This window comes from Lentzea sp. NPDC005914, from assembly GCF_040629405.1.
Taxonomy (GTDB): domain Bacteria; phylum Actinomycetota; class Actinomycetes; order Mycobacteriales; family Pseudonocardiaceae; genus Lentzea.
Genome location: NZ_JBEXVQ010000020.1, coordinates 1 through 115,343, shown reverse-complemented (window position 1 = coordinate 115,343; position 115,343 = coordinate 1). Strand labels below are relative to the sequence as shown.

The 115,343-nt window shown below is 69.2% G+C and carries 91 protein-coding genes, 3 tRNA genes and 5 pseudogenes; 49 read left to right on the top strand and 50 right to left on the bottom strand.

Annotation, left to right across the window (positions count from 1 at the left end):
- Nucleotides 1-365 precede the first annotated feature (365 nt).
- Nucleotides 366-509: a hypothetical protein gene (locus ABZ345_RS27205; protein ID WP_359854399.1), complete on the top strand. Its 144-nt coding sequence runs from the start codon at nt 366-368 to the stop codon at nt 507-509.
- Between the two features lie 7 nt (nt 510-516).
- Nucleotides 517-1,347, top strand: a complete 831-nt coding sequence (locus ABZ345_RS27200) for an oxygenase MpaB family protein (protein ID WP_359854397.1) — start codon at nt 517-519, stop codon at nt 1,345-1,347.
- Between the two features lie 3 nt (nt 1,348-1,350).
- On the opposite strand, the gene ABZ345_RS27195 is transcribed toward ABZ345_RS27200, so the two are convergent.
- Both ABZ345_RS27195 and ABZ345_RS27190 read right to left on the bottom strand, forming a co-directional pair.
- Nucleotides 1,351-2,376 (bottom strand): hypothetical protein, encoded by a 1,026-nt coding sequence (locus ABZ345_RS27195; RefSeq protein ID WP_359854394.1) that lies wholly within the window; start codon nt 2,374-2,376, stop codon nt 1,351-1,353.
- Between the two features lie 18 nt (nt 2,377-2,394).
- Entirely contained in the window at nt 2,395-3,159 is a 765-nt protein-coding gene (locus ABZ345_RS27190) for an alpha/beta fold hydrolase (RefSeq protein ID WP_359854391.1), read from the bottom strand.
- 95 nt (nt 3,160-3,254) lie between these two features.
- Here ABZ345_RS27190 and ABZ345_RS27185 point away from each other — a divergent pair, with 95 nt between their 5' ends.
- Nucleotides 3,255-4,730, top strand: a complete 1,476-nt coding sequence (locus ABZ345_RS27185; RefSeq protein ID WP_359854388.1) for a cellulose binding domain-containing protein — start codon at nt 3,255-3,257, stop codon at nt 4,728-4,730.
- A gap of 48 nt (nt 4,731-4,778) precedes the next feature.
- Here ABZ345_RS27185 and ABZ345_RS27180 read toward each other — a convergent pair whose 3' ends face one another.
- Together ABZ345_RS27180 and ABZ345_RS27175 are read right to left on the bottom strand one after the other, a co-directional pair.
- The gene (locus tag ABZ345_RS27180; protein WP_359854385.1) at nt 4,779-5,075 is read right to left on the bottom strand and encodes a YiaA/YiaB family inner membrane protein; all 297 of its coding nucleotides are present in this window, start codon (nt 5,073-5,075) and stop codon (nt 4,779-4,781) included.
- Nucleotides 5,076-5,141: 66 nt separating this feature from the next.
- Nucleotides 5,142-5,783 carry a transcriptional regulator gene (locus tag ABZ345_RS27175; protein ID WP_359854382.1) on the bottom strand — a complete coding sequence of 214 codons (642 nt, stop codon included), beginning with the start codon at nt 5,781-5,783 and terminating at the stop codon, nt 5,142-5,144.
- A gap of 70 nt (nt 5,784-5,853) precedes the next feature.
- Here ABZ345_RS27175 and ABZ345_RS27170 point away from each other — a divergent pair, with 70 nt between their 5' ends.
- Nucleotides 5,854-6,180: a DUF6204 family protein gene (locus tag ABZ345_RS27170; RefSeq protein ID WP_359854379.1), complete on the top strand. Its 327-nt coding sequence runs from the start codon at nt 5,854-5,856 to the stop codon at nt 6,178-6,180.
- Here ABZ345_RS27170 and ABZ345_RS27165 read toward each other — a convergent pair.
- A complete protein-coding gene (locus ABZ345_RS27165) occupies nt 6,155-7,459 on the bottom strand; it encodes an amidase family protein (protein ID WP_359854377.1) in 1,305 nt (434 codons plus the stop codon). The two genes, ABZ345_RS27170 and ABZ345_RS27165, sit on opposite strands and share 26 nt — an antisense overlap.
- Before the next feature lie 66 nt (nt 7,460-7,525).
- Nucleotides 7,526-9,658 (bottom strand): RICIN domain-containing protein, encoded by a 2,133-nt coding sequence (locus ABZ345_RS27160; protein ID WP_359854374.1) that lies wholly within the window; start codon nt 9,656-9,658, stop codon nt 7,526-7,528.
- A 105-nt stretch (nt 9,659-9,763) separates the two neighbouring features.
- On the opposite strand from ABZ345_RS27160, the gene ABZ345_RS27155 reads away from it, so the two are divergent.
- From ABZ345_RS27155 to ABZ345_RS27140, 4 genes are read left to right on the top strand one after another with little or no spacing between them, the layout of a single operon-like run.
- On the top strand, nt 9,764-10,267 hold the full coding sequence (locus ABZ345_RS27155; RefSeq protein WP_359854371.1) for a helix-turn-helix domain-containing protein: 504 nt from the start codon (nt 9,764-9,766) through the stop codon (nt 10,265-10,267).
- Nucleotides 10,254-10,832: a hypothetical protein gene (locus ABZ345_RS27150; protein WP_359854368.1), complete on the top strand. Its 579-nt coding sequence runs from the start codon at nt 10,254-10,256 to the stop codon at nt 10,830-10,832. The genes ABZ345_RS27155 and ABZ345_RS27150 overlap by 14 nt, the downstream gene beginning before the upstream one ends.
- Before the next feature lie 30 nt (nt 10,833-10,862).
- Nucleotides 10,863-11,459: a toll/interleukin-1 receptor domain-containing protein gene (locus tag ABZ345_RS27145; RefSeq protein WP_359854365.1), complete on the top strand. Its 597-nt coding sequence runs from the start codon at nt 10,863-10,865 to the stop codon at nt 11,457-11,459.
- A gap of 7 nt (nt 11,460-11,466) precedes the next feature.
- Complete coding sequence (locus tag ABZ345_RS27140; protein ID WP_359854362.1) at nt 11,467-13,788, top strand: AAA family ATPase; 2,322 nt, start codon at nt 11,467-11,469, stop codon at nt 13,786-13,788.
- Here ABZ345_RS27140 and ABZ345_RS27135 read toward each other — a convergent pair.
- Nucleotides 13,761-14,963 (bottom strand): FAD-binding protein, encoded by a 1,203-nt coding sequence (locus ABZ345_RS27135; protein ID WP_359854359.1) that lies wholly within the window; start codon nt 14,961-14,963, stop codon nt 13,761-13,763. The two genes, ABZ345_RS27140 and ABZ345_RS27135, sit on opposite strands and share 28 nt — an antisense overlap.
- A 96-nt stretch (nt 14,964-15,059) precedes the next feature.
- Here ABZ345_RS27135 and ABZ345_RS27130 point away from each other — a divergent pair, with 96 nt between their 5' ends.
- On the top strand, nt 15,060-16,418 hold the full coding sequence (locus tag ABZ345_RS27130; protein WP_359854357.1) for a methyltransferase: 1,359 nt from the start codon (nt 15,060-15,062) through the stop codon (nt 16,416-16,418).
- Nucleotides 16,419-16,453: 35 nt separating this feature from the next.
- A complete protein-coding gene (locus ABZ345_RS27125; RefSeq protein ID WP_359854354.1) occupies nt 16,454-17,797 on the top strand; it encodes a glycosyl hydrolase family protein in 1,344 nt (447 codons plus the stop codon).
- On the opposite strand, the gene ABZ345_RS27120 is transcribed toward ABZ345_RS27125, so the two are convergent.
- Together ABZ345_RS27120 and ABZ345_RS27115 are read right to left on the bottom strand one after the other, a co-directional pair.
- A complete protein-coding gene (locus ABZ345_RS27120) occupies nt 17,787-18,569 on the bottom strand; it encodes a siderophore-interacting protein (RefSeq protein ID WP_359854351.1) in 783 nt (260 codons plus the stop codon). The two genes, ABZ345_RS27125 and ABZ345_RS27120, sit on opposite strands and share 11 nt — an antisense overlap.
- Nucleotides 18,566-20,821, bottom strand: coding sequence for an excinuclease ABC subunit UvrA (locus ABZ345_RS27115; protein WP_359854349.1), 2,256 nt, complete (start codon nt 20,819-20,821; stop codon nt 18,566-18,568). Before ABZ345_RS27115 ends, ABZ345_RS27120 begins: the two co-directional genes overlap by 4 nt.
- 78 nt (nt 20,822-20,899) lie before the next feature.
- On the opposite strand from ABZ345_RS27115, the gene ABZ345_RS27110 reads away from it, so the two are divergent.
- The 4 genes from ABZ345_RS27110 (at nt 20,900) to ABZ345_RS27095 (ending at nt 24,796) form a co-directional block, all read left to right on the top strand.
- Nucleotides 20,900-21,673, top strand: a complete 774-nt coding sequence (locus tag ABZ345_RS27110; RefSeq protein WP_359854346.1) for a TetR/AcrR family transcriptional regulator C-terminal domain-containing protein — start codon at nt 20,900-20,902, stop codon at nt 21,671-21,673.
- A 46-nt stretch (nt 21,674-21,719) separates the two neighbouring features.
- Nucleotides 21,720-22,091, top strand: coding sequence for a hypothetical protein (locus ABZ345_RS27105; RefSeq protein WP_359854344.1), 372 nt, complete (start codon nt 21,720-21,722; stop codon nt 22,089-22,091).
- 46 nt (nt 22,092-22,137) lie between these two features.
- The gene (locus ABZ345_RS27100; protein ID WP_359854342.1) at nt 22,138-23,175 is read left to right on the top strand and encodes a hypothetical protein; all 1,038 of its coding nucleotides are present in this window, start codon (nt 22,138-22,140) and stop codon (nt 23,173-23,175) included.
- 73 nt (nt 23,176-23,248) lie between these two features.
- Nucleotides 23,249-24,796, top strand: a complete 1,548-nt coding sequence (locus tag ABZ345_RS27095; protein ID WP_359854339.1) for a PQQ-binding-like beta-propeller repeat protein — start codon at nt 23,249-23,251, stop codon at nt 24,794-24,796.
- Here the strand turns inward: ABZ345_RS27095 and ABZ345_RS27090 are convergent.
- Entirely contained in the window at nt 24,776-27,385 is a 2,610-nt protein-coding gene (locus ABZ345_RS27090; protein ID WP_359854336.1) for a BTAD domain-containing putative transcriptional regulator, read from the bottom strand. The genes ABZ345_RS27095 and ABZ345_RS27090 overlap by 21 nt on opposite strands.
- A gap of 68 nt (nt 27,386-27,453) precedes the next feature.
- Nucleotides 27,454-29,697, bottom strand: coding sequence for a hypothetical protein (locus ABZ345_RS27085; RefSeq protein WP_359854334.1), 2,244 nt, complete (start codon nt 29,695-29,697; stop codon nt 27,454-27,456).
- 189 nt (nt 29,698-29,886) lie between these two features.
- Here ABZ345_RS27085 and ABZ345_RS27080 point away from each other — a divergent pair, with 189 nt between their 5' ends.
- Nucleotides 29,887-30,534: a serine/threonine protein phosphatase gene (locus tag ABZ345_RS27080; protein WP_359854332.1), complete on the top strand. Its 648-nt coding sequence runs from the start codon at nt 29,887-29,889 to the stop codon at nt 30,532-30,534.
- On the opposite strand, the gene ABZ345_RS27075 is transcribed toward ABZ345_RS27080, so the two are convergent.
- Nucleotides 30,527-31,333: a Ku protein gene (locus tag ABZ345_RS27075; RefSeq protein WP_359854331.1), complete on the bottom strand. Its 807-nt coding sequence runs from the start codon at nt 31,331-31,333 to the stop codon at nt 30,527-30,529. The two genes, ABZ345_RS27080 and ABZ345_RS27075, sit on opposite strands and share 8 nt — an antisense overlap.
- Before the next feature lie 5 nt (nt 31,334-31,338).
- Nucleotides 31,339-32,874 (bottom strand): hypothetical protein, encoded by a 1,536-nt coding sequence (locus ABZ345_RS27070; RefSeq protein ID WP_359854328.1) that lies wholly within the window; start codon nt 32,872-32,874, stop codon nt 31,339-31,341.
- 108 nt (nt 32,875-32,982) lie between these two features.
- Between ABZ345_RS27070 and ABZ345_RS27065 the strand changes: the two genes are divergently transcribed.
- Nucleotides 32,983-33,336 carry a hypothetical protein gene (locus ABZ345_RS27065; protein WP_359854325.1) on the top strand — a complete coding sequence of 118 codons (354 nt, stop codon included), beginning with the start codon at nt 32,983-32,985 and terminating at the stop codon, nt 33,334-33,336.
- A 161-nt stretch (nt 33,337-33,497) separates the two neighbouring features.
- Nucleotides 33,498-33,989, top strand: coding sequence for a metallophosphoesterase family protein (locus tag ABZ345_RS27060; RefSeq protein ID WP_359854323.1), 492 nt, complete (start codon nt 33,498-33,500; stop codon nt 33,987-33,989).
- Here ABZ345_RS27060 and ABZ345_RS27055 read toward each other — a convergent pair.
- The 3 genes from ABZ345_RS27055 to ABZ345_RS27045 all read right to left on the bottom strand — a co-directional run bounded on the left by ABZ345_RS27055 (nt 33,982) and on the right by ABZ345_RS27045 (nt 40,114).
- Complete coding sequence (locus ABZ345_RS27055) at nt 33,982-36,861, bottom strand: discoidin domain-containing protein (RefSeq protein WP_359854320.1); 2,880 nt, start codon at nt 36,859-36,861, stop codon at nt 33,982-33,984. The two genes, ABZ345_RS27060 and ABZ345_RS27055, sit on opposite strands and share 8 nt — an antisense overlap.
- A complete protein-coding gene (locus tag ABZ345_RS27050; protein ID WP_359854317.1) occupies nt 36,855-39,401 on the bottom strand; it encodes a glycoside hydrolase family 97 catalytic domain-containing protein in 2,547 nt (848 codons plus the stop codon). The genes ABZ345_RS27055 and ABZ345_RS27050 overlap by 7 nt, the downstream gene beginning before the upstream one ends.
- 98 nt (nt 39,402-39,499) lie before the next feature.
- Nucleotides 39,500-40,114, bottom strand: coding sequence for a hypothetical protein (locus ABZ345_RS27045; RefSeq protein WP_359854314.1), 615 nt, complete (start codon nt 40,112-40,114; stop codon nt 39,500-39,502).
- A gap of 19 nt (nt 40,115-40,133) precedes the next feature.
- On the opposite strand from ABZ345_RS27045, the gene ABZ345_RS27040 reads away from it, so the two are divergent.
- The 5 genes from ABZ345_RS27040 to ABZ345_RS27020 all read left to right on the top strand — a co-directional run bounded on the left by ABZ345_RS27040 (nt 40,134) and on the right by ABZ345_RS27020 (nt 45,165).
- Nucleotides 40,134-40,292 carry a hypothetical protein gene (locus tag ABZ345_RS27040; protein WP_359854311.1) on the top strand — a complete coding sequence of 53 codons (159 nt, stop codon included), beginning with the start codon at nt 40,134-40,136 and terminating at the stop codon, nt 40,290-40,292.
- Nucleotides 40,293-40,369: 77 nt separating this feature from the next.
- A complete protein-coding gene (locus tag ABZ345_RS27035) occupies nt 40,370-42,208 on the top strand; it encodes an NACHT domain-containing protein (RefSeq protein WP_359854308.1) in 1,839 nt (612 codons plus the stop codon).
- A gap of 119 nt (nt 42,209-42,327) precedes the next feature.
- Complete coding sequence (locus ABZ345_RS27030; RefSeq protein ID WP_359854306.1) at nt 42,328-42,522, top strand: hypothetical protein; 195 nt, start codon at nt 42,328-42,330, stop codon at nt 42,520-42,522.
- A 363-nt stretch (nt 42,523-42,885) separates the two neighbouring features.
- Nucleotides 42,886-43,764 (top strand): ArsR family transcriptional regulator, encoded by an 879-nt coding sequence (locus tag ABZ345_RS27025; RefSeq protein ID WP_359854303.1) that lies wholly within the window; start codon nt 42,886-42,888, stop codon nt 43,762-43,764.
- A 15-nt stretch (nt 43,765-43,779) separates the two neighbouring features.
- Nucleotides 43,780-45,165 (top strand): tetratricopeptide repeat protein, encoded by a 1,386-nt coding sequence (locus tag ABZ345_RS27020; RefSeq protein ID WP_359854300.1) that lies wholly within the window; start codon nt 43,780-43,782, stop codon nt 45,163-45,165.
- Between the two features lie 1,979 nt (nt 45,166-47,144).
- Here the strand turns inward: ABZ345_RS27020 and ABZ345_RS27015 are convergent.
- From ABZ345_RS27015 to ABZ345_RS26990, 6 genes are all read right to left on the bottom strand, one after another.
- Complete coding sequence (locus ABZ345_RS27015; RefSeq protein WP_359854297.1) at nt 47,145-48,263, bottom strand: VWA domain-containing protein; 1,119 nt, start codon at nt 48,261-48,263, stop codon at nt 47,145-47,147.
- On the bottom strand, nt 48,260-50,461 hold the full coding sequence (locus tag ABZ345_RS27010; protein ID WP_359854294.1) for a DUF5682 family protein: 2,202 nt from the start codon (nt 50,459-50,461) through the stop codon (nt 48,260-48,262). Before ABZ345_RS27010 ends, ABZ345_RS27015 begins: the two co-directional genes overlap by 4 nt.
- A complete protein-coding gene (locus ABZ345_RS27005) occupies nt 50,461-51,531 on the bottom strand; it encodes an AAA family ATPase (RefSeq protein WP_359854292.1) in 1,071 nt (356 codons plus the stop codon). Before ABZ345_RS27005 ends, ABZ345_RS27010 begins: the two co-directional genes overlap by 1 nt.
- The gene (locus ABZ345_RS27000; RefSeq protein WP_359854289.1) at nt 51,528-55,448 is read right to left on the bottom strand and encodes a DUF4132 domain-containing protein; all 3,921 of its coding nucleotides are present in this window, start codon (nt 55,446-55,448) and stop codon (nt 51,528-51,530) included. Before ABZ345_RS27000 ends, ABZ345_RS27005 begins: the two co-directional genes overlap by 4 nt.
- Nucleotides 55,449-55,519: 71 nt before the next feature.
- Nucleotides 55,520-58,957, bottom strand: a complete 3,438-nt coding sequence (locus tag ABZ345_RS26995) for a DUF4132 domain-containing protein (RefSeq protein WP_359854287.1) — start codon at nt 58,955-58,957, stop codon at nt 55,520-55,522.
- A 107-nt stretch (nt 58,958-59,064) separates the two neighbouring features.
- A complete protein-coding gene (locus ABZ345_RS26990; protein WP_359854284.1) occupies nt 59,065-60,612 on the bottom strand; it encodes a glycoside hydrolase family 13 protein in 1,548 nt (515 codons plus the stop codon).
- A 299-nt stretch (nt 60,613-60,911) separates the two neighbouring features.
- Here ABZ345_RS26990 and ABZ345_RS26985 point away from each other — a divergent pair.
- From ABZ345_RS26985 to ABZ345_RS26975, 3 genes are all read left to right on the top strand, one after another.
- A tRNA-Gln gene (locus ABZ345_RS26985) sits at nt 60,912-60,984 on the top strand.
- Between the two features lie 2 nt (nt 60,985-60,986).
- Nucleotides 60,987-61,063, top strand: a tRNA-His gene (locus ABZ345_RS26980).
- Between the two features lie 74 nt (nt 61,064-61,137).
- Nucleotides 61,138-61,210: transfer RNA gene (locus tag ABZ345_RS26975), tRNA-Cys, on the top strand.
- 76 nt (nt 61,211-61,286) lie between these two features.
- On the opposite strand, the pseudogene ABZ345_RS26970 reads toward ABZ345_RS26975, so the two are convergent.
- Nucleotides 61,287-61,862, bottom strand: a pseudogene (locus tag ABZ345_RS26970) (inositol monophosphatase family protein); the annotation flags it as partial.
- 49 nt (nt 61,863-61,911) lie between these two features.
- Here ABZ345_RS26970 and ABZ345_RS26965 point away from each other — a divergent pair.
- From ABZ345_RS26965 to ABZ345_RS26955, 3 genes are all read left to right on the top strand, one after another.
- Nucleotides 61,912-62,946: a DUF5937 family protein gene (locus ABZ345_RS26965; RefSeq protein WP_359854520.1), complete on the top strand. Its 1,035-nt coding sequence runs from the start codon at nt 61,912-61,914 to the stop codon at nt 62,944-62,946.
- Nucleotides 62,943-63,683, top strand: a complete 741-nt coding sequence (locus ABZ345_RS26960; protein WP_359854281.1) for a DUF1684 domain-containing protein — start codon at nt 62,943-62,945, stop codon at nt 63,681-63,683. Before ABZ345_RS26965 ends, ABZ345_RS26960 begins: the two co-directional genes overlap by 4 nt.
- 78 nt (nt 63,684-63,761) lie before the next feature.
- Nucleotides 63,762-64,106, top strand: coding sequence for a peptidase inhibitor family I36 protein (locus ABZ345_RS26955; protein WP_359854279.1), 345 nt, complete (start codon nt 63,762-63,764; stop codon nt 64,104-64,106).
- Here ABZ345_RS26955 and ABZ345_RS26950 read toward each other — a convergent pair whose 3' ends face one another.
- Entirely contained in the window at nt 64,107-64,994 is an 888-nt protein-coding gene (locus ABZ345_RS26950; RefSeq protein ID WP_359854277.1) for a hypothetical protein, read from the bottom strand.
- Between the two features lie 332 nt (nt 64,995-65,326).
- Between ABZ345_RS26950 and ABZ345_RS26945 the strand changes: the two genes are divergently transcribed.
- A complete protein-coding gene (locus tag ABZ345_RS26945) occupies nt 65,327-66,679 on the top strand; it encodes an aminotransferase class V-fold PLP-dependent enzyme (RefSeq protein ID WP_359854274.1) in 1,353 nt (450 codons plus the stop codon).
- On the opposite strand, the gene ABZ345_RS26940 is transcribed toward ABZ345_RS26945, so the two are convergent.
- The 6 genes from ABZ345_RS26940 to ABZ345_RS26915 all read right to left on the bottom strand — a co-directional run bounded on the left by ABZ345_RS26940 (nt 66,648) and on the right by ABZ345_RS26915 (nt 73,143).
- Nucleotides 66,648-67,625, bottom strand: coding sequence for a LacI family DNA-binding transcriptional regulator (locus ABZ345_RS26940; protein ID WP_359854271.1), 978 nt, complete (start codon nt 67,623-67,625; stop codon nt 66,648-66,650). The two genes, ABZ345_RS26945 and ABZ345_RS26940, sit on opposite strands and share 32 nt — an antisense overlap.
- Complete coding sequence (locus ABZ345_RS26935; RefSeq protein ID WP_359854517.1) at nt 67,622-68,962, bottom strand: GH1 family beta-glucosidase; 1,341 nt, start codon at nt 68,960-68,962, stop codon at nt 67,622-67,624. Before ABZ345_RS26935 ends, ABZ345_RS26940 begins: the two co-directional genes overlap by 4 nt.
- Nucleotides 68,963-68,973: 11 nt before the next feature.
- Nucleotides 68,974-69,786 carry a carbohydrate ABC transporter permease gene (locus ABZ345_RS26930; protein ID WP_359854268.1) on the bottom strand — a complete coding sequence of 271 codons (813 nt, stop codon included), beginning with the start codon at nt 69,784-69,786 and terminating at the stop codon, nt 68,974-68,976.
- Nucleotides 69,783-70,730, bottom strand: coding sequence for a sugar ABC transporter permease (locus ABZ345_RS26925; RefSeq protein ID WP_359854265.1), 948 nt, complete (start codon nt 70,728-70,730; stop codon nt 69,783-69,785). The genes ABZ345_RS26930 and ABZ345_RS26925 overlap by 4 nt, the downstream gene beginning before the upstream one ends.
- On the bottom strand, nt 70,727-71,965 hold the full coding sequence (locus ABZ345_RS26920; protein ID WP_359854514.1) for an ABC transporter substrate-binding protein: 1,239 nt from the start codon (nt 71,963-71,965) through the stop codon (nt 70,727-70,729). The genes ABZ345_RS26925 and ABZ345_RS26920 overlap by 4 nt, the downstream gene beginning before the upstream one ends.
- Nucleotides 71,966-72,126: 161 nt before the next feature.
- Entirely contained in the window at nt 72,127-73,143 is a 1,017-nt protein-coding gene (locus ABZ345_RS26915; protein WP_359854262.1) for a LacI family DNA-binding transcriptional regulator, read from the bottom strand.
- A 117-nt stretch (nt 73,144-73,260) separates the two neighbouring features.
- On the opposite strand from ABZ345_RS26915, the gene ABZ345_RS26910 reads away from it, so the two are divergent.
- The gene (locus ABZ345_RS26910) at nt 73,261-76,107 is read left to right on the top strand and encodes a glycoside hydrolase family 2 TIM barrel-domain containing protein (protein ID WP_359854260.1); all 2,847 of its coding nucleotides are present in this window, start codon (nt 73,261-73,263) and stop codon (nt 76,105-76,107) included.
- Between the two features lie 139 nt (nt 76,108-76,246).
- Nucleotides 76,247-78,964, top strand: coding sequence for a BTAD domain-containing putative transcriptional regulator (locus tag ABZ345_RS26905; protein ID WP_359854257.1), 2,718 nt, complete (start codon nt 76,247-76,249; stop codon nt 78,962-78,964).
- Here ABZ345_RS26905 and ABZ345_RS26900 read toward each other — a convergent pair.
- Together ABZ345_RS26900 and ABZ345_RS26895 are read right to left on the bottom strand one after the other, a co-directional pair.
- Nucleotides 78,950-79,423 (bottom strand): hypothetical protein, encoded by a 474-nt coding sequence (locus tag ABZ345_RS26900; protein ID WP_359854254.1) that lies wholly within the window; start codon nt 79,421-79,423, stop codon nt 78,950-78,952. The two genes, ABZ345_RS26905 and ABZ345_RS26900, sit on opposite strands and share 15 nt — an antisense overlap.
- A gap of 52 nt (nt 79,424-79,475) precedes the next feature.
- On the bottom strand, nt 79,476-80,258 hold the full coding sequence (locus ABZ345_RS26895) for an SGNH/GDSL hydrolase family protein (protein ID WP_359854251.1): 783 nt from the start codon (nt 80,256-80,258) through the stop codon (nt 79,476-79,478).
- Nucleotides 80,259-80,418: 160 nt separating this feature from the next.
- Here ABZ345_RS26895 and ABZ345_RS26890 point away from each other — a divergent pair, with 160 nt between their 5' ends.
- A complete protein-coding gene (locus tag ABZ345_RS26890; protein WP_359854248.1) occupies nt 80,419-80,817 on the top strand; it encodes a peptidase inhibitor family I36 protein in 399 nt (132 codons plus the stop codon).
- A gap of 3 nt (nt 80,818-80,820) precedes the next feature.
- On the opposite strand, the gene ABZ345_RS26885 is transcribed toward ABZ345_RS26890, so the two are convergent.
- Nucleotides 80,821-82,284 carry a sigma-70 family RNA polymerase sigma factor gene (locus ABZ345_RS26885; RefSeq protein ID WP_359854246.1) on the bottom strand — a complete coding sequence of 488 codons (1,464 nt, stop codon included), beginning with the start codon at nt 82,282-82,284 and terminating at the stop codon, nt 80,821-80,823.
- Nucleotides 82,285-82,489: 205 nt separating this feature from the next.
- On the opposite strand from ABZ345_RS26885, the pseudogene ABZ345_RS26880 reads away from it, so the two are divergent.
- Nucleotides 82,490-84,187 (top strand): annotated as a pseudogene (locus ABZ345_RS26880) (trehalase-like domain-containing protein); the annotation flags it as partial.
- A gap of 11 nt (nt 84,188-84,198) precedes the next feature.
- Here ABZ345_RS26880 and ABZ345_RS26875 read toward each other — a convergent pair.
- The 3 genes from ABZ345_RS26875 to ABZ345_RS26865 all read right to left on the bottom strand — a co-directional run bounded on the left by ABZ345_RS26875 (nt 84,199) and on the right by ABZ345_RS26865 (nt 86,930).
- Nucleotides 84,199-84,945 carry a DUF899 family protein gene (locus ABZ345_RS26875; protein ID WP_359854243.1) on the bottom strand — a complete coding sequence of 249 codons (747 nt, stop codon included), beginning with the start codon at nt 84,943-84,945 and terminating at the stop codon, nt 84,199-84,201.
- 87 nt (nt 84,946-85,032) lie between these two features.
- Nucleotides 85,033-86,247 (bottom strand): HAMP domain-containing sensor histidine kinase, encoded by a 1,215-nt coding sequence (locus ABZ345_RS26870; protein WP_359854241.1) that lies wholly within the window; start codon nt 86,245-86,247, stop codon nt 85,033-85,035.
- Nucleotides 86,244-86,930 (bottom strand): response regulator transcription factor, encoded by a 687-nt coding sequence (locus ABZ345_RS26865; RefSeq protein WP_359854238.1) that lies wholly within the window; start codon nt 86,928-86,930, stop codon nt 86,244-86,246. The genes ABZ345_RS26870 and ABZ345_RS26865 overlap by 4 nt, the downstream gene beginning before the upstream one ends.
- A gap of 133 nt (nt 86,931-87,063) precedes the next feature.
- Between ABZ345_RS26865 and ugpC the strand changes: the two genes are divergently transcribed.
- Genes ugpC through ABZ345_RS26845 form a run of 4 tightly spaced genes read left to right on the top strand, consistent with a single transcriptional unit; the run spans nt 87,064 to nt 91,742 of the window.
- Complete coding sequence (gene ugpC / locus ABZ345_RS26860) at nt 87,064-88,257, top strand: sn-glycerol-3-phosphate ABC transporter ATP-binding protein UgpC (protein WP_359854235.1); 1,194 nt, start codon at nt 87,064-87,066, stop codon at nt 88,255-88,257.
- A 10-nt stretch (nt 88,258-88,267) separates the two neighbouring features.
- Complete coding sequence (locus ABZ345_RS26855; protein WP_359854233.1) at nt 88,268-89,548, top strand: ABC transporter substrate-binding protein; 1,281 nt, start codon at nt 88,268-88,270, stop codon at nt 89,546-89,548.
- Complete coding sequence (locus tag ABZ345_RS26850; protein ID WP_359854230.1) at nt 89,545-90,840, top strand: ABC transporter permease subunit; 1,296 nt, start codon at nt 89,545-89,547, stop codon at nt 90,838-90,840. Before ABZ345_RS26855 ends, ABZ345_RS26850 begins: the two co-directional genes overlap by 4 nt.
- A complete protein-coding gene (locus tag ABZ345_RS26845) occupies nt 90,837-91,742 on the top strand; it encodes a carbohydrate ABC transporter permease (RefSeq protein WP_359854227.1) in 906 nt (301 codons plus the stop codon). The genes ABZ345_RS26850 and ABZ345_RS26845 overlap by 4 nt, the downstream gene beginning before the upstream one ends.
- Before the next feature lie 18 nt (nt 91,743-91,760).
- Here the strand turns inward: ABZ345_RS26845 and ABZ345_RS26840 are convergent, their stop codons facing one another.
- Complete coding sequence (locus ABZ345_RS26840; RefSeq protein WP_359854225.1) at nt 91,761-92,123, bottom strand: hypothetical protein; 363 nt, start codon at nt 92,121-92,123, stop codon at nt 91,761-91,763.
- Between the two features lie 30 nt (nt 92,124-92,153).
- Nucleotides 92,154-94,475: a helix-turn-helix domain-containing protein gene (locus ABZ345_RS26835; protein ID WP_359854222.1), complete on the bottom strand. Its 2,322-nt coding sequence runs from the start codon at nt 94,473-94,475 to the stop codon at nt 92,154-92,156.
- Between the two features lie 169 nt (nt 94,476-94,644).
- Between ABZ345_RS26835 and ABZ345_RS26830 the strand changes: the two genes are divergently transcribed.
- The 4 genes and pseudogenes from ABZ345_RS26830 to ABZ345_RS26815 all read left to right on the top strand — a co-directional run bounded on the left by ABZ345_RS26830 (nt 94,645) and on the right by ABZ345_RS26815 (nt 98,307).
- Nucleotides 94,645-95,754 carry a glycosyltransferase 87 family protein gene (locus ABZ345_RS26830; protein ID WP_359854219.1) on the top strand — a complete coding sequence of 370 codons (1,110 nt, stop codon included), beginning with the start codon at nt 94,645-94,647 and terminating at the stop codon, nt 95,752-95,754.
- A 300-nt stretch (nt 95,755-96,054) separates the two neighbouring features.
- Nucleotides 96,055-96,353: pseudogene (locus tag ABZ345_RS26825) on the top strand (recombinase family protein); the annotation flags it as partial.
- Nucleotides 96,350-97,706 (top strand): annotated as a pseudogene (gene tnpB, locus ABZ345_RS26820) (IS607 family element RNA-guided endonuclease TnpB). The pseudogenes ABZ345_RS26825 and tnpB, both read left to right, overlap by 4 nt.
- 46 nt (nt 97,707-97,752) lie before the next feature.
- Entirely contained in the window at nt 97,753-98,307 is a 555-nt protein-coding gene (locus ABZ345_RS26815) for a helix-turn-helix transcriptional regulator (RefSeq protein WP_359854216.1), read from the top strand.
- A 12-nt stretch (nt 98,308-98,319) separates the two neighbouring features.
- On the opposite strand, the gene ABZ345_RS26810 is transcribed toward ABZ345_RS26815, so the two are convergent.
- Nucleotides 98,320-98,877, bottom strand: coding sequence for a TetR/AcrR family transcriptional regulator (locus tag ABZ345_RS26810; RefSeq protein WP_359854213.1), 558 nt, complete (start codon nt 98,875-98,877; stop codon nt 98,320-98,322).
- Nucleotides 98,878-98,950: 73 nt separating this feature from the next.
- On the opposite strand from ABZ345_RS26810, the gene ABZ345_RS26805 reads away from it, so the two are divergent.
- Together ABZ345_RS26805 and ABZ345_RS26800 are read left to right on the top strand one after the other, a co-directional pair.
- A complete protein-coding gene (locus ABZ345_RS26805) occupies nt 98,951-99,430 on the top strand; it encodes a hypothetical protein (RefSeq protein ID WP_359854210.1) in 480 nt (159 codons plus the stop codon).
- Nucleotides 99,427-99,840 carry a hypothetical protein gene (locus ABZ345_RS26800; RefSeq protein ID WP_359854207.1) on the top strand — a complete coding sequence of 138 codons (414 nt, stop codon included), beginning with the start codon at nt 99,427-99,429 and terminating at the stop codon, nt 99,838-99,840. Before ABZ345_RS26805 ends, ABZ345_RS26800 begins: the two co-directional genes overlap by 4 nt.
- Here the strand turns inward: ABZ345_RS26800 and ABZ345_RS26795 are convergent.
- The 5 genes from ABZ345_RS26795 to ABZ345_RS26775 all read right to left on the bottom strand — a co-directional run bounded on the left by ABZ345_RS26795 (nt 99,830) and on the right by ABZ345_RS26775 (nt 104,558).
- Complete coding sequence (locus tag ABZ345_RS26795; protein WP_359854205.1) at nt 99,830-100,498, bottom strand: RraA family protein; 669 nt, start codon at nt 100,496-100,498, stop codon at nt 99,830-99,832. The genes ABZ345_RS26800 and ABZ345_RS26795 overlap by 11 nt on opposite strands.
- A complete protein-coding gene (locus tag ABZ345_RS26790) occupies nt 100,498-101,055 on the bottom strand; it encodes an EF-hand domain-containing protein (protein ID WP_359854202.1) in 558 nt (185 codons plus the stop codon). Before ABZ345_RS26790 ends, ABZ345_RS26795 begins: the two co-directional genes overlap by 1 nt.
- Entirely contained in the window at nt 101,052-102,500 is a 1,449-nt protein-coding gene (locus ABZ345_RS26785) for a HAMP domain-containing sensor histidine kinase (RefSeq protein WP_359854199.1), read from the bottom strand. The genes ABZ345_RS26790 and ABZ345_RS26785 overlap by 4 nt, the downstream gene beginning before the upstream one ends.
- Entirely contained in the window at nt 102,497-103,168 is a 672-nt protein-coding gene (locus ABZ345_RS26780; protein WP_359854196.1) for a response regulator transcription factor, read from the bottom strand. The genes ABZ345_RS26785 and ABZ345_RS26780 overlap by 4 nt, the downstream gene beginning before the upstream one ends.
- A gap of 187 nt (nt 103,169-103,355) precedes the next feature.
- Complete coding sequence (locus tag ABZ345_RS26775) at nt 103,356-104,558, bottom strand: right-handed parallel beta-helix repeat-containing protein (RefSeq protein ID WP_359854193.1); 1,203 nt, start codon at nt 104,556-104,558, stop codon at nt 103,356-103,358.
- A gap of 211 nt (nt 104,559-104,769) precedes the next feature.
- On the opposite strand from ABZ345_RS26775, the gene ABZ345_RS26770 reads away from it, so the two are divergent.
- The 3 genes from ABZ345_RS26770 (at nt 104,770) to ABZ345_RS26760 (ending at nt 107,539) form a co-directional block, all read left to right on the top strand.
- Nucleotides 104,770-105,960, top strand: a complete 1,191-nt coding sequence (locus tag ABZ345_RS26770; protein WP_359854190.1) for a hypothetical protein — start codon at nt 104,770-104,772, stop codon at nt 105,958-105,960.
- 89 nt (nt 105,961-106,049) lie between these two features.
- Nucleotides 106,050-106,682: a DUF4360 domain-containing protein gene (locus ABZ345_RS26765; protein ID WP_359854187.1), complete on the top strand. Its 633-nt coding sequence runs from the start codon at nt 106,050-106,052 to the stop codon at nt 106,680-106,682.
- A 47-nt stretch (nt 106,683-106,729) separates the two neighbouring features.
- On the top strand, nt 106,730-107,539 hold the full coding sequence (locus ABZ345_RS26760; protein WP_359854184.1) for an SAM-dependent methyltransferase: 810 nt from the start codon (nt 106,730-106,732) through the stop codon (nt 107,537-107,539).
- A gap of 205 nt (nt 107,540-107,744) precedes the next feature.
- Here the strand turns inward: ABZ345_RS26760 and ABZ345_RS26755 are convergent, their stop codons facing one another.
- Nucleotides 107,745-108,101, bottom strand: a complete 357-nt coding sequence (locus ABZ345_RS26755) for a metalloregulator ArsR/SmtB family transcription factor (protein ID WP_359854182.1) — start codon at nt 108,099-108,101, stop codon at nt 107,745-107,747.
- A gap of 20 nt (nt 108,102-108,121) precedes the next feature.
- Between ABZ345_RS26755 and ABZ345_RS26750 the strand changes: the two genes are divergently transcribed.
- Nucleotides 108,122-109,456, top strand: a complete 1,335-nt coding sequence (locus ABZ345_RS26750) for an MFS transporter (RefSeq protein WP_359854179.1) — start codon at nt 108,122-108,124, stop codon at nt 109,454-109,456.
- A gap of 2 nt (nt 109,457-109,458) precedes the next feature.
- Here ABZ345_RS26750 and ABZ345_RS26745 read toward each other — a convergent pair whose 3' ends face one another.
- Nucleotides 109,459-109,863 (bottom strand): hypothetical protein, encoded by a 405-nt coding sequence (locus tag ABZ345_RS26745; RefSeq protein ID WP_359854177.1) that lies wholly within the window; start codon nt 109,861-109,863, stop codon nt 109,459-109,461.
- Nucleotides 109,864-109,936: 73 nt separating this feature from the next.
- On the opposite strand from ABZ345_RS26745, the gene ABZ345_RS26740 reads away from it, so the two are divergent.
- Nucleotides 109,937-110,332: a MerR family transcriptional regulator gene (locus tag ABZ345_RS26740; RefSeq protein ID WP_359854175.1), complete on the top strand. Its 396-nt coding sequence runs from the start codon at nt 109,937-109,939 to the stop codon at nt 110,330-110,332.
- 7 nt (nt 110,333-110,339) lie between these two features.
- Here ABZ345_RS26740 and ABZ345_RS26735 read toward each other — a convergent pair whose 3' ends face one another.
- From ABZ345_RS26735 to ABZ345_RS26725, 3 genes are all read right to left on the bottom strand, one after another.
- Nucleotides 110,340-111,257: an NADP-dependent oxidoreductase gene (locus ABZ345_RS26735; protein WP_359854172.1), complete on the bottom strand. Its 918-nt coding sequence runs from the start codon at nt 111,255-111,257 to the stop codon at nt 110,340-110,342.
- 114 nt (nt 111,258-111,371) lie between these two features.
- Nucleotides 111,372-111,980: a TetR/AcrR family transcriptional regulator gene (locus tag ABZ345_RS26730; protein WP_359854169.1), complete on the bottom strand. Its 609-nt coding sequence runs from the start codon at nt 111,978-111,980 to the stop codon at nt 111,372-111,374.
- A complete protein-coding gene (locus tag ABZ345_RS26725) occupies nt 111,950-113,458 on the bottom strand; it encodes an FAD-dependent monooxygenase (RefSeq protein WP_359854166.1) in 1,509 nt (502 codons plus the stop codon). Before ABZ345_RS26725 ends, ABZ345_RS26730 begins: the two co-directional genes overlap by 31 nt.
- A gap of 462 nt (nt 113,459-113,920) precedes the next feature.
- Between ABZ345_RS26725 and ABZ345_RS26720 the strand changes: the two genes are divergently transcribed.
- On the top strand, nt 113,921-114,808 hold the full coding sequence (locus ABZ345_RS26720) for a hypothetical protein (protein ID WP_359854164.1): 888 nt from the start codon (nt 113,921-113,923) through the stop codon (nt 114,806-114,808).
- A 114-nt stretch (nt 114,809-114,922) separates the two neighbouring features.
- Here the strand turns inward: ABZ345_RS26720 and ABZ345_RS26715 are convergent.
- A pseudogene (locus tag ABZ345_RS26715) lies at nt 114,923-115,191 on the bottom strand (hypothetical protein); the annotation flags it as partial.
- Between the last annotated feature and the right edge of the window lie 152 nt (nt 115,192-115,343).

Sequence of the window (115,343 nt, the reverse complement as noted above, 5' to 3'; positions counted from 1 at the left end):
CGTTCTCGTGGGGGCATTGAGGTGCAGGAGGCCATCCGGAGGCTGAACGCCAGCGTGGTGCCGCCAGACGAGGTGCCGGACACCGTGCCGACCGGGGACTTGTTCCCCGCACCGTTCGGGGAGGACACGGACGTCACGGTCTGCGCGACCGACGTGCCCGGCGGATGTGTGCTGATGCAGCCGTGGCACTTCACCCTGCAGCAGCGCGAGTACGTGGAGCCGCTGTCGGCCGGCACGGTCGCGTACGGGATGTACGCCGATCCCAGCAGCGGCAAACAGGGTCCATCTACCGCGAGGGCCGGTTCGTCGACGGCGGACTGCATCCCGGCGGTGGCCCTAACCGGCACCGCGACACCGACGCGCACATGGTGCTGCTGGCGAACCTCTACGAAGGCAGTGCGGTGGCGTACTGCCTCGCCTTCGCGGGGCTGCGGCCGGAGAACAACAAGGCTTTCACTGAGCCGGACCAGTGGATTCGTCTTCCTCGTCTCAGCAACCGTCCCGCATGATGGGTGAATGCTGGAGGCACTGCGGCGGCAGCTGAGCGACGGGCTGTTCGAGAAGGTGGCGGGTCCGGAGCGCGAGAAGCACGCTCGGCGGATCCACGACGCGCCCGGTCCGCGCATGTTCGCCGACGACCGGCCGATCCGGCACGTCCACGCTGACCACGCCATGTTCATCGGCGGGCTGCGTGCGTTGCTGCTGCAGTCGTTGCACCCGCTGGCGATGGCGGCGGTGGCGCAGCATTCCGACTACCGCACCGACCCGTGGGGACGGTTGCAGCGCACCGGCCTGTTCGTCGGCGTGACGACGTACGGCACCAGGAAGGACGCACACGACACGATCCAACGGCTGGCGCACGTGCACACGTTCATCCACGGCACCGCGCCGGACGGACGGGACTACCGCGCGGACGATCCGCACCTGCTGGGCTGGGTGCACGTGGCCGAGGTCGACAGCTTCCTGCAGTGCCACCGGAAGTACGGCGAGAAACCCCTCGACGACTACGACGGCTACGTCGCCGACATGGCCGTGATCGCCGACGCGATGGGCATCCCGGATCCGCCGCGCACGACCGCGGAGCTCGACGCCAGGCTCGACGGCTACCGCAACGAGCTGAAAGGCACGCCCGAGGCCCGGGAAGCGGCGCGGTTCCTGTTGCTCAAGGCACCTCTGCCGCTGCTCGCGAAGGGCCCGTACGCGATCCTCACCGCGACGGCGGTGGCCAGCCTGCCCGTGTGGGCGCGGATTCCGCTGCGGCTGCCGTACCTGCCGATCGCCGAGGCCACCGGGGTGCGGTTCGCGGGCCACGCGTTGATGCGCGGCCTGCGGTGGGTCACGGGCTGAGCCTCAGCGGAAGTCGCTGACGCGGAAGGCGGAGAGCATGTCGCCGTCGCGGAGATCTCCGGACTCGGGCATGACCGGGTTGAACGAGGCCTCGACGCCCACCCAGCCCCGGAACCGGGCGTCGTCGTCGAGGATCTGCAGCATCGGCCGCACGTGGGAGTTGCGGGAGTAGCACCCCTCGTCCGTGCCGTTCCTGGCCTTGGTCAGGCAGCTGCACCACTGCCAATGGGTGTCGCGGCGGTCGTTGTTCGAGACCCGCACGATGTAGTTCTGGACCGAGAAGTCGGTGTTTCCCGGCACGCAGCCGGTCCGGCAGGCATACGTCGCCTCGGGATGGAGGTAGGTGAGGCACCACGACGTGGTGGTGCACGTGCGGTAGAGCCCGATGTCGTAGGGCTCGTCGTCGCGGGTGGTCAGGGCACCGTGATCCCAGCCGCGGACGTCCATCTGGAGCGTGCCGGGGAACGACCGCACGCTCGCCATCTGGCGGCGGGTGCTCAGCGGGGTGTTGCTGCCGTAGGCGTACCCGGCGGTGGCCAGGGTGTTGAACCTGAGATCGAGGCGGACGAGCTTGGTGTCGGCGCTCGTGGTGACGGCCCACTGCTCCGACCACGCCTGGCCGACGTCCCAGGTGATCTTGACCAGACCGTCTTCGATCTTGTAGTCGCCGGTCTTCGGCTCGGTGGGGCCGGAGGTGAAGCCGCCGGCGGTGAGCACCTGGCAGCCGCGCACCTTGGTCTGTCCGGGCGTCAGCGAGGAGGTCGAGCACGTGCCGTCAGGTGTGGTGCCGGTGCCCTGCCGGGCGACCGGGTCGCGTTGCCACCACAGGTACGTCCGCGCGGTCACCTTCCCGGTGGCGCCGCTGAACTGGTAGTCGCCGAGCCGCACCCAGTTGTCCTTGCCGAGCTTGAACGAACCGAGCGCGACGACGAAGTTCGCCTTGCCTCCGGGTAGTTCGGCGGCGGAGGCCGGTGCGGGCAGCAAGGCGAACAACGCCAGGATCAGAACGACGACAGGTGTCTTTCGCACGCTTCCCCCAGCGGTGAGCTACCCCTGCAGGAAGTGCACCACGAGCGGAGTGGCCTCGCCCGCGAATTCCTCGAAGTAACCGTGCCGTGCGCCCTCGATGAGATGCATGCGCGCGCCGGGGATGCGTTCGGTCATGAGGGGAGCGTTGGCCGTGGGGTTGAAGATGTCCTCGGTCCCGTGCACCACGAGCGTCGGCGCGGTGATCGACGGCAGCACGTCCCACGCGTCGTGCTCGGCGCTCGCGAACAGGTGCCGCTTCTTCGCGTAGGGCGGCATCTGCGGGTCGCCGAGCGTGTTGAACGGTCCTCGGTACGCCGGTGTGTACATGAGCTCTTCCAACGCCCTGCGCGCCTTCATCGGGTCGATCTGCGCCAGCGACTTGCGCACCTCGGCGCTGCGCTCGATGCCGTGCGGCCCGCCGGGGGAGGTGCAGCCCAGCACCAGCCGGTCGACGCGGTCGCCGTGCGAGGCCGCGATCCACTGCGCGATCCGGCCGCCCATCGACGTGCCGTAGACGTGGGCCCTGTCGATGCCCGCGTCGTCGAGGATCGCGACGCAGTCCGACGCGAACATCCGCGTGCTGTACGGGGAATCGGGCTTGTCGCTGGAACCGGTGCCGCGGTGGTCCGTGACGATCGTCGTGAACGCCGCGGAGAAACCCGGCCGCACCTGTGACCACCACCGGGACGAGTTGGACTGGCCCGCGATCAGCAGCAGGGGAGGACCCGAGCCTTCGACCGAGTAGAAGAGCTTGGTTCCGTCTCCGGCACGAGCGTGAGGCACGACTGGACAGTCTAGAACCTTGACTTCCGGGTAGATGGTCTAGTCCAATTCGGGATGACCCCCTGCCGGCCGCCAACGTGAGGGACGGAGCAACCATGCTGTTGTTCGCTCGAATAAGCGCGGTGGCCGCACTGGTGCTCGGCACCGTGATCGTGAGCCTCGCCCCTGCCAGCGCCGCCGGTGTCACGGCGACGTTCTCCAAGCAGTCCTGGGACACCGGGTACACCGCCACGGTGACGATCAAGAACGAGACCAGCGCGGCCATCAGCTCCTGGAAGGTCGAGTTCGACTACCCGGCCTCCACCACCGTCGGTGCCTACTGGGACTCGCTGCTCACCAAGAGCGGCAACCACCACACGTTCGTCAACCGCGAGTACAACGGCTCGGTCGCGCCCGGTGCCAGCGTCACGTTCGGCTACAACGCCGCCGGTACCGCGGACCCGGCGAACTGCACGATCAACGGCGCGGCGTGCACCGGTGGCACGCCTCCGACGACGTCGACCACAACCACCACTACGACGACGACCACGACCACGACCGGCCCGCCGCCCACCGGCAGCCTGCCGCGCAAGGTCCTCGTCGGCTACCTGCACGCCAGCTTCGCGAACGGCTCCGGCTACATCCGGATGAAGGACGTGCCGGACGAGTGGGACGTCATCAACCTGTCGTTCGCCGAGCCGACCAGTTCGACCTCAGGTGAGCTGCGGTTCGCCCAGTGCCCGGTCGCCGAGTGCCCGAACGTCGAGTCCGAGGCCGAGTTCATCGCGGGCATCAAGGCGCAGCAGTCCCGGGGCAAGAAGGTCCTGATCTCCATCGGCGGCCAGAACGGCCAGGTGCGGCTGGAGACCACGGCGGCGCGGGACGCGTTCGTGCGGTCGGTCGGCGCGATCATCGACAAGTACGGCCTGAACGGGCTCGATGTCGACTTCGAGGGCCACTCGCTGTCGCTGAACCCCGGTGACGTCGACTTCAAGAACCCGACCACGCCGGTGATCGTGAACCTGATCTCGGCCCTGCGGTCGCTGAAGTCCCGCTACGGAGCCGGCTTCGTGCTCACGATGGCGCCCGAGACGTTCTTCGTGCAGGTCGGCTACCAGTTCTACGGCGGCGCGGGCGGCGGCGACGCGCGCACGGGCGCGTACCTGCCGGTGATCGAGGCGATGCGCAACGACCTGACGTTGCTGCACGTGCAGGACTACAACTCCGGACCCGTGATGGGCCTGGACAACCAGTACCACAACATGGGCGGCGCGGACTTCCACGTGGCGATGACCGACATGGTGCTCGCCGGGTTCCCGGTGCGCGGTGACATGTCGAAGTTCTTCGCGGGGCTGCGCCAGGACCAGGTCGCGATCGGCCTGCCCGCCGCGCAGTACGCGGGCAACGGGTTCACGTCCGTCGCGGACGTCCACACCGCGCTGGACTGCCTCACCAAGGGCTCGAACTGCGGCAGCTACAAGCCGAAGGGCGTCTACCCGAACCTGCGCGGCCTCATGACGTGGTCGATCAACTGGGACAAGTACAACAACTACGAGTTCTCCAAGCAGCACAGGGCTTATCTGCCCCGGTGACCGACGTCGGGCCGCCCGTGAGCGACTCTCACGGGCGGCCCGGCGCCGTCAGACCGCGTCGATCTTGAACGGATCGTGGTCGGTCAGCAGCTTGTCCAGCCGGGCTCTGTCCACCCGGCTGGTTATGTAGCTGTCCTCCTGCCGATCCCGCAGCACCTTGGCCAGCGTGAACGCCGAGGTGACCGTGTAGAGCATCGCGATCCCCAGGAATGCGCGCACCCACCCGTCGACGGGCAGGAACACGACTCCGATGCCGACGGCGGTCAGCGAGAGTCCGAACGAGAGGACCGCCTGCATGTAGAAGGCCGCGGTCGTCGGGGTGTGCGAGGGCGTGGGAGAAGTCATGATCCCGAGAGTCCTGCGTCACACCCGGGCTGTCATGAGTACAGCTACTCAAGTGCGGATCACGGTTCAGGCCAGCGTGGACCAGAACTCCAGCTCGTAGGCCTGCAGCAGACGGCCGTAGCGCCACGCGTGCTTCGGCTGCCAGTGCGCGTCCAGCGCCGCCTGCACCGCCGCGATCGCCCGCTCCTCCAGCTGCGGGGCGGGGGTGGCGAAGAAGTCGACGAACGCGCACGCCTCGTCGTCGAACCCGTAGTGCTCGCGCAGTCCCTTCGCCATGCGGGCGCAGTAGCCGCCCCACGCGGTGAAGTTGGCCAGGATCGCCAGGATCACGTCGGTGGGCTCGCCGTTCATCGCCATCCACGCCTGGTAGGCGGGGTAGGCCTGGCAGCCGGGGTAGGGCTCGTAGCCGTGGAAGTCCTGGGAGGACATGCCCGCGGCCTTCGCGAGCGGCTCCAGCATCGGCAGCACCAGCTCCTCGCCGCCCGCCAGCAGCGTGAAGAACGCCCGCGCGTTCGGCTCCTCCGCCTTCGACGCCAGCGCGAGGAACGTCCGCCAGTCCGACGACACGATGTGGTTCTCCTCGGCGGCGAACGTCGCGATCACGGGCCGCGGCGCCTGGCCCGTTTCGATGAGCTTGACCACGAGGTTGTCGTGCTCACCGGGGTGCAGCTCTCTCCGGATGCGCGCGACCAGCTCTTTTGCGTCCATGGACCATGATTGTTCCGCACCGGGGAAATCGTTCGCCAGGGCGGCGGGTGTTCGGCCACGATGTTTCCTCGTGGCTGAACACACCTACCGGGTACTCGTCCGCGGACGCTTCGCCGACCTGACCGATGACCAGTGCGCCTCCCTGCGGGAGCGCCTCGTGGGCTTCGACTTCCTGCGCAGCGGCGGGTTCAGCGAGGAAGGCGCGCTGACCTACGACGAGAAGCTCGACTTCTTCAGCTACCGCGTGATCCTCACGGCGGAGAAGGGCGCGGACGACGCGGGACTGCGGCGCGCGACCGCTGCCCTCGACGCGCTGGGCGTCGACTTCAAGGGGTTGCGCGCCACCGTCACCGACATGGACGAGATGAAGGTCAACCGGCCGAAACGGCTGGCCTGAGCGGGGTTTCGAGGACTGCCGCCGCGTCCAGGGCCAGGTCCTCCCGGTACATCCGGGACATCACCTGGACGCCGGTCGGCAGCCCGTCGCGCAGCCCCGTCGGCACCGCCACCGACGGCACCCCGACGAAGTTGATCGCCGCGCACAGTTCCATCGCGTCGAAGTAGGCGGCGAGGTCAGCCGTACTGCGCCGCTCCTGGTCGGGCTCGAACGACGGAATGGTCGACACCGGCCCGACCACGACCGGGTAGCGGTCGAGCAGCTTCGCCCACGCCCGCCCGATCGCCAGCCGCGTGCCGGTGAGCTCGAGGAACCCGGCCAGGTCCAGCGCCGGGCGCAGCTCCAGCAGGAGCCGGGCGTACGCGGCGAGGTCCTCACCGGCGGTCGCCATGAACTGCTCGTAGGCGAGCCCGATCGGGGTGGCGATCATCCGCATGGCGAGCGTCGAGGCCTCCTCGAGCCGGGGCACCTCGACCGGTTCGACCTCGTACCCGGCGTCCACCAGCCGTTTCGCCGCCTCCTCGACCACCGGGTCACCCGGCACGAAACCAGCGATCAGCGGGGCGGGCGCACCGGCCGCGGGCACCGGCGCCACGCGGGGATCGGCCGAGTCCATCTCGCACAGCAGTTCGTGCACCAGCCGCAGGTCGGCGATGGTGCGGGCGAGCGGGCCCTCGACCGTCATGACCTGGGGGGGGAACGACGGATCGGGCTGGCCGTAGGTCGAGCCCTGCGCATAGCGGCCATAACTCGGTTTCAGACCGCAGATGCCGTTCAGGAACGCCGGCAGCCGCAACGAGCCGCCACCGTCGTTGCCGATCCCGATCGGCACCATGCCCGTCGCGACGGCCACCGCGTCACCGCCGGAGCTGCCGCCCGGCGACTTCGAGGCGTCCCACGGGTTGATGGTGTGTCCGTACAGCTCGCTGTACGTGTGCATGCCCCGTGCGTTCAGCGTCGGCAGGTTGGCGTGCGCGATCGGCGTCGCGCCGGCCGCCCGGAGCCGCGCCACGATCGGCGCGTCGGCGGATTTCATGTTGCCGGCCAGCTGTTTCAGGCCGTGCGTCGTCGCTGCGCCCGCGACGTCGATGTTCCCCTTGACGGAGAACACCACGCCTGCCAGCGGACCGGCCGGTTCACCTGGCACGTCGAACACCTCGACGAGGGCGTTGACCTTCGGGTTGATCTCGGCGATCACCCTGAGCTGCTCGTCGATGACCTCGCGGGCCGTGAACTCGCCCGCCTGGACTCCTTGCACCACTTCTAGAGCGGTTTGCATCCCCATACTCCAGTCTATGCGAACCGGAGCACGGGGACGCGAATCCGAAAACCGCTCAGTGGAACATCACGGGTAATTGGCCAGGTAGGCCTCGGTCGAACCGTTGGTCACCCTGCCGCCCGAGTTGTTGATGATGTGTTCGATGGTTCCCTTGCCGCCCAACGAGATCGTCACCATGCTGTGGAACTTGACCCCCGGTGTGTTCGGCACCTCGAACGCCCGGTCCGCCACGACGCTCGGGTTGGCGTTGGCGAAGATGTAGCTGCCCAGGCCCCAGGCCTCGTGCGTGGTGACGTTGTTGGCCACCTTGTACGCGGCGTAGCCGCGCGTGGAACCGTTCATCCACGCCGCCTGGTTCGGCGCCTCGTAGGGCATCTCGTTCTGGTAGAAGTACGTCCGGCCGCCCTGCCCGTTCCAGATGGTCTGGTACTTCTGGTAGTGCTCGACGAAGAGGCCGTACATCGTCACGTTGTTGCCGTTGACGATCAATCCGGTGTCGGCCCGGTTCACGTCCCAGCCGACGCCGTCGCGGTGGTCAGCGCGCCACAACCACAGGTGGTCGCCGATCACGTTGTGACTGTTGACCACCAACGAGGTCGTGGCCCGTCCGACCGCCGAACCGCCGATGCGCACGTACACGTCGTGCACCGACGTCGGGTTGGCCGCGTGGCTGGCGTTGCTGCCCGGCGCGCCGATCTGCATCAGCAGCGGCGAGTTCGTCGGAGCCGCGTCCAGCAGCAGGCCGGCGACCTTCACACCGTCCACATCGGCCACATCGATCGCCATGTTCCCGTTGGTGGGCATGACGGTCGCGAGACCCAGGCCGAACACCACGGTGTCCGGACGCGTGACGCGGATCGGCTCGCTCACCTGGTGGATGCCCGGCGTGAGCAGCAGGTGCTTGCCCGCCGCGAGCTGCTGGTTCATCGTCGCGGCACTGGTGCCCGGCTTGGCGATGAAGAAGTCCGACAGCGGGATGTTCGTGCCCTGCTGGTTGCCGCTCGCCCACGTGGTGCCGCTGGTGTTGGTGCGCAGCGACGGGACGAACACGCTGTACTTGCCGCTGCCGTCGATGTTCAGGAACGGCTTCTCACGCACGACAGGGGTCTGCGCGACGGTCGTGTACGGCGGCTCGGGGAACGTGTTGGCCGGGGCGTTGCGCGCGCCGACGAAGACCATGTTCCAGTTCTCGCCGGTCCACGAGCCCCACTCGGTGTTGCGCGACAGCCACTGCTGCTGGCTGCCGGAGCGGACCTGGCCGGTGACCGCGGAGTCGGCCAGGAAACCGCCGCTGGACCAGCCGTTGTCGTCGAGCTGCATGTTCCCGTAGACGTGCGTGCGGCGCATCGCGGAGGCCTGCGAGACCGCCCACGTGTTGGTGCCGCTCGGCGGCCTGATCGCGAGGTTCTCGGCGCCGCGCCAGAAGTTGTGCGTCGCGTTGCCCTGGAACCAGTCGGCCTCGACGTGCACCTGGCCGTTGATGGTGACCTGGTCGGGGTTCAGGCCGAGCCCGAGCACCTGGGTGAAGAAGCCGATGTTGACGTCGGCGTTGTAGGTGCCGGGCTTGAAGAAGATCGCGAACCGCCGCGGGTCGTACTGACCTTGTTCCTGCTGCCGGAAGACGTCGTTGAGCCGCGCCTGGATCGTGCCGGCGGGCATGGACGGGTCGAAGATCAGCACGTTCGGGCCGAAGTCGGGCTGCGTCGGGTCCGGGGGAGCGGAGGTCCCGAGCTTGAAGGCCTGCGCGTTGGTGCCGTTGCAGGTGTACTGCACCAACTGGACGTCGTTCGTGGTCGCACCGGGCACGTCGAGGCACTTGCCGCTGTGCCGACTCACGAACCGGTAGGTGTCGGTGCCCACCTGTTCGGGGCGCCACTGCTGATTGTTGGCGTTGAAGGACTGCCACAGGTGGATCGGCGCGTTGTCCGCGGTGGACACGTCCGAGACGTCCCACACCTGGCCCTGGCCGACCGTGAAGTAGCCGTCGCTCGTGGGCGTGAAGGTCCACGTCTGCCCAGAGCATCCTTGTTGGCGGAGCTGTGCGCCGTTGGCCGTTCCCTGCGACTCCACGCACTTTCCGCTGCCGACGTTCGTGACTTGATAAGCGGTTCCGGGCACTACGTCGGCCTGCGCCGCGACTGTCCACACTGGAACGATCGCCGCTGCTGCCAACGCTGCCACCAGCAGGGGGGTTCTCACGGGTCACAGGGTGGGGGTGGTTTGTTGCAACCGTCAACGAACCTACCTGTTTCCGGTCGGGTTCCGGTATTGACAAATGAATTTGTCAAATGAGACCGTGCTGGCGTGGAGCTGTCGCCGTTGCGCAGATCGCTGCTGGAGCTGCTGAAGTCGCCCGCGTCGGCGACCCAGCTCGCGGCGGCTCTCGACCTGCCGCGCCAACGGGTCAACTACCACGTGCGCGCGCTGGAACAGGCCGGGCTCGTCGAGCTGGTCGAGGAACGCCAGCGCCGCGGCTGCGTCGAACGCGTGCTGCGCGCCCGGCCCGGCCGCGAGATCGCCGCGGACGTCCAGGACCAGTTCGCCGCAACGCATCTGGTGTCGGTCGCCTCCGGGGTGGCGCGGGAGGTCGACCGGATGTCCTGCGCGGCCGCGGACGCGGGAAAGCGCTTGCTCACCTTCACCGTGGAGACGACGGTCCGCTTCGGCGCGCCCGGCGACGTCCACGAGTTCACCAGCGACCTCGCCGAAGCGGTGCGGCAGATCGCGTTGAAGTACGACACCGAGTCAGGCCGCCCGTACCGGGTGGTCGCGTTGGGCCACCCGGGAGTGTCCGATGATCAGCGGTAGCAGTGACGAGGGCGTCCGGATCGAGGTCACCGTGGCCGCGCCGGTCGACGAGGTGTGGCAGTCGTTCCGCGACAAGCAGAAGATCCTGCACTGGCACGGCTGGGAGTACGAGGGTCTCGAGCAGGAGATCGACGGCACGTTCTTCGAGGACGCGGAGGAGACGGGCGAGCGGTCGCTGACTCTGCACGGCCACGACACGTTCTCGCTGACCCCGGTCCCGGAAGGCACGCGTGTGGTGCTGACGCGCGCGCCGAAGGGCACTTTGCCCGAGTGGGACGAGTACTACGACGACATCACCGAAGGCTGGATCACGTTCCTGCACCAGCTGAAGTTCGCACACGAGTTCCACCCCGGAGCCGTTCGCCGCACGTTGTTCTGGCCTTCCGAGGTGTCTCTGGGTGTCACGGGCAAGCCGTTCTTCTCCTCGCCCAACCAGAGCGGGTTCGTGATCGAGGAGTGGGGGCCCGGTCTGCTGGTAACGTGCCCCAAGATGACCGTCGTGACGACCTACGGGTTCTCCGACGACGAGCTGGAGACGTTGCGCCAGAAGGGTGACGGCTCGTAATGGCCTCTTTGAAGATCCCGATGTGAGAACGTGGGCTACGAGTACGACGTCTTCCTGAGCTACACGCGCCGCGGTGGTGGTGACGTGTGGGTGCGGGACCACTTCTACCGTGCGTTGCGCGAGTGGCTCGGCAACGAGATGGCCGCCGAACCCCGGATCTTCGTGGACTGGAACCAGAAGACCGGGGTCTCGTGGCCGGACAGCCTCGAGGGCGCGTTGCTGCGGTCGAAGGTGATGGTCGCGGTGCTGTCGCCGCCGTACTTCCGCTCGGAGTGGTGCCTCGCGGAGTGGGAGAGCATGCTCGAACGCCACCGCTCTCTGGGCTACGGCACCCTCGATCACCCGCAGGGCCTGGTGCTGCCCGTCCGGTACGCCGACGGGCAGCACTACCCGCCCGAAGCGCGGGCGGCGCAGCAGCGGGACTTCACGCCGTGGAACAAGCCACTGCCGTACGAGACCTACAGCCGGTCCCGGGACTACGAGTTCTTCTACGCCGCCGTGCAGAAGCTGGCGGAGGAGGTGGCGGAACGGATCGAGGACGCGCCGCCGTGGGACCCGGCGTGGAAGGTGGTGCGGCCGACGCTGGATCCCCGGTCGCTGCCGCCCGGCCCGTTGCCGAGGCTGTGAGGGTGCCGTGATCGTCACGTTCTACTCCTACAAGGGCGGCGTCGGACGCTCGTTCTGCCTGGCCAACGTCGCGGTGCAGCTGGCGCGCTGGGGGAACAGCGTGCTGTGCGTGGACTTCGACCTCGACGCCCCCGGTCTGCACGAGTACTTCGGGCCGTACCTCTCGGCCCCGTGCGACGCGGGTCTGGTCGAGGTCGTCACCGGGGAGGTCGACTGGACCGACGTCGTGGAGTCCGTCTCCGTGCCGGACATCGAGAACCTGTCGCTGCTCGCCGCGGGCCAGATGGACGCCACGTACGCCGACCGGGCCCAGCAGCTGTCGTGGCCGGACCTCTTCGCCGACCACGACCTGGGCTGGCGGTTCGAGAAGATCCGCGAGGAGTGGGAGAACACGTTCGACTACGTGCTGGTCGACAGCCGGACCGGCATCACCGACATCGGCGGGATCTGCACCGCGCAGCTGCCGGACGTGCTGGTGCTGTGCGTGGCGCCGAACCGCCAGAACCTGGCCGGTGCGCTGGAAGTGGCGCAGCGGGCGGCCGACGCGCGCGACACGCTGCCGTACGACCGCGACGGGCTGCTGTACCTGCCGGTGGTGTCGCGGTTCGACAGCAAGGAGGAGTACGAGCGGGCGCGGTCGTGGCGGACCACGCTGGCCGAGCGGTTCGCGCCGCTCTACGCGAGCTGGATGCCCAAGGACCAGGACGACGACCGCCCCGAGCTGGGCATGGTGGAGCGCACGACCGTGCCGTACCTGCCGTACTGGAGCTTCGGTGAGGAGATCGCCGTTCTCGACGAACGCAGCGGCAGTCCCGACTCGGTCTCCTACTACATGGACAACATCGCGGCGTTGCTCGCGCACCGGCTGGCGGATGCTGACGTGCTGGTGAGCAACCGCGACACCTACGTGTCCGCGGCTCGGGAGCGCGGGCGTCGTGAGCCGGGTCAGGGGTTCCGCTACGACGTCCTGGTGCACGGCACGTCGGACCGGGCGATGGACCTCGCGACCAAGCTGCTGGAGTTCGGCGTGCGTGCGGTGCGGGGGCGTTTGGCGGAGCTGTCCGCGGTGCGCCACTTCGTGATCGTCGATCCGCCCGCACAGCCGTCGGCGGGGATCCAGGAGATCCTCGACCAGGGCCGCACGGTCATGGTGGTCGCGGACGACGTGCCCCGGCAGCTGTCCGCGGCGCAGGTGCTCTCCCCGTTCCGCGGTCTGCTGGACACCGCGGTCGAGGTCGTGAGCACCGTGCCCGCGGAGGAGCCGGGACCGCACTGGGAGCTGGTGCTCGTCTCTGCGGGCCAGGCGCTCCAGGCCGCGGGCGACGTAGCAGGCGCGTACCTGCTGGCCGGCAGGGCGATGGAGGCGGCGGCGACCCCGGTGCGGTCGGCGTTGCTGCACGGGGAGCTGGCCAGGGACACCGGCCGGCTGGAGGTGGCCGAGGCCGACCTGACCCACGTCCTGAACGTGGTGCTGTCCAACACGGTCGAGGCACAGCGCGCGCATCGGCTCCTCGGCGAGATCCACGAGGCCCAGGGCAGGCTTTCCGACGCCGTTCTCCACTTCGAGTCGGCGTTGCGCGGAGGCGGGAACCGGCGGGAGAAGGCGCTGGCGCACCGGGAACTGGCCCGCATCGAGCTGCGGAGCGGGAAAGCCGATGCGGCGCACCAGCATCTGTTGTCGGCGCGGGAGTTCAGCACCGGGGACACCGCGCTGGAGGCGCAGGTCGCGTTCGAGCTCGGGTCGATGCTGGTCGACCGGGGCGACTTCACCGCGGCGGGACGTCAACTGGTCGACGCGGTCGAGTGGAACACGCTGCCGCTCGACGACCAGGTCACCGCGTTGCGCCAGCTCGCGTACCTGGAGAGCGCGGCCGGGCGGCATCACGGGGCGGAGGAGTACCTGCAGCGCGCCCGTCACCTGCCGGTGCGGCCGGAGGACAAGGCGGACATCATCATCGAGCTCACGCGGTTGAAGCGCGAGGCCTTCGACACCACCCTGGCCATCCGCGACCTGAATGCCGAGCTGGTTCTGCTCGCGCCGGACGAGCTCGTCGTCCGGGCAAGGCTGCAGGAGAAGCTGGGGAACCTCTATCTCGACGCCACTGCCGCCTTTGACGCGCAGGAGGCGTTCACCGACGCGTTGGCAGTCTTCCGCAGTCTCGCTGACCGGTCGGGGGAGGTGCGGACGTTGATCGGACTAGCCCAGGCTTTCCCGGACGCAACCCTGGCGGACCCCGCGCTGCAGGAGGCGCGACGGCTGCTGACCCGGTTGCGCGGGCCGGAAGCCGACCTGCTGTGGCGTCAGCTCGACGCGGTGGACCCGAAGTAGCGGGTGAGGAAGTCGTTGCGGAACACGCCTTTCGGGTCGTGCTCGTTCGCGAGGGCCTTGAACGCCTCCCACTGCGGGTAGCGCGCGGCCAGCAGCATCGGCGGGACCGTGAAGAGCTTGCCCCAGTGCGGCCGTGGCGCGATGGCCTCCTCGAGGCGGGGGAGCAGTGCGAGCACCTTGGCTGTGTCCGGGATCCAGGTGAAGTGGATGGCGAGGCTGTCGCGGTCCGCGGCCGGGCTGAGCCACTGCGGTTCGGCGTTCACCGTGCGGATCTCGCAGGCCTGCACGAGCGGCGAGATGACCGTGGACATCTCGGCCAGCGCGCGCAGGGCCGTGACCGCGCGGGTGCGGGGCACGAAGTACTCGGTCTGCAGCTCCTGGCCGACCGACGGTGTGAACTCGGCTTTGAAGTGGGGCAGCCGTTCGTGCCACGGTCCGGTGATGCCGCCCTGCTCGGTGCAGCGGCCGGCGGGCTGGCCCTGGACCGGGTGGCGCGGCCCGTCCGCTTCCCGGCCGGGGAACGCGAACGGCTCGTCGCCGATCCGGTGCTTCACCCAGAGCGTCGCCCCGCCCCGCCAGTCGACGAACGCGCTCACGCTGTACGCGCCGTCGAAGATCTGCTCGAGGCTGGTGAGCAACGTCGTCCAGGCGACGTCCTCGTAGACGGTCTGCGCCACCTCGAACGACGGCACCGTGTCCATCGTGACGGCCGTGACCACCCCCAGCCCGCCCATGGACACCACAGCACCCGCCGACGTCAGCTCGACCACCGAGCCGTCCGCCCTCATGACCTCGATCGACCGCACCGCCCCCGCCAACGACCGCGCCCCGGAACCGTGCGTGGCCGTGGCGACCGCGCCGGCGATGGTGATGTGCGGCAGGCTCGGCAGCGTGTGCAGGGCCAGGCCCGCCTCGTCGAGCTTGGGGGCGAGCTCGGCCAGCGTCGCGCCGGCGTTGACCCGCACGGCGAACCTGTCGACCTCGAAGACCGGCGGCATGGCGGAGAGGTTCAGCAGGGTGCCCGCGGTGTCCGCGATCGGGCTGAACGAGTGCCCGGACCCGACGACGTGCACCGCACTCGAACCGCGGACGATCGCGCGCAGGTCGTCGGCCGAGGTCGGCGTGACGGCCTGGGCCGCTGTGAACGTGACGTTGCCGGCCCAGTTGGTCTTCATGGTCCTACGGTAGGCGCACTACCGGCTTCAGTCGTGCTCCCTGTCGCTTCAGTGCAGACCAAAATTGGGTTGCCCGTGCTGGGAGGGTGAGTCCTCGTGGGAAACGACACCGACATACGCCTGCTTCGAGAGATGTCCGGCCTGGTCACGCCGATGGCGCTGCGGGTCGCGGTGACCCTGGGGCTGCCGGACCGCCTTCGAGCCGATCACGCCGCCAACTCCACACCCACCAACGCACCCGCCACCGCCACGGACGTCGCCGCCGCCACCGACGCCGATTCGGGCGCCACGGGCGCCGCCACAGCCGAAGCTGTTGGCGCTGACACCGCCGACCCAGCAGCCGAGACCACCACTGTCGCCGATGCGGCCGCCGCCACCACAGCCGCGCCTGGTGCTGCCGACGCCGCCACCACCACCGCACCTGGCCCTGCCACCGGCGCCGGCCTCACCACCGATGCGGCCGCCACCGCGCCTAGCTCCAATGCTGCCACCATCGTCGCTACGCCTGGTTCCACCGCCACCGCCACCGTCGCCGCGCCGGTCTCGACCGTCGTCGCTGGTCCCGCCGCGACCGGCCCCGCCACCGTCGACCGCCTCGCCGCCGAGCTCGACGTCGACCCGATGGCCCTCGAACTCCTGCTCGGCCACCTGGTCACCCTCGGCGTCGTCGACCGCATCGACGCCGGCTACCGCACCACCGAGTTCGGCGCGAACCTCTGCGCCGACGCCGGCACCGGCCTGCACAACCTCCTCCACCACGACACCGCGGCCGGCCGCGCCGACCTGGCCTTCGTCGACCTCGCCCACAGCATCCGCACCGGCGAGCCCGCGTACCCGTTGCGCTACGGGCGGGACTTCTGGACCGACCTCGCCGAGCGGCCGCACCTGCGCGAGGCGTTCGACCGGCAGATGACCTGGCGGATCAGGCAGCGGATCCCGCGGTTCGTCGAGGCGTTCGACTGGGCGCGGTTCGCGACGATCGTCGACGTCGGGGGCGGGCCCGGCGACCTGCTCGCCGCCGTGCTGGAAGCCCACCCCGACACCCGCGGGCACCTCGTCGACCTGGAGGCCGGGCCGGCGCGCGCGAACCTCGCCCGGTTCGGCGACCGGGCCGGAGCGAGCAAGGGCAGCTTCTTCGACCCGTTGCCCGCAGGACGCGACGCCTACCTGTTGTTCGACATCCTGCACGACTGGGATGACGACGGGGCCGGCCGCATCCTCGCCCGGTGTGCGGAGGCCATGACACGGGACGCGGTGCTGGTGGTGATCGAAGGCATCCGAGGTGTGGGGGCCGCGACCGAGATGGATCTGATCATGCTGGTGCACTTCGGCGGACGGGAGCGGAGCATCGCGGAGCTGGAGAAGCTCGCTGAGCCGCACGGGTTGGTGCTCGCGGGCACTACGAAGGTGCAGGGCGACCACTCGGTGCTCGAATTCCGGAAACATCCGATCTAAGGTGGGATCGCCGCCGCACGGACGAAGGGACTCCCATGCGTCGAGCAGCGGCCGTTGCGGCCCTGTTGATCGTGTTCACCGGCACGTCCGCGCACGCCGCGCAGGCCGCGCCGGCGGTGAGCGTGCAGGTGGATTCCGCCAGCAAGAGCGAGGTCGCCAGGGACTTCGCCGGCTTCAGCTACGAGAAGGACCGGGTCGGGGCGCGGATGTTCAACGCGCGCAACACCGACCTGGTCCGGCTGTTCCGGCTGCTCGGGCCGAGTCTGCTGCGCATCGGCGGCAACCTCGTGGACATGACCACCTGGAACCCCGCGGGTACGGGCGGCAAGGCGGACGAGGTCACGCCGGCCGACATCCGGGAGCTGGCGATGTTCGCCAAGGCCACCGGGTGGAAGGTCATCTACGGCATCAACCTCAAGACCAACACGCCCGAAGCCGCGGCCGAGGAAGCGCAGCAGGCGGCCAAGATCCTGGGCAAGGACCTCACCGCCTTCGAGATCGGCAACGAGCCGAACGTCTACGTCAAGACGTGGCCGGAGTACGAGGCGTTGTTCAGCAAGTTCGCCGACGCGATCCGCGCGAAGGTGCCGGGGGCGAAGTTCGACGGTCCCGGCGAGGCCAACAAGACCGCGTGGGCGATGGACTTCGGCCGCACCCAGAAGGACCGCGGCGCCACGATTCTCTCGACGCACCAGTACATCGCGCGCAACGACAAGGCGTCCATCCCGGACATGCTCGCGTCGAACAAGTCCGGGCGGCTGCCGAACGCGTCCGCCGCGATGCAGAAGGCCTGGGAAGCCAACGGGATCAAGCAGTGGCGCGTCACCGAGGCGAACAACTACTACCACGGCGGCGCGGACGGCGTGAGCAACGTGCAGGCGGCCGCGTTGTGGTCGCTGGACTACCTGTCGGGCGTCGCGGCGCAGCAGGGGTCCGGCATCAACTTCCACGGCGGCACGTCGACGCAGTTCCCGCTGCACTACTCGCCGATCCGCTACGACGGGCTCGACCCCGTTGGCGTGCAGGCGGTCTACTACGGTGAGCTGCTCTGGAAGCTGGCCGGGCCCGGCGCCTACCACGCGGCGAGCGTCACCGGCGCGGACGAGGTCACGGCGTGGGGGATCGGCAACAACGCGTTCGTCAACAACAAGAACGCGAGCAGCGTCACCGCGACGGTCAAGTTGCCCAAGAAGGCCCATCACGCCAGCGTCTACGTGCTGACGGCACCGGCGCTGGACTCCAAGGAGATCACCATCGCGGGGTCGAAGGTGGAGAAGAACGCGAAGTTCACCCCGCGGCCCAAGTCCGTGAAGGTGACCGGCACGACGACCACGGTCGACGTGCCGGCCAACAGTGCCGTCCTGGTGGTCACTCGCTGAGCGCGGCGATCCGCTCCTGGGCCTCGGCGAGGTCGTCAGCAGTCGGAGCGTCGTCCTGGGTCAGCGAGCGCCGCCAGTAACCGGCGAACTCGATGTCCTTTTTGGACACGCCGAGGCTGACGAAGTGCCTCCGCAGTGCGCGCACCGCGGAGGCCTCGCCGCCCAGCCACACCCAGACCGACCCGGCGACTTCAGCAGAGGTCACCACCGACACCAGGTCCTCCCCGGCGCTGCGGTGCACCCATCGCACGCCGGGGATGGCCTGTTCCTCCAACGGATCCGCGACCTCGACGAACGCCAGCCGCCGCTGCGAGGCGGGCAGCAGCTCCAGCAGCGAGGCGATCGCGGGCAACGCCGTCTCGTCGCCCGCGAGCACCAGCAGGTCCGCGGTCCCGAGCGGACGGGCGTAGTCGGGCGAGGGCCCGAACCTGCCGATGACGTCACCGACGCGAGCGGAAGCAGCCCATGCGGACGCGGGACCGTCGGTGCCGTGCAGCACGAAGTCCACGGTCAGCACGCCGTCGACCAGCGACCGCACGGTGAAGCTGCGCATCCACGGCCGTTCGGACTCGGGAATCGCGAGGTAGGCCTGGTACCAGACGCTCACGTCGGCAGACGAGGACACCAGCGCCGAGCCGCCAGGCTTGGGGAACAACAGCTTCAGCTGCTGGTCCGGCCAGGTGCCGACGTCGGCGAGCCCATCGCCGGTGAACGTCATCCGCACCATGCGCGGCGTCAGCGGAACGACCGACGAGACCGCCAGCAGGCTCATGACAGGTACTCCTTCAGATGCTGGGCGGTGAGGGTGTCCGAGCCGGAGACGAGCTCGCCCGGCGTCCCGGTGAACACGACCTGACCGCCGTCGTGCCCGGCACCCGGCCCCATGTCGACGATCCAGTCGGCGTGCGCCATCACGGCCAGGTGATGCTCGATCACGATCACCGTGTTGCCGGCGTCGATCAGCTGGTCGAGCAGCCCGAGCAGCTGGTCGACGTCCGCGAGGTGCAGACCGGACGTCGGTTCGTCCAGCACGTACGTCGAGGCCTTCTCCGCCATGTGGATCGCGAGCTTGAGCCGTTGCCGCTCGCCACCGGACAGCGTGGTCAGCGGCTGGCCCAACGACAGGTAGGACAGGCCCACGTCGTTCAGCCGGCTCAGCACGACACGCGCCTGACCGGACGGGAAGAACGATAGGGCCTCGGCCACGGACATGCCGAGCACCTCGCTGATGTTCTTGCCCCGCAACGTGTAGCGCAACACCTCGGGCGTGAACCGCTTGCCCTCGCACTTCTCGCACACCGTCGCGACGCCGGCCATCATCGCCAGGTCGGTGTAGACGAGCCCGATGCCCTTGCAGTGCGTGCACGCGCCCTCGGAGTTCGCGCTGAACAGCGCGGCCTTCACGCCGTTGGCCTTGGCGAACGCGGTCCGGACCGAGTCGAGCAGCCCGGTGTAGGTGGCGGGGTTGGACCGGCGCGACCCGCGGATCGGCGACTGGTCGACCGTCACGACGCCGGAACGCCCCCGCAGCGACCCGTGGATCAGTGATGACTTGCCGGAGCCCGCGACGCCCGTGACGACGGTGAGAACGCCGAGCGGGAGGTCGACCGACACGTCCTTCAGGTTGTTCGTCCGCGCGCCGCTGATCGTCAGGAAGCCTTGCGGGGAGCGGAACTCCGGCCGAAGCTTGGCCCGGTGGTCGAGGTGCCGCCCGGTCAGCGTGCCCGAAGCGCGCAACCCGGCCACGTCCCCGGAGTAGCAGAGGTGGCCGCCGTGGACGCCCGCGCCGGGACCGAGGTCGACGACGTGGTCGGCGATCGCGATGGTCTCCGGCTTGTGCTCGACGACCAGGACGGTGTTGCCCTTGTCCCGCAAGCGCAGCAGGAGGTTGTTCATGCGCTGGATGTCGTGCGGGTGCAGGCCGACGGTCGGCTCGTCGAACACGTAGGTGATGTCGGTGAGCGACGATCCCAGGTGCCGCACCATCTTCACGCGCTGCGACTCGCCGCCGGACAGCGTCGCGGACTCGCGGTCGAGCGAGAGGTAGCCGAGGCCGATCTCGACCAGCGAGTCCAGGGTGTTGCGCAACGTCGCCAGCAGCGGCGCGACGGACGGGTCGTCGATGCCGTGCACGAACTTCGCGAGGTCGCTGATCTGCATCGCACAGCAGTCCGCGATGTTCACGCCGCGGATCTTCGAACCCAGCGCGGCCTCGTTGAGCCGTGCGCCGCGGCAGTCCGAGCAGGTCGTGAACGTGACGGCCCGGTCGACGAACGCCCGGACGTGCGGCTGCATCGACTCGCGGTCCTTGCTGAGGATCGTCCGCTGCAGCTTCGGGATGAGGCCCTCGTAGGTGACGTTAGTGCCGCCGATGTTCAGCTTGGTGGTCGGCTTGTACAGCAGGTCATCCAGCTCCTGCTCGGTGAACGACGCGATCGGCTTGTCGGCCGGGTAGAGGCCGGAGTGCGCGAGAACCCGCCAGTACCAGGTGTCGACGCCGTAGTTCGGGGCGTCGATCGCGCCGCCCTCGAGCGACTTCGACCGGTCGACGATCGCGTCCACGTCGATGGTGGTGACCTTGCCCAGGCCCTCGCAGGCCGGGCACATGCCCTCGGGCAGGTTGAAGCTGAACGCGCCGGACGTCCCCACGTACGGCTCGCCCAGTCGGCTGAACACGATCCGCAGCATCGTGTGCGCGTCGGTGGCCGTGCCGACGGTGGAACGGGAGTTCGCGCCCATCCGTTCCTGGTCGACGATGATCGCCGCGCTCAGGTTGCGCAGCGCGTCCACGTCCGGGCGCCCGATCGACGGCATGAACGACTGCAGGAACGCGGTGTAGGTCTCGTTGATCATGCGCTGCGACTCGGCCGCGATCGTGCCGAAGACCAGCGAGGACTTGCCCGAACCGGACACGCCGGTGAAGACGGTCAGGCGGCGCTTGGGGACGTCGAGCGACACGTCCGCGAGGTTGTTCTCCCTGGCCCCGCGCACCTGGATCACGTCATGGCTGTCGGCAACAGTCACTACAGCTTCCCCCACTGATTCTTTATGCCGTAAAGTATCGACCAACGAGGTTACTTTACGTTGTAAGGAGTCGCAACCGTGGTCGTCTACGCAGGTCAGGGCGACCCGCGCCGCTCCATCGAGCTGCTCTGGCGCGGGCCGGTCACCGAACCCCGTCCTGGCCCGAAGCCCGGACTCAGCGTGGACGCGATCGTCGACGCGGGCATCGCCGTGGCCGACGAGCAGGGCATGGCCTTCTCGATGCGCGCGGTGGGGGAGCGTCTCGGCCGCACCGCGATGGCGCTCTACACGTACGTGCCGGGCAAGAACGAGCTGGTCGACCTCATGTACGACCGCACGATGGCCGAGCTGCCGACCTCGTATGCGCTGGAGGACGGTTGGCGCCCCGCCGTGACGCAGTGGGCGAGCGACATGTGGGAGTGCTACTGCCGCCACCCGTGGGTGCTGCAGGTGTCGCAGGCGCGCCCGGTGCTCGGCCCGCACGAGTTCGCCGTGACCGAGGCGCTGGCCGCGATCCTGATGTCCACCGGCCTGCCAGGTCGTGAGCTGCGGGGCATCGTCGGCGCGATCAACTACTTCGTGCGCGGCGCGGCCCAGACCATCGCCGAGGCCCGCGCCGCCGGTGGCGCGACCGGTGAGGCGGACGAGGAGTGGTGGTACGCGCGGTCGGCGGTGTTGCTGGAGATCGAGCCCGACCTCGCGAAGAAGTTCCCGATGCTGCACGTTCTGGAAAACGATCGAGAACCTATTGATCCTTCGTTGCCGTATCTGGAGAACGACGCGCTGGAGAACTTCCGCAACGGATTGCGCGTCCTTTTGGACGGCATCGAGGGCGCTGTGGCAAAACCGTGACAAAGTCCGGACCTCGATGGCACATGAACCCGATGAGATCGTGTCCATGGCGATCGGCAGACTATGGGCGGCCGTCGCGTGCGTGATGGTGCTGACGGCGCCGAGCACAGCGGCCGCCACCTCGATACGGCACTACCGGCCCGCCGTCATGACGATGGGCTACGCGGTAGGCGACCTGCACGCGGAGGTCCACGCGCCGCGCACGCTCGTCGGCACACGGCCCCTGGTGTTCAACTTCCGCGGCTACGACGACATCGCGCAGTCGTTGGCGCAGCAGGGATCCGTCGTCGTGCTGGTGAGCGACCGGACGGCGTTGGACCGGCACATGCGGCTGTGGCGTGAACTGAGCGAGGCCAAGGGCCCGCTGGCGGAGCGGTTCCGCGGGTTCGCGGGCCACTTCTCCGTGGCAGAACCGTGACACGGTCCTCACAACTCCCTCAGAAGTGGCCGGTTGGATCACCGGCATGGCAATCGGTAGAACCGCGGCCGCCGTCGCGCTGGCGATGGCGCTGACCGCGCCGAGCACCTCTGCGGCCCCCGAACAACTCACGGCAGTCAGAAAGGTCGAGTACTCGCTCGGTGACCGGGCCTTCCAGGTGCCCGGCTTTCACACCGAGCCGGGTGGTCCCGTCGCGGACCTCGAGCTCACCGCGGTCGTGCACGCCCCGCGCACGCTTGTCGGCAAACGGCCGCTCGTGCTGCTCGCGCACGGCTACTGGAAGCCCTGCCAGAACGACCAGTGGGCGTGGCCGTGTCCTCAGGGGGACGCGTTCCCGAGCTACCGCGGGTACGACTACCTGGGAGAGGAGTTGGCGCGGCAGGGTTTCGTGGTCGTGTCGGTGAGCGTGAACGGCGTCAACGCCGGTGAGATGGGCGAACCGGCGGACGTCGCACGAGCCGCCCTCATGACCAAGCACCTGGAGATGTGGCGCGACCTCAACGATGGCAAAGGCCCGCTCGCCCAGAAGCTCAGGGGCTTCAAGGACCACGTCGACCTGACCAACGTCGGCACGCTCGGCCATTCGCGCGGTGGCCGGGGCGCGGTCTACCAGGCGTCGGACAAGCACATCGCCGAACTACCCCGAGGCGTGCGGATCAGGGCGGTCCTGCCGCTCGCACCCGCGGACTACTACGCGCCGGACCCGGAAGCACCGGAGAACCTCGACTACCGGATCACCAGGATCCCGTTCGCGGTCATGACCGGCAGCTGCGACGGCGCCGTCAGCGGAGGCAGCTACGTCGACAACGCCAAGGGGCGCAACCTCGTCCCGATCCACGCGGTGACCCCGAAGTACGCCAACCACAACTACTTCAACACCGAATGGTCCTACGACAACGACAGCAGGTGCCCGGACACCGCCCTGACTCCTGAGCAGCAGCGCAGGGTCGCGACGACCTACATCCCGGCGTTCTTCCGCCAGTACCTGTACGGCCGGTCGAGCCCCGTCGTCAGTCGTGGCTATCCGGGCGTCGACGTCGTGACGCATCAACCGATCGGCTAAGCCTCGACGAGACTTTAAGCGGTCGCGGTCCCCCTTGCGCCACTGCCAAGGTGAGTGGTGGAAGGGGGATTCCATGTTCAAGACAACTGCGCTGCTCACCGCGGCGCTGGTAGTGCTGACCGCCGGACCCGCAACGGCTCACGCGAGCGGCGACTGGGCGGGGTGGCAGAAGGATCTCAACGGATCGAGGCACAACGCCGCGGAGTGGCGCCTCAACGCCGGCAACGTCGGCAAGCTCAAGCTGAAGTGGGCGTTCGCCTACCAGAAGGGTGACGTCAACTTCGTCCGCAGCCAGCCCGCCGTCGTCGGCGACACCGTCTACTTCGGCGGCCCCGACGGCAAGTTCTACGCCCGCAACGCCCGCACCGGCGCGCCGAAGTGGGAGTTCGCGCTCCCCGGCGCGGCCAGGCCGGTGTACAACTCCGACGGCCCGACCGTGTCCGACGGCAAGGTGTTGTTCGGGGACAGCGCGGGCCGGCTGTTCGCGCTCGACCAGCGGACCGGCCGGCAGCGCTGGCAGACGCAGATGGACACCACCATCGCGTCGATGACCACCAGCTCGCCGATCGTCCACAACGGACTGGTGTACGTCGGTACGTCCAGCGCCGAGAACACCTTGCCGCGCGACTACGCGTGCTGCACGTTCCGCGGCCACATCGACGCCTACGACGTCGACACCGGTGCACTGGTCTGGCGCCACTACACGGTGCCGGAACCGGTCGAGGTCGGGACGTGGCCGAACGGCGCCAAGCGGTTCGAGCCGTCGGGTGCCGGGGTGTGGAGCTCGCCGGTGATCGACAGGAAGACCGGCACGCTCTACGTCGGCACCGGCCAGAACTACACCGGCAAGGGCGGCGAGTTCGACTCGCTGCTCGCGCTCAACGCCCGTACCGGCGCGGTCAAGTGGACCAACCAGGTCACCAACGCCGACACGTGGCGGTACGCCTGCGTCGAGCCCGACCCGGACGGCTACTGCCCAGGGCTCAAGGACAACACCAACCTCGACTACGACATCGGCGCGACGCCGAGCCTGTTCGAGGTCGGCGGACGGCAGCTCATCGGTGTCGGCCAGAAGTCCGGTGTGTACCACGTGTTCGACGCCAGGACCGGCGAGGTCGTGTGGCGCCGCCTGCTCGGCACGCCGTGGCCCAGCGGTGGCCTCGGCGGCATCCAGTGGGCGGCGAGCTACGACGGCCACCGGCTCTACATCGCCACCTACGTCGCGAGCCCCGGCAAGCTGTTCGCGGTGGATCCCGCCAACGGCAACGTCCTGTGGGAGACACCAGCACCTGCTGACGGCTGCTCGACGGGTGGCGTGGCCGGTCAGCCCGGTTGTGCGCCCGCGCACGGCGTTCCGGTGTCCTCGACACCCGGTGTGGTGTGGCTGGGCGCGCAGGACGGCAAGTTCCGGGCGTACAGCGCCAAGACCGGCAAGATCCTCTGGACCTACGACACCATCCAGGACGTTCGCGGTGTCAACGGGCTGACCGGGCGCGGCGGCAACATGGCGGGACCGGGCACGGGAGCGGTCATCTCCGACGGGATGGTCTACGTCCAGTCCGGCTACTTCGCGAACTACGAGAACCCGAACGGGCACGTGCTACTGGCGTTCGGCCTGTAGCTTCTCGAGAACGGAGTCGGTCGGCAGACCGGCTCCCGCCCGCAGCTCCAGAGATTTCTGCCAGGCACGGCGAGCAGACTCGGCGTCACCCGCGGCCGCGTGGGCGTCGCCGAGCTGCTCGTAGGCGGCGGCCTCCAGCGGGAGGTCGCCGCCGATCCGGAAGAACGCCGAGGACTGCGTGAACGCGTGCGCGGCCCGGGAGTAGTCGCCGAGCCCGAAGTAGCCGGTGCCGAGGTTGTCCCACGTCTCGGCCTGGCCGATCACGTGGTCCATCGCCTGCCACATCTTCATCACGCGCTCGGCGTACTCGACGGCCGTCGCGTACTCGCCGATTTTGCCGTAGCCCCAGGCAAGTCCGGTCAGCGCGTTGGCCTGCCCGTACTCGTCACCGCACTCCTCGAACAGCGCGAGCCCGCGCCGCGTGTACTCCAGCGCCTCCGGGATCTGGTCGTCCGGGCACAGCATCGCGATGTTCAGCAGCACGCCCGCCTGTCCGGCCGGGTTGCCGGAGTACACCTCGAACGCCCGCTCGAACGCCGCCCTGGACTCGGGCAGGCGCCCGGCCCTGCCGAGCCCGCGGCCGAGGTTGATCAGCGTGCGGCCCATGCCGTCGGTGTCGTTGAGCTGTTCCACCGCGGCGAGCGCGAGTTGTTGCGACGTCAGCAGATCCTGGTAGAGCGCCTGCCGGTCGAGCACGTCCGCGAGCGACCAGCCCATCAGCCACGTCTGCGTCGGGGTGCCGTGGGGCATCGCCGACATCAACGCCGGGTGCTCGGCCATCAGCCACGCGAACGCCTCCTCGTGCGTGCTGATCGGCGTCACCACCACGCCAGGGGCCGGCTGCGGGGTGGCCGGGCGGTGGCGGCTCGGGGTGAACACGACACCGGCTTCGACGCTCGTCAGCGCGAGGTGGTCGAGCAACCGGTTCAGCGCCGCCACACCCTCGTCGTGCTCGGCCAGCTCGGCCGCGTAGTCGCGCAGCAGGTCGTGGCACGTGAACCGGCCCGGCTCCGGCTCGTCGAGCAGGTTCGCCCTGGCCAGCTCCGCCAGCAGCGCCGCGGTCTCCGGCACCCCCAGCCCCGCCAGCGACGCCGCGCCCGCGAGGCTGATGTCCGAGCCGGGCATGAGGCCGAGCAACCTGAACAATCGCAGCGCCGGTGGGCTCAGTGCCCTGCAGGAGTGGGAGAACACCGAGCGCAGGTCCGCCGTGACGTCATCGTCGTCGGCGAACGCGTCGAGGTCGGCCAGCTCGTCCGCCAGCGCTGCCAGCGGAAACTCCGGCTGCGTCGCCGCACGGGCCCCGGCGACCGCGAGTGCGAGCGGCAGGCGGGCACAGCGGCGCACCACGGTGTCCACCGCCTCCGGTTCGGCCTGCGCGCGGTCGTGGCCGATGCGCGACGCCAGCAGCTCACGGGCGTCGTCGGGCGGCAACAGGCCCAGCGGCAGCGACTGCGCCCGGTGCGACGGCTTGAGCGCGGTCCGGCTCGTGACCACCACGTGGCTGTTGGGCGTGCGCGGCAGCAACGGCTCGATCTGGTCGGTGTCGGTGGCGTTGTCCAGCAGCATCAGGACCTTCTTGCCGGCGAGCGTGTCCCGCAGCAGCTCCGACTGCCCGGCCAGGTCGTGCGGCACCTTCGCGCGCGGCACGTCCAGCGCCGACAGGAACCGCAGCAGCGCGTCACCGGGGCTCAGCGCCGCGCCGGACGGGCCGAAGCCGTGCAGGTTCACGTAGAGCTGGCCGTCCGGGAACCGTTCCGACGCCTGGTGCGCCCAGTGCACGGCGAGCGAGGTCTTGCCCACGCCGCCGGTGCCGGTGATCACGACGACGCCGTTCGGAGCGTGGTCCAGCTCGGCCAGTTCCAGGGCGCGCCCGGTGAACGGCTTGGGCGGCGCGGGCAGCTGCCGGGGTGCCGACGCGGCCTGCAGACGGCGGTGCAACGTGACGAGCTGCCGCGACGGTTCGGCACCGAGCTCGTTGGCGAGCCGGGCTTTGAGCAGGTCGAAGTGCTTCAAGGCGTCGGACGTGCGGCCGCTGCCGTGCAACGCCTCGATCAGCTGCGCGGCGATCCGCTCGTCCAGCGGGCGTTCGGAGGCGAGCACCTGCAGCTGCGGCACCAGCGTCGTGTGCTCGCCCGAGTCCAGGCGCTCGTCCACGTGGTCGAGCCGCGCCGCCAGCAGTTCGGCGGCGAAGTCCGCGCGCAACGACCGCGCCCACGGGGTGTCCAGTGTGGACAGCAGCTCGTCGTCCGCGAGTGCCAGGGCTTCCGCGATCCGGCCGGTGCGCACCAGATGCCGGAACAGGTGCAGGTCGATCTCCAGCGGATCGACGCGGATCACGTACCCGCCGGCCTCGCGCTCGATCAGGCCGGGCAACGTCTGCCGCAACCGGGTCAGCCACGTCTGCATCATCGCGCGGGCACGGGTGGGCGGCGCGTCACCCAGGACGCGCTCGACCAGCTCGTCGGCTCCGACCACCCGCCCGGCGTCCACGAGCAGGACGCCGAGCAGCGCCGCCAGCCGTGTCCGGCCGAACTCGGTCAGGCGGCCGCTGACCGACGCCGAGACTCCGCCGAACACCGTGAAGCGCACGGTGATCACCGTAGTCGTTCCAGCGGCGCCGGCACCTCGTCGGCGAGCTCACGGAGGCGGTGCGATGATCACCTGATGATCGCGGCGCCGGTCGCGCTGAACGCCGTGACCGGCGGGAGGACGGCGATCTTCTGCGGCTCGGGGAAGTCGGAGTTGTCCCGGAACCCCAACGCGCACTCGGCGTTGGGCCCCCAGCCCCACAGACTGCCGTCGGCCCGCAGCGCGAACCTGCCGACGACCTTCGTGACATCGGTCAGCTTCTTGACCCGCGTCGGCACGGTCACCAACCGGCCGGTGTTGCCGACGCCGGCCATACCGCTGGAGTGCGAACCCCACGCGACGACGGTCTTGTCGGCCAGGACGGCGAACCCGGTCCGGTACGCCGCCCCCACCGACACGACGCCGGTCAGGTCCCGCACCGGGGCCGCGGTGCCCGACTCGCCGGTCTCGGCGCCGTTGCCGAGCTGCCCTTCCGCGTTGCTGCCCCACGTCCACACGGTGCCGTCCGAGCGCAACGCGTACCGGGTGTCATACCCGGCGACGAGCTCCTTGACGTCCGTCAGACCGGTCACCTGGACCGGGGTCGGCGAAGACGGTGTGCGCGTCGTGCCGTTGCCGAGCTCACCGGCGAAGTTCTGCCCCCAGGACCACACCGTGCCGTCCGAGCGCAACGCGTGGCCGGCGCCCCCGGAGGCGGCGATGGCGATCACGTTGTCGATGCCGGCGATGCGGACGGGCAGGTCGACGATGCGGTCCGGTGTCGTCTGGGGTCCGACCTGGTCGACGTAGTTCTCGCCCCAGCCCCACACGGTGCCGTCGGAACGCAGCGCGTAACCGTTGTCCCCCGTGGAGGCGATCGCCGTGATGCCGGACAGCCCCTTCACCCGGACCGGGACCGACGCGAACCCGTAGTACCCCGCGTGCCACCCGGCGCCGAGCTGGCCCCAGTTGTTCGGGCCCCACGCCCGCACCGTGCCGTCCGCCAGCAGGGCGTAGCGGCCGGCGAGTGCGGTCACGCCGCTCAGCCCGGACACCGGCCGGGGCGTCGGCTCGCCGAAGTACTGGTTCTCGCCGACGCCACCGCCCGAGCCCAGCGACCCGGCGTTGCTCGAGCCCCACGCCAGCACGCACCCGGTCGTGCAGGTGGACGGCGCGGGGGCGAAGTACCCGGCCAGGTCGACGATCAGGTGCATCGCGCCGGCGTTGGGCTTGATGTTGAGCACGCCGTACATCCCGAGCACCACCACCGACAGGTTCGGCACCGTGCCGCCCTGGGTGACGTTGAGCGTCGACGACCTGAAGTCCCAGACGGGCGACACGCTGACGTGGGTGGTCTCCGTCGCCTCGGTCGCCGTCACGTTCATCACGACCGCGGACGCGTTGGCCGGGACGGAGTCGTCCGCGTCCAGCGACAGGTTCAGCGGACTGTCCGGCCGGGGCATCCACGACGAGCGCGTGTCCGCGACCCGCCTCGGGTCCAGCGGGTAGTAGGCGAGTCCCTCACCCGGCACGTAGAAGCCGGCGAGGTCGGCGATCAGGTCGATCCCGCCCAGGTTGTTGACCAGGTCGACGGTGCGGTCGGTGCCCAGCGCGACGGTCACCAGGTTGGCGCGGGTGTCGCCCGGCACCAGGTTCAGGTTCGACGTGTCCGGCCGGGGCTTGCCGTGCGGCCACGCGATGACGTGCGTGCCGGCGGTGACGTTGGTGGCGGTCAGGTTGAACGTCACGGCGGTCGCGTCGGCGGGGACGAGACCGGACAGGTTCAGCGGCAGCGAGCCGTCCGGGTTGCGCGGCGCCACACCGGTCCCGTCGCGGGTGTCCAGGGCGCGCGTGGGCGGCAGCGGCTGGTACAGCGCGCCGGCACCGGGCGTGTAGTGGCCCGCCAGGTCGGCGATCAGGTGCACCGAACCCGCGTTGTTGTACAGGCTCACCCTCCGGCTCTGGTCCAGCCGCACGGTGACCAGGTTCGGCCGGCTCTCCCCGGCGACGACGTTGAGGTTCGACGCGGACGGGCGCGGGCTGCCGGAGGGCCACACGATCACGTGCGTGGCCGACGTCGGCTCGGTCGCGGTCACGTTGAGCACGACCGCCGTGGTGCCGACCGGTGTGCGGGACGACAGGTCCAGCTCGACGCTCTGCCCGGCCGTCACCGGTCCCGGCGCACCGAGCCCCGTGCGCGTGTCCAGCACTCGCAGCGGCGTCACGGGGGTGTAGGAGGACGCGACCGGCTCGGCCGCCGCGGTGGCGGGTGACGAGACGGCGAGCGCCGAGAGCATGAGCGCTGCCACAGGCAGCACGAGACGTCGCATCATTCCGCTTCCCCCAGGACCACGTCGGTATCGCGCGGGAGCGTACCTCCTGGTCGGGGGGTGCAGAACCGGTTTGAGAACTCGCCGCGGGAGGACCGGTTTCGCCGGGCGGCGAAACTCTAGAGCTTTTCTCAGGCTGCTGACAGCAGACTCTTGGCCACGCAGGGCTTAGTGGAGGTCAGGGAGGTCGCCATGCTGATTGATCGCACCAGGCCACTGGGTACCGCGCTGACCGTCACGTACGCCTCAGAACGTGGACCGCGCACGCACAACGCCGACGCATACGCCACCAACGGCCGCCGCACCTTCGTCGTGGCCGACGGGGTGGGTGACTCGGTGGCGGCGAGGGAGGCCGCGCATGCCGCCGCCCAGGCCGCAGCCCTGCTCACCGACCCGGTCGCCGCGATCCTGGCCGCCAGGGACGCCCTCCAGGTGCACAGCGGGGACGCCGTGATCGTGGTCGCCGTGGCACGCCTGGACGGGGGCTTCGACGTGGCGTGGGCCGGTGACGCCCGTGCGTACGCGTCTGCCGGTGACGACCTCGTGCAGCTCACGAGTGACCACACCGTGGCCGAGTACTTCCGCGAGCGCGGGGTGGTGCCCCAGCCGCGACTGGAGCACGTCGTGACGAACACGGTCCGGCTCGCGAAGCCCGAGAACATCGGGAGGGCCGGTACGAGGGCCGCCAGGCTCGTGCTGGCGTCCGACGGCGTGTACGGGCCGTTGGGGCACGACGGGATCGAGGCGATCATGGCCGGTCACGCCTCGGCCGAACGGCTCGTCCGCGCGGCTCTGTACGCCGGTGGCACCGACAACGCGACGGCTCTCGTCGTCAGCTGACCTTCTTCTTGCCCCGCTTGCTCTTGCTCGCCTCGACGCTGCGCTGCAACGCCTCCATGAGGTCCACGACCCCCGTGGCCTCGGGAGGCTCGGCCTCGACGACGACCTTCTTGCCCTTCTGCTTCGCCTTGATCAGCTTGTTCACGCGCTCGGTGTAGGTGTCGCGGTAGTCCTTCGGGCGCCAGTCGTCCGCCATCGACTCGACCAGCGACATCGCCATGTCGAGCTCCTTGCCGCGGGGCGCGCGGCCCTCGGGCGTCACGTCCAGCACGTCCTCGGGCTTGCGGATCTCGTCCGCGAAGAACAGCGTGTGCACGGCGAGGATCCCGTTGTCCTCCTTCAGCGCGGTCAGGTACTGCTTGCCGCGCATGACGAACATCGCGATCCCGGCCCGGTTCGTCTTCTTCATCGCCTGCGCCAGCAACAGGTACGGGCGCGAGAACTCGGGCTTGGCCGGGCCGAGCCAGTACGTCTTCTGGAAGTACACCGGGTCGATCTCGCCGAGGTCCACGAACGCCTCGATGTCGAGCGTGCGCGACCGGCCGGGAGCGATCTCGTCCAGCTCGTCGGGTTCCACGACCACGTACTCGCCGCTGTCGACCTCGTGCCCCTTCACGATCTTGTCGTAGGGCACCTCACGTCCGGTGCGCTCGTTGACGCGCTTGTACCGGATGCGGTCGGACGTCCCGCGCTGGAACTGGTTGAAGTGCACCGTGTGGTCCTCGGTGGCGCTGTACAGCTCCACCGGGATGCTCACCAGCCCGAAACTGACCGACCCGCTCCAGATCGCCCGTGCCATGCGGGTCAGATACCCGCTTTCACCCGCACCGAATCGCGCGCCTCGTACAGCCTGCCGTCCACCACGACGCGCGGCAGGTGCGGCCCGCTCGTGGTGTACGTGTGGGTGACCTGCCGGCCACCCGCGGCCGAGGTCCCGTCCCCGAAGTACCAGCGGAACTCCTGACCGGCGGGCGCCTCCAGCGTGACGGTGTCGCCCTCACGAGACATGTCGAGTGAGGACTGCACGGAGTCGAGCCCGAACCACTGCCGCAGCTGCTGGTTGCGCAGGAAGTTCTCCGCGTACTGCCGCGATCCGACCGTGTCGGGGTGCGCGACCGCCGCCGTCAGGCACTGCACCGCCGTGGCGCTGTACCGGGGACATGCCTCCTGCCGCAACGAGAACTGCGAGTCCTCGTGCGGAAGCTGCCAGACCTTGTGGTCGGCCGCGAACGCCGCGTTGTCCAACGTGAACAACCCGTCGCCCACCACCGCGAACGGCCCGTCGGACGAAGCCGCGTTGGCCTCGGCGACCGCGACCCGGTAAGCCTCGCCGGACTCGCGCGTGAACTGCTCGAACCGTTGCGGCGCACGCGCGATGTTCTGCAGGCACAGCTGTTCGTTCTGAGCCGAGAACCCGCGGTCCGTGCAGAACCAGCTCGGTATGAAGCTCGCCCGGCTCAGCGCGTAGTAGAAGTCGACGACCAGCACCTTCGGCCGGCCGGGCAGGGAATGCGCTTTCTCGATCGCCTCCCGCATGCCGCGCCCGCCGTACCCGACCTTGGCGCCGCTGAAATACGGCACGTCCCGAGCCGGGTTCGTGGGTGCCGCACCGACACCGCCGCACTCGCGCTTCACCGCAGTCGGGACGTCCTCGGTGCCGGGAGTGATGCCCAGCGGGATGCCGAGCAACGGGTCCATGTCGTTGATGCAGCCGTTGATGATGACGAGATCAGTCGGGTGCTCGGCGGCCTTGTCCAGCTGGCAGAACACGTCCGGCAGCTGCGCGGTGACCTCGCCGAGCTCCATCTCGCCGTCACCGTCGGGGTCCTGGACGTACGAGCCGGGGCACTCGACGTCGGGAGCGTCGAGCACGGCACCCGAGATCGAGTAGTCGCGGTGCGCGAACCCGCGCCCGGTCGCGGCCCCGAGCAGCGAGGCCGTCAACCGCGGGAACTTCTGGTGCTGGTCGACGCCCTGGTTCCACACCACGGAGTCGCCCACCGACACGACCCGGACGGGGTTGCAGCCGTCGGAGACCTCGTCGTGCCACACCTTTCCGTACGCACGGCCGGGTTCGCGCGCGTCGACCAGGAACTCGCCGGTGCCGGGCAGCGTGAAGTCCGTGCCGCTGCCGGTGATCACCACGCCGTTCTGTCGAACGCGCCATTCGACGACTTGGCCGGTGGGGTTGAAAACCGTCACCCGGCCCGTTGACGGTTGACCGCACACGGCGGTCACGTCGACGTCGAGGATGAGCGGGTAGTCCGGAGAAACCGCTGCTACGGCAGGGGATGAGCCGGAGATCACGACTGCGGCGACCGCCGCGGGTAACGCCCTCATGGAGCCGCAGCATACGGTACTGAGGTGTCTCGTTAGTCCACGTGTGCAACCTCCGGGGTGTGACATCGGTCTTGTGCTTGTGATCGACAACCCACTGGGAGGAAGTGCATGAGAGTCGTACTGGGGTTCCTGCTCTCCGCGATCGCGCTCATCGGCGGATCCGGTGTCGCACTGGCGGCTCCGCCGTTGCCGCCCTACCCGACGGTGACGACGTGGGCCGAGGTGAACGTCCGCACCTGTGAGGCCACGTCGTGCCCGATCGCGTGGACGCTTCCGCCGGAGACCACCACCATCGGCATCTGCTGGACGCGCGGCGAGACCGTCAACGCCTATGGCATCTACAACAACATCTGGATCAAGGTGAGCGGGATGGACGGCGGCCGCTACATGGCGAGCGCCATCTTCTTCAAGGGCAACGAGCGCGCCAACCTGCCGTACGAGAACGACTGCGGCCCTTACTAGGCAGCAGCACCGGGTGTGGCCGCCGGGGTTCGCGGACGGCCGCACCCGGTTCGGAAGGAGTGGCCGGATGAGACGTCATGAAGCCAGAGGCGGCCATGCCCAGCGAACGGGCTGCCTCGACGTGCTGCGTCGCACGCGTTCAGGGGATACGGTCGGCAGGCGTGAGAGTCGTCGTGCTGTCCGACACCCATGCGCCGCGGTTCTGGAAGCGGTGCCCACCGGCCGTCGCCGCGCATCTGCGGTCTGCCGACCTGATCCTGCACGGCGGTGACGTCTGCGTCGCTCCCGTCCTCGACGAGTTGTCCGAGTACGCGCCTGTGGTTGCGGTGTGCGGCAACAACGATGGGCCCGACGTGGTGGCGTGGGGTGCTCCGGAGACCGTCGAGTTCGACATCGAGGGGATGCCGGTCGCGATGATCCACGACAGCGGGCAGAAGACCGGCCGGCTGACCCGGATGCGCCGGCGCTTCCCCTCTGCCCGGCTCGTCGTGTTCGGACACTCGCACATCCCGTGGGACGAGGCCGAGAACGGGTTCCGCGTCTTCAACCCCGGTTCGCCCACGGACAAGCGTCGTCAGCCGCAGGGCACGATCGGGCTGCTCGACATCGTGGACGGTGCGCTACTGGACGCGCGCATCGTTGCCGTCACTTGAGCCCACCACTAGTTACCGAGATGCGTGTGAGCGACGCCTGACCCGGCCGCCACCCGGTCGAGACGGCCACGTACCGGGCGGCACCACCAGATCCGTAGTTCCTGCCGTCGACGCTGTAAGTGATGGTGTGCGAGGGCACCGGGCCGTCTGTCCACTTCAGACGAACTTCGACCTGGTGCACCGCCCCGAGGTCGACGACCATTCGCCCGTCACGTCCCGGCGTCCAGGCGGTGTTCGGCGCACCGTCCACCGCGGCGGCCGGATCGCTCATCCCGGGCGGCAGGACGGAGCAGGGGAACGTGACACGGCCCAGCGCCAGGTCGTCGAACGGGAACGCCTGAGCGCCCGGCATGGTCACCGTGCGCTCGGCATGTCCGAGCACGATCGCCAGGGTGCCGCCGTCGCGATGGGTCAGCGTGAACCGCGCGGGGCCGCCGCGGAACGTGACCCGCCGCCCGTCGTGCACCACGGCGGTGATGCCGGCCGGGATGCCGCGGGCGGTGAACCACGGCGCCTCGACCCGTGCGGTGGCGGCGGCCAGGGCGAGTGCGTACTCGGTGCCGTCGGCTGTGGTGAGCTGCGTGCCGCGGTACAGCCTGCTGCCGTGCAACCGGACCGTTCCGGTGACATCGGCGTTCGAGAGGTTGAAGAGGCTGAAGTAGCCGTCCGCCGTGCTTGCCCGTACGGAAGGCGGGCACTCCGGTGCCGGTTGCGCCGAGATCGCCCGCAGATCAGCGCGTACGTACCCCTCGACGACTCCCGGCGGCAGGACGATCGTGTCGCCCTGCACCGTGATCGGCTCGGCGGACCGCGCGACGAACCCCGCCCGTCCGTCGACGTCGAGCCAGCCCGTCGTGCTCAGGTCGGGTCGCGGGTACTCGGCCGCCGTCGTCCACGCGAGGCCGTCGGCCGAAGTCTCGATCCGGTAGGCGCCTGCCGCCGCGGTCTCCCAGCGCAGCCGCGCGCTCCGGATCGTCGTGGCAGCACCGAGGTCGACGGCGAGCCAGCTGTCGGCCCGGCCGCGTTCCGCGCGTGCGACCGCCCAGCGCGTGGCCGGATCACCATCGGTCGCCTTGGCGGGCTCCATGCCGGGATCGAACGACGACGCGGTGGTCGGCCGGCCACGAGAACCGTCCACCTCGAAGTCGAACAACGAGTAGCCGTACGTGGGATGCGGCCGCACGCCGACCATCCGGACGTGCCGTGCGGACACCGCAGGAAAGGTGAGTTCGTCGACCCGGAACGCCTCACGTGCCCGCACGGTCACCCGGCCCGCGGCACCCGTGTAGGTGCGGGAACCGGTGAGCCCAGGCATTCCCGCCATCGCGAGGTTGTGCACGTCCACCCGTCCAGGCCGGGGGAGAGCGCACACGACGGTGCCGGTCGGCAGGGTGGCGGTGCCGGCGAACCCGTCCGCGAACGCCAGCACGCTCGCCGTGCCGTCGAAGCCATCCCGAACTCGTTGGTACACAAAGGTATTGCGCCCCGTGACAGCGGCGGAAGGCAGCAGCATCGGCGTGGCGCCGCTGATCTTGAACAGCCAGTCGTCGTGCGAAGGCTGCCACGCGAACTTCGTGAACCCCGGCTTGGTCACCGTGCCCGCCCACGCGGCGCCGGACTGGTGAGCCAGCAGACCGGGCCCGTCACCGTGGTCGATCGCCAGCGCCGCTCTGGCGAAGAAGTCCGGGACTGGACGTGCCGGAGGGCGCAACTCGTGCAGCAGGTAGCTGATCGCGAGCTCGGCGCGTGCCTCGGGCTCGTACTTCGGCTCACCGGAGAACTTCGCGAGCCGGTACTCCGGCGGGTGTGCCTGGTAGGCGAGCAGCCGGGAGGCGAGCGCCGTTTCGGCCCACGCGGCCATGGGGTCGCGCAGCACCGTCGAACGGAACGCGAGCGGGATGACGTCGCGACCGTACAGGTGTTCGCGGTCGTCGACCATCGGCATGAGCGGCTCACCGGCGTCGCTCATCGTCGCGAGGATGGTGCGCCACAACAGTTCGCCGTTGGGCTGCTTGAGGAGCACCTCGGGCAGCGGCCGGCCCGCGAGCAGGAAGTGGATGGCGTTGCGCCCGGAGGTGCGCCACAGTTCCGACTGGTAGTGCGGGCCGAACGAACCGTGGTTCTCCACGAGGAAGGTGTCGTACAGGTTGACCGCGGTGTTGGCCGAGATCGGCACACCGTCCACTGTGGAGGGATTGGTGAGGTCGGCGGCCGGCAGTCCGGCCTCGTTGCGGCTCCAGCGCCCGAACGCCTCGCGCCAGCCGGGTCCGTCGCCGTGCCAGGCGAGGCCCGGTGCGAGCGACTGGGCGTAGACGCCCATCTCCTCCAGCTTGGTGTCGCCGCGATAGCCGCCGGCCAGGCCGTTCGGTGTCCAGCTGCCCGAACGCGGGTCGTTGCCGGTGCCGAGCGACGTCGTGTAGTCGGCCTGGCCGCGGGTGATCGCCTCGACGTTCGAGCGTGTCGCCGTGTCCAGTTCGGGCCAGAGCAGGCGGGCGGCGAGCACGAAGTAGGACTGGAAAGTGGTGTCCCAGAACAGGGTTTTGCCCCACTCGCTGCCGCCCGCCAGCACGTTGCTCGCGGCGAAGTGCCGGATCGTGGCGAGGGTGCGCTGGCGCAGCACGTCCTTCTCGATGCCCGCCAGCGCCGCGTCGTAGGTGCCACGAGTGAGCAGGACGGCGTTGCCGAGCACGACCGCGAACCCGAAGTCCGCGCGCCGGTAGTGGCCAGCGACCGGGTCGTACTGCGTCTCGGCCCACCTCGTGTGCCGCAGCAGCACCTCGTAGTAGGTGTCTTTGACCTGGGCGAGCGTGATGCTCGGTGCGACGGCCAGCAAACCCGTGGCGTACAGGAACTGCCTGCGGTTGATCAGCACGCCAGCACCGCCTCCGCCCAGTCCGCGTGGTCGAAGTTGCGGCCGTCCCCGCCGTCGGTGACGCGCAGGCTCAGCATCCGGACACCGGCCACGTCGACGTCGATCGGCACCGCCGGACCCTTCCCGCGCAGGACTCCGCTGTCGTACAACGGTTTGTCGTCGCCGAACACCTGGAACGCCACCGAGCCCGGCTCGCCGGTCTCGTCGTCGAGGCCGATCTTGGCGCTGAACCGCGAGCAGCCGCGGCCCAGGTAGACCGAGACCTCTGACGGCGCGTGCACGCCGAGTCCCTTGGCATACGTGACGCCACCGATGGACAGGGTCGCGCCGTCACCGCCGGAGCTCTCGCCGTTCGAGCGATCACGTTCGACCGGTCCCCACCCGTTGGTCTCGCTCATGAACGGCAGCCCGCTCACCTGCGCGCCATCGGCAGGCGCCGGGGGTGGCACGAACGCCTTCACCGCCTGCTCGACGTGCACGTCCGCGAACGTGGCGACGACAGGAACGTCGACAGTGCCGATCCCCGGTCCGACCCGCAGCTGCCACCGCCCGCTGACGGACTCACCCGGCGCGAGCTTGCGCCGCTGCACGACCGCGCCGGACACCGTCCACCCCTGCGGAGCGAGGGCCTTCAGCACGACGTCGCGGATCTCCTGCGTGCCGTTGGTGAACGTGCCGTTCACCTCGAGGGTCGAGCCCACCGGTGCGTCGGCGGAGGCCGGGGTGACGGTCAGGGTCGTCTGCGGGATGTGGCGGATCGGCTGGTCGCATGTCTGCAGGCCGGGCCGGTTTCGGCAGATGACCGCCGCGAACCCGCCGTTGCGCCGCACCGGCACGTCGAGGCTGCCGGTGTTGCCCAGCACCTGCCGGTCGCGCACGACATCGCCGCGGTCGGCGGGGTCGCGGACGGTCTCCACGAGCCATTGCCCGCCGCCGAGGAATCCCAGCGATGCCTTGAGAGTGCGCTGGTCAGTGGCAATGCCGCCGACGAACCACCGGTCGCCGTTGCGGCGGGCGACGACGGCGTGCGTGTCCGGATCGCCGTCGAGCAGCCGCGTCTCGTCCCAGACCGTCGGCAGCTGGTCGAGGTAGCGCAGGGCTTGCGGATGCCGTTCGTACGCCTCGGGTTTGTCCGCGAAATGCGTCCAGCCCGACTCGTACACGACCGGCAGCGCGGTCTCGTGCGCGATCGAGGCCTCCTTCGTACCGACCTCCAGGGACACCGGGGTGTAGTCCATCGAGCCGGCGACGTTGCGGGTGAAGAACTGCACGGGGTTGTTGGCGGCGGGCGGCATGTTCTCGGCGCCGCGCACGCCCTCCATCGTCATCACGTGCGGCCAGGTGCGGGCGAGGCCGTGCGGGATCGTGGAACCGTGGAAGTTGACCATCAGCTGCAGGTCGGCCGTCTTGCGCAGAACCGCGTCGTACCACCGGTAACGGGCCTGCGAGTCGGACTCCATGAAGTCGAGCTTCACGCCCTTCGCACCCCACTGCTTGATCCTGGGCAGCACGGTGTCGCGTTTCTCCGGCGTGTCGAGGTCGCTCCACCGCAGCCACAGCAGGATCTCCACGCCCCGCGCACGGGCGTAGCGGATCAGCTCCGGCACCCACTGCGCGCTCCAGCCCTCGTCGACCAGCGAGTACTCCCAGCCGTTGCGCGCGGCGAAGTCCACGTACTGCTTCTGCCGCGCGAAGTCGCTCGGGCTGGAGTGCTCGCTCAGCCACGACCACGCGACCTTGCCGGGCTTGATCCACGACCTGTCGCTCACCAGCGCGGGCGTCGCCAGGTCGTCGACCAGCGTGGACGTGCCGACGGTGGCCAGGTCGCCGACGATCGCCGTGCGCCACGGCGTGGTGCCCGTCGACTCGGCCTGTGCGTCAGCGAGCACGACCTGGAAGCCGTTGCCGCTCCTGCGCAACCTGCTGCCGGAGTACCTGCCGTCCACATCGGACTCGGTGAGCAGCGCGAAGTCCTGTCCCACCTGGAAGAGCGACGGGTAGCCGAAGTCGCCGGTCGCCGCGCTGGCCGTCGTGCGCACGCGGTTGGCCTCGTACCAGGCGTTGTAGGGGAGCAGCCACGCCTTCGAGTCGGCGGCCACGGTGAACGCCGACGCTTCTCCTGTGACGATGGCGGTGTTCGGCAGCACGTAGCGATAGGCGACACCGTCCGGAGCCGCGCGCACGACCAGGTCGAAGGTGCCGGTGGAGTTGCGGAAGCTCAACCGCGTCTCGGTCATCCGGCTGGCGCGCTGCAGCCGTTTGCCGGTCGACATCTCGTACCGCTCCATGACAACGCGGTCAGAGCGGCCGGTGAACGCCAGGTCCTTCGTGAGGTCGGCGGTGGACGTCGTGAGGCCGACCGGCGCGGGCTGCAGGACGGTTCTGCCCTGACGCAGCACGGCCAGTGTCAGATTCCCGCTGGTCAAAGCAACTTTCGCGGTGACCTGACCAGGTCCCGCGACCGTCCAGGCCGACGGCGCGGCGGTGGCGGGCACGGCGGGCAACAGCAGGGCGAGCACGATCGCGAGCAGTCGTGACATCGTTGTCAGCTCCCAGTGTGAGACCGCTCCCATGGTCTGGGGGCCGAGCGACACCGGTCAAGGGGCTGATAGTTATCAGTCCCTTTGCGGACAGCCCGTCACATGACGACGATCTCGATCTCCTCGCCGAGCTTGGCCCCGCCCAGCAGCTCCAGGTCGTCGCCGCTCCAGAACTTGCCGGGGTCGTACCAGTTGGGCCTGCGCGTGGGCAGCAGCCCCATCTCCTCGTACGTCACGGCCACGATCTCCGCGCAGAAGGCGCTCTCCAGCGTCGCGTCCCCCTTGGGCCGCAACGGAACGCGCCCGCGTGCCCACCGCGAGGCGAGCTTCGCGGTCGACGGGAACGGCGTGCCGTCCAGCCGCGCCACCGTCTTCAACGCGGCGTCCTCCATCTCCCGCGTCACGGCGTGGTCGAGCTGCCGCAGCCACACTCGCTGCCCGTACTTGTCGTGCCACGTCACCACCGCGTCACGCAGGTCGTGCAGCTGCGCCCCGCGTTGATGCGTGCCGCTCCACATGTCCTTCAGAGACTTGCCGAGCTCCGCGTGCCACATCAACGGCGGCAGGTCGTCCAGCACGATCGCCATGCCCACGTGGTTGACCGGGCTGTTCGTCACAGCCTGGATGGCCCTGTCCGCGGCGCTGCGCCCGCGGAACACCCACACGTCACCGGTGCGGGTCATCTCGACGGCTCGGTCCAGGGTTGTCGCCATAGCCGGATAGCCTAGGCACATGAAGCTGTGGAAGGTGATCGGTCTCGCCGCGTTCGCGGGTGTCGCGGCCAGCGGCGTGGTCGTGGCCCGCAACCAGCGCCGCCGCGCCGCCTACACCCCTGACCAGGTCAGGGAGCGTCTGCACCAGCGGCTGAGCGAGGCCTCGCGCTCGGAATGAGCCGGGGGAGACCCACGCGGTTGTAACGAACCCTGTTCTTTCGCGACCAAAAGGACGCGGAACTCGGGGAGGTAGTGATGGCCCATCGCCACGTTGTGATGGTCGCGATCGGGGTTACCACCGTCCTCACCGTCCTCGTGGGCCTAGTGGTCAACATCGCCACCGGGGGCACCAAGCCTTCGCTCGTCTACGGGGCGATCGCCGTCGTGCTGACGTTGCTGCTGGCTGGTACGACGATGTGGCTCTTTCGCCTCCAGACACCCGATGGGCTGAAAACCCTGCTTCGGGCGCACGTCGACGAGTACGGACGCCAGGACTGGGCCGCGCGTGCCATCGCTCTCGAGGTCGTGGACGACCAGGGCCGCCACGGCGACGCCAGGGAGATGCTGTGCACCTGGGCGCTGCACGGGACGACCAGGCTGCTGGTCGTCGCAGGAGAGTTCGGCAGCGGAAAGACGTGGTTGCTGCGGTGGCTCGCCCATGACATGGCAAGGCGTGGCCTGAGCAAGTGGCGAACCGCGCCAATTCCCGTGCTGATCGAGCTCGGATCGCTGCTGGACAAGGACATAGCGACGCGGGGCAAGCTGCTGGCGGAGTCGGTGCCGCGCCCTGTCGCCGAGTCGGACCTCGATGGAAGGCGGGGTGCTGTCCTCCTGCTGCTGGACGGCCTCGACGAATTACTGGCTGACGCCCGTTCGGCGGATCGCGTGCGCGCCACCCTGCGCGGCATCGTCAGGGCTGAGCCGACGTCGACGCGGTTTCTCGTGGCGTGCCGCGCTCACCTCCTCGAAACAACCGACCTGGTTCAAATGCTCGGAGAGGTCATCGCCGACTCCGACCGCCAGGACTCGACCCGCTCAGTGGTGCAACGTGCGCTCGGTCAGGTCAGCCTGCCCGGTGTGGTGTGCATCGAGCCGGTCTCGGAAGGCAAGGCCGGCACCTATCTGCTCGGGTCGAAGGCAGGCCGTCTGTGGAAGTCCGTGCAGGATCAGGAGGCGTACCGCGAACTTGCGCACGTCCCGTTCACGATCTTCTTGCTGGAGGAGGCGCTTCCCCACCTCAGCGATCAGACTGGACGGATCGACCTGCCGATGCTGTACGCGAAAGCGGTCGAAGCGTGGCTGTCGCGGTGTGACCTGACCGCCACCGACCAGTCGATCGCTCGCCTGAGGCTGGAGGAGCTGGCGCGCGCGGAGTTCGCGCTCCGCAAAGGCGAGATGCGGAGGAATGTGGCCGATGTCCTCGGTCGGCAGCCGTCCGAGGCCGACCAGATGCTCCTCGACTCCGGCATCCTCTCCCACCTCGACGGGCGAGCCGACTTCCGCCACTACTCCCTCTTCGAGTACTTCCTGGCCTGTGCGCTCCACCGGGACATGTGCACGTACTCGTCGCATCTGCTGAGCCGGATCAACCTGATCTACATGTACAACGTCAACAGGTTCCTCGTGCCGATGCTGATGCGTGACGAGGTGTCCGTCGCTGGACGAGGTGAGCTGGTGTCGTGCCGGGAGTACTCGATGTTCATGGCGGAGACGGGGTGGCGGCGGGAGGGGTATGGCATCTGGCCGTCGATGGACGCGCCCAACGGCAAACGCGCCAGCACAGCCGGTCATCCGCTCGATCTGGGTCTCAACGACCGAGGCGTCTACACGGCCGCCGACAGGGACGGTGATGTGCCGATCACCGGGGTGTCCTGGTACGACGCGCACGTCTACTGCCGCCACCGCGGTATGAGGCTGCCGTCGAGCGATGAGCTGGCAGCGAGTACGGACCTCCGCGGGGAGTGGTCGGCGACCTGGCACAGCGAACCGGATTCCCAGCTGGCCGCCCTGATGCCGGAAGGACTCGTCGGTCTGAACCCGGATCTGCGCCTGCCGGCGCTCGGATTTCGTGCCATCGGCCCCAGCGGATCCTGAGGCTGACCCACCTCGTCATGCGTTCGCGGAAATCTTTGTGGAGCTCGGAATGAGTCGGTAGGCCGTCTCGGACACCGCTCCGGCCTTGTCCGGGCACGGCCGACACCACCGCGTCCGTCGTGAGCGTCAACGCCAGCTCCACACCGGCGCCCAGCACCGCCAGTGCCACCGCGATCGCGCCATGCCTCTCGGAGAAGCCGACGATCGTCGGGCCGCCCGCGCTGACCAGCAGCGCGATCGCCCGGGCCCGGCCCAGCAGCCGCGCTGCCGGTCCGATCACCACGATCATGAGCATGCCCGTCGTAACGGCGTAGCTCGGCGTCCCGGAACTGCAGCTGCGCATGGACGTCGCTGCCGCTCGCCGGCGTCGGCAAATCGATTCCGACGGGCTTCACCGACACCGCGTGGATCTGATTTCCGTGCACTCGATGGGGTGACGCCGTCGGATCTGCCGTGGCGCGACCAGGCGACGCCGGAAGAGCGTGAACACACCCGTGACCTGCAGCTGAGCTCGCCGAGCAGGCGGGACCGCTCGTCCGAGGTTGTCCACTGATCGTTGTCAAGTGGAACAGCGCTGACACTGGACAACGAGATCTGCGTACCGTCGGAAGTGGTTGTACTCCGGGGGGAGCCAAATGCCGATCGTGTTGTCGGAATCCGCGCCCAAAGGTCGTGGGTTGACGATTCTCTTCGAGTTGGAAGATCTGGCGCGGACGCGGTTCGCATCGGCACCGCTGCCGATGTACGAGCTGGTGTTCACGGTGCACAGCGGGACCTGGGACCGCCTGCTGCTGCCGCAGATCCGCCCGCTCGCCGAGCTGGTCCGGCCGGGACGGTTCATCCCGGACTTCTTCAACTCCGCGCGCCCCGACTTCGACGAGGCCGTGCGCCAGGTGCTTGACACGCCCTCGACGAGGGTGCGCGACCAGATCGCGAGCATGCTGGGCACGACGTCGCCGTGGCTGCGGTCGTTCGCGGCGGGCACGCCCACCTCCAGGCAGGACCTGCGCTCCGCTTTGAACGCGGGTTATCGCGACCTGCTCGGCAACAACTGGGCCGAGACGCGCCAGGCGTTCGACGCGGAGGTGCGGCTGCGGTCGTCGCAGGCCGTGTCGCGCGGGCTGGGGGACCTGCTCGGCAACCTGCACCCGTCGATCTCGTGGACCTCGCCCGCGCTGCACGTCGAACTGTCGTGGGACACCGAGATCTCGTTGCGCGGCACGGGGATGCTGATCGTGCCGGTGCTCAACGGCCTGACCCGCCCGGCGGTGTCGATGTTCGCCGAACCGCAACCGCTGCTCTTCTACCCCGTGGCGACCCCGCAGCCGGGCGGCGCCAGCCTCGAACTGGCGCTCGGCCGCACCCGGACGCTGGTGCTGCGCGCGCTGACCTCCGAACGCACGACCACCGAGCTCGCCAAGCACGTGGGCATCAGCCTGCCCACCGCGTCACAGCACGCGACCGCCCTGCGCACCGCGGGCTTCGTGTCCACGCATCGCAACGGCCGATCGGTCCGCCACCGCCTGACCAGACGTGGCTGGGAACTGCTCAACTGAACCTGGGAGGACCGCATGGCCGCGCTGCCGCGGTACCGCACCGACCCGAGCTCCCGCGCGCTGGCCGTGAGGCTGCGCGCCCTGCTCACCGCTCAGGTCCCCGTCGCCTGCGGTGTCTACGCGGGCCTTTCCGCTCCCGGCGACGCCTCTCCGTTGCACGCCAGGATCACTCACGCGATGGCCTCGGCGTTCGCGGAGGGCGCCTCGGCGGGCGTGCCCCGGTTCGAACTGCCCCCTTCGGCCCAGCTGCGGTTGCTGACGGCGGCGAGCTGGGGCCGGATCGACGGCGCCGGCGCGGACATGGCGGCGTTCCCCGCCGACCTCGCCTCCGACCTGTGGTGGCGCGTGCACGAACGCGCGTCGGACTCGTTGCACACAGCCGAACGCCGCGTCGCCTGCGACCTGTTGCTGCGCCTGGGATATCCGCAGCGCGCGGCCTCGGTCATCGGGTTCTCCGTCACCGACGCCCGCCGACTGGTGCTCACACCCGACCTCGCCATGCAACAGCTCGCGGTGCTGCGCTGGCACGCCCCGGCCTCCGTGGTGGAGTCGATGGCGCTGCGCGGCGCCCGATCCGGCCTGCCTCCGCAGACGCGGCGGGAGCTGGCGTTGTTCGTGGTGTTCCGCAACGCTTTCCGCGGCGCCGACTCGACCTCGATGCAGGCCGCGGCCGCCCTGGCCGTGAAGGCGTCGTCGGAGCTGCCGCACAACGGTTTCGCCGGCACACTCCACCGGGCGCGGCTGTACCGGGCGATCGCGGCGGTTCCCTTCGCACGGCACGACATCGCGGAAACGCATCGGCTGCTCGGCCGCGCGCTGGAGTGCCTGACGTCCGCCGCACCGGGCTCGGCGGAGATCGACCAGCTGGCGTGGGCGGACGAGGCCTACGCGCTGTACTGCTTCCTCGTGCGGACCCACCTGTCGATCGGCCTGGGCGAGCGCGCGGTCGAGTACACCCGCGAACTGGTCTCGCTCAGTCCGGGCGACGACCGCACGTGGGTGTTGCGCGGCGAGGCGTTGGTCGCCTGCGGCCGGTTCGACGAGGCGCTGGAGGCCTACGCGCGCGGGGTGTCACTCGGAGGCTGGGGTGCGGCGCGTGCCGCGTACCTCCGCGGGTTCGTGCTGGAACTCGTCGGTCGGGTATCCGAGGCCGCGGAGGCCCACGTGCTGTCGCAACGCATCGACCCGACGGCTTCGGTCGTGTCAGCGAGCGTCGGCCGTGACCAGCAACCGCAGATGCGCGCGGAACCAAGTGTCCGCGGCCGGGGCGTCAGCGAACGCCGTGACGTGGCCAGCCGCCGTGCGCAGGCCCGTGCGGTGCAGGTGCGCGCCGACCTCGCGCGCGCGGGCGAGCAGGCTGTCCGTGAGGTTGTCCAGGCCTCGATGCGCCGCATCGGCTAACACCAGCAGCGCGCTGTCGACCGCGGCGCTCACCGGGTCGGACATCGTCGCGCCGGGTGGCAGCGGTTGCGGTGTTGTGTTTGTTGCCAGGTCCAGGACCACCACGCCCTTGTCGGTGTGCACGGCAATGGGGTCGACGACGAGTGTGCCGCGGTGCCGGCGGACTGTGCCGGTGATCGTCGTGGGGGTGGCGCGCAGGGCGGCGGCGAGGGCGTCCAGGGCGTGTGGGGCTATGGCGCGGTGTGTGGCCTCGAGAACGCAGCGGGTGGCGGGGGTGGGTGAGTGGGGCCAAGGCTCGGTGCTGGGTGGGGTGTGCGGTGTGGTGGTGGGGTCGTGGGGTGCGGGGGCGGCCGCGTGCGGTGCGGACTCGGCGCTGGGTGGGGTGTGCGGTGTGGTGGTCGAGTCTTGGGGTGCAGGGGCGATCGCGTGCAGTGCGGCCTCGGCCCCGGATGAGGTGCAGTGCAGGCTGGTAGTTGGGTTTCGGGCCAGGGGCGGTGCGGGCTCGGCGCTGGGTTGGGTCTGGTGTGCCGCGGTGGTCGGGGTTTGGACGGCCTGGGTCGGTGCGGGTTCGGCGCTATGTGGGGTGTGGTGAGGCGTGGTGCTCGGGTCTTGGGCGGCTGAGGTCGGTGCGGGCTCGGGGCTGTGCGGGGTGTGGTGCAGCGTGGCTGTCAGCCGTTGGGCTGCGGGGTCGTAGGCGATGTCGGTCACCTCGGTGACGCGGACCGCGCGGACCAGTTCGGCCTCCACCCTCGCGCGGACCTGGCGTGGTGGTAGCTCGGCCAGGTGCGCGGCGGCTGCGTCGTAGTCGTCAATCACCAGTGCGCGTGGCAGGTCGTCCCAGGACGTGCCTACCGGTGTGAGCGAGGTTTTGGCCACCCTGCTGGTTTTCAGCGTCACCGCGCGGCTCGCGCTGCGGGTCGCCGACTCGGACACGATGTTCGACGCGGCCAGTTTCTGGGCCGTGCGCAGGGCGGTGTCGCGTTGCACCAGCACCACGTCGCCCGAGGCGAAGTAGACGTCGGCCGTCGTGGCGGTGCGCAGCCGGGCTCCCAGCGCGGTCAGGCGGACTCGGCGCAGCGGGGTTTCGGCCGGCTCGTCGAAGCCTAGGAGTTCGGCGCGCGGGCCCGTGGCGGTGGTTCGGGCGTGCAGTTCGGTCAGCAGGGCGGCGAAGTGTTGGGCCTCGTAGTCCGCGCTGCGATGGCGGTAGGCGGTCAGCTGGGTCAGCAGGTCGGTGATCACCGCGGCCGGCCAGTGCAGGCGCTGGGCGGTCAGGTCGCGGTGCAGGCGTTGCCAGCCGGCGTCCAGGACCTCGCTCGCGTTGGTGGCGCCGTCGAGCAGCAGCTGGTCCAGCAGGTCGGTGACCGCGGTCAGATCTGTTGCCGTGGTGGGAGATCCGCCCACGTCGACGGTGTCGGTGGCTTGGGCGTCGGCCTCGCGGAACGCCCACACCGCCAGCGCGGTGGCCTCGTCGCGGTTGACCGCGTCCGTGTGGACGTAGGACAGGTCGCCGGGCACGAGGAACGTCACGGTGCAGGTGGGGAGTTCGGCTTGGGCGGTCTGGTCTTGCGCGGTCGGGCGGCGGAGCTTGGCGCGGTAACCCGCTTGCAGCACGCGGCGGGCTCGGCGCAGCGTGCGGTCGCCCATCAACGCGGTGAGGTCGTCGTCGCTCATCGTGCCCGGAGACCACAGTTCGGCCGGTGCGCTCGACTCCTGAGTGCCTTGGTAGGCGAGGACGACGGCGATGCGGTGCCGGCACACGCCCGCGGCGCCGCAGCTGCACGTGGCCGCGTCGAGTGTGGTGGCGGGTGGCAGCGTCGTGGTGGTGCCGTCCGGGAATTTGCCGTGGACGGTGCCGGCGGGGTCGGTGTCGAGCGCGGGGACGGCGCCCGCGTCGAGTTCCTTGACGGCGCGTTTCACGAGGCCGCGGTTGGCCAGGGCCGCGAGCGCGTCCGGGGTGAGGGCCAGCAGGTCGGGTCTGGTCACGCGAGTTTCTCCGCAACGAATTCCGCTAGTTGGCCTGGGGTCATCGCGCCGACGTGGGCGCCCGCGTTCGCCAGGCGCTGGCCCAGTCTGCGGTCGTAGTCGGGGTTCGCCTCCTCGTCCAGCGCCGCCAGGCACAGGACGTGGGTGCCCTGCTCGCACAGGTTCTTCACCGTGCGGACCAGGTGCTCCTCGTTGCCGCCCTCGTAGAAGTCGCTGATCAGCGCGACGATCGCGCGGCGCGGGCTGTCGACGAGGCTCGCCCCGTAGGCCGTGGCCTTGGCGATGTCCGTGCCGCCGCCGAGCTGCACCTTCATCAGCAGCTCGACCGGGTCGGTCACGTCGGAGGTCAGGTCGACGACGTTGGTGTCGAACGCGATCAGGTGCGTCTTGAGGCCCGGCAGGCTCCACAGGCAGGCCGCGGTGACGGCCGAGTGGATCACCGAGCCGGTCATCGAACCCGACTGGTCGACCAGCAGGATCACCTGCCACTGCTCGACGTGCTTGCGGGTGCGGGAGAAGAACTTCGCGTGCTCGATCGAGAGCTTGCGCTCCTCCGGTTGGTAGCGCTGGAGGTTCGCCCTGATCGTGGCGCGGAAGTCGAAGTTGCGCGAGTTGCGGTGGATGCTCGGCCGGCGCGACCTCGTGCCGCTGAACGCCTGCCGCACCTCGGTCTTGAGCTTCTCCATCAACTGCCTGACGACGGCCTCGACGATCTTGCGCGCCATCGCGAGCACGGCCGGGTTCATCAGGTGCTTGGTCCGCAGCACCGCGCGCAGCAGGGCCGGGTTCGGCTCGATCCGTTGCAGCACATCGGGATCCGTGACGATGTCGGTGATCTCGTAGCGCTCGACGGCGTCGCGCTCGAGACGTTCGATGGTCTCCCTGGGGAAGAGCAGGTGCACCTGGTCCAGCCAGTCGACGGTCTGCAGCACCGAGTCCTCGGTGCCACCCTTGCGCACACCGCGTTCGGCCAGCTCGGGATCGCGTCCGTAGAGCCACTCCAGCGCGGCGTCCCGCTGAGCCGCGTCGCCTTGGAGAGCGCCGGCGCAGCGCGAGGCCGGCTCGCCGAGGATCAGCCGCCACCGCTCCATGTCGTTCTTTTCCGGGTCCGTCATGCCAGGCCGCCCTTCGCCAGCAGCGCGTCAACGCGCTTCTCGACCGCCAGCGCTTCCGCCACGACCATCGGGTCGCCGGTGAGACGCGTGACGCTCCGTGCGTCGCCCTGGACACCGCGATGACTGAGAACCGTGGCCGCGATGGTCTCGCGTTCCCTGGGCGGGAAGTAGCTGAAGGCGAGCCGCAACGCCGGCAGCGCCACCAGGAACTCCTCCTCGGTCATCGCGCTGACCAGCTCGTCCAGCACACCGACGAGATCCGGGCTTGCCAGCACCTCTTCGCGTGCCACCGCGAACAACCCGGCGAGCCAGTCGCCCAGCGCCTCGATGCCGCGGACCTTCCGCACGTCCGGCTGCGCGCCCAGCGTCCACGCGAGCCCGAGCGCCGCACCGCGCAGATCCGGCGGCGCCTGCACGTCGTTGCTCACCCGCGTCGCCACACCCGTGACATCTGCTGTGTCCAGTGACAGCGCGGCTTTCGCGTGCAGCACGGCGTCTCTGGTCGCGGCCATCGCCCGCAGCCGGTTCGCGTCGGCCGGCGCCGCACCGCCGTGCAGTCCCTCGATCAGCCAGAGCACCCTGGCCGTGCCCGTGTCGATCACCGCGCCCAGCAGCGGGTCCTTGGCCGTGCCGAACAACCTGTCGTGCCGCCACAGGCCGAGCACCCCGGTCAGCACGTGACCGAGCGCCGCGAGGTCGCCCGTCTGCTTGACGCCTTCGTTGAGGGACTCCTTGACCCTGCCCGACAACGTCGTGATCCCGCACAGCACCGCCTCGAACAGGATGCCCGCCAGCTGGTCCAGCTGCGCGTGCCGGGAACGCCGCTCCAGCGCCACCCCGGCCGCTTCCTCCAGCGTGGCACCGTTCTCGGCGGCCTCGATCAACGCCGCCAGCCGATCCTCCACCGGCTTGAGCGTCCACTGCTCGTCCAGCTGCGGCTTCGCGCCCGCCGACGGTCCGCTCGTGCGCTCGAAGCCCGGAATCCGCAGCACCCGCAACCGGTGCAGGATCCTGCTGCGCTCCAACGCGTTCGCGTCCGTGAGGTCGAGCGCGATCTTGCCCTCGTGATCGAGCCCGTGCGTCCGCAGCAGCTCCTGCACGGCGTTGACCAGCGGCGGTGCCGGCGTGTCCCGGTGCAGCCGCCCGACCCTGTCGCCCCTGAGCGCGGCGATCATCTCGACGAGCGCCGGATGTGCGCCGAGCTGCAGCGTGCCGCGCCGCGTCCACGGTGGCGGCTGCGTGAGGTCTTCGGAGATCAACGCGCTGGTCAGGCCGTCGAGCACGTCGGTGCGCGCCAGGTTCTCGTGCCCGCGCAACCGCGCCAGCGCGCCGGCCTGGGTGTGCGCGGCGATCAGGTCCGCCGTCGACACCGGCTGCCGCTTGCCGCGCAGCCGGGTCGCCACCGACTCGATGAGCCAGTCCGCTGCCTTCTGCGCGCCGTTCTCCCAGACCTGCTGGTAGTAGCCGGGCGACGGCATGCCCGACTGGTAGCCGGTGAACGCGTCCAGCCGCGCGTGCGAGTACGGAACCAGGTAGCTGGCGCCCTGCTCGCGTTCGGGCACCTCCGGCCACTCGGCGGCTCCGTCGAGCCTGGCCTTGAGAGCGGCGGTGTGGAAGCCACCGGTGACCACGACGACCGGCCTTCCGCTTGCGTGCTTGACCGCCGCGCGCACCCAGCTCGCCATGTACTCCTCGCGCGCCGCGTCGCCGTCGTCCGCGGTGGCCGTGCCGCGGAGCAGGTCGAAGTACTCGGCCATGCCCGTGGGCTCCTGCTCGGACTCGAACAGGTGGTCCCAGAGCGCGTCGACGTTGTCGACCGCGAACTCACGGCACAGTCTCTCGACGACCTCGGCGTACCGCAGCTCGGCGTCGGCGTACCTGTTGGTGACGTGGTGGAACGCCTTGTGCCACGCGGGAAGGTCGATGAACCTGACCTCGGCGTGGTGGCGGCGTGCCTCGGTGATCGCCACCCACTCCGGCGAGTAGTCGCAGAACGGCGACCACGACGCGTGCTCGCCGGAGTAGCTGAACAACGCGACCGGCAGCTCGTGTCCCAGCAGCAGCTCGTCGATGCGCTCGTTGAAGTCGGCCGGGCCTTCGATCAGCACGTACGCCGGCCGGTGTTCCTGGATGGTGGCGGCGACCAGCCGGGCACAGGCGGGACTGTGGTGCCGGACGCCGACGAACACGGCCCCCATCAGCCGGGCAGCAGGTGGCGGGCGCGGTGCAGCTCCTGCCACTGCTTGCCCCTGCGCCTCGGTGCGTGCTGCTCCAGATACCTGCGCAGGCGGGCCAGATCCTCCGCGTTGTCCTTGGCCGCCGTTCCCGCCAGGCACTCGACGACGTCGGCGGCGGTTCCGGCCTCACCGCGCAGGAACCAGCCCCGCAGGCCCACCGCGTGCGCCACCGACACCGCCTCGGCCGTGCTCATGACCGTGGTGAGCCGGTCGGTGCCTTCCCGGAGGTCGCGGAAGGTCCTGACCAGGACCTCCAGCACGTCCCGCTTCGGTGCGAGCTGCACGCCGGAGCGTTCCAGCAGCTTCGCCGCCTCCTGCTCGACCAGTGCGAGCTCGGTGTCGAAGTCCGCGATCGGGAACACCGTCTCGAAGTTGAACCGCCGCTTGAGCGCCGCGCTCATCTCGTTGACGCCCCGGTCGCGTGTGTTCGCCGTCGCGATGACGTTGAACCCGTCCTGCGCGAACACCATGCCGTCCGGCCCGTTCAGCTCTCCGATCGCCATCACGCGGTCCGACAGCATCGACAGCATGCAGTCCTGCACCTCGAGCGGGCAGCGCGTGATCTCCTCGAACCGCACGACCTTGCCCTCGGCCATGCCGCGCAGCATCGGCGCCGCCACCAGCGACCGCGGCGACGGTCCTTCCGCCACCAGCAGCGCGTAGTTCCACGAGTACTTGATCTGGTCCTCGGTGGTCGCCGCACCGCCCTGGATCGTCAGCGTCGACTCACCGCTGACCGCCGCCGCGATCAGCTCGGACAGCAACGACTTCGCGGTTCCCGGCTCGCCGACGAGCATCAGCCCGCGGCTGGTGGCCAGCGTGACGAGCGCTCTGTCCACAAGCGACGGATCGCCCACGAACTTCTTGGTGATCTTCTGCTTTTCGTGGCCCACCACGAACTTGCGCGCGGCTTCGAGGCTGAGCGCCCAGCCGGGCGGTCTGGGGGCGGTGTCACCGTCGCGCAGCCGCGCGAGCTCGTCCGCGTACCGGACCTCGGCGGGCGGGCGCTGCGCCGTCTGAGTGCTGGTCATGACTGCAGGGACTCCAGTTCGGAGAGGAGCTCGGAGAAGGTGATCGGGTCGACGTCGAAGGTGCTCGGCGCGTTCTTCGGCGCCGACCACTCGCCGCCGCCGTCGGGGGAGAACCACATGTCGGGGAAGCTGACCTCGGGGAAGACGTCGACGGCGCCCACCGCGATGCCGGGGTCGAGCGAGGCGACGAGCGCGCCGCCGCCGGGGAACGGCCTGGTGATCCAGCACTCGACGCCGCCGTCCTGGGGCTCGCCGCGGACCCAGCCCTTCTTGGTGAGGCCGAGGACCTTGCCGATCGGGAACGTCACGTCGCAGTGCTTCTTGAGGGCGGGCAGAACGTCCTGCGGGGAGCCGGCGAGATGGACCGGACGGCTGAGCTGCGGGAACGGCTGGAGGATCTCGTAGTCGGCGAACACCTCGCCCCAGGCGTTCAGCGAGTCCTGCAGATCGACCGGGTGGACCACGCGGACCGTGGCGTTCTCCGGGAGCGTGAACTCGTCGTCCTGCGCGTCGGCCAGGGTGCGGTCTTCGGCCAGCCGGAAGGACACGCCCTCGTCGGTGATCCACACCAGGCGGCGGACCAGGTGCCACAGCAACGGATGCGCGGCGAGGACGGTCTGGAACTCCTCGGCGGTCCACGTGCGCTGGTCGACCATCGCTCGTTCGAGGCGCTGGATCTGGTCGGACGCGACCGTGCGGACGTCCTTCTTCAACGCCGCGAACCGCTTGTGCTCCAGCGGCGCCCTGTCCTGGTCGTCCTTGACGCCGGGCTTCGGAAGATCCTTGCGGCGCTTGCCGTCTGGGTCGAGCACGTACGGCTTGAGCTGCTCGTCGAAGCCGACCGTGAACTGGCGAGGGCCGTAATCGATCACCAACGTTGCCGCGTCGTCCAGGCCGAGGCGCGGGACCAGGCGGTCGGACAGCTGGTCGCGGGACAGGCCCAGCTCGGCGGCGATCTGGGTGACCTTCTCCTGGGCCTTGTTCTTGAGGCCCTTGAACGACACCTTCTCGGCGATGCTGTTGAGGTGCGACAGCGCCACCTCGGTGCCGATGTCGGCGAGGACGTCGAGACCCGCGACGGCCCTGGCGTGCTGGCTCTCGCCCGGCCAGTTGCGGATCAGCGGAGACAGCGCGCGAACCGTGGAGTCGTCGCCGAACCAGCCGAGCGCGGAGAGCACCCAGCCTTCCTTCGACGGGCCACCCGCCTTCTGCCATTGCTCGAACGCGGCCCAGGCGAACGCCGCCAGCGACGCCGGGTCGAGCGCCTCCCGGACGATCGGCAGGCCCGCGTAGACCTCGCCGGGCTTGGACAGCGCGGCCGTCATGAGCAGATGACCGGCGGCTTCGGGCGACAGCGCGTGCCTGCGGTCGCTCAGCAGGACCTGGGGGAGCAGGCGGGTGTCGGCCCACTCGCCGATCGAAGGCAGCTTCGCGGGCAGGAAGTCGATCGGGTCGACGGACAGCACGACGTCGATCGCGGCCCCGGCACCGCACGATGCGGCGATGGCCGCCACGTCGACGCCGATGCCGTTCAGGTAGCGGATAGCGGCCTCGGCGCTGCGCCTCGCGGCACCGGCCTTCCCGGCGGCCGCGGGGATCAGGAGGCGCGCGGCCTGGTCGCGGTGCCGGGCCAGCCACTCGATGGCCCAGCGCCGCGGCTGCTTGGTCCTCGCGAACCAGTCGGCCATCACCGCCGCCACCTCGGCGGTGGCGAAGGGCAACAGGATCACCCCGCCCGAGCCGGGGCTGGACTGGGCGAGCCGGATGAGCGCGTGCACCGCGTCGAGGCCGAAACGTGCGGCGAGCTGCTTGCCCCACTCCTCGACGCCGTAGTGGTAGGTCGGCTTCCACTCGGCGAGCAGCGGCCTCACCTCGTGCTCGGGTGCGAGGAGGAAGAGGTCGTTGTCGTAGTAGCCGGCGCTGCCCGACTTGAAGTCCTCGAGCAGCTTCCGCCAGTCCTGGTGGCTGGAGATCCAGTCGCTGCCGGACTTCAGCCACCGCTCGCGTTCGCCCGCTTCCCACGCCGTCGAGGCGTCCGGCACCGGCAGATCGTTGAGCACCACGGGCTTCGCCTGCGGGCGGCGGTTCAGCCACGGCGGTGCGGCGAGCAGCGGCGGCAACTGGTCTGCTCGGGCCTCCGGCAGCGTCTCCGCCTCGGTCTTGGCGAGCACCGCGGCGACCTCGGCGGGCACTTCGAGAGTCGGGTTCGACGTCAGGTGCGCGCCGAGCAGCCGCCGCACGTCGTCGTTCCTCGACACGCGCTTTCCGAGAAGCCTGGCCGCCCGTACTGGGAACGCGGCCATCGCGGACAGCAGAGCCGGGCGCACGTACTTGGAGTCGAGACGGTCGAGCAGGATGGTGAACGCCTCGTCGGTCGGCAGGGCCGCGAGGACCTTCAGCGTCAGCTTGCGGCGGTCCGCGACCTGGTAGTCCTCGTCGAGCCCCTCCGCGAGCAACGGAGCGCTGGCGGGCCCCAGCACGTACAGCGCCGTGTACAGGACGAAGGCGGAACTGGGCAGCGAACGGCCGGCCTTGACGAACTCGTCGTACGTGCTGGCACTGCACGGCAACAGCCACCACGTCCCCTGGTGGGGCAGGGCGCACACCTCGTCGAACCAGTCCGTCCGCTCGGGCACCAGAAACGACCGCAGTTCCCGCGCCTCGGACGTCGCGGCCAGCTCTGCCAGCTCTGCCTCTGCGGCCGCACGCTGCGCGTCGTCGGCCACCGCGATCGCGTCCCGGGCGGCGAGCAGCATCTGGCCGGCGACCTCGGTGCGGCTCGTGTGGAACTGGCCCTGCCGGCGGTGGAGGCAGACGTCGGTCCACTTGCCGCGCCATTCCTGGGCGAACGCCAGACCGATGAACTCCACGGTGGCGGCGGCGGTGAACGCTACGCCGTGGTCGGCGATCCAGGCGTGCAGCGACGGCAGGCCCGACTCCGTGATGGTCGCGATCGCTGCCGCGCCAACGGGGTTCGGCTTGCCGGCCAGGTGATCGCGGGCTGCCGCGATCAGGTCCGGGTCCGAGTCCTTCACGGACAGAGCGCGTTCGATCGTCTCGCTCTTGTCGGTGATTTGCTGGCGGGCTTCGGCGGCTTTGGCGGGGTCGACGGTGAACTCCGGGGCCGGGGTGAAACCGCGCTGCCGCACCACGTCGCGCAACCAGGCTCGGGGCATGACCCAGGTGTCCTCGTCGACGGCGGGGGACTTCTCGGTTGCGGGAGTGGGTGGGGGTGCGTCGGCTGCGGGAGCGGTGGTGCGGGTAGTGGCGAGGGAGTTTGTGGTGGTGCGGATGGTGGCGGGAGATGCGGTGGTGGGTTGGCCGGTGGCGGGTAGAGCGATGCCGGGTTGGGCCGTGGCGGGAGAGCCGGTGGCGAGTTGTGGGGTGGTGGTGCGGGTAGTGGCAGGGGATTCGGTGGCGGATAGGGCGGTGGCGTGTGGAGTGGAGGCAGGAAAGGCGGCGGTGGGAGAACCGGTGGTGGTGCGCGTGGTGGCGGCAGGGGATTCGGTGGTGATGTGAACGGTGGCGGCGGGGGGTTCGGTGGCGAGTTGAGCGGTGGTGGGAACGCCCGTGGTGGGCGGGATGGTGACGGGGGAGTCGGTGGTGGGTTGGCCGGTGGAGGGAAAGCCCGTGGTGGGTTGGGCGGTGGCGGGTGGAGCGGCGTTGTGGCCGGCTGTCGCTTCAGCGGCGGGCGGCTGCGTGGCCGGAGCTGAGCCGACTGCGACGTAGCCCTTCTTTTCCTTCTCCGCCACCAGTTTCGCGACGTGCGCCTCGGCCGCCTCGACGGACGCCAGCTCCTTGGTCTGGGTCTGGCCGGCCGTCTGCAGCCGTCCGAACCGGACGGTCACCGAGGCGCCGTCCTGGCCGATCTCCCAGAACTTCGCCGAAGCGCCCGAGACGAGCTCCCACCTGCGCACTGCCGTACCCCCTGGGGAAGAAACCTGAGTTGATGTCTGTTGGGACCGTACCGACGGGGTCTGACAATTTCTCACGCCCGCAGGGATTCCAGCTCGGAAAGAACCTCGGAGATCGTGATCGGGTCGAGCTCGACGCTGGACGGCGCGGTCTTCTGGGTGGACCAGTAGCCGTCGCCGTTGGTGGAGTACCAGAGCTGGGTGAACTCGATCTCCGGGAAGTAGTCGACGGCGCCTACCGCGATGCCGGGGTCGAGGGAGGCGACCAGAGAGCCGCCGCGGGGGAACGGCCTGGTGATCCAGCCTTCGATGCCGGCGTCCTGGGGTTCACCGCGGACCCAGCCCTTCTTGGTGAGGCCGAGGATCTTGCCGATCGCGTACGACTCCTCGCTGTAGTTCTCCAGCCGGGTCATGAAGTCCTCGCCCGGCGTCAAGAGGTGCAGTGGGCGGCTCAGCTGCGGGAACGGTTGCAGGATCTCGTAGTCGGCGAAGACCTCGCCCCACGCCGACAGCGAGCCCTGAAGGTCTACCGGGTGCGCCACGCGGACGGTGGCGGTGCCGGGGAGGACGAACTCGTCGTCGGCGGAGTCGGCTAGCGTGCGGTCTTCGGCCAGGCGGAAGGACAGGCCCTCGTCGGTGATCCAGACCAGGCGGCGGACGATGTGCCACAGCAACGGGTGCGCGGCCAGGACGGTGTGGAACTCTTCCGCGGTCCAGGTGCGCTGGTCGACCATCGCGCGTTCGAGGCGGTGGATCTGGTCGGCCGCGACGGTGCGGACGTCCTTCTTCAGACCCGCGTAGCGCTTGTGTTCGAGCGGTGCGAGGTCCTGGTCGTCCTTGGCGCCGGGCTTGGGGAGGTCCTTGCGGCGCTTGCCGTCCGGGTCCAGGACGTAGGGCTTGAGCTGCTCGTCGAAGCCGACGGTGAACCGGCGCGGGCCGTAGTCGATCACCAGCGAGGCCTCGTCGTCCAGGCCCAGGCGGGGGACCAGGCGGTCCGCGAGCTGGTCGCGGGACAGGCCCAGCTCGGCGGCGATCTGGGCGACCTTCTCCTGGGCGCGGGACTTGAGGCCCTTGAACTTGACCTTCTCCGCGATGCTGTTGAGGTGGGACAGGGCGACCTCGGTGCCGATGTCCGCGAGCACGTCGAGGCCCGCCACGGCCTTCGCGTGCTGGCTCTCGCCGGGCCACTTGCGGATCAGCGGTGACAGCGCGCGAACGGTCGAGTCGTCGCCGAACCAGCCGAGCGCGGTGAGAGCCCAGCCTTCCTTCGCCGGTGCGCCGACCTCCTGCCAGCGTTGGAAAACGGCCCACGCGAACTCCGCCAGCGAACCGCGGTCGAGCGCGTCGCGGGCGATCGGCAGACCCGCGTAGACGTCGCCCTGCTTGGACAGGGCGGCGGTCATCAGCAGGTGCTTCGCGGCTTCCGGTGACAGGGCGTGCTTGCGGTCGCGCAGCAGGACCTGGGGCAACAGGCGGGGCTCGGCCCACTCGCCGATCGCGGGCAGCTTGGACGGCAGCACGTCGACCGGGTCGACGGACAGCAGCGCCTCGATGCCCTTGACCGCTTCGGCGGTCGGAGCGGCCGCGGCGACGTCCACACCCATTCCGTGCAGCTGGCGGAGCGCGGCCTCGGCGTTGCGGCGTTCGGCGCCCGGTGCGCCCAGCGCGGCGGGGATCAGGAACCGCGCGGCCATCTCGCGGTGCCGGCCGAGCCAGTCGACGGCGACGCGGCGGGCCTGTTTGAGGCGCACCAGCCAGTCCGCCATCACCGCGGCCACCTCGGGACTCGCGAACGGCAGCAGGACCGGCGCGGCGCTCGCGTTCGACTCGACGAGGTGCAGCAACGGAGGTAGGGCGTCGAAGCCGAACCGCGCGGCGATCCGCTTGCCCGAGCGCTCGGCGCTCCAGCCGTAGTTCGGCTGCCAGTCCACCAGCAGGTGCCGCACCTCGTCCTCAGGGGCCATCAGGAAGAGAGGGTTGGCGCTCAAGGGGTTCTTGTTCTTGAGGTACTCCTTCAGCAGCGCTTTCCAGTCGTGGTGGTCGCCCCAGTAGGCGCCGTCCAGCCACGCCTGCTGCTCACCGGGCTCCCAGACGGCCGACGGCGCGGGCACCGGGACGTCCTGCACCACCACGGGCTTCACCGGCGGGCGGCGGTGCAGCCACGGCGGCGACACCAGCAGCGACGGCAACGCCTCCGCCTGCGCTTCCGGCACGGTGGCCGACTCGATCGCGGTGAAGCCTTCTGGCGCTTCCAGGTGCGGGTGCGTCGTCAAGTGCACGCTCAGCAGTTGCCGCAGCTCGGCGTCGCCCTCCGCGCGCTCCGCGAGCAGCCGGGCCGCTCGCGCCGGGAACGCGGCCATCGCGGACAACAGCGCCGGGCGCACGTACTTGGTGGTCAGCCGGTCGAGCAGGATCGTGAACGCCTCGTCGGTCGGCAGCACAGCCAGCACCTTGAGCACCTGCTTGCGGGTGTCGGCCCGCTGATACGAGTCGTCCAGCTCCTTGGCGAGCAACGGCGCGATGGCCGGCCCCAGCACGTACGCCGCGGTGTGGAGGATGTACGCGCCGTGGGTCACCGTCGTGTTGGAGTTCGCGAACTCGTCGTAAGTGCTGGCACTGCAGGGAAGCATCCACCAGCGGGTCGCCGAGTTCGGCTGCTTGCACGCCTCGTCGAACCAGTCGGACCGCCACGTCGCCAGGTAGGCGCGGAACATCGCCGCATCGGGATGGCTCAGCCGGGCGAGCACGGCCTCCGCGGCCTCGCGCTCCTCGTCGCCGGCGACGGCCATGGCGTACCGCAGCACCATGAGCATCTCGGCGTCCCGGCTCCCGTTGCCCACGGGCACCATGCCGCCGTAGCGGTACAGGTGGGGATCGGTCCACTCCGACTTCTGCGGGATCCACACCGGGCCGCAGTAGATCCCGATGCTCTGCACCGTCGCCTCGATCGCGAACGCCAGCCCGTGGTCGGCGATCCAGTGGTGCACCGAGGCCACGTCGCGTTCGGTGATGATGGAGATCGTCGCCGCACCAACGGGATCCAGCTGACCGGCGAGGTAGTTCCGCGCGGCCTGCACGAGGTCCGCGTGGGAGTCCGGCGCGGCCAGGACCCGATCCAGCGTGGCCACCTGCTTGATCGCCCGACCTCTGGCGGTGGCTGCCAGCTCCTGGTCCACCGAGAACATCGGCGCCGGATCGAATCCCCGCTGCCGCACCACGTCTCGCAGCCAGACCTTGGGCAGCACCCACGTGTCCTCGTCGACGACCGGCGCGGGCGTGGTGACGATCTCAGCTGTGGCGGCGGCCGGGCTGACCGCGGCGTAGCCCTTCTTCTCCTTCTCCGCCACCAGTTTCGCGACGTGCGCCTCGGCCGCCTCGACGGACGCCAGCTCCTTGGTCTGGGTCTGACCGGCCGTCTCCAGCCGTCCGAACCGGACGGTCACCGAGGCACCGTCCCGCTCGATCTCCCAGAACTTCGCCGAGCCGCCCGAGACGAGCTCCCACCTGCGCACCGCCGTACCTCCTGAGTTCGATCCGGAGTCGATGCCGGCGACGCTACTCAGGAGGTCTGACAATTTTCGGCGATCACCAGAACTGGCAGGTCCAGCGGAGGTTCGGGTCAGATCTCCCACCACAGCGCGGTGTCGGGCGGAAGGAGCAGCTGCCCGTCGCGCACGCCGTAGTACGACGACGCCAGCAGCACCGCGCCCGGATCCGGCAGCGCGACGACCTCACCGGACAGGTTCACCGCGCACGCGAAGCCGTCGCGCTCGAACCACAGCACGTCCGCGGGGCCGTCCACCCACGTCACGCCCTCGCCCGCACCCAGTGCCGGGTGCCCGCGACGGATGCGCAAAGCGTTGCGGTAGAAGGACAACATCGAGTCCTGGTCGCCCGCCTGCGCCTCGACGCTGAGCTTGGCCCAGTCCGCGGGCTGCGGCAGCCACGACCCACCGGAACCGAAGCCGAGCGAGGGACCGGAAGACGTCCACGGCAGCGGCACGCGGCAGCCGTCCCGACCGCGTTCGGTGTGCCCGGAGCGTTCCCACATCGGGTCCTGCAGCACCTCGTCCGGCAGGTCCAGCACCTCGGGCAGCCCGAGCTCCTCGCCCTGGTACAGGTACACGGAACCCGGCAGCGCCAGCATCAACGCCAGAGCAGCGCGCGCCCGCCGCACACCGGTCTCACCACCGCCGTACCGCGTCACGTGCCGTTGCACGTCGTGGTTCGACAGCACCCAGGTAGTAGGCGCGCCAACAGGAGCCACGGCAGCCAACGACGAGTCGATCACCGCCCGCAACGCCTCGGACGACCACTGCGCCGTCAGGTAGTGGAAGTTGAACGCCTGATGCATCTCGTCATCACGGAGGTACAGCGCCGTCCGTTCGGCAGAAGGCGTCCACGCCTCCGCCACGAGCACGCGCTCACCGGGGTACGAGTCGACAACGGCGCGCCACTCGCGGTGGATCTCATGCACACCGTCCTGGTCGAAGAACGGCAACGCCTCCGTGCCCAGCAGCTTCAGCTGGTCTGCGTGCCCGATGTCCGGCAGCCCCGGCGCCTTGATCATCCCGTGCGCCACGTCCACCCGGAAGCCGTCGACGCCCAGGTCCAGCCAGAACCGCAGCACGTCGCGGAACTCCGCGCGCACCTCGGGCAGCTCCCAGTTCAGGTCCGGCTGCTCGGGCGCGAACAGGTGCAGGTACCAGGACCCGTCGGCCACCCGAGTCCACGCGGGCCCGCCGAACACCGACTCCCAGTCGTTCGGAGGCCGGTCTCCCACACCCTCGCGGAAGATGTAGCGCTCACGCCCACGCCCGGCCAGCGCCTCCTGGAACCACGCGTGCTGGTCGGAGCTGTGGTTCGGCACGATGTCGACGATCACCCGGATACCGAGCCCGTGCGCGTCGTCGACCAACGCGCGCACGTCGTCGAGTCCGCCGAACTGCGGGTCCACCGCGCGATAGTCCGCCACGTCGTAGCCGCCGTCGGCCATCGGCGACGCGTAGAACGGCGTGATCCACACCGCGTCCACGCCCAGGTCGCGCAGGTAGGGCAGGCGCGAGCGGATGCCGGGCAGATCACCGACGCCGTCGCCGTCCGAGTCGGCGAAGCTGCGCACGTAGACCTGGTAGATGACGGCGTGCCGCCACCAGTCCTGGGACATGGTCCTTGCCTTCCGCTGGGGTGTGTCAGCGGTCCAGGAAAGACGTTGCAAAAGTTTTCCGCAAGTCAACATGAGGAGTTCCGCAGAATCCGAGGCGATCCTGCAAGCTTTTGCAACGCCCTGATAATGCGTTGCGGCACGTCGGCGTCATCCGTCAGAGTGGTTCTCGACGAACCGGAGAAGGGAGCCAGCCGTGATGCAACACATGTGTCATCAGCACCGCTGGTGCTCCTCGGCATGAGCTGACTCATGTCCCGGGGAGCCGTCCCGTCGCCGCTGCGACGAGGCGGCTTTTTTGTTGCCCGTTGGTCCAATTGGCACGGACGCCGCGCTCTGGACGCGGAGATCGAGGTTCGAGTCCTCGACGGGCAGCTGTGACCGAAGCCGAAGTAGTCGAGGCGCCAGGTTGTGGTCCTGGTCGAAGCCGGTGCGAGTCCGGTCGGTCGCCCCATCGCGCGTGATCCGGTGGTCACCTGGGTCTCATAAGCCCGGGGTGCCTGGTTCAACACCAGGACGCGCGATCCCGACCCACGTCACGACGGTCGTGTGACGGTCTGCAAAGCCGGAGGACTGGGTTCGACTCCCAGGTGGGTCTCCAGGAGGGCGAGGAAGGCGCCGTGCAGGACACCGTTGGTGGCCAGCACGACGTCCTCCTCGATCATCGTGACGCGCCCGCCGGCTTCCTCCACGAGCACCGGCAGGCACGCCAGATCGAACTGGTCCACCCCCGATGCGAACACCGCGTCCACCTCGCCGGTCACCAACCGCAGCACCGACACGTCGCCGTCGACGACGACACAGTGCTTCAGCGCCGGCTTCCTCTTGCCGTGCAGACACACTCGCGCACCGTCCACCGAGTCCCGGACGGACACTCGGCCGGGCGTCTCACCGTCGCGTGTGATCACCCGGCACCCGATGCCGCGCCCGGCCGCCATCGTGACTCCCATGGACGGCAACGCGGACACGGCGAGCGCCGGGCCGTGTTCGTCCTCCATCGCGAGGTCCACCGAGTACGTCGGCCGCCCGCGCACGAAGTCGGCGGTGCCGCTGATCGGGTCGACGAGCCAGCGCCGGCTGGACACCCCGCGCCGTTCCGGGCGTTCCTCCCCGGCGACACCGTCGTCGGGCACCGCCTCCGCCAGCCGCCGGCGCACCAGGTCCTCCACGGCCAAATCAGTCGAGGTGACCTCGCTGCCATCTTGTTTGTACCGCACGTGCACGGTGTCCGAGTCGAACGCCAGTGCTGCCATTCGCGAGGCCTGGTCCACGATTCGCATCGCCAGGCGCAGGTCGGTCCACATGGCTGGGAAGCTTGTCGGCGGCTGCTCTTCCCGGGTAACTGATGTAGCGTTGTGCTACATGATCGAGTTCGTGCTCGGCGAGTCCGACCTGGTCGACGTGCGGTTCGCCGTGTCACCGCTGAACGAGCTCACACTGAGCCTGCGCGTGCTGAAGAACCCGGCGCGCCACCCGATGCACCTGCCGTTCGCCCGCCGGGTTCGCGGCGTCGACACCGAGGTTCTGCTGGCCCTGTCCAACGAGCGCGGGTGGACGCCGGACTTCCTCAGCCCCCGCCCGGTCACACCGTTCACGCGGTTCGAGGACGAGTTCGCCGCACTCCGCGAGGTGCCGGCACGCACGATGCGACGCGACTTCCGCGCGGTGCTCGGAGAAGTGCCCGCGGTGCTGCGTGACCGCGAACGGATGCTCGCCGCGGTGGAGCACTACTGGGAGGTGGCGTTCGCCGGGCGCTGGGACCGGATGCGCGCGATCCTCGAGGCGGACATCGCGTTCCGCGGCCGCGAGATGGTCCAGCACGGCCTGGCGACGATGCTGTCCGGCATCTCCGAACGGATCACGTTCGTCAGCCCGGTCGTGCGGGTGCTGATCAAGGGCGTGGACCCGTGGCGGGTGGAGGCGCGCGGGCAGGGGCTGACGCTGGTGCCCAGCCTGTTCGCGCTGCGCACGGCCGTGCCCGTGGACCCCGGCGCACCGCCGTTGCTGATCTACGCGGCCCGCGGCGCGGGCACGTTGTGGGAGACCGGCCGGCCGAGTGGTCCAGCTGCTCTGGCCGGCGTGCTGGGTCAGGTCCGGGCGGATCTGCTGGCGGAGCTGGGCGAACCGCGGTCGTCCACCGACATCGCGCGGCGCGCCGGCGTGACGACCTCCGCCGTCAACCAGCACCTGAGGGCGTTGCGCGACGCCGGTCTGCTGGCCTCGCAACGGCACGGGCGCAGCGTCGTCTACGCCCGCACCGAACTCGGCGACGCTCTCGTTTCCCATTCCGCGGGAAGGGGAAGCAAGGCCCCGGGCCTGTCGTTGGAACGGGTATGAGCTTCGCGGAGGACTGGCAGACCTGGAAGACGGACCGGGAGAAGAGCCTGGCCGACCCGTACGGGTGGCTCGCGCTCGTCTCGCTCGACTGGCTGGAGACCAGCCCACGCGCCTATGACGGCCTACCGGGCGAGTGGTGGCAAGACGACGACGCGGCCTACTGGCGCAACGGGGGAGAACCGCAGCGGTTCGAGCTCGTCCAGAGCGGTCCGGGCACGCGCGTCGAGGCGGGCGAGGTGGAGATCGAGATCGCGCGCCGGGGCGGTTACCTGATCCGCGTGCACGATCCGAAGGCCGAGGTGCTGCGCAACTTCCGCGGTGTGCCGTCGTACGAGCCGCAGGACCAGTGGGTGCTAGAAGGCGTGTACGAACCGTTCGACGAGCCAATCCCCACGACCGTCGGTGCGGTCGTCGAGGGCCTTAGCCACGTGTACGAGGCACCGGGGCGTGTGCGGTTCACGCACAACGGCGCCGAGCACACGCTGACGGCGTTCAACGGACGCAACGGCGGCCTGAACATCCTCTTCACCGACGCCACCAGCGGCGTGACCACCTACGCGGCGAACCGGTCTCTCGCGGCAACCCCGGTCGACGGCAAGGTGCTGCTCGACTTCAACCGCGCGACGAACCTGCCGTGTGCGTTCACCGACTTCGCCACCTGCCCGTTGCCTCCCGCGGGCAACCATCTGCCGTTCGAGGTCGAGGCAGGGGAGAAGACGCCCTACGAACGCGAATAGAAACCGGTACGGCGAAAGCCTTGACCCCGCCCAGTGACCCGGGAATGGTGCAATACAAGGGGAAACTGGGGAGGACTCATGAAGAAGATCGCTGTTTTGCTGTGCGCTCTGGCAGGTCTCGCCGTCACGCCCGCCGCTCAGGCGGCCGAACCGGACTGCACGTTCACCGACGCGTTCTGCGCGTGGGACCGTATCAACTACGAGGGCGCCAGGTTCAACGTCTCGCCGCTCGGTTCCTCGGCGTGCGTCGACTTGGCGGCACACGGCTGGGGCGACCGCATTCGCTCCGCCTACAACAACAGCACCAAGACCGCGTCACTGTTCGCGAGCACCAACTGCACCGGCCGGCCCTACCCGATCGACGGCAAGACCGGCCAGCCCGACATCACGTTCAAGGCGAAGAGCGTCTTCGTCCAGCGCTGATCACTCGCAGGCGATGCCGTCCTTGTCGCTGTCCAACCCGTAGATGTCACTGCCGATGACGCGGATCGGGCCCGCCACGTACGCGGGCCCGTTCCCGCTGCCGCCCGCACAGTCCACATCGGACGCGATCGGCACGCACCCGCTGTAGTTCGGGTCGCACTTCGGCTGCGGAGCCGGGGCGGGAACCGGCGCGGGCTGAGGCTGCGGCTTGGGTTGGGGCTGTGGCTGGGGTTGCGGCTTCGGCTGTGCGACCGCCTGGGGAGTGGTGGTCGTCGTCGTGGTGGTCGTTGTCGTCGTGGTTGTGGTCGTGGTCGACGACGCGATGGACGGTTGTGCCACCGTCGTAGTCGCGGCGGCGGCCGCGGTCGTCGTCAGCGCAGCGGCCTTGTCCTGCGGAGAACCGCCGATCGCGGCTCCGATGATGCCCATGGTGAAGAGGAACCCGAACAGGCTGGCCGCACCGATCGCCACCGGCTTCACCCACGACTTGCGCGCGGACACGACCGGCACCACCGCGCCACGAGGAATCTCGCGCGGCATCCGCAGCACGATCTGCAGCGACCCGTTGGCGCCGCGCTGGACCAACGCCGGGCACCCGGTCGCCCCGCCACCGGACTCCACGTGCATCAGCACGGGCGCATACCGTTGCGACATCAGGAAAGTCAGCTCACCGACGCGATACCCGTCGAGCCGCACCTCGATCCCGCGCTGACCGCAGTACTTGCCGGCGGCGATCATGCACCACGTCAGGTGCACGGCGACCTGCCGCGTCACCCCGTCCGGCACGGAGTAGCGGGCCAGCACGTCCTGGTGGTGCTCCTCGCCGGTGACGGTCACCGTCACCTCGCCGGGCACCATCACCAGTCCGGCGGCCGAGTTCTCGATCACTGTCGCACTCCCTCGGGTGGGTTCGTACGGCAGGACCATCGAAGGACCACGCCAGGTGTTACCGAGAGTGCCGCGAGATTGTGCCGTTCGAGTGAAAACAGGCCAACCGTGTCACGCAGAGTCGATGATCACCGATGTAACCCTTTCCGTCGGACCGAGCTGAGACGCACCCCTTCCGTGAGAGCGCTTTCACGCTAGGTTGACCCAAAGGGCGCAACACTTTCACCCGCAGGAGGGCAGGATGGCGCTGGACACGCCGTGGCGGCGGCAGTGAGAACTGCAGGACGGAATCCCGCGAGCACCGGGCGCAGTGAGATTCGTACCGTGTGCTCATGTTGCAGCCGGACCGCGAGACCAGGGCCGAATGGACGAAGACCGTGACCGCCTTCGTCGACGAGTTCATCGAGGGGTTGGAGGCCGCGCCCGCCTCGGCGCCGGGCACGGCACTCCTGCCTCCCGCGCCGGCCGAGACCCCCGGCGAGCTCGCTGACCTGCTCACCCAGTTCGCCGCGGCCGCGAGCCAGGCCGTGGAGACCGCCGGCCCGCGCTACCTCGCCTACTTCCCGGCGGGCGGCCTCTACAGCTCGGTCCTCGCCGAGTTCGCCGCCCAGGCCACCAACCGCTTCACCGGTGTCGCCTCCACCGCCCCCGCACTGGTCGCGATGGAGCACAGCATCATCCGCTGGTTCTGCGACGAGTTCGGCCTCCCACCCGCGGCAGGCGGCATCTTCACGACCGGCGCCTCGCTGGCCACTCTCTCGGCAGTGCACACGGCCCGTCAGGACCGCCTCAAAGCACACGACCCCAACGGCACCATCTACGTCACCCCACACACCCACCACTGCGTGGCCAAAGCCGCCCACATCACGGGCTTCCCGCCCGAACGGATCCGCCAGGTCCCCACCGACGCACACCTGCGCATGGACGTCCAGGCAGCTCAAGCCATGATCGCCGACGACCGCGCACAGGGCCTGCGCCCGTTCCTGATCATCGGCACGGCGGGCGCCACCAGCACCGGCATCGTCGACCCGCTCGACGACATCGCGGACCTGGCCCACCGGGAATCCCTGTGGTTCCACGTGGACGGCGCGTACGGCGGCGCGTTCCAGCTGACCGAACGAGGCCGGGCGATCCTGCACGGCATCGGCAAGGCGGACTCGATCGCGTGGGACCCGCACAAGAGCCTCTTCCTCCCGTACGGCACCGGCGTCCTGCTGGTCCGCGACGAGGCCAAGCTCCGCGCCGCCCACGTGGCCGACGGCGACTACCTGCAGGACCTCGACCACGGCACGGGCGTCCCCGACTACTCCGACCTGGGCCCCGAGCTCACCAGGGAGTTCCGCGGCCTGCGCGTCTGGCTCCCGTTGCACCTGCACGGCGTCAAGGCGTTCCGCGACGCGCTCGACGAGAAGCACGACCTCGCCGACCACCTCCGCACCGAGCTGGCCAAGATCGAGAACATCGAGCTGCTGCCGTCCGATCTCACCGTCGTGGTCTTCCGGAGCGCGAACAGCGAGCAGCTCCTCAAAGCGATCAACGACTCCGGCAGGTTCTTCCTGTCCAGCACCAGGCTCGGCGGCGAGTTCACGCTCCGGATCTGCGTGCTCAGCCACCGCACGCACGAGGAACACGTCGACGAGGTGATCGAGCTGGTCAGGCGCTGGTCCGCACCACCAGCGAAGTAGGCAGCAGCACCGACGGCGGCAGCCCCTCCTCGCCCTCGATCTCGGCGAGGAGGCGCCACGTCAGCATCCGCCCGAACCGCTCCACGTCCTGCCTCACCGTCGTCAACGGTGGCACCGCGGGCATGGAGTCGTCGAACCCCACCACCGCCACGTCGTCCGGCACGCGCAGCCCGGTCGCGTGCAGCACCTGCAACGCGCCGAGAGCCATGATGTCCGCGGCCACGAACACCGCGTCCAGCTCGGGCTCCCGCGACAGCAACGACGTCATCGCGGACGCCCCTCCCGCCGGCGTGAAGTCGCCGTACGCCACCAGGTCCGTGCGACGGCCGGACATCGCCCGCCGCCATCCGGACAGGCGGTCGAGCCCGACCGCCATGTCCGAGGGACCGGCGATGGTCGCGATCCGCTTGCAGCCCAGCGAGATCAGGTGCTGCGTCGCCTCCACCGCCCCGGTGAAGTTGTCCGAGTCGACGTACGGCACCGGGCCGCCCGCCAGTGGCCGCCCGCCGGCCACGACCGGCAGACCGTTGTCGTGCAACAACGACAGCAGCGGGTCGTGGCCGTGCAGGCTGATCACCAGCGCGCCGTCCACGTGCCCGCTGGTCAGGTACGAGCCGACGTCGCCCGGCTGGCTCATCATCAGGACCAGCTGTGTGCGGTGCCCGGCCAGTTCCGCGTGCACCCCGCGCATGACCCCCGCGAAGAACGGGTCTGCCAGCACGCGGCCACTGGGCTCGGACACCACCAGCGCGATCGCATTGGCGCGATGACCCGCCAACGACCGTGCAGCCTGGTTCGGCGTGTAGTCGAGCTGAATGACTGCCCGCCGCACCGCGTCCCGTGCCCGCGCGCTCACGTGTGGCGCTCCGTTGAGCACGCGGGACACGGTGGACTTCGACACCCCGGCCAACCGGGCGACCTCGTCGATGCCGGGGCGCTGGGTCATGACGCGATTGCGTTGCTGCGCGCCACGGCGGAGAACCAGTGGGCGCTCATCTTCGGCGTGCGCACCTGCGTGTCGTAGTCCACGTGGACGATGCCGAACCTCTTCGCGTACCCCTCGGCCCACTCGAAGTTGTCCATCAACGACCAGCAGAAGTACCCGCGCAGGTCCACACCGGCGGCGATGGCGGTGTGCGCGGCCCTCAGGTGCGAGGCCAGGTATTCGGTGCGTTCCGCGTCGTCGACTCCCGGCTGGTCCGGGTACGCGGCACCGTTCTCGGTGATGTACAAGGGAACCGACGGGTAGTCGTTGTGCACCCGCAGCAGCACCGATGTGAGCCCGTCCGGCCGCACCTCCCAGCCCATGTCGGTGACCGGCGCGTCACGACGCGGGAACGAGTGCGAACCGACCCCGACCCACGGCGACGGCCCGGTCTCGCCGGGAGAAGCGCTGACGTAGTGCTCGGTGTAGTAGTTCACGCCGAGCATGTCGAGCGGACCGGAGATCGTCTTGAGGTCGCCCTCCTTGACCACCGACGAGAACCCGAACGGCTCGAGGTCCTCGACGATGTCGGCCGGGTACTGCCCGTTCAGCAACGGGTCCAGGAAGATCCGCTGCTGCAGGCCGTCGAGCCGCCGCGCCACGTCCCGGTCGGCGTCGGACGACGGGTCGGCCGGGATGATCGGGTACATGTTGAGCGTGATGCCGAGTTCCTTGCCGGCACCGCGGATCACCTCGCCCGCCAGGCCGTGCGCCAGCAGCAGGTGGTGCACCGCGGCCACGGCGGCGTCCGGCTCGGTGCGGCCCGGCGCGTGCACGCCCGCCGCGTAGCCGAGGAACGCCGCGCACCACGGTTCGTTCAGCGTCGTGAACCCGTCGATGCGGTCGCCCAGCGCCCCGACGACCGACTCGGCGTACTCGGCGAACTTGTAGGCGGTGTCCCGGTTGGCCCAGCCGCCGGTGTCCTCCAGCTTCTGCGGGAGGTCCCAGTGGTACAGCGTCGGCCACGGCTTGATGTCGTGCTCCAGCAACGTGTCCACGAGCCGGCCGTAGAAGTCGAGGCCCGCCTGGTTGACCTCGCCGCCGTCCGGTCGCACGCGCGGCCACGCGATCGAGAACCGGTAGGCCTGCAGGCCCAGGTCGGCCATCATCCGCACGTCCTGCTCGAACCGGCGGTAGTGGTCGGCACCCGGCTCGCCGGTGTGGCCGCCCACGACCTTGCCGGGCAAGCGGCAGAACGCGTCCCAGATGGAGTCGGTGCGGCCGTCCACGTCGGTCGCACCCTCCACTTGGAACGCAGCCGTGGCGGCTCCCCACAAAAACCCGTTCGGGAAAGCGATGTTCTCCACCTTCACCCCTTCACAGCACCCTGCATGACACCCGCGACGATCTGCCGCCCGAGCACGAGGAAAACGATCAGAACCGGAACAGTCGCCAGAGTGGTTCCGGCGAGCACGAGCGAGTAGTCGACGTAGTAGCCGCTCTGCAGCTTCTCCAGCGCCACCTGGATCGTCGGGTTGTCGGCGTTCAGCACGACCAGCGGCCACAGGAAGTCGTTCCAGGACTGCATGAACGTGAACACGCCGAGCATCGCGGCGGCGGGCCGGGCGGCGGGCAGCGCGACGTGCCAGAACGTCCGCCACAGGCTGCAGCCGTCCATCCGCGCCGCCTCGACCAGCTCGTCGGGGATGGCGTCGACCAGGTACTGCCGCATCCAGAACACGCCGAACGCGGTGACGAGGTTCGGCACGATCACGGCCTCCAGCTCGCCGGCCCAGCCGAACTCCGCCATCGCCATGTACAGCGGGATGATCCCGAGCTGCGTCGGCACCGCGAGCGTCGCGACCACGAACAGGAACAGCACGTTGCTGCCCCGGAACCGCAGCTTGGCGAAGGCGAACCCGGCCAGCGTCGACAGCAGGACCACCGACAGCGTCACCGTGCCGGACACGATGAAGCTGTTGGCCAGCGACTTCCAGAACGGGATCGTGTCGAGCACCCTGGCCGCGTTGGAGAAGAAGTTCCCTCCTGGGATCAGGGTGAAGTCCCCGGTCAGCGCCTCGTTGTCCCGGCTCGCCACCAGGAACGAGTAGTACAGCGGGAAAGCCGAGCCGAGCACGAACGCGGCCAGCACTCCGTAGACCACAAAGGATGGACGCCTCATCGCACCGACTTCCTCGTGAGCCAGAAGTTGAGCCCGGCGACCAGAATGACGATCAGGAACAGCATCCAGGCGATCGTCGACGCGTAACCGAGGTCGAACTGCTGGAAGCCCGACTGGTACATGTAGAGCACGACGGTCTGGTACTGGTGCACGGACCCGCCGCCGCTGCCGCCGGCGGGCTCGAAGAGCTTCGGCTCGGTGAAGATCTGCAGCCCGCCGATCGTCGACGTGACGATCACGAAGATCAGCGTGGGCTTGAGCATCGGCAGCGTGATGCTGAAGAACCGCCGGATCGGACCGGCGCCGTCGACCACAGAAGCCTCGATCACCTCACGCGGGATCGCCAGCATCGCGGCCAGCACGATCAGCGCGTTGTACCCGGTCCACCGCCAGTTGACCATCGAGGCGATGGCGACGTGGCTGCCGAACGTGCTGGCCTGCCAGTCGATGGCCGGCAGGCCGACCGACGTGAGCACGTCGTTGACGAGGCCGTACTGCGGCCCGAACAGGTTCCCGAAGATGATCGTCAACGCGACCATCGACGCGACGTAGGGCAGCAGCACGCCCATCCGCCACCCCGTCTTGCCCCGCAGGTTGGCGCTGAGCAGAGAGGCGAGCAGCACCGCGATGATCAGCTGGGGGATGGTCGACAGCAGGAAGATGCTGAACGTGTTGAACAGCGCGTTCCAGAACTGGCTGTCGCCCAGCAAAGTCATGTAGTTGTCGGCGCCGACGAACTTCGCGTCGTCCGCGCCCAGTTCCCAGTCGAACAACGACACGTAGGCCGTGTACAGCAGGGGGAACACGCCGATGGCGGCGAACAGCACGAAGAACGGGGCGACGAACAGGTAGGGGGAGACCTTGGTGTCCAATGTGGACAGACGGTACCGCGGGCGGGTCTCCTCGACCCGCTCGCGGTCCGGCCGTGTGAGCAAAGCCGTCACTTGGCTACCTTCTGTGCCTCCGCGACGGCGGTCTTCCACGCGTCGTCCGCGGTGCTCTTGCCCTGCTCGACGGACAGCAGCGCCGCGCTGACGACGGTGTCCTGGATCTGACCGTCGGTCGGGCCCTTGTACTGCGCGGCCGTGATCTTCTGGGCCTGCGCGGCGAACAGCGCGCCGACCTTGATGTCACCGAAGTACGCGTTCGACGACTCCAGCAGAGCGGGGTCGGTGAGCGCCTTGACCTGGCTCGGGAACGTGGCCTTGGACTTGAACGCCTTGATCTGCTGCTCCGGCGCGGTCAGCCAGGCGGCGAGCTCCGCGGCCTTCTTCGCGTTCTTGCTCTGCTTCGGCACGGTCAGGTACGAACCGCCCCAGTTGCCGCCACCGCCGGGGAACGCCTCGGTCACGGCCCACTTGCCCTTGACCTCGGGGCCGCCCAGCTTCTCGATGCCACCGAGCATCCACGCGGGGCAGGTCTTCGTGGCGAACGCACCGGCCTTGACGCCGGCCTCCCACTCCTTGCTCCACGCGGGAAGCTTCGCCGACTGTCCCTTCGCGACAGCGCCGGTGACCGCGGTCCAGTCCGCCTTGACAGCCGGGTTGGTGTCGATGACGAGCTTGTCCTGCTTGTCGAAGTAGCCGAGCTCGTGCTGGTTGTGCATGGCGTTGAAGACCTGCGCGGCGCTGTCGAACCACGCGGCGCCGTTGGCCTTCGTCATGAACTTGTCACCCGCGGCGAAGTAGGTGTCCCAGGTGGCGAACATCGCCTTCACGGACTCCGCGTCCGACGGCAGGCCGGCGTTGTCGAACAGGTCCTTGCGGTAGCACATGGCCATCGGGCCGATGTCGGTGCCGTAGCCGACGAGCTTGCCGTCCTTGACCACGGCGTCGTACTTCCACTTCAGCCAGCGACCTTCCTCGATCTGAGGACCGATCTCCTTGAGGTCGTTGAACTGGCCGGCCTTGGACATCACCTGGGCGAGGTAGCCCTCCTCGATGGCCTCGATGTCGGCCAGGCCGGATCCCGCCCCGAGCTTGGTGAAGAGGTTCTTGTGGTGCGGGTCGGCGGTGCCGGTCTTGCGCTGCGTGATCTTGACGTCCGGGTGCGCTGCCTCGTACTCCGGGAGCAGGTCCTCGTACCCGAACTCGTTGAAGGTCGCGATGGTCAGCTCGGTCTTGCCGTCCTGGGTGGTCCCGCCAGACGACGAACAGGCGGAGGTGGTGGCGGCTAACAGAAGAAGCACGCTGACCCAACTGCGGTGGCGCACGGGAGAACTCCCTCGGTCTCGGCGGACAGATTCTGGGAGCGCTCCCAGAAGTTTCGTGGAGTGTTAACCGCACGACATGAGGGTGTCAAGAAGTTACGGGCCAGATTTCTGGGAACGCTCCCAGGTTGTTACGCGCTCGCTCGTTTGACGAGAGTCGTCGGCAGCAGCAACGACGGAGGCAGCCCCGCCTCGCCGGCCAGTTCGGCGAGCAGCCGCCACGTCATCGTGCGGCCGAGTTCCTCGACGTCCTGGCGGATCGTGGTGAGCGGCGGCGACGCGCTCGACGCGAACACCGAGTCGTCGAACCCGATCACGGCGACGTCGCCGGGGATGCGCTTGCCGTGCGCGTGGAGCACCTGCAATGCGCCCAACGCCATGATGTCCGCTGCGACGAACACCGCATCGAGATCGGGTGCCTTGTCCAACAGGCGTTCCATCGCCCGCGCGCCGCTCTCGGGCGTGAAGTCCGCGTGGACGACCTCGGCGGAGAGCTTCGCCTCGCCCAGCCCGCGCTTGAACCCGCTGAGCCGGTCCGCGCCGACGGCCATGTCCTTCGGTCCGGCGACCGTGCCGATCCGCTTGCGTCCCAGCGAGACGAAGTGCCGCGCCGCCTCGAGCCCGCCGGTGAAGTTGTCGGCGTCCACGAACGGCACGGACGTCGTGCCGAGTGGCCTGCCGCCGGACACGACCGGCAGGCCCATCTCGTGCAGCATCGGCACGAGCGGGTCGTCGCCGTGCAGGCTGACCAGCAACGCGCCGTCGACGTGGCCGCTGCTCAGGTAGGCGACCAGGTCACTGGTGTCGGACGGCTGGCTCATCATCAGCAACAGCTGCAGGTGGCGTCCGGCCAGTTCGGCGTGCACCCCGCGCAACACGCCCGCGAAGAACGGGTCGGAGAGCACTCGGCCGGATGGCTCGGAGACGACCAGCGCGATGGCGTTGGCCCGGTTGCCCGCGAGAGCGCGCGCCGCCTGGTTGGGGGAGTAGCCCAGCTCGGCGATCGCCGCGTGCACGGCGTCCCGGGACTTCGTGCTCACGTACTGCTCGTCGTTGATGACCCGGGAGACGGTCGACTTCGAGACCCCGGCGACCCGCGCGACCTCCTCGATCCGCGGTCCGGGGCGTCGTTTCGCCGTCTCAGTCATGACAGACATCCTAGGACGTGAACAGTCATCGGGTGAATGTAACTTTTTGGTCTAGACCAGGTTACATCTAACCGCTAGAACATTCAGACCAGCTCTCCGGTGTAGGGGTGAGATCCGATGTCTTGGCGGCGTCTGTTCTTCGTTCTGGTGGTTGTCCTCGGCCTGGTCATCCCGGTCACCAGCGCCGCCGCGGCTCCGCGCACCACGCTGTTCACCGGCGACTGGCGGTTCAAGCTGGTGAACACGGCGAGCGCCACCGATCCCACGGGCGCCTACGAGAAGGCGTACGAACCGGGGTACGACGACTCGGCCTGGCGGCGGCTCGACCTGCCGCACGACTGGAGCATCGAGCTTGACCCAACAGCGCAGGCGGCGGCGGGGGAGGGCTACTACCAGGCGGGCCTCGGCTGGTACCGCAAGACCTTCACGCTGCCGTCCACCACCAAGGGCAAGCAGATCTCCCTGGAGTTCGACGGCGTCTACATGGACTCCCACGTCTACGTGAACGGCAAGCTCGCCGCCAGTCACCCGTACGGCTACACGGGGTTCAACGTCGACATGACCGGCCTCGTGCACACCGACGGCAAACCGAACGTCGTCGCCGTCAAGGTCGTGCACCAGGCGCCGAGCAGCCGCTGGTACGCGGGCAGCGGCATCTACCGCAACGTGCACCTCGAAGTCACCGAACCCGTGCACGTCGCGCGGCACGGCGTCTTCGTGACGACTCCGAACCTGAAGACCACCTACCCCGCGGGATACGCCGACATCGACGTGAAGACCGAGGTCGTGGGCAAGGGCACGGTCACCCACGAGGTGCTCGACGCCGACGGCAAGGTGGTCGCGTCCGGGCGCACCCTCCGCGTCACGAAGCCGACGTTGTGGACCACTGTCAAGCCCTACCTCTACACGCTGGTCACCAGGGTGAACAGCGACACCGTGCGCACCCGGTTCGGCATCCGCTGGTTCGAGATCGACCCCGCCGAGGGCTTCTCGTTGAACGGCAAGGGCATGAAGCTCGAGGGCGTCAACCTGCACCACTCGCTCGGCGCGCTCGGGGCGGTGGCCGCCGAGGACGGCATCCGGCAGCAGCTGCAGACCATGAAGCGCATGGGCGTCAACGCGGTCCGCACCTCGCACAACCCGCCGGCGCCCGAGTTCGTGCGGCTGTGCGACGAGCTGGGCCTGCTGCTGATGATCGAGGCGTTCGACACCTGGCACACGCCCAAGCGGAAGTACGACTACGGCCGGTTCTTCGACCAGCACGGTGACGCCGACATCAGGGAAATGGTGCACGCGGCCAAGAACTCGCCGTCGGTGATCATGTGGTCGATCGGCAACGAGATCCCCGACGGCACCTCCACCGAGATCGGTGTGCCGATCGCGCGCAGGCTCATCGACGACATCAAGGCCATCGACCGCACCCGGCCGGTCGTGATCGGCTCGCACAGCTACACCAGCGTGCCCGCGGACGGTTCGGCGCAGGACCAGATCCTGCGGATGCTCGACGGCGTCGGCCTGAACTACAACAGCCCCAAGTCCATCGACGCCCTGCACGCCAAGTACCCCAAGACGTTCTTCTTCGAGTCCGAGTCGTCGTCGAGCACGTCGTCGCGCGGCGTCTACCTCGACCCGCAGCAGAAGAACACCGGCCAGGACTACACGCCGGGCAGGATGGGCAGTTCCTCCTACGACAACAACATCGTCAGCTGGGCGTCCAGCGGCGAGCACGCGCTGAAGAAGGACCGCGACCGCAAGTTCCTCGCTGGGGAGTTCGTCTGGGCCGGTCAGGACTACATCGGTGAACCCACGCCGTACAGCGGTGTCTTCCCGGTGCGGTCCTCGTTGTTCGGTGCCGTCGACACGGCCGGGTTCGAGAAGGACCAGTTCTACCTCTACCAGTCGCAGTGGTCCACGACGCCGATGGTGCATCTGCTGCCGATGAACTGGACGGACCACGAACCGGGCGAGAGCGTGCGGGTGTGGGCCTACAGCAACGCGGGCGAGGTCGAGCTCTTCCTCAACGGCCGAACGCTCGGCACGAAGTCGTTCCAGACCAAGAAGACCACGTACGGCAAGAGCTATTTGGAGACCGACGAACCGTCCGGTGACGACAGGACGTACCCCGGCGGCAGCTACACGAGCCCGAACGGCGGTACCGGACACCTCCGTCTGGAGTGGACGGTTCCGTTCGAACGGGGGACGCTCACGGCGGTGGCGCGCAAGGCAGGCAAGCAGGTCGCGACCGACACCGTGCGCACTGCGGGCGCGCCGGCACGCGTCGAGCTGAAGACGGTTCCCGGCAAGGAACTCGACTACGTGACCGCGACCGTCGTCGACGCGCAGGGCACCGTGGTGCCGTCCGCGGACAACCAGATCACCTTCGGGGCAAGCGGACGGATCGTCGGCACCGACAACGGCCGCCAGGAGGACCGGGAGAACTTCACGTCCCCGGTGCGCCACGCCTACCAGGGCAAAGCGCTCGCGATCGTGACCAGGGGCGCGCAGGTGACCGCGAAGCTCGGTGCGGCACCGGCGTCACCTCCCGCCGACGCGTCCTACTCCGGCGCGGCCGCCACGCTGCCCCAGCACATGATCGACGGCAAGCCGGAGACGGCGTGGTCGAACTTCTACACGAAGGCCCAGACCCCGCAGCTTGCGGCGACCAGCCTGTCGCACGCCACCGACTGGGTGGCGCTGAACTCGGCTGCGCGCAAGGTCGAGAAGCTCACCGCCACGTTCACGACCGGCGGTGTCTACGCGTTGCCGAAGGAGATCGGCGTCCGGTACTGGGACGGCACGAGGTACGTGCCGGTGACCGGGCTGAACGTGGCCTGGGCGGGAGAGTCTGGCGCGCCCAGCACCATCACGTTCGACCCGGTGACGACGACCAGCGTGCGGTTGTACCTGACGAGTGCGGCACCCGGTACGGCAGGAGGGTTCTTCCGCATCGCCGAACTGTCTTAGGCGGCTTGGCCTGACCATGATCTCGGGAGCATCCCTGTTTCCCCTCTTCGCGGCGGCGTGAGGGAAGTTTCCAAGATCGTCCGCACAAATTCCGCACAGCCGACCGGAGTTCTGGCACCATGCCCTCCGAGGAGGGTCAGTGCGGTATCGGCTTCTTGGGCCACTGCAGATCTGGCGTGGGGGCGTCGAACTGCGGCTGGGCGGGCCCCGGCAACGGGCGCTGCTCGCGGCGTTGGCGTTGCACGTCAACGAAACTGTCAGCTTTGAACACTTGAGTGAAGCGGTGTGGGAATCTCCACCCGCGGCACCGGAGTCGAACATCCGCACCTACGTCGCGGCGCTGCGCAAGCTGGTGCTCGACGATCTGGTCACCGTCCCGGGTGGATATCGGCTGAAGGTGCCCGCGGACGAGGTCGACGTCAACGTCTTCGAGCAGCTTTGTTCGTCCGGCGACGACGCGCTGCGGCAGGGCGACCACCGGGCGGCGGTCTCCCTGTACGAGCGGGCGCTCGCGTTGTGGCGGGGTCCGGCGCTCGACGGCCTCACGGTCGGCGCGCGCCTGATCGCCGAGCTGACGCTGCTGCAGGAACGGCGGCTCACGGTCGCCGAGCAGCACGCGCGGCTGGCGATCGAACTGGGCCAGGGCGAGCGGCTGATCGCCGAGCTGCGCCGGTTGACCACGCAGTTCCCGCTGCGCGAACAGCTGTGGCTGCAGCTGATGCACGCGCTGCAACGGGCGGGCAGGCAGGCCGAGGCACTGCAGGCGTTCGAGGACGTGCGCGTGGTGCTGGCCGACCAGCTGGGCGCCGATCCAAGCTCTGACCTGCGCGAACTGCACGCGCGGCTGTTGCGCGGGGACGAGCCCAGACCAGCCCTGAACACGTTGCCGCGCGACGTCGCGGACTTCACCGGTCGTGCCACCGAGATGGAACGGCTGACCAGGGCCGTCACCGGGCGGTCGGCCGTGGTGATCTCCGCGATCGACGGCATGCCGGGCGTAGGCAAGACGACGCTGGCCATCCACCTGGCGCACCGGCTGGAGTATCCGGACGGACAGCTGTTCATCGACCTGCACGCGCACACCGCCGGCCGTGCGCCCGTTGAACCGACGGACGCGCTCGACGTGCTGCTGCGCGCGCTCGGCCTGGAGGAGATCCCGGTCGGCCTGGACGAGCGGGCCGCGTTGTGGCGGCTGGAGCTGTCGAGGCGCAAGCTGCTCGTGGTGCTCGACAACGCGGTGAGCGCGGATCAGGTCCGGCCGCTGCTGCCGGGCATGCCGGGGTCGTTGGTGCTGGTCACGTCACGCGCGCGGCTGGTCGAGCTGGAAGGCACCTCGACGCTGACGCTGGACGTGCTGTCCGAGGCGGAGGCGTTGCAGCTGTTCGCCACGATCGTCGGCGACGAGCGCGGCACGGATCCGTCCGCCCGCGAGGTCGTCGAACTGTGCGGCCGGCTGCCTCTGGCCGTCCGGCTCGCCGCGGGCCGGTTGCGATCGCGGCCCACCTGGACCACCGCTCACCTCGCGACGCGGTTGCGCGAAGGACGATTATCCGAACTGGACGCCGTCTTCGCGTTGTCGTTCGGCCAACTGCCCCTGGGCCACCAGCGGCTGTTCGCGCTGCTGGGCCTGCACCACGGCACGGACTTCGACGTCCACCAGGCCGCGGCGCTGGGCGAGCTCGACCTGCTGGAGTGCGACGGGATGCTCGAAGACCTCGTCGACGTGCATCTGCTCGAAGCGACGACGCTCGGCCGGTACCGGATGCACGACCTGTTGCGGCAGTACGCACAGTCCAAGGTGGACTCGTCGCGCGAGCCGCTGACCCGGTTGCTCGACCACTTCCTGGACACCGCGAACCAGGCGACGCGGCTGATGTCGCCCGCGGCCCGCAAGTACGAGGTCGACATCACCTACCGGCCGGAGTCACGGCTCGTGCTGCGCGACTACGACCACGCGGTGGAGTGGCTCGAGACCGAACGCCAGACGCTCGTTGCCGCGGTGGCGCTGTCTCTCGACGGTGACTGGCGCACACACACGTGGCAGCTCGCACGCGCGTTGACGTTCTTCTGCATGGTGCGCGGCCACACGCGTGACTGGGCGACGATCAACGAACTGGCACTGGAAGCCACGAAGGACAACGCTGCGGCGACCGCGATCACGACCAAGAACTACGCGATGGTGTTCTGGCAGACCGCCCGCTACTCCGAGGCGATCTACTACAACGAACGCGCGATCGAGCTGCTGCGCGAGCAGGGCGACCTGCAGGGCGTGGCGGGCACGCTGAACAACCTCTCGCTGGTCTACCGGACGCTGGAACGCCACGCCGAGGCCGCTGAGCTGCTCGAACAGGCGATCACGGTCGCCCGTCAGCTCGGCGACCGGCACCTGGAGTCGCAGGCGATGAGCAACGTCAGCAACATCTACAGCGCTCTGGGCCGCTACGACGAGGCGTTGGAAGCGTGCAACGGCGCTCTGGCGTTGATGCGCGAGATGGGCAGCCGCCGCGACGAGGCCGACACGCAGAGCGCGCTCGGCATGATCCTGCACGCCATGGGCCGGCACGACGAAGCACTCGTCGAGCTGAGGTCCGCTCTCGCCGCGGTCCGCGCGATCGGTGACGTGACGACCGAGACCGTGGTGCTGAACTACCTGGGCGTGGTGCTCACCGCGGCCGGACGTCCCGCCGAGGCCGTCGTGCCGTTGCGCGAGGCGTTGGAGCTGGCCGAACGGATCGACGACCGGCGCGAGGCCGCGAACGCGCACAAGCACCTGGCGCGCGCGGTCGCGGACCCGGCCGAGGCGGCACGGCACGAGAAAGAGGCTGCCGAGAGGTTCGCCGCTCTAGGCACCGACTGACCGCGGTCCGGGCCTGCCACCGGGCAGCACCGCGCCGCGCGGCAGGCCGTCCCGCAGCAACGGCAACAGCTTGGGGTGCTTGCTCATCAGTACCGCGGCCGTGCCGTTGCGCTGCTGGATGCCGCGGCAGAAGTGGGGCGACAGCGGCACTCCCAGGTACGCCTGGGCGCGCGGCCCGTAGACGACCCGGTCTCCGAGCCCGCACCACGCGCCGGCGATCGCCTTGCCGTCCACCCAGAGGTAGCCCTCCACGTACACCGCGCCCTGGAGCCGGCCGGCCTCGCTGAAGGCGACGCTGAACGTGACCTGCGGCGCCAGGCGGGTCTCGGCGTCGGCGGAGAACCACCGGCCGACGTCGAGCACCAGCCCTTCCACGCTCGCGTGCGCCCACTCGGAGTCGTCCACGAGCGTGCGGAACGGCGCCTCAAGCTCGGCGAGAGCCGCCGTGAGCTCCTCCACCCGCTCATGGTGCGTCGTGCCCGCCGAATCTGCTGACCGACGTGGAATAACGTCACCGGACGAGTGGCAGATACGCCTTCTTGATCGCCGTGTAGCCCTCGGTGGTGGGGTGGATGTCCCCTGCCGTGCACGTCGTCGTCCACTGGCAGATGCGCGCCACGGCCAGTGGGAGTCCGTCCACGATCGTGGTCAGGTCCGTCGTGGCGAACGCGCCCTCGACGTCGGCGACCTTGACCCTGCTCGACTGGTAAGCGCTTTCGACGACGTCGTTGATCGCCTGCGTGACCGGAATGGACTGGCGGGCGAACTCCTGCCCGTCCGGACCGGTCAGCCACGCCGCGAGGAACGGGTCGTACAGCGTCATGCCGACGATGGTGGCCTTGGGTGCGGCTTTGCGGAGTTTCGCGGTGATGTGCTTGAGGTTCGCGTCGATCGTCGCGGTCGCCTGCTGGATGCACGCGGGGTCGATGCCCTGCATCCCGCACGGCGCGATGTCGTTGCCCGCCACCGTGATCGTGATGAGCTGGACCTTGTTGTGCTTGATGAACTTCAGCGCGGCGTCGAGCTGGTTCCCCTCGGGGTACGCGCACGTGCCGCCGTCGCGCATGGTCGTGGTGGTTTCGCCGTCACAGGCCAGGTTCGTGAGCTGGAGGTTCGGCAGCTTCCTCGCCAGCTGCGCGACGTACCCCTGGTTCGGCGTGACCGGCACCGCCTGCCGCCCGGTCGCGATCGAGTCGCCCAACGCCAGGAAGTGCTGCTTGTCGTGTGCCTGCGCCGGAACCGCCGTGACGAGTGAGAGCGCGATCGCGGCCGCTGTGGCGAGTAGTCGAGTCATGTCCCCAGCACGCCGGGATCCGCGCTCGCGTTCATTCGAGACGCGTCTCAACTCCACGTCATCTTGTGGAGGTGAGTTGTGGAGGTTGTCGCTGTTGTGTTCCACCCCGCTCTCGAACAATCGGCCCAGCAACCATTCCGCTGTTCGTTGGAGGGGGAAGATGAAGAAGATCACGATGCTGGCGGGTGCGCTGGCCATGGCCGCGTCCGCACTGCTGCCCGCGACCGCTCACGCGGCGGTGGCGCGCAACGGAGTCTGCGAGCCGGGGGAGTTCTGCCTCTACTTCTACGGCGGCCTCAGGGGTTCGCTGTCGGACTTCGACACGCGCATCCCGGGTTACGGGCCCTCGCAGCCGAGCTGCTACGAGTTCAAGAGCGACGCCGACGGCCGGTACGGGTGCGTCTGGCACAACGCGATGTCCGCGTGGAACCGCACCTCGCACCGGGTCACCGTCCACAAGATCATCAACTACCGCGGCGGGTACGACGAGTTCGCGCCCGGTCAGTCAGGTGACCTGGTCAACACGCTCAACATGAACGAGTCGCACCAGTTCCACTGATGCTCAGCTGATCGTGACGGAGATGGTCACCTGCACCGATCCCGCGGTGCCGGTGATCGTCCCGTCACCCGCCTTCGGCCCGGCCTGCAGCCGGGCCTTGAACGTGATCTTCTGACCCGGCGCCAGCGTCTGGCCACCGGTGCACGTGATGGTGCCCTTGCCCGCGGGACAGCCGACAGCGCCCTCCGGCACCTTCCCCGCCCCGACCGTCTTGATCTTGTCGGGCAGGTTCAGCGTCAACGGCGGCACCGTGGTGGGTGCCGTGCCGGTGTTGGTGATGTCGACGGTCATCTCGTCGGGCGGACCGTTGGTGGTCATGGCGATGTTGCTCGGTGCGCTTCCGGACAGCTGCGGAGTCCCCGCCGCACCGCCCTGGGTGGTCGTCGTGGCAGCGGGTCCGTTCGCCGCACTCGTCCCGGGGGCCGGAATCGCCGAACCGGCGGTGGTTCCGGAGGGCACGACGCCCGAGGACGGCGTGGAGCCGGACGACCCGACCGGTGACTGCCCGGTCGTCGTGGTGATCGTCGTGATCACCGGTGCGGCGCCGGGAGTGGTGGGCGAGTTGTCCGACGTGACGACACCGGACCCGGCCACGACCACGACTGCTGCGGCCGAGGCGGCCACACCGAGCCACGACGTCGCGCTGAGGGACACCGCGGCACCCTTGGTCGCCGCCGCGGCCAGGTAGCCGGCGGTGCCCGTGCCGAGCACGATGGGCGCGACGAGACCGCGCAGCGCGCCGTTGACGTCGGACAGTTCGCTGGCGAGCTTGCGGCACTCGGCGCAGTCGTCCATGTGCGCGTCGAGCTGGACGGCCTCGCGTCCCTTGAGCCCGCCCCGCGTCCACGCGCCGAGCTTGGTCACGGTCGCGCGGCACCGTTCCGCCGGCTCCTGGGCGACGTGCGCCTGCAGGAACGCCTTGCGCAACCCTTCGCGCGCACGGAACGCCATCGCGGAGACGCCGTTCGCGGTGAGTCCCAGCAGCGGCGCGATCTCGCCGGGCGACTGGCCCTCGATCGCGGTGTGCCACAGCACCGTCTGCCAGCGTTCGGGCAACGACGCGAACGCCGTGGCCGCCATCGCCTGGTCGAGGTCCTCGACGGCCTTGTCGCGGAACGGCACGCTCGTCACCCGCACGGCACCGGGAACTTCCTCGATGTCGCCGGCGAGCTCGACCCGCTTCTCCTTGCGCGTCCGGTCATACGCCGCGTGCCGCACGGCCGTCAGCAGGTACGGCCGGAACGCCGCGCCGGGCCCGCCGCCGGAGCGCAACGCGGCGAGGACCTTGGCGAACGCGTCCGACACCAGGTCGTCCGCGTCCGAGGAGGACATGGACAGCTGCATCGCCAGCAGGTTCGCGGCACGCACGTGGCGTTCGTAGAGCTTGCCGTAAGCCTCGACCTTGCCGTCGCGGACGGCGTCTATCAGGTCGGCGTCCGACGGCGGTCGCTCACGCTGCCCGATCAAAGAGTGCCGCCTTACGTCATGCCAGGACTGATACGCGGACCCTATCGAGATGACTCAACACGAACAATCCACGCATCCGAACCTGATGCAATAAAAGATGTTTAGGGCCGCGCTAAGTCTTGACCAAGTGGGGTCCGATGGCCCTTGCAGTGTTCTTACTTTCCCTGACGTGACGGACTTCCTGACCGCGCTGCCGGTGCGCCTGGCCGTGCCCATCGAACGGCACAGCCTGCTCTCCGACCGCCGTGCCCTCGCCCTGGTCACGCCGGATGCGGACGTGACGTGGCTGTGCCACCCCTCGCCGGACTCGCCCGCGTTGTTCGCCGCGCTGCTCGGCGGTAGCGGGCATTTCTCCGTCCGGCCGCAGAAGGAGCAGCTTCCGCTGGGCCAACGGTACGTACCGGGCACGATGACGGTCCAGACCCGCTGGACGGGTCTGCAGGTCACCGACCATCTGGCCGCAAGCCTGGTGCGAACGGTCGAAGGCAGGGTGCCTGCGGTCGTGGAGTTCGCGCCACGCCCCGATTTCGGCCGAATGCCGGTACATCTCGAGAGGACCGCGGACGGTCTGCGCGTGGCCGGCACGTCGATCGTGTTGCGTTCCCCCGGCGTGGAATGGGAGATCGCCGACGGCACCGCGACCGCTGTGATCACCCCGCCTTTCGTCATCGAACTGCAACTCGGCGCACCGTCCGAAGAGGACACTGATTGGCCCGATTGGTCGTTCTCGTTGCACCTTCCGGCGGTGCAACGAGAACTGGTGCGAAGATCCGCACTTACGTTGCGTGCTTTGTGTCATCGCGACACCGGCGCCGTGCTCGCCGCCGCCACGACCTCGCTGCCCGAGCAGATCGGCGGCGTCCGCAACTGGGACTACCGCTACTGCTGGCTGCGCGACGCGGCCTTGACCGTGCAAGCGCTGGTGTCACTGGGTTCCACGGGGGAGGCCGAAGCGTTCCTCGGCTGGCTCCGCGACGTCCTCGCCACCGTGCCCGGCCCGGAACACCTCAGCCCGCTCTACACGGTTCACGGCACCACGCTCGGCCCGGAGCAGGTGATCGACAGCCTGCCTGGCTACGCGGGTTCCGGACCCGTGCGCGTCGGCAACCTCGCCGACCACCAGGTGCAGCTCGACGTGTTCGGCCCGATCGCCGATCTCGTCCACGACCTGGCACTGGCCCGCGGCTCGTTGTCCGACCGCGACTGGGAGGTGGTGAGGGCCATGGTCGAGGCCGTGGTTGCCCGTTGGAACGAGCCGGACCACGGCATCTGGGAGGAACGCCACGTGCAGCGCCATCGCGTCTACTCCCGCGTGATGTGCTGGCAGACCCTGGACCGCGCCATCGCCCTGGCGGACCGGTTCGGCCGCTCGCTCGGCGCCGGCTGGCCCGCACTGCGCGACGAGATCGCCGCCGAGGTGCTTCAGCGCGGCTGGAACCCCGATGTCGGCGCGTTCACCACGGCGTACGACGGCACGGATCTCGACGCCGCCTCCCTGCACGTGGGCCTGTCGGGTCTCCTCGACCCGTCCGACGACCGTTTTCGCGCCACGGTCGTCGCGGTCGAGGAGACCCTGCGCAGCGGCCCGACCGTCTACCGCTACCTGCGCGACGACGGCCTGCCCGGCGACGAGGGCGGCTTCCACCTCTGCACGGCGTGGCTGATCGAGGCCTACCTGCGGGTAGGCCGTCGCGCCGACGCCGAGGAGCTGTTCGACAGCTTCGTCCGGCTGGCCGGGCCGACCGGACTGCTGTCCGAGGAGTACGACCCGGTCGCCGAACGATCGCTGGGCAACCACCCGCAGGCCTACTCCCACCTAGGCCTGATCCGGTGCGCCCGATTGTTGTCAGACCTGCCTGAGATGATTGGGATGGGAGCCCGCGACCCCCAGGCGGGGGGCTAGTCGGTATCGATTCAGTGGCAATGTCCGTCCCGGCCGAGCGTCTCCTCAGGCGTCACGCCGGGCCGGGTCCACTGCGGCGTCGGACGCCCGGTCGGCCCCCAGGTCGAGTTGCCCTCGGAGTCCGTCCGCCAGAACCACCCCGCATCTCGCCCGGCAGGCCACCCCTCGGGCATGGACTCCCACTTCTCACCACGCCCGTAAGGCGTCATGTCGAGCAGGTTCAGCGACCCGTTGATCCGCTCGGTCCCGCGCCCGGTCGTCCGGTAGGTGAGGAACACCCGCTCGCCGTCCCGCAGGAAGCACGCGAGGTACCCCATGTCGCCGCCGATCGGCGCGGGCACGTCCCGCACCGAGTACCAGGGCTGCGTGTAGCCCATGAACTCGACGAACGGCGCCACCTCGTCCCAGGCGCCGACGGTCAGGATCGCGAACGAGACGCCGCGTGCGTGCAGGTAGGCCGCGTTCGTCAGGTGCCAGGGCACGTGGGTGCAGCCCTCGCACTGGCCCTGGTGCGGCGCCCCGTCCCACCACATGTGCTGGTAGACCACGAGCTCGTCGCGGCCCTCGAACAACTCCAGGAACGGCACCGGCCCGGCGGGACCGACGACCAGGGCCTTCCCGTCGACCTCGACCATCGGCAACCGCCTGCGCGCCGCAGCGATGGCGTCTCCCTCGCGCGTGTGGGCCTTCTCGCGAACCAGCAGCTCATCCCGTGCGGCCTCCCAGGCCGGGAAGTCGACGATGGGTGGGCGTGTCATGGCGTCCTCCAAGACTTGTCTGCAGCGCTTACACAGCCACGTCGTAGCCGCGAACGCCATTTCGACATCAGGAACGCCGCTTCGACATCAGGGATGACCTCGCCACAACCTCCACGCCCGCGGGCTGGCCGGCGAGTGGTGGCTGTTCGCCTCCCCGAACCGCAGCCGCACCCGTGCCCCGCCCAGCCGTCCGCGTTCCAGGTGGATCGTGCCGCCGGTGGCCTCCGCGGCGGCACGGGCGATGTCCAGCCCGAGTCCGGTCGACCCGACGCCGCTGCTCCCGCGGTGCAGCGCCGAGGACGGGTCCGCGACACCGGTCCCGCCGTCCTCGACCACGAGCGTCACCCACCCGGCGTGCCGCACCACCGACACCCCGACCGGTGCGGCGGCGGGAGTGTGGCGGAAGACGTTCTCCAGCAACGCATCCACCACGGCCGCGAGAGCATCGGGCGCCAGCGGCACCCACGCAGGTTCGCCGACATCGACCTCGAGCATCCGCCCCTGGTCGCAGGCGTGCGCGGACCAGAACGCCATCCGCGCCTCCACGACCGACGCCACGTCACAGGTGCCTTCCGGCTCGCCCTCCTCAGGCTGCAGGGCCTGGATGATCCGGTCCACGTCGTGCCCCAGCGTGATGACCGCACTGCGAATCCGTTCGGCGACAGGCCCGGAGCCCACCGCGTCGGCGTCCAACCTCAACGCCGCCAACGGGGTCCGCAACCGGTGCGACACGTCCGCGATCATCTCCCGCTCCTTCGCCATCAGCAGCGAGGTGCGCTCCGTCGCCGCGTTGATCGAGGAAGCCAGCGCCTCCAGCTCACGAGGCCCGCTCAGCCGCACCCGCCGGCCCGTCGACGAAGCCAGCACCCGCAACGCGCTCAGCACCGGCGTGAAAGGCCGATGTCCCACCCACACCGCCACTCCCAGCGCCACGGCGGCGATGCCGAGCACCAGGAACACCGCCCCGAACGGAAACGGCACCGTGGCGGGCACGACCGAAACCACAGCCCCACCAACAGAAGCGACCGGCGTCCCACCGCCGACCCCCAGCCGGGTCCCGTCCGCCAGAACGACGGACATCCGCCCCTCGGCCCCGGCGGAGGTGCGCGCGATCGTCCCCCGGACGTCATCGGCGTTCGACGACACCGCGAGCACAGCGGCGACAACGGCCGCATCGCGCTGATCAGCCGACTCGGAGACGGCAGCAGCGCCCGAGAACAGCAGAAACCCAGCGGTGGCGAGGAAAACCACCGTCACCACCCCTGCGGCGACCAGCAGCGCGCGGGTGATGACCGATCTCATTCCGGCGCCGCCAGCTTGAACCCCACACCCCGGACGGTGTGCAGATAACGGGGATGCGCCGCGGTTTCGCCCAGCTTGCGCCGCAACCACGACGCGTGGACGTCGATCGTCTTGTCGTCACCGACGTACGGATGCCCCCACACCGCCTGAATGAGCTCCCGCCGCGAGATCACCCGCCCCGGCCGTTGCGCCAGGTAAGCCAGCAGGTCGAACTCCCGCCTGCTCAACGCGAGCGCGCAGTCGCCGAGCGTGGCCACCCGCTGGGCGAGATCGACGGACAGCTCACCGAGCACCACGACCTCCGACGCGGCAACCGAAGAACCACCCGTTCGCCGCAGCAACGCGTTGATCCGCGCGGCCAGGTGCTCGGACGAGAACGGCTTCACGATGTAGTCGTCCGCACCGGCGTTCAACGTGCTCACGACCGAGTTCTCCGCACCCCGGGCGGTCGCCACGATGACCGGCACGTTGCTCACCCCGCGCAGCATCCGCAACGCCGCGACCCCGTCCAGATCCGGCAGTCCGAGATCCAGTATCACCAGGTCGAGCTCGGATGTGCCCGCCTCGCGCAACGCGGCCACGGCGGTGCCGACGGCCTGCACGACATGCCCGAGGTCGGTCAGCGCGTGAACCAGCGCCGCCTGCACCACCGGGTCGTCCTCGACCACCAGCACCTTCGACATACACGCAGCGTAAGCAGCGAACGCCTCGTTTGGGAGAGAAGTCGCGAGCTTATCGAGATCGTGTTTCGTCCTTAAATCTCCCTTAGGGCGGGCGGCCCTACGGTCTGCATTCACACCGAACCAGGGAGTTCACGTGGCAGAAGTCGTTCTGACGGGTCTGGGCAAGGCGTACGGCGACGGCACCCGCGCCGTCACCGACCTCAACCTCGAGATCCGCGACGGTGAGTTCCTGGTGCTCGTGGGCCCGTCGGGGTGCGGCAAGACGACGGCGCTGCGGATGATCGCCGGCCTCGAGCAGATCACCGAGGGCACCATCCACATCGGCGAGCAGGTCGTCAACGACGTGCCGTCCCGTGACCGCGACGTGGCGATGGTGTTTCAGTCGTACGCGCTCTACCCGCACCTGAACGTGTACGACAACATCGCCTTCGGCCTCACGCTGCGCAAGCTCCACAAGAAGGAGATCGACCACCGGGTCCGCGAGGTCGCCGAGGTCCTCGAACTGACCGAGCACCTCGACCGCAAGCCTCGCAACCTCTCCGGCGGTCAACGCCAGCGCGTCGCGATGGGCCGGGCGATCGTGCGGGCGCCCCAGGCGTTCCTGATGGACGAGCCACTGTCCAATCTGGACGCAAAGCTGCGCGTGCAGATGCGCGCGCAGATCGCCCGCATCCAGCGCGAGATCGGCGTGACGACCGTCTACGTGACGCACGACCAGACCGAGGCCATGACCCTCGGCGACCGGGTCGCGGTGATGAGACGCGGTGTGCTGCAACAGGTCGGGCCACCGCAGGAGCTCTACGACCGCCCGGTGAACCTGTTCGTCGCCGGGTTCATCGGCTCGCCGGGCATGAACCTCGTCTCCGCGCGGCTGGACCAGAGCGACAGCCGGTACTGGGTCTCACTCAACTCCGACGCCCTGCTGCTGCCTGAGTCCGTGCTGCGGCAACGGCCCGCGCTGAGGCAGTACGTCGGCCGCGAGGTCGTGGTCGGCATCCGGCCGGAGGACATGGAGGACACCGCGCTGGCCGACGCCCGCGAAGGCCAGATCCTGCACTCGGTCGCCGACCTGGTCGAGGCGATGGGCTCGGACGTCCTCGTGCACTTCCCGGTCGACGTCCCGCCCGTCGTCACCGACGACACCCGCGAGCTGGCGCGCGACGCCGGCACCGACGACCTGCCCAAGACCGGCGGCAAGGGAACCGTCCTGGTCGGACGGTTCAGCCCCCGCACCCGCATCTACGAAGGACAACCCGTCGCCGCCTGGGTGGACACGTCCCGGCTGCACTTCTTCGACCCGGCCTCCGGGTCCTCGATCTGGAAATAGAGGAGCTTCAATGCGGAAGCAGTGGATCGTGCTGGTCGCAGTCGCCTTCGCAGGCGCGTGCTCGGGAGGTGCCGCGGAAAGCAGTTCGGAGGACCTCAAGGGCCAGACCGTGGAGGTCGTCGGCCCGTGGACCGGTGACGAGCAGAAGAACTTCGAGAAGGTGCTGGAGGCGTTCAAGACCAAGACGGGCGCCGACGTCAGGTACACACCCGCCGGCGACGAGCTGCCGACCGTGCTGCAGACAAGAATCTCGGGCGGCACACCACCGAACGTCGCCCTGATCGCCCAGCCCGGTCTCGTCGCCCAGTTCGCCAAGGCCGGTGCTCTCAAGCCGGTCAACGCCGAGGTCGACAAGGCGGTGACCGAGCACAACGCGGCCGTGTGGAAGAAGTTCGCCAGCGTCGAGGGCAAGCTGTACGGCTTCACCTTCAAGACTGCCAACAAGTCGGCGTTCTGGTACAGCGAGAAGGCTTTCCAGCAGGTCGGTGCCGCGCCGCCCGCCACGTGGGACGACCTGGTCAAGACCAGCAAGGCGATCGCGGAGACGGGGCTCGCGGCGGTGTCTGTCGGCGGCGCGGACGGCTGGACGCTCACCGACTGGTTCGAGAACGTCTACCTGCGCACCGCAGGCCCGGACAACTACGACAAGCTCGCGAAGCACGAGATTCCGTGGACCGACCCGACGGTCCGCAAGGCGTTGGAGGAACTGGCGAAGCTGTGGGGCGACCCGACACTGGTCGGCGGTGGCGCGCTGCAGACCGAGTTCCCCAAGTCCGTGATCAACGTGTTCGGTGAGCCGCCGTCGGCCGCGATGGTGTTCGAGGCGGACTTCGTGGCGAGCGTGATCTCCACCAACACCAAGGCGAAGGTCGGTCAGGACGCCAAGTTCTTCCCGTTCCCGTCGGTCGCGGGCAGCAAGGACGCGGTCGTGGCCGGTGGTGACATGGCCGTGCAGTTCAAGGACGACAAGGCGACCACCGAGCTGATGAAGTTCCTGGCGTCGCCGGAGTCGGGCGAGATCTGGGCCAAGCTCGGCGGTTTCCTGTCGCCCAACAAGGACATCGAGGAGTCGGCGTACCCCGACGACGTCACGCAGGACCTGGCGAAGCGGATCGTGGACGCGGGCGACAACGTGCGGTTCGACATGTCCGACCTGGCGCCGGCCGCGTTCGGTGGCACGAAGGGCGCGGGGGAGTGGAAGGACCTGCAGGACTTCCTCGCCGACCCGAAGAACGTCGACGGCATCATGGCGCGCCTGGAAGCCAACGCCGCCAAGGCTTACGGCAAATGAGGGTGAAGACGAGCGTGGACGCCGCGCCGGGGCGCTCGCCCCGGCAGGCGATCCCGTTCCTGCTGCCCGCGCTGGTCGTGCTCGCGGCCCTCGTGCTGTACCCGCTGGTGTTCTCGCTGATCCGCAGCTTCTTCGACGCCGGCGGTGACGAGTTCGTCGGCCTGCGCAACTACGTCGACACGTTCACCGACCCGCGGACGCTGACCGCGTTCCGCAACAACGTGATCTGGGTGGTGGTCGCCCCGGCGGCCGTCACCGGCATCGGCCTCGTCCTCGCCGTGCTCACCGAACGCATCCGCTGGGCCACCGCGTTCCGGCTGGTGCTGTTCATGCCGATGGCCATCTCGCTGTTCGCGTCGGGCATCGTCTTCCGGCTCGTGTACCAGGAGGAGCCGAACCAGGGCGTGGTGAACGCGGTCATGGTCGGCGTGCACGACATGTTCAGCCCGTCCTCGCAGTACGCCGGGGCGCGGCCGCGAACCGGTTACACCGCAACGGACGCGGGCTTCGTCGGCAACGCTCCGGCGCAGGCGGGCGAGACGATCATGGTGCCGCTGGTGGGTTTCAACCCCCAGCAGGTGCCGTCGCAGGCACTCCCGGCGTCTCAACCCACCGCGGGGACCGGAGAACTGCGCGGTGTGGTGTGGCTGGACGTGTCGGTCAACGGCAACGCGGGCAAGATCGACCCGATCGAGCGCGGACTGCCGGGTGTGCAACTGGAAGCCGTGCGGGACGGGCAGGTCGTGGCGCGCACGACCACCGGTGACGACGGCAGGTTCACGTTCCCCGACCTCGCGAGGGGTGAAGTCGTGGTGCGTCTGCCGTCGTCGAATTTCGCGCTGCCGTTCCGCGGCCTGACGTGGCTGGGCTCGACGCTGATCACGCCGGTGATCATCTCGTCCTGGATCTGGATCATGACCGGGTTCGCGATCACGTTCATCGCCGCCGGGTTGTCCGCGATTCCCCGTGACGCCCTGGAAGCCGCGCGGGTCGACGGCGCGACGGAGTGGCAGGTGTTCCGCCGCGTCACGATTCCGCTGCTCTCGCCGGTGCTGCTGGTGGTCTTCGTGACGCTGGTGATCAACGTGCTGAAGATCTTCGAGCTGGTCTTCGTCATCGCGCCGGGCTCCGTGCAGTCCGAGGCGAACGTGCTGGCGTTGCAGATGTGGCAGGTCTCGTTCGGCACGGGCGGCGACCAGGGCGCGGGCAGCGCGCTGGCCGTGATCCTGTTCCTGCTGGTCGCCCCGGCGATGCTGTTCAACATCCGCAGATTCCGACGGGAGCGGTCGTGACCCTGGTAGCCGAAGAGGTCCGCATCGAGGTACCGGTGTCCGGCGCCCCCAAGCGCGGCGTGCTGACTCGCGTCTTCGGGCGGCTGGGCAACGGTTTCGTGCAGCTGGTGCTGGCTCTGGTCGCGTTGTTCTGGCTGGTACCGGTGTTCGGCCTGCTGATCGCGTCGTTGCGCGACGAGTCGGCCAACACCGCGAGCGGCTGGTGGACGGTGTTCACCAAGCCCGCCGAGCTGACCCTGGACAACTACGCCGACCTCGTCGCGAACCACGCCGTGTGGCAGTCGTTCCTCAACACCTTCTACATCGCCGTCCCCGCAACGATTCTGGTCGTCGTGATGGCCTCGCTGGCGTCGTACGCGTTGGCGTGGATCGAGTTCCCGGGCCGTGAAACGCTGACCGTGGTCGTCGTCGGCTTGCTGGTCATGCCGATCCAGATCGCGCTGATCCCGGTGGCGAAGCTGTTCGGCACGTTGGGGCTGTTCGGCACGATCACCGGCGTGGTGCTGTTCCACGTCGCGTTCGGGCTGCCGTTCGCCATCTTCCTGCTGCGCAACTTCTTCACCGGCATCCCGCGAGACCTGATCGAGGCCGCCCGCATGGACGGCGCCACCGAGTGGGTGATCTTCAAACGGGTCGTGCTGCCGGTGGCCAAGCCGGCGATCGCCTCGCTGACGATCTTCCAGTTCCTGTGGGTGTGGAACGACATGCTGGTGGCCCTGGTCTTCGCGGACCAGGACTCGGCGCCGATCACCGTGGCGCTGCGGGCCCAGCTGCGGCAGTTCGGCACCAACATCGACATGCTGGCCACCGGCGCGTTCCTGTCGATGATCGTGCCGCTGGCGGTGTTCCTGGTGTTCCAGAAGTACTTCGTGCAGGGCGTCCTGGCCGGATCGACGAAGTGAAGACCGGTTGCCGCCCTGTCAGGCAGGTGGCTGGAGCCGGGCGGCGAGCTGCCGCAGCTCGCGGCCGACGTCGACGCCGAGCAGACGAAGCTTGCGCTCCGCCTGGTCCCGCGTCGTCTGGTCGAAGAGCCGCTCGTAACGGGGGAGCAGCACCCACATCTCGACGCTCGCGTCGAGCCGGTTCTTCTCCTGGAGCTTCCACAACCCGTACGACGGCTTCGGATCCGCCACCAGCCGACGGGCGGCTTCCACCGCCCCGTGGTCGGCCAGCATCATCCGGAAGATCTTCGGGTCGTACCCGAGCCGGGCGAGTTCGGCCACGCCTCGGTGCATGTCGCCGCTGAATTGCCGTGCCAGCTCTTCGCGCGTCTCCTCTGCCATGCCGGTGCATCGCGTGGCCGCGGCTCCGCGTTAGTGCGTCAGAGCGCTCGCCAGCTTCGCCGCCGTCCCCCGCACCGCCGGCGTGTCATACCGATCGCACTCCGCCAGTGCCCGCACCCGCAGCTCCCGAGCCTCCCCACCGTCCCCAGCCGCCTCCGCGAGTTCCGCCAGCCGAGCCATGATCTCGATCCGGTGATCGGACAGCCGAGCCTCGTCCAACGCCGACAGCAGCTGATCCTTGGCCTCGTCGAGCCGTCCGGCGTCCATCAGCACCAGCCCGCGGTTGTGCCGCACCCGAGCAACCCCGGCGGTGGTTCCGTGCTCGAGGAACAACGTCTCCGCCTCGTCCAGCAGCTCCAGCGACGCCAGCACCTCCCCGGCGGCCGCGAGGCTGGTGGCCAGCCGGATGAGCAGCATCGACAGCAGCCCCTCGTCGCCCCCGGCCTTGCGGTGTTGTTGCACGCTGCGTTGCTGCACCTCGATCGCCTCGTCCACCGAGCCGACGGTGCCCAGCATCAGCCCGAGCAGCGACAGGGCCAGGTTCTCGCCGATCAGGTACCCGGCCTGCTCGAACAGCTCGACGGACCGCCGTCCCAGCCACACGGCCTTCTCCGGCTCACCGACGCGGCGGCGGATCGCCGAGCCGTAGTACCAGGTCCACGCCTCCGTCACGGTGTCGTCGACGAGGACCGCCGCCGCCTGCTCGTGTACGTGCAGCGCGTCGTGGGGGAGGCCGCACAGCGCGTAGAGCGCCCACGAGAGGTAGTTCAGCTGTTCTGCGGTGTCACGTGAGTTGCCCAACGCCTGCGCGGCGGCGGCACCTGCCGTGAAGACCTCACGCCACAGTTCGCCTACGCCGTGCATGTCCGAGTACCAGTGCATCGCCTTGGCCAGCGCGAGAACCTGCTCGTGCTCGCCCAACGCCACCGCTGACTGCAGCGCGCCGCGCCAGTTCTCGAGCTCCGCGGCCAGCCAACGGCCGGCGGACTCCCGGTCGGCCGCGGGATGGTCCTGGTCGAACGTGCGCGCCGCCTCGGTGGCGGTGGCGAGCAACCAGTGCCGCAGCCGTGAGCCGACCTCCTCGACCACAGCGGGACTGTCGTCCAGTTCCAGCCGTTCGATGGCGTACACACGCAGCAGGTCGTGCAGCGTGTACCGGCCATCGGTCTCGCTGATGCCCAACAGGCTCGCGTCGGCGAGTTCGTCCAGCGCTTCCTCGGACGACGACGTGAGCACCGCGGCCAACTCCGCCGAAGCAGACGTGCCGGGTACCAGCGAAAGTCTGCGGAACAGCGTGGCCGCGCCAGGGCTCAGCTGCTGGTACGACATCTCGAACGCCGCCCGCACCTGCAGATCGCCCGCCCGCAGCACGGACAGCCGGCGCCGCTCGTCCTCCAACTGCTCGGCGAGGTGCGCGATCGTCCACTGTGGCCTGCCGGCGAGCCGGTTGCCCGCGATCAGCAACGCGAGCGGCATGCCCCCGCACAACGCCGCGACCCGCTCGGCCGCTGCCGCCTCGGCCGTGACACGGTCCTCGCCCGCGACGAGACGCAGCAACACCACGGAGATGTCCAGCGGCAGCAGGCCCACCGCCAGCCGGTGCCGCGCGTCCAGTCCGGTCAGGGTGTTGCGGCTCGTCACGAGCACGAGCGTGCCGGGACTGGACGCGAGCAGCGGCCGCACCTGAGCCTCGTTCACCGCGTTGTCCAGCACGAGCAGCACCGAGCGCTCACGCAGCAAAGACTGGTACAGCGACAACTTGTCGTCCGCGTCGGCAGGGATCTGGCGTTCGTCCACTCCGAACGATCTCAGCAGGCGATGCGCGGCCTTACCGGGAGACAGCGGGTCGGAGTCCATACCGCGCAGGTCGAGGAACACGCACCCGTCCGCGAACCGCGAGCCCAGACGGTGCCCGGCATCGACGGCGAGCGCGGTCTTGCCGGCGCCGGGCGCGCCGTGGACCACCGCGATCTGCAGCCGGGACGCCTTTGCCGCGTCAGACGCGAAGCCGTTCAGCTGCGCCCTCTCGGCTTCCCGTCCGGTGAGTTCGAGAAGAACGGGTGGCAGCGAGCCGGTCACGACGACCGGGCCTGGGACCTCGGGCTTTTCCTCCGCCGCGGACATTCGGCCGGCGCGGGCGAGCACGGTGAATTCCGCGGCTTCATCGCCTTCCAGGTCGAGTCCGTCGATCAGCAGCTGCACGGTCCGGAGCTGCGGTGTCAGCGTGCGGCCGCGTTCCATGTCACTGATGGCGCGCATGCTCAGCCCCGTGCGTTCCGCCAGTTCTTCCTGTGTCAGCGGAATGCGCGAGCGGTAGAAGCGCAAGAAGTCCCCGAAAGCAGATGTCCCCACGACGAGTAGACGCCGGACGACAGGCGATGTTGCCAGGAAGATGACTTCTGCCGGAAGTTCTTCCGGTTGTTCAGCAAGGTGGCCAGGCGAAGGTCTGGATAATTTCGAAACGGTGTCGCTCCTTTCAACAATGCGGAATGCACCTGAAGTTCCGCACAGATTGCTTCGTATGGCGGAAGGCGCGCGCGCCCGTCAGGCCGCCGGTGTCCTCTGGGTGGCGGCTGTGATCTGGCTGCTGGCCGAATGGTCCGGTCACTACCCGATCGACCTCGACGTGTACCGCCTCGGTGGCCTCGCCTGGCTGGATGGCACCTCGCTGTACGTCGGTTTCACCGGCCCGCCGATCGACCCGGACCTCCCGTTCACCTACCCGCCGATCGCCGCCGTGTTGTTCAGCGGGCTGAGCGCGGTGCCGCAGGCGTTGCAGAACCCGATCGTTGTCGCGGCGGGCTTCCTCGCCCTCACAGCGGTGTGCGTGGCGGTGGCGGGCAAGGTGCGTCCCGGTCTGCGCTGGAGCGCCGGACCGGTCGCGGCGATCGGCGCGCTGACGCTCGACCCGGTGTGGATGACGTTCGGCTACGGCCAGGTCAACCTCTTCCTGCTGACCATGGTCGTGGTCGACTGCCTGCTGGTGAAGGACCCTCGCTGGCGTGGCGTTCTCGTCGGCATCGCGGCGGCGATCAAGCTGACGCCCGCGATCTTCGTGCTCTACTTCCTCGTCAAACGCGAGTGGCGCGCCGCGATCACGTCCATGGTCACGTTCGCGGGACTGGTTCTGCTGGGCTTCCTCGTCGCGTGGAAGGACTCCGCGCAGTACTGGTTCCACTCGCTGCTGAACCCGGACCGGATCGGCGACATCTCGCTGTCGACGAACCAGTCGCTCAAGGGCCTGGTCCGGGACCTGGGTCTCCAGCAGGGCACCGAAACGCTGCTGTGGGCGGTGCTCGCCGCCGCCGTCGTGGCCGCCGCGGTGGTCGTGGCCCGGCAGGCGCGCGACGACCTCGTCGCGCTGTTCGCCATCGCGGCCGCCGGGCTGCTGGCCTCGCCGGTGTCCTGGGTGCACCACTGGGTGTGGTGCGTGCCGGTCCTCGTGTACCTCGCCGTGCGGGGCAACGCGTGGCCTGCGTTCGCCGCCGTGTTCCTGGTGTTCGTGACGCGGCTGCACGAGTTCGACACCTTCGTCTGGCTGACGATTGTTGTCCTCGCCGTGCTCGCCGTACGCCCTGTTCTCCGATCGGCCGTGGCGGGTCCGCCGGTGGCGGTGACCGGACAGAGTTGATGTTCCGTTCCAGCCGCCCTGCCGATGAGCAGAGTCCCGGCAGGGGGTGAGGAGCTGTTCGGCGGTTTGTGAGCATGTGTGATCGAACGTGTGTTCCGATGAGTGGGTGAAGCTGGCTGAGTGGGCACGGTCGTTCGGGGTATACCCCAGACCGCGTACCGGTGGTTCTGGGAGACCGGATGCTCGTACCCCGCTCGTCGGTTGCCGTCCGGGACGATCATCGTCGATCTGCCGGGCAACCCGGAGGGCCGCGTCGTTGTGTATGTCAGGGGTGTCCTCGCATGACCAGTGTCAGCCACGAACGGGCGACGCGCCGAGCTGGCCCGGCTGCTGCGTGATCCCGAGGTCCAGACGATCGTGGTGGAGCACCGGGACCGGCTGGCCCGGTTCGGTGTCGAGCACCTGACGGCCGCGCTCGCCGCGACCGGACGCCGATAGTGGTGGTCGACACCTCGGAGAGCACCGACGATCTGGTGCGGGACATGGTCGAGGTGCTGACCAGCATGTGCGCCCGCCTGCACGGGCGGCGTGGCGCACGCAACCGCGCTATGCGGGCGGTCACCGCGACCAGGCACGACCCCGGCGAGGCTGCCGGATGAGCACAGTGCTTCAGGCGTACCAGTTCGCCCTGGACCCCACCCCCGGACAGGGCGACGTGCTGCGGTCGCACTGCGGTGGGCAGCGCTACGCCTACAACTGGGGTTTGGCGCTGGTGAAGGCGAACCTGGCGCAACGTAACGCGGAACGCTCCTACGACCTCGCGGACGATCAGCTCACGCCGCCTGTGTCGTGGTCGGCCTACAGCCTGCGCAAGACCTGGAACCAGACCAAGGACGAGATCGCCCCGTGGTGGACCGAGAACTCCAAGGAAGCCTATTCGTCTGGCGTCGCGAACCTGGCGACCGCGCTGGGCAACTGGGCGGACTCCAAGCGTGGCAAGCGCCTAAGTGGCAGGCTCGGGTTCCCCAGGTTCAAGGGCAAGCGGTCCAGCCTGTCGTGCCGGTTCACCACTGGCGCGTTCGGCCTTGCCGGCGACCGCCGACATGTGAAGCTGCCCCGGATCGGTCTGGTGCGCACGCACGAGTCGACCCGGAAGCTGGCCCGGCATGTCGAGCGCGGCACGGCCCGCATCCGCTCGGCCACCGTCTCGCATCGGCGTGGCCGCTGGTTCGTGTCGTTGTCCGTGGAGATCACCCGCGATGATCCCGCGCCCACACGGTCTGAGAGCGCGGTGGGTGTCGATCTGGGCGTGAAGTCCCTGGCCGTGCTGTCGACCGGCGAGACCATCACGAACCCGCGACACCTGGAGACCGTCCTGCGGGAGCTGCGGCGCCTGCAACGCCAGGCCGCGCGCCGTGTCAGCCCGGATCGGCGCACCCGCCGGCGACCATCCGCCCGGTGGCGCAAGACCCAGGCCCGCATCGTGAGGCTGCACACCGCTGTCACGAACGCCCGCCGGGACGGGCTGCACAAGCTCACTACCCGGCTGGTGCGTATCCACGGTGGTGATCGAAGATCTCAACGTGGCGGGCATGACCCGAAACCGCCGGTTGGCCCGGCACATCGCTGGCGTCGGCATGGCCGAGCTGCGCCGTCAGATCGAGTACAAGGCGAGCTGGTCGGGTGTGCGTGTGCATGTCGCCGACCGGTGGTATCCCAGTTCCAAGACGTGTTCGGGCTGTGGTGCGGTGAAAGCCAAGCTGCGCCTGTCCGAACGTGTGTACTGCTGCGAAGCGTGTGGTCTGGTCCTGGACCGGGATCTCAACGCCGCGCGTAACCTCGCCTCGCTCGTGCGATGCGAGACGTCCTCCCCGAGTTGCGGGGCGACGGTAAACGAGCCCGCTGGAAACCCACGTAAGACCTGCACCGCGCGGGCAACGGGTACCGCCACGGGAAGACCCGCACCGACTGGTGTGGGTCAAAGCCGACGCGGCGACGCGTCGGCTGCCTGAACACAGTGGACTCACGTTCACTCACACTCAGGTAACGGAGGAACACGTGACGAGCCGGTTCAGCGAGCTGTTGCGTCAGCTGCGGTTGCGCGGGGGAATGACGCAGGAGCAGCTGGAAGAACACTCCGGCGTGTCGGTGCGCACCATCCGCAGGCTCGAGACCGCGGACCACGCCAACGCCGGCGTGGCGACGGTGAAGCGCCTGGCCGACGCGCTGAGGTTGTCGCCGGAGGAACGCGACGGACTGCTGGCGGCCGCGATCGGGGTGCCCGCGGCCACCGCACCGGTGCCGCGCCACCGGGCGAGTTCGTCGGCAGGCAAGGCGAACTGGCCGCGCTGGACAAGGCCGTGGGCTCGGTGTCGGCGACCACGCCCAGGCCGTCGACCACTACCGGCGGGCCCTGGCCCTGTTCGCGACCTCGGCTACACCTACGAGGCCGCCGGAACGCTGGAACGACTCGGGCACCCGCACCTCGCGCTGGGACAGCACGACGAAGCCGTCGCCGTGTGGGAAGAAGCGCTGGCGATCTACCAGTCCCAGCAACGCACGGCCGATGCCCAGCGCGTTCAGGACATCGTGGACTCGCTGCCTCATCGCTGACGACAGCGGGTGTCAGTCGGCCCCGAAGAGCATCGCCGCCACCCGGCGCGCCAGTTCCTCCGGATCGTCGCCGGCGTCCAGGTTCCCGGTGTTCCACAACGTCGCGAACCCGTGCACGATCGACCACGCCGCCACGCCCGCCGTCCGCTGGTCGCCGGTCCGCTGCTCGCCGAGCGCCTCGACGCCACCCGCCAGCGCCGCACCGGCCCGGTCCCGCGCGTCGGCCAGGTTCGGGTCGTCGATGTGGTGCAGGTCCGGCCGGAACATCACCTCGAAATGCGCGCGGTGCCGCAGGGCGAAGCGCACGTAGGTCACGCCGAGCTCGACGAACGAGTCCGTCTGCTCACGGGTCGAGATGAGGGCGTCGGCCAGCAGCGCGAAGCCCTCGGCGGCCAGGGCCGTGAGCAGACCGGCCTTGTCCTTGAAGTGGTGCACGGGACCCGCGTGCGAGACGCCGACCCGGCGGGCCAGGTCGCGCAGGCTCACCCCGGCGGCGCCGTGCTCGGTGATCGCGTCGACGGCGGCGGCGAGGACGGCCCGGCGCAGGTCGCCGTGGTGATAGGGAGGCACCAGCGCATCTTACCGTTGACAAGATGGGCCGCCACCCGCAATCTTGTCGGTGACAAGTCAAGGGGGTGCGGAGATGGCTCCGCTGATTGCGCTGGTGGTCGTGACGTCGCTCTTGCTGCTGGCAGGGGCGTTCGGGGTGCGGAGGCTCAAGCCGCTGCCGGTCGCGTTGCGCGGCGGGCTCGCGGTCATGTTCGTGCTGACCGGGGGAGCGCACTTCGTCGGCCTGCGCGAGGAGTTGATCGCGATGGTGCCGCCGTTCCTGCCGGCGCCGGGCCTGCTGGTCACGGTGACCGGTGTGCTGGAACTGCTCGGCGCTGCGGCGCTGCTGTGGTCGCGGACCGCGGGCTGGTCGGCGCTGGGGCTCACCGCGATGCTCGTCGCGATGTTCCCGGCGAACGTGCACAAGGCGTTGAGCGGCCCGGTGCCGTGGGACGACCAGCTGGTGCCGCGCACGCTGATGCAGGTCGTGTTCCTGGCGGCCACGATCACGGTCGCCCGGTACTACCTCAGGCGCCGTCACGAATCGGCGCGCGTTCTCGTCCACAGGGCATGAAGCTGCTACTCGACCGGATCAGCCTGGCTTTCCTCGCGGTCACGTCGGCGTACGTGGGCGTCTTCGCCTACTTCGCGACAGGGTCCTTCTACGAGAACTTCCCGGGGCTGGGGCTGCGGTGGCTGCCGCAGCTCGGCCCGTTCAACGAGCACCTGATCAAGGACGTGGGCGCGTTCTACCTGGGGATCACCGTCCTGATCCTCCTGGCGCTGGCGAACGCCAGGAACGCGGCGGTCGTCCAGGCGACGGGCGCCGCGCTGCTCGTGTTCAACGTGCTGCACTTCTACTACCACCTGACGATGCTGCACGTGTACGAGCCGCGCGACCAGTGGCTGAACGCGATCTTGCTGGGGCTGACGGTGGTGCTGTCGGTCGTCCTGGTCGTCCCGCGGAGCCGGGTCAGCGCGTGACCCTGGGGCGCAACGCAGAGGGCTCGCCGCGCTCGAGAGCCTCGACGTGCTCGGCGACGTTGAACGCGTCGCTCAAGGTTCCTCCGCCGGCCAGCAGTTCGATCACCTGGTGCTCGGTGTTCTTGACCGCCAGCGCGGCGTCGAGCACGGACGCTGCCCGCCCCGGGTCCAGCACGACAAGGCCTTCGTCGTCGGCGAGCACCAGGTCGCCGGGGTTCACCACGACGCCGCCACACGTCACCGGAACCTGCAGTTCCCCGAGTTGCGACGCCGTGCCCGCCCGCGGCGTGACGAACCGGCTGTAAACGGGAAGCGCACACGTCGAGACGTACGCCATGTCGCGGTAGCCGCCGTCGACGACGACACCACCCAACGACCGCGCCAACGCCCCTCGCGCGAACATCTCGCCGCCGAGCGCGGTCTCCCGTCCACCTCCGTCGACCACGATCACGTCGCCGGGCTCGGCCGTCTCGACCGCGCGCAGCACCGCCAGGAAGTCCTCCCGGCACCGGACCGTGAACGCGGGACCAAAGACGCGAGTGGTCGCGGACCGGGCGCGGATCGCGCTGTCCACGACCCTCGTGGTCCGGTCGGCGTCGCAGATCGCCGTCGTGTCGACGGCGAGAAACCGTTCCAGCAGTTCGCCGTTGACCGGCATCAGTTCGCGAGTTCCATCAACCGCGGGTACAGCCAGCTGCCCGGCGTGCCCTCGGCCGGGTTCGTGTAGTAGTCGTGCACCGCGTCCACGTACTCCTGCAGGCTGATCGAGCCGTCGCCGTCGGTGTCCACGTGCGCGAACGCGGTCCTGGCCTCCGCCTCGGACAGCCCGCGGGCCGCCAGCAGGACCTGGAACTCGGCAGCCTCGACCCTGCCGTCACCGTTGGTGTCGGCGAGCGCCAGCAACGACTCGGAGACCTCGAGGAACATGTCGTCGAACTCGTCGACGTCCACGAACACCGCCAGCATCGCCGCGCGGTACTCGTCCAGGGTGATCCGCCCGTCGCGATCGGTGTCGCAGTGCTCGAGCAGCGTCTCCCAGAACCTGTCGGAGGTCTCGACGAGCTCCCGGCCCCGTTCCGACGACGCGGGCTCACCGAACGCCCGCAGCAGCCGGTTGGCCAGCGCGTAGAGGTCCGCGAGCTCGATGACGCCGTTGCCGTTGACGTCGTAGTGGGCGAATGTCGTCTCGATCCTGTGCTGCAGAACCTCGTTCATGACCACGAACTCTGGCAACAGGCGCCGCCGGACGCAAACGCAGGCGGGTGCTCGCCGAAGATGAGAGCCCATTCCAGCTCCGGCTCGGGAGCCGGGCGTGGTTCGGGGATGTGGCCGTGTGTCGAGGTGATCGTGCCGTTGAGGAACTGCCACACCTCGTCGCCCACGCGCTGGTGCGGGATGACGGAGGCTTGCCTCGGCTGCGGGATGCCGGTCGGAATTGTTGCCACGAAACGGATTCCGTGGAACCCGGCGGCGTCGGTGGCCTTGAGCGTGCCCTGGTGCCGGGTGGCGATGCGACGGGCGATCGCGAGCCCGAGGCCGGCGCCGCCTGCAGCGCGCGTGCGGGCCTCGTCGAGCCGGGTGAACCGGTCGAAGACGCGTTCCCGGTCCGCCTCGGGGATGCCGGGACCGTCGTCGATGACCTCGATCGTCGCGGAAGGGCCGCCGCGCAGGCGTACGACCACCGCAGTGCCGGCGTGGCGTTCGGCGTTGTCCAGCAGGTTGCCGAGCAGCCGGGACAGCTGCGCGCGCCGCCCGGGAACGAGCACGTGGTCGTCGGCTTCCAGGGTGACCATCCCCCGGCGGGAGACCTCCCGCCGCACCACGGCGGTGAGGTCGACGGTGTCCTGTTTGTCCAGTGCGTCGGCGTCCAACCTGGCCAGCAGCAACAGGTCCGTGGTCAGCTCCTGCAGTCGTTCGGTGTCTTCCAGCGCCGCCTTGACGACGGTGGGCCAGTCCGTCAGCCCGGGGTGCGACAGCGCGATCTCCAGTTCGGCCCGCAGCGCGGCCAGCGGGCTGCGCAGCTCGTGCGAGGCGTCCCCGACGAACCTGCGGGTGTCCTCGACGGCGCGGTGCATCCGGTCGAGCGTCTCGTTCAGCGTGGCGCCCAGCCGAGCGATCTCGTTGTCGGAGGACGGCACCGGGACCCGCCGGGTGAGGTTGTGCTCGTTGATCTCGGCCACCTCGGCCCGCATCGCCTCCACCGGCCGCAGCACCCGGCTGACGGCCGCCAGCACGGTGACCGACACCAGCGCGGTGATCGAGATGAGCACGGCGAGCAGGGTCAGCGTCGCGTTGTTCAGGCGCATCTGGGCAAGGGAGGCGGCGGACTGCCCAATCTCGCCGTTGTCTCCCTGCCATTGTCCGATGCGCTCGTACGGGGTCTTGTCGACATCGGTGAACGGCCACAGCGACAAGACCGGCCGCACCTCGGTGCTCTCGTACCAGACGAACGTCCCCGGCGGGACGGCCGCCGCCTGGCCGTTCGTCTGGACCTGGACGCATCTTTGGTTGGAACACACGAAGTGCAGGCGCGAGCTGTCCGCGGTCTGCGAGATGATCTGCTGGCGTTGCGACTCCAGCATCAGCGTCCCGGCGAGGCCGATCATCAGCGCGGTGACCACCGTGGCCAGAACGGTGACCTTGACCTGCAAGGATTTCATCGGTCCACCAACCGGTAGCCGACGCCGCGCACCGTGGTGATGCTCCGCCGGTCGAACGGGGTGTCGATCTTGCGGCGAAGCGCGCTGATGTAGACCTCGACGAGGTTGGGGTCGGGGTCGTGCGCCGAGTCCCACACCCCGTCGATGATCTCCGACTTGGTGACGACCTCGCCCGCGTGCCGGAGCAGGAAGTTCAGCACCGAGAACTCCTTCGCCTTCAGGTCGATCCGCGTCGTGCCCCGGTGGCACTCCCTGCTGACCGGATCGAGCACCAGATCGCCGGCCCGCAGCAGCACCGGCTGGGCGGTGCGCGACCGCCGGGCCAGCGCCCTGAGCCGGGCCACGAGCACCACGTACGAGAACGGCTTGGTCAGGTAGTCGTCCGCGCCGGTGTCGAGCCCCTCGGCCTCGTCGAACTCGCCGTCCTTCGCCGTGAGCATGAGAATCGGCGTCCACACGCCCGCGTCGCGCAGTTCCTGGCAGACCCGGTAACCGTTGAGGCCGGGCAACATGATGTCCAGGACGATCACGTCGTACGGGTGCTCCCGCGCCCGCCACAGCCCGTCCGTCCCGGTGCGCTCCACGTCGACGGCGAACCCCTCGGCGGTCAGGCCGCGGGTGAGCAGGCCGGCGAGGCGGGGATCGTCTTCCACCACGAGCACGCGCATGTGAGCAGGGTGCCGCATCGCACGTGATCGAGTCCTGAAATCCGTTTCAGGATCGTTCAGCGTCCTTTCAGGTTCACCCTGGCAAGCTCTGCCGTGTGGATGAGGGGGATCCACGGCAGGGGGAGAAGGTGGCGGCGCCGCGGGGGAGCAGTGCTGCCACCTTCTGGCCTTGTACGGCCGGTTGCCGCTACGTGCACGTGACGCCGAGACAGCCCGAGGGGTTGCCGGACGAGGTGTTCCCGCCGCCGTCCGTCACCGAGCCCGGGACCGCTTCGATGCCGTAGTCGGCGTTTCTCCTGGTGATGTTTCCGGTGATCTCCACCGGGCTGCCTGCCGGAACGTTCACGTGGATGCCATCGTTGATCGGGCGTCCCGCGCTGTCGACCCGCCCGCCGGACCTCTTACCGTTCGACGTCAGCGTGTTCTTTGCGATCCGCGCCCAGTAGACGCTGTTGTACGACGGGGACTCGAGGAGAATCCCGGCGACCGCGTTGTCGGTGAAGGTGTTCTCGGAGATCGTGATCCCGTTCTCCATGCCGACGGACAGGTCGGACGCGTCCACTCCGATCTGGTTGCCGGTGAACCTGTTCCCGGTGATGCGCAGGTTGGCCGACGAGGTCGCCTGCTGGACGAAGACCGCGCGATCTCCGTTGCTGAAACGGTTGTCGGTGATGGTGGTGTCGCGGCATCCGTTCAACACTCTGATGTATCCCTGGTTGAACACGTTGCCGGACACCGTCAAGCCGTCCGCCTCGCGCAGGCCCACCCCTGATCTGATGAGGGTGCTTGCGGTCAGGGAGCCGTTGTTCGCGTTCTGCGAGTAGAAAATGTCACTGTCGACGAATTTCGAGCCGGAAATCACCGGCGACCGGCTGGTGAGCGAGAAGTCAATCGGCGCCTGGGTGAATTCGCTGTTGCTGACGGTCAGTCCCGCGGTCGTGTTGATTCCCACTCGCCCGCGACGAATCTTGTCGTTGGTCAGCTTGATGTTGGTGCTGCGGTCCACGGTCAGCACGTTCCGGCTGACGTTGTCGGCGATGGTCAGATCGGCCAGTTCGCTGTCGGCCGACTCCGCGAAGAACACTCCGTAGTCGAACTTCGAGATCTTGCCGTTCTGAATGCGGACGCCTGACTGCCCGGTGACGGAGATGCCACTGCCGGTGCCGGATCCCGTGATGCTGTGGCCGTTGAGGTTCAGGACGACGTTGCCGGCCTTGACGATGAGACCTGGGCCTGGGCAGTGGAGGTCGGCGGAGAGCGTGATGTCGGAGGTGACGGTGTCGCCGCAGAGGACCGGCGGCGCGGGCGTGGCGGTCACCGGGCCTGTCGCGAGCGCAACGGTGGCCGCCAGAACTGCCGCGTGATGGCGCGTGAATCGTGGAACACGCATTGGAGTCCCCCATTTGCGCATGGTCGAGGGTGTTTCGGTCTTGATATGTCGCCGCGCCGAGTGCGGTGTTACAGATTTGTCGTTGTTGTGAGTATTCATTCCACAGAGCCTGGAAATTCGGCGAAAGAGGCAACCGGACCGGCCACCCGTGCGAGTAAGGACCACGCCAGGTGGGCTTTATTCCACCGCTAATAGGAAAGAGGCGAGGTCGATGAAACGCAGAGTGTCGATGACGTACGCGACAACGTTGCTCATGGTGATCGCACTGCCGGCGGCGACGCGCGCGGCCACTTCGACGACGTCGAGGTGCACCGGGTTCGCTGCGGCCGCGCCCCTGACCGCGAACGGGACCATGTACCAGTCGGTGACGACCTGGGGTGAGGGACGTGCCTGGGTCGGCGGCTGGTCGTACACGGCTGATCCGGTGGCGTTCCCGGTGGTGCAGCGCTGGAACGGACGTGAGTGGCAGGCCGTTGCCGGACGGCCAGAGGGCCTGCACGGCGGAATCGAGCAGTTGACCGCGGCCGGTCCGGACGACGTGTGGGCCTCAGGATTCCGCTACACCGACGACTCCGGCAGCCGGTCCGCGCCGATGCTGCTGCGAGTCACCGGCGGGACGTGGACGGTGGAGTCCCTGCCGGCCGAGCCGCCGCTGACGGGTATCGGGTCGCTGCTCGCCACCTCGTCACACGACGTGTGGGTGGTGGGCACGACGACCACGCCCGAAGGCTACGGCCGCCCGGTGCTGCTGCACCGGACCCACGCGGCGTGGCAACGGGTTGCCCTACCTCTGCCGCCGGGCACACGACAGGCGAGCGTGACCTCGATCTCCGGCACCGGGCCGGACGACGTGTGGGTGGCGGGCTGGGCCAACCGGCCGGATCCCTCCGGACCTGACGTCCCTGTGCACCGGATGCTGCTCGAACACTGGAACGGCCGGACGTGGACCTTCGCGCCGAGCCCGGACGGGTCGCTGGACTCCGCCACGGACATCGCGGCGGCCCGGCGGGACACCGGCTGGTTGCTGGCCGTGAAGTACGTCGACTATCAGGAGCAGTACACGCTCGAGCACTGGAACGGCCGTACGTGGGCGGTCATCGCGACCCCGCCGCTGGGAAGCAGCGAGCACCGCTACCTCCTGCAGCTCGCCGCCGACCACCGCGGAAACCTGTGGCTGCTCGCCAACGCCAACGACGCGGCGGGCTATCGGCCCCGTGTTGACCGGTGGGACGGCCGGACCTGGACCGAGCAGCCGATGCCCCCGGAGCTGACCAGCACGTCCGGGGGACGCGCCGTTGCGACCAGCGCCCTGGGTCATGACACCTGGATGGTCGCGGACTGGTTGGGCCCCACATGGCCACCGCAGTACCGCTCGCTCATCCTGCGCAACACCTGCTCGTAGCTGGTCAGGACGGGGCGCCGGCGGATCGTCAGGCAACCGCAAGACGATCGGAAGCGCTTGCGCCTCCGTCACCGAGTTGGGTAAGTCCAATGGCCAACACTGTTGCCGCCGCTGCCCTGGCGATGTCCACCCTCCTCCTTCCACAACCCGACGTCCCGCCGCCCGGAGCGGTCACCATCGACGTCGTCACCGTCAACGGGTCCGGCTGCCCCCAGGGCACGGTCGCGGTGACGATGACACCGGACAACACCGCCTTCCACATGGTCTACAGCGACTACGTGGCCCTGGTCGGTGTCGGTTCCAGGCCGACGGACTCCCGGAAGAACTGCCAGCTCACCCTCCGGGTGAACGCGCCGCAGGGCTACACCTACGGCATCAGCCGTGTCGACTACCGCGGCTTCGTGCAGCTCGAAAGCGGTGCCACCGGAACAGAACGAGCCAACTACTACTTCCAGGGCATGGCGCAGCCGGCGTTCAGGAGCCACACCTGGCAGGGCCCGGTGAGCGACGACTGGCAGGCGACGGACGAGGACCTGCCCATCGTCCACCAGTCGTGCGAGCGCAGGAACCTCAACATCAACACCGAGCTGCGGGTCAGCGTCGGCACGTCGGATCCGAAGACGACGACGAGTTTCATGGCGATGGACTCGACCGACGCCTACACCGCCACGGTCTACCGCCTCGGGTGGCAGCGTCGGTCGTGTGCGCCGGGCACGAGGTAGGTTCGCCACGACAGATCCGCGGTCGGACGACGAACGGTGAGGCGAGCGTGACGCAGGAATCAGCTGTGCCGGCGACGGACATCGACCTGACGCGTCCCAGCGCCGCGAGGGTGTACGACTACTACCTCGGTGGTGCCCACAACTTCGCGGTGGATCGGGAGATGGCCGAGCAGGCGATCTCCCTGTGGCCCGAGCTGCCCATGATCATGCAGGCCAACCGGGCGTTCCTGCGCCGCGCCGTGCGGTTCTGCATCGACGCGGGGGTGCGGCAGTTCCTCGACCTCGGGTCGGGCATCCCGACGGTGGGCAACGTGCACGAGGTGGCTCGGCAGGCGGCCTCCGACGCGCGGGTCGTCTACGTGGACAGCGACCCCATCGCGGCCGCCTACAGCAAGAACATTCTCGGCTCCGACCCGCAGACCGCGGTCGTTCAGGCAGACCTTCGCCGGCCCGAGCAGGTGCTCGGCAGTCCCGACGTGCGCTCGCTGCTGAACTTCGACGAACCGATCGCCGTGATGATGGTCGCGGTGCTGCACTTCGTGTCCGAGAGCGACGGTCCGGCCGCCATCATCGCCAGCTACCGCGACGCGATCGTGCCCGGCAGCTTCCTCGTTCTCTCCCATGCGAGCCAGGAAGGCCAGCCGGACAAGGCCGAGTCGCACCGCGACCTCTACCGGCGCACCCCGACCCCGATGACCATGCGGTCCAAGTCCGCGGTCGCCGACCTGTTCACGGGCTTCGAACTCGTCGATCCGGGAGTGGTGTTCCTGCCGCTGTGGCGTCCCGTGTCGGTCGAGGACGTCGACGAACATCCGGAGCGGCTTGCCGGACTCGCGGCAGTCGGTCGCAAGAGGTAGTCCCCATCAGAGGTTTGGGCCCACAACCTCAAGCGTTGGCTAAATCGACTGTGCTCGCCGTCACACAGTCCCTAACCTCAGTTCATGAGGCTGCTGCTGTGGTTCGCGCTGGCGTGCATGTGCGCGCTCAGCGGCGATCACGTGCTCGCAGGCGTCACGATGGTGCTTCTCGTGGCCTGCGCAACGGACCGCGTCCGCTACTGAGTCAGTCGTGGTCGGGCTTGCCGGTGAGGTGATGGTCGGCGGCGTTGAAGGCTTCGAACAACAGCCGCCGCACGTGCCCGCCCCGCGCCCGGTAGAGCTGCCGCCGGCCTTCGCGGCGCACGGTGACCAGTCCGGTCAGGCGAAGTTTCGCGAGATGCTGCGACACCGCCGGCCGCGCGATCCCGACCTCCGCGGCCAGCGTCGTGACGTCGTACTCGCCCCCGCAGAGCAGCCACAACATGCGAAAACGCGTCGGATCGGCAAGCATCCGGAACCCGTCGACGGCCGCCTCGACGTGAGCGCCAGAAGGTAGCTGTTGCCAGTCATCCGTTGTTGCAACGTCGTCGCGTGCGTACATGAGCACATATAGTGCCACGCATGCTCGCCGTCCTGCGCAACCGCACGTATCGCCACCTGTTCGGCGCACACGTCGTAGCCCTCACGGGCACCGGTCTGGCGACCGTCGCGCTGGGCCTGCTGGCCTACGACCTCGCCGGCGCAGACGCGGGAGCCGTGCTCGGCACCGCCTTGGCGATCAAGATGGTCGCGTACGTCAGCGTCGCCCCCATCGCGGCCGCACTGTTCGGCGCCCTACCGCGACGGGCAGTGCTCGTGACGCTCGACCTGGTGCGCGCGGGAGTCGCGCTGGCGTTGCCGTGGGTGCACGAGGTGTGGCAGATCTACGTGCTGATCTTCGTGCTGCAAGCGGCGTCGGCGGCGTTCACCCCGATCTTCCAGGCGACGATCCCCGACGTGCTGCCGGACGAGCGCGAGTACACCCGCGCCGTCACTCTCTCGCGGATGGCCTACGACCTCGAAAGCCTGCTCAGCCCGGCACTGGCCGCCGCGTTGCTAGTGCTGATGAGCTCCACCAACCTGTTTCTCGGCACCTCCCTGGGCTTCGCCGCGTCCGCCCTGCTCGTGACCTCAGCCGTCATCCCTCGTCCGAAACCGTTGCGCCGCAAAGAAAGCCTTTACGCCGCAACCACTCGAGGCATCCGCATCTATCTCGCCACACCCAGGCTGCGCGGCCTGCTGGCCGTGCACCTGGCCGCCGCCGCAGCCGGTTCGATGGTGCTCGTGAACACCGTCGCCTACGTCCGCGACGTGCTCGGCCGCAGCGCCTCCGACGTCGCCATCGCGCTCGCGTTCAACGGCATCGGCTCCTTGGCCGCAGCATTGTTGTTGCCCAAGCTCCTGGACCGTGTCTCCGACCGCGCCGTGGTGCTGCGCGCGGTGACGGCGCTGGTGGCCGCACTCTTAGTCGGCGCAGCGTCAACCTCGCTGCCAGGCGAGCACTGGCCCACGCTCCTGCTGCTCTGGGCCGTGATCGGCGCCGGGTGTTCCTTCGCGCTGACACCGGGCGCCCGGCTGCTGCGCCGATCCGCGCACTCCGAAGACCGTCCCGCACTGTTCGCCGCCGACTTCGCGCTGTCGCACGCCTGCTGGCTGCTCTGCTACCCGCTGGCCGGCTGGGTCGCGACCGCGGCGAACACGACCACCGCGTTCCTCGTCCTCAGCGCTCTCGCGGCTGCTGGTGCCCTGACCGCGCTTCGACTGTGGCCGCGCCACGACCCCGCGGTCGTCGAACACGAACACTGCGACCTCGACTCCGCCCACGACCACCTGCACGACGCCGTGCTGGCCGGCGGCGTGTACCGGCACGCGCACGAGTTCCGCATCGACGACCAACACGAACGCTGGCCGCGCTAGCTTCAACCCGAGATGCTGCCCGACAGCTCGGTGGAACTGTCGCTGCCGGGCGAGCTGCTGCCCCCGGCCTGCGTCAGCAGCCGCCCGTTCGCCGTGCTCGTCGCCAGCACGTCGCCTTCGCTGTAGCGCAGCACCAGCTTCCACTCGTGGCCGCCGGCCGGGAAGTCGAAACTCCTGCGCCACGGGAGCTTCACCGAGTTCTCCTCGCTGGAGCTCCCGTCGACGACCAACGTCAGCGACGAGATGACGGCCGTGCCCGTGACCTCCAGCACGATCACGTTCAACGGCACGGTGGACGTCGCCACCGTCATGGATTCCTGTTGCGGCGCAGGCGTTCCCGACCCAGGGCTGACGCATCCGCTGAGCATTCCCATGACCAGCAACGACAAGACGAACCGTCGACTCATCGCCTGAGCGTGTCGTGGGCCGGCCGGTACCGGTCCCGGCTGACCGTGTCCAACGGGCCGTAGGCTGGTTTCCGTGACCACGACTTCAGCCACCGCGACGATGAAGATCGGTGAACTGGCCCGGCTGACCGGGGTCAGCGCCCGCTCGCTGCGGTACTACGAGCAGCAGGGGCTGATGCACAGCACGCGGTCGACCGGCGGGCAGCGGCACTACGCGGCGACGGAGGTCGCGCGGGTCGAGATGATCCGGCGGCTGTTCGACGCGGGACTGAACAGCAAGGTGATCGCCCGGCTGCTGCCCTGCGTCGACAGCGACGACGGTGAGATCGCCGAGGACGCCTTCACCACGATGCGCGGGGAACGCGACCGGCTGACCGCCGACATCGGCCGGCTCGTCGAGGCGAGGTCCGCCCTCGACGAGCTGATCGAGCTCAACACCCGGTACCGCCACCGGATCGGCACCGCCTGAGCCCAGGTCAGAGGCTCAGGTCGATGACGAGCTTGCCCGAGGTGTGGCCCGACTCGACGAGCGCCAGAGCCTCGTCCGCGCGTGCGAGCGGGTACGTCCCCGTGATGTGCGGATCCAGCCGACCGGCGGTCATCAGCTCGGCCACGCGCTCGAGGTTCGCCCGGTCGACACGACGGCGCACCATCTCGCCACCCAGCTCGGTCACGGCCGGGTCCCCGACGGAGACGATCGCCGTCGCCAGCGGCGCCACGGCACGCAAGGACTCGCCACCGACGGTGTCGGCGACAGCTGCAAAGCCGTCCGGAGCGAGTGCGCGGAGCCGGCGCACCACGTCGCCGTCGGTGTAGTCGACGAAGGTCGCACGGGTCGCCGTGACGAGATCTCTTTTGGCCGCACTGGCCGTGCCGGTCACGACCAGCCCCCGATCCCGCGCGAGCTGGGCCAGCGCGATGCCCACGCCGCCGCCGATCCCGTTCACCAGCAGCGATGCGCCGGCGGGCAGGTCGAGCTGGTCGAGCACGTCCAGCGCGGTGGTGCCGGCGACGGGGATGGTCGCCGCCCAGACGTCCGTCAGCGCGTCGGGAATGCGGGCCGTGGACTCGCCGAGCAGCACCGTGGTCTCCGCGTACGTGCCCGCACCGGTCAGCGCGAACCCGGTGACCCGGTCGCCGACGCTCAGCCCGGTCACGTCGTCACCGACGGCGAGAACCGTGCCGGCCGCCTCCATGCCGAGGACCTGGGGGAACGGCACGTGGCCGTTCAGGGCGGTGCCGTGGCCGGACCGCAGCTTGTGGTCGAGCGGGTTGACCCCGGCCGCCGCGACCCTGATGAGGACCTCGGCAGGGTCGGGCACGAGATCCGGCCGCTCGAAGAACTCCTGCATTTCGGCACCGCCGAACGCCTTGTACCCCAACGCTTTGCTCATGATCGTTCGCTCCTCGCGCCGTCATTTCCGGGACGACGCGAAGCTATTCGATGACACCGGTGTCAACTTCCACCTGTTGTGACGCAGGCAACTGAGCCGTTGCCCGATCTCCGATCAGTCGGCGGGGGACCGGTATCCCATCTGACGCAGCAGGTTCCGAAGGCGGGTGGCGATGTGCTCCGCGGTGGTGTTATCCGCCTTGTCCAGGAGCACGAGGCCGATCGAGCTGAACAGGATGTCCTGGATCATCGTCGCGGTGGTGCCCGGCGGGAAACGGCCGTCGTCGATGGCACGCTGAGCGACCACGGTCAGGGCGTCCAGCCGTGGCTGCAGGTAGCGGGTGGCGTAGGCGTGCACCAGTTCCGGGTGGTCCACCGAGGCGCCGATGACACGGGCGATCAGCGCGCGGAACCGGGGGCGGCTCAACAACTCGGCGGTGGACTCGACCACCGCCTCGATGGAGTCTCCCGTCGTGCCGGTGTCCGCGTTGGTGTTCCTGGCGTGTTCCAGCGCGGCCATCAGAAGGTCCTGTTTGGACTGCCACCGCCGGTAGACGGTCACCTTGGCCACGCCCGCGCGCCGGGCGATCGCCTCGATGCTGGCGCTGTCGGCGCCGCGTTCGATCAGCAGGTCGAGCGCGGCGTCGAGGATCGCGGCGTCGTTGCCGGGGTCGCGCGGGCGGCCGCCGCGGTCTACGCGGGCCACAGCACGTGGTTCAACCATGCCGACAGCTTCTCCGGTGCGGGGTGGCCATGCCAAGCCAGGTGCCCGTCGGGGCGGATGAGCATGACGTTCGGCTGCTCCGACACGAGCGGAGTGACGAGGTCGGCACCGAGCAGTGCGGCGGCGGCCTCAGCGTGCCGGGTGGCCTCGTGCTGGTCGTGAGCGAGGACGACCCACGAGCCGGATATCGCGGCGTGGAGCGTGACCTGACTGCCGTCGAGGCGTCTGCACGTGGTGTCCGGCACCCGATCACCAGGCACCGGTCCCTTGGTCCGCCGGTGCGATGCGATGGCCAGCGGCCCGCCGCGGTAGCTGATGTCCAGCTGGGACGCGGCACGCCACAGGCGGCGCTGGACAGCCTGCAGGCGAACGGCGGGCATGACCAGCCAGTCGCGCACGAGCCGCTTCCACCTCGTGTTCGGCAGCATGATGTCCACCGCGGCGCTGGTCGCGGCCAGCACGCTGCGGGCCAGCGGGCGGCGCTCGCCCTCGTAGGTGTCCAACAGTCGCTGGTCGGCCTGTCCACGGGCGACCAGCACCAGTTTCCAGCCGAGGTTCTCCGCATCACCCAGGCCGGTGTTCTGGCCCTGCCCGCCGGTAGGGCTCTGGACGTGCGCGGCGTCCCCGGCGATCAGCATCCGCCCGCGACGGTAAGTCTCGGCGAGCCGGCGGTGAAGCCGGAACTCCGAGGCCCACCGCACGTCGGTGACGGTTCCGACGTCCATCCCGCTGCGCCGCGCCAACTCGCCGAGCACCCGGTCGACGATCTCGGGTTCGGACAGGCTGTCGGGCACTCCGGGCGGAGGCTCGACGAACACCCGCCACACATCGTCCGGCAGCGCGGTCACCGACAACATGCGGCCGGTGTCCATCCAGGTGGTGCTGCCGTTCGGGTCGTACGGCCACTGCGCGCGCACGTCGACCATCAGCAGCCGCTCGATGAGTTGGCGGCCAGGGAATCCGATCCCGGCGATCTTGCGCACCGCACTGTGCGCGCCGTCGCAGCCCACCAGCCAGCCGGCCTCCAGTTGCTGCTCATCGCCGCCCGCCACGCGGACCACCGCGCTCACACCCTCGGCGGTCTGGCGCGCCGCGACCAGCCGTGTCGACCACTCGACCTTGCCGCCGAACTCCTCGAACCGATTCCGCAACGCGCCTTCCACCTCGGCTTGCGAGATCAGCAACGCCTGTTTCTCCATGGCGGCCGCGGCCTCGCCCACCCGCAGCCGCAGCACGGCGTGCGGCCCGCGGTTGTAGTACATGTTCAGCAACGACCGTGAGCGTTCCGGCAAGTCGCCGAGCGCACCGATCCTTTCCATCACTTCCACACCCCTCGGCTGCAGACCGAGCGCTCGGGACGTGGTGGCAGGACCGTCAGCGGAGTCGATGACGCGGGCGGGAACGTCGTGCATGGCTAAGTGGATGGCTAGCGCCAGACCGGTGGGGCCGGCGCCGACGACGAGTACGGTGTCAGTCACTTAGCAAACGATACGGTATCGTTTGCTAAGTAGGTAACGACGTACGAGAGCCCCGGGTTCTCGAGCTCGATCCCTGGTCCGGTAGTTCTTGGTCCAGTTAGGGTCATGTCGCAGATGGTTTGGCAACACGCCCGACGGCCGCGTGAAGTCGTCGGCGCGCAGCCGCAGGGGAAGATCGGCTTGTAGGCGCGATGTCGCGGTCGTACCAGGGTTCCAGCCCGCGCGGCCGGACGTGCGAGGCCAGCAGTTCGACGTACACGGCGTCTTTCTGACCTCGGTCCGGACCCACTTGTGTGCGTCGTGGTGCCGGCAGCCGTTGCGCGTGTCCACAATGGACTTCGAGGCGGTGTTCACTCCCCGCCGCCGACCGATTCGGCTTCGGTATGTCCCCGGATCGCAGGATTCCCACCGCTGTTCAACAATCCCACAATGTTTTGTTGAACAATCCTACGATTCAGAAGAGTGATCGCCATGGACCTCGTCTGGTACGTGAGCTACGGGTCAAACATGCACGCGGACCGGTTCGCCTGCTACGTGGAGGGCGGCATCCCGGCGGGCGGCAGGAAGAGCTGCCCGGGATGCCGCGACAGGACACCGCCGAGACAGGCGAAAGGCTTCGAGATCGAGGGAGGCGTCTACTTCGCCACCGAGTCCCCGGTGTGGCGGGGCGGCCGCGCGTTCTTCGACCGTGAACTGCCAACCCGAGCGCACGTGCGCGCGTACCTGATCACGAGGCAGCAGTTCTCCGACGTGTGCGCCCAGGAGATGTATCGCATCCCCGGCACCGACCCGGACCTCGACCTCACCGAGGTGCTCGCGACGGGAAGGTCGCAGCTCGGCGACGGCCGCTACGAAACGCTGGTCCGTCTCGGCTACCACGACCGCTACCCGATGCTCACCTTCACAGCGCCGTGGTCGTGCGGCGACGAACCACTGGTCCCGCCCTCCGGCCCGTACCTGCGCATGCTGGGCCACGGCCTGATCGACACCCACGGCTGGAATCTGCGCCAGACTGCGAACTACCTCAGCGCCCTGCGGGGCGTGGCAGGCGTCTGGTCGAGCGACGAGATCATCCCCATGCTCTACCCGTACGTGGTGGTCACCTGCACCTCGGCACCCGACGGCCGCATCGTGACGACCGAAAGCGAACACGACCCAGCCGACCTGCACGACCTCGCCGAGAGCCACGGAGTCCGCCGGCTCGAGGTGACCGGCGACTGGGCCAACTGCACGAGGTTCCTCGCGGGCAACCTCGCCGACGAGTTCCACCTGAGGATCACTCCGGAAGTCGTGCTCCGCCACGAGATCCAGCGGTGGGAGGTCCGCACCCGCGCGGACCTGGTCGGCTGAAGCACTTCACGACGTTCCCCGACAGCCTCATCCGCCGCACCTTGCCGAACGCCGCCAGCAGTTCCCTTGCCGAGTGAGGATTCATACCGAGGTACCGCCGAACACCCGACTTGAGGCGTCAGGCTGCTGCGTCAGCTGCTGGTAGATCGGGTGCGCGTCGGGCCCGTTGACGTCGATCTTCTCGAACAGGGGGAACGACACCCCGTACGTCGTCGAGCAGAACGTGGCGATCTCCTCGGAGGTGCCCGGCTCCTGCCCCGTACTTCTCCTGCAGCCGCTCCAGGCCCGCCTAGTGCGGGGTGAGGCCGCAACGCCACGTTGACGACGAGCAACACGTTGCCGCGCACCATGCCCCCGAAGTGGTTCACGGCTGTGCGCGGCATGCCGTCGGTGTCACGAAACACCATCGCGACCGGTCTTAGCTGGCAGCCGACTTCCCTAGGAGTCTCAATGATCGTGTCAAGCCGCCTGGGCCGTGAGCTGTGGTGAGCGATGAAACTCCCGGCCATCACGCAGCAGCGCCCAGATGACGTCG

Bases quoted from the DNA above. Each gene is read 5' to 3' on its own strand.
- ABZ345_RS27205 (WP_359854399.1), top strand. From the start codon at position 366: ATGGTGCTGCTGGCGAACCTCTACGAAGGCAGTGCGGTGGCGTACTGC.
- ABZ345_RS27200 (WP_359854397.1), top strand. From the start codon at position 517: ATGCTGGAGGCACTGCGGCGGCAGCTGAGCGACGGGCTGTTCGAGAAG.
- ABZ345_RS27185 (WP_359854388.1), top strand. From the start codon at position 3,255: ATGCTGTTGTTCGCTCGAATAAGCGCGGTGGCCGCACTGGTGCTCGGC.
- ABZ345_RS27180 (WP_359854385.1), bottom strand. From the start codon at position 5,075: ATGACTTCTCCCACGCCCTCGCACACCCCGACGACCGCGGCCTTCTAC.
- ABZ345_RS27175 (WP_359854382.1), bottom strand. From the start codon at position 5,783: ATGGACGCAAAAGAGCTGGTCGCGCGCATCCGGAGAGAGCTGCACCCC.
- ABZ345_RS27165 (WP_359854377.1), bottom strand. From the start codon at position 7,459: ATGCAAACCGCTCTAGAAGTGGTGCAAGGAGTCCAGGCGGGCGAGTTC.
- ABZ345_RS27150 (WP_359854368.1), top strand. From the start codon at position 10,254: ATGATCAGCGGTAGCAGTGACGAGGGCGTCCGGATCGAGGTCACCGTG.
- ABZ345_RS27135 (WP_359854359.1), bottom strand. From the start codon at position 14,963: ATGAAGACCAACTGGGCCGGCAACGTCACGTTCACAGCGGCCCAGGCC.
- ABZ345_RS27125 (WP_359854354.1), top strand. From the start codon at position 16,454: ATGCGTCGAGCAGCGGCCGTTGCGGCCCTGTTGATCGTGTTCACCGGC.
- ABZ345_RS27120 (WP_359854351.1), bottom strand. From the start codon at position 18,569: ATGAGCCTGCTGGCGGTCTCGTCGGTCGTTCCGCTGACGCCGCGCATG.
- ABZ345_RS27105 (WP_359854344.1), top strand. From the start codon at position 21,720: ATGGCGATCGGCAGACTATGGGCGGCCGTCGCGTGCGTGATGGTGCTG.
- ABZ345_RS27100 (WP_359854342.1), top strand. From the start codon at position 22,138: ATGGCAATCGGTAGAACCGCGGCCGCCGTCGCGCTGGCGATGGCGCTG.
- ABZ345_RS27095 (WP_359854339.1), top strand. From the start codon at position 23,249: ATGTTCAAGACAACTGCGCTGCTCACCGCGGCGCTGGTAGTGCTGACC.
- ABZ345_RS27085 (WP_359854334.1), bottom strand. From the start codon at position 29,697: ATGATGCGACGTCTCGTGCTGCCTGTGGCAGCGCTCATGCTCTCGGCG.
- ABZ345_RS27080 (WP_359854332.1), top strand. From the start codon at position 29,887: ATGCTGATTGATCGCACCAGGCCACTGGGTACCGCGCTGACCGTCACG.
- ABZ345_RS27075 (WP_359854331.1), bottom strand. From the start codon at position 31,333: ATGGCACGGGCGATCTGGAGCGGGTCGGTCAGTTTCGGGCTGGTGAGC.
- ABZ345_RS27070 (WP_359854328.1), bottom strand. From the start codon at position 32,874: ATGAGGGCGTTACCCGCGGCGGTCGCCGCAGTCGTGATCTCCGGCTCA.
- ABZ345_RS27065 (WP_359854325.1), top strand. From the start codon at position 32,983: ATGAGAGTCGTACTGGGGTTCCTGCTCTCCGCGATCGCGCTCATCGGC.
- ABZ345_RS27050 (WP_359854317.1), bottom strand. From the start codon at position 39,401: ATGTCACGACTGCTCGCGATCGTGCTCGCCCTGCTGTTGCCCGCCGTG.
- ABZ345_RS27045 (WP_359854314.1), bottom strand. From the start codon at position 40,114: ATGGCGACAACCCTGGACCGAGCCGTCGAGATGACCCGCACCGGTGAC.
- ABZ345_RS27040 (WP_359854311.1), top strand. From the start codon at position 40,134: ATGAAGCTGTGGAAGGTGATCGGTCTCGCCGCGTTCGCGGGTGTCGCG.
- ABZ345_RS27035 (WP_359854308.1), top strand. From the start codon at position 40,370: ATGGCCCATCGCCACGTTGTGATGGTCGCGATCGGGGTTACCACCGTC.
- ABZ345_RS27020 (WP_359854300.1), top strand. From the start codon at position 43,780: ATGGCCGCGCTGCCGCGGTACCGCACCGACCCGAGCTCCCGCGCGCTG.
- ABZ345_RS27015 (WP_359854297.1), bottom strand. From the start codon at position 48,263: ATGACGGACCCGGAAAAGAACGACATGGAGCGGTGGCGGCTGATCCTC.
- ABZ345_RS27010 (WP_359854294.1), bottom strand. From the start codon at position 50,461: ATGGGGGCCGTGTTCGTCGGCGTCCGGCACCACAGTCCCGCCTGTGCC.
- ABZ345_RS27005 (WP_359854292.1), bottom strand. From the start codon at position 51,531: ATGACCAGCACTCAGACGGCGCAGCGCCCGCCCGCCGAGGTCCGGTAC.
- ABZ345_RS26990 (WP_359854284.1), bottom strand. From the start codon at position 60,612: ATGTCCCAGGACTGGTGGCGGCACGCCGTCATCTACCAGGTCTACGTG.
- ABZ345_RS26965 (WP_359854520.1), top strand. From the start codon at position 61,912: ATGGCTGGGAAGCTTGTCGGCGGCTGCTCTTCCCGGGTAACTGATGTA.
- ABZ345_RS26960 (WP_359854281.1), top strand. From the start codon at position 62,943: ATGAGCTTCGCGGAGGACTGGCAGACCTGGAAGACGGACCGGGAGAAG.
- ABZ345_RS26955 (WP_359854279.1), top strand. From the start codon at position 63,762: ATGAAGAAGATCGCTGTTTTGCTGTGCGCTCTGGCAGGTCTCGCCGTC.
- ABZ345_RS26945 (WP_359854274.1), top strand. From the start codon at position 65,327: ATGTTGCAGCCGGACCGCGAGACCAGGGCCGAATGGACGAAGACCGTG.
- ABZ345_RS26940 (WP_359854271.1), bottom strand. From the start codon at position 67,625: ATGACCCAGCGCCCCGGCATCGACGAGGTCGCCCGGTTGGCCGGGGTG.
- ABZ345_RS26930 (WP_359854268.1), bottom strand. From the start codon at position 69,786: ATGAGGCGTCCATCCTTTGTGGTCTACGGAGTGCTGGCCGCGTTCGTG.
- ABZ345_RS26915 (WP_359854262.1), bottom strand. From the start codon at position 73,143: ATGACTGAGACGGCGAAACGACGCCCCGGACCGCGGATCGAGGAGGTC.
- ABZ345_RS26910 (WP_359854260.1), top strand. From the start codon at position 73,261: ATGTCTTGGCGGCGTCTGTTCTTCGTTCTGGTGGTTGTCCTCGGCCTG.
- ABZ345_RS26895 (WP_359854251.1), bottom strand. From the start codon at position 80,258: ATGACTCGACTACTCGCCACAGCGGCCGCGATCGCGCTCTCACTCGTC.
- ABZ345_RS26890 (WP_359854248.1), top strand. From the start codon at position 80,419: ATGAAGAAGATCACGATGCTGGCGGGTGCGCTGGCCATGGCCGCGTCC.
- ABZ345_RS26875 (WP_359854243.1), bottom strand. From the start codon at position 84,945: ATGACACGCCCACCCATCGTCGACTTCCCGGCCTGGGAGGCCGCACGG.
- ABZ345_RS26870 (WP_359854241.1), bottom strand. From the start codon at position 86,247: ATGAGATCGGTCATCACCCGCGCGCTGCTGGTCGCCGCAGGGGTGGTG.
- ABZ345_RS26865 (WP_359854238.1), bottom strand. From the start codon at position 86,930: ATGTCGAAGGTGCTGGTGGTCGAGGACGACCCGGTGGTGCAGGCGGCG.
- ABZ345_RS26855 (WP_359854233.1), top strand. From the start codon at position 88,268: ATGCGGAAGCAGTGGATCGTGCTGGTCGCAGTCGCCTTCGCAGGCGCG.
- ABZ345_RS26850 (WP_359854230.1), top strand. From the start codon at position 89,545: ATGAGGGTGAAGACGAGCGTGGACGCCGCGCCGGGGCGCTCGCCCCGG.
- ABZ345_RS26840 (WP_359854225.1), bottom strand. From the start codon at position 92,123: ATGGCAGAGGAGACGCGCGAAGAGCTGGCACGGCAATTCAGCGGCGAC.
- ABZ345_RS26830 (WP_359854219.1), top strand. From the start codon at position 94,645: ATGGCGGAAGGCGCGCGCGCCCGTCAGGCCGCCGGTGTCCTCTGGGTG.
- ABZ345_RS26805 (WP_359854210.1), top strand. From the start codon at position 98,951: ATGGCTCCGCTGATTGCGCTGGTGGTCGTGACGTCGCTCTTGCTGCTG.
- ABZ345_RS26800 (WP_359854207.1), top strand. From the start codon at position 99,427: ATGAAGCTGCTACTCGACCGGATCAGCCTGGCTTTCCTCGCGGTCACG.
- ABZ345_RS26795 (WP_359854205.1), bottom strand. From the start codon at position 100,498: ATGCCGGTCAACGGCGAACTGCTGGAACGGTTTCTCGCCGTCGACACG.
- ABZ345_RS26790 (WP_359854202.1), bottom strand. From the start codon at position 101,055: ATGAACGAGGTTCTGCAGCACAGGATCGAGACGACATTCGCCCACTAC.
- ABZ345_RS26785 (WP_359854199.1), bottom strand. From the start codon at position 102,500: ATGAAATCCTTGCAGGTCAAGGTCACCGTTCTGGCCACGGTGGTCACC.
- ABZ345_RS26780 (WP_359854196.1), bottom strand. From the start codon at position 103,168: ATGCGCGTGCTCGTGGTGGAAGACGATCCCCGCCTCGCCGGCCTGCTC.
- ABZ345_RS26775 (WP_359854193.1), bottom strand. From the start codon at position 104,558: ATGCGTGTTCCACGATTCACGCGCCATCACGCGGCAGTTCTGGCGGCC.
- ABZ345_RS26770 (WP_359854190.1), top strand. From the start codon at position 104,770: ATGAAACGCAGAGTGTCGATGACGTACGCGACAACGTTGCTCATGGTG.
- ABZ345_RS26765 (WP_359854187.1), top strand. From the start codon at position 106,050: ATGGCCAACACTGTTGCCGCCGCTGCCCTGGCGATGTCCACCCTCCTC.
- ABZ345_RS26755 (WP_359854182.1), bottom strand. From the start codon at position 108,101: ATGTACGCACGCGACGACGTTGCAACAACGGATGACTGGCAACAGCTA.
- ABZ345_RS26750 (WP_359854179.1), top strand. From the start codon at position 108,122: ATGCTCGCCGTCCTGCGCAACCGCACGTATCGCCACCTGTTCGGCGCA.
- ABZ345_RS26745 (WP_359854177.1), bottom strand. From the start codon at position 109,863: ATGAGTCGACGGTTCGTCTTGTCGTTGCTGGTCATGGGAATGCTCAGC.
- ABZ345_RS26735 (WP_359854172.1), bottom strand. From the start codon at position 111,257: ATGAGCAAAGCGTTGGGGTACAAGGCGTTCGGCGGTGCCGAAATGCAG.
- ABZ345_RS26730 (WP_359854169.1), bottom strand. From the start codon at position 111,980: ATGGTTGAACCACGTGCTGTGGCCCGCGTAGACCGCGGCGGCCGCCCG.